Source organism: Bradyrhizobium sp. CCBAU 53351, assembly GCF_015291745.1.
Lineage (GTDB): Bacteria > Pseudomonadota > Alphaproteobacteria > Rhizobiales > Xanthobacteraceae > Bradyrhizobium.
This window is the reverse complement of record NZ_CP030059.1, coordinates 3127192-3239978: the sequence shown is the minus strand read 5'-3', so window position 1 is coordinate 3239978 and position 112787 is coordinate 3127192. Positions and strand designations below refer to the sequence as shown.

Annotated in this window: 107 protein-coding genes and 1 tRNA gene (2 of these 108 only partly in view); 48 read left to right on the top strand and 60 right to left on the bottom strand. The window is 64.9% G+C overall.

Annotated features, from left to right (window positions below; genetic code table 11):
* The 5 genes from XH83_RS15080 to XH83_RS15060 all read right to left on the bottom strand — a co-directional run.
* Positions 1-862, bottom strand: partial view of a Dyp-type peroxidase domain-containing protein gene (locus XH83_RS15080; RefSeq protein WP_194407739.1) — the 5' portion only. 593 nt of this gene lie to the left of the window's left edge; only the first 862 of its 1455 coding nucleotides appear in the window; the start codon lies at positions 860-862; its stop codon lies off the left edge, out of view.
* Positions 859-2670 carry a hypothetical protein gene (locus XH83_RS15075; RefSeq protein WP_194407738.1) on the bottom strand — a complete coding sequence of 604 codons (1812 nt, stop codon included), beginning with the start codon at positions 2668-2670 and terminating at the stop codon, positions 859-861. Before XH83_RS15075 ends, XH83_RS15080 begins: the two co-directional genes overlap by 4 nt.
* A gap of 19 nt (positions 2671-2689) precedes the next feature.
* Complete coding sequence (locus tag XH83_RS15070; RefSeq protein WP_194407737.1) at positions 2690-3976, bottom strand: cytochrome P450; 1287 nt, start codon at positions 3974-3976, stop codon at positions 2690-2692.
* Positions 3973-7086, bottom strand: a complete 3114-nt coding sequence (locus XH83_RS15065) for an adenylate/guanylate cyclase domain-containing protein (protein WP_246776468.1) — start codon at positions 7084-7086, stop codon at positions 3973-3975. Before XH83_RS15065 ends, XH83_RS15070 begins: the two co-directional genes overlap by 4 nt.
* Before the next feature lie 546 nt (positions 7087-7632).
* Complete coding sequence (locus tag XH83_RS15060) at positions 7633-8985, bottom strand: Nramp family divalent metal transporter (RefSeq protein ID WP_194407735.1); 1353 nt, start codon at positions 8983-8985, stop codon at positions 7633-7635.
* 168 nt (positions 8986-9153) lie between these two features.
* On the opposite strand from XH83_RS15060, the gene XH83_RS15055 reads away from it, so the two are divergent.
* Entirely contained in the window at positions 9154-10398 is a 1245-nt protein-coding gene (locus XH83_RS15055) for an MFS transporter (RefSeq protein WP_194407734.1), read from the top strand.
* On the opposite strand, the gene XH83_RS15050 is transcribed toward XH83_RS15055, so the two are convergent.
* Positions 10395-11654 carry an adenylate/guanylate cyclase domain-containing protein gene (locus XH83_RS15050; RefSeq protein ID WP_194407733.1) on the bottom strand — a complete coding sequence of 420 codons (1260 nt, stop codon included), beginning with the start codon at positions 11652-11654 and terminating at the stop codon, positions 10395-10397. The two genes, XH83_RS15055 and XH83_RS15050, sit on opposite strands and share 4 nt — an antisense overlap.
* A 173-nt stretch (positions 11655-11827) precedes the next feature.
* Between XH83_RS15050 and XH83_RS15045 the strand changes: the two genes are divergently transcribed.
* Both XH83_RS15045 and XH83_RS15040 read left to right on the top strand, forming a co-directional pair.
* Positions 11828-12985, top strand: a complete 1158-nt coding sequence (locus tag XH83_RS15045; protein ID WP_194408272.1) for an MFS transporter — start codon at positions 11828-11830, stop codon at positions 12983-12985.
* A gap of 31 nt (positions 12986-13016) precedes the next feature.
* Positions 13017-13208: a hypothetical protein gene (locus XH83_RS15040; RefSeq protein ID WP_194407732.1), complete on the top strand. Its 192-nt coding sequence runs from the start codon at positions 13017-13019 to the stop codon at positions 13206-13208.
* A gap of 7 nt (positions 13209-13215) precedes the next feature.
* Here the strand turns inward: XH83_RS15040 and XH83_RS15035 are convergent, their stop codons facing one another.
* Entirely contained in the window at positions 13216-14037 is an 822-nt protein-coding gene (locus XH83_RS15035; protein ID WP_194407731.1) for an N-acyl homoserine lactonase family protein, read from the bottom strand.
* A 92-nt stretch (positions 14038-14129) separates the two neighbouring features.
* Positions 14130-15092, bottom strand: a complete 963-nt coding sequence (gene dmeF, locus XH83_RS15030) for a CDF family Co(II)/Ni(II) efflux transporter DmeF (RefSeq protein WP_194407730.1) — start codon at positions 15090-15092, stop codon at positions 14130-14132.
* Positions 15093-15289: 197 nt separating this feature from the next.
* On the opposite strand from dmeF, the gene XH83_RS15025 reads away from it, so the two are divergent.
* The gene (locus XH83_RS15025) at positions 15290-16108 is read left to right on the top strand and encodes a chromate resistance protein ChrB domain-containing protein (RefSeq protein ID WP_194407729.1); all 819 of its coding nucleotides are present in this window, start codon (positions 15290-15292) and stop codon (positions 16106-16108) included.
* Complete coding sequence (gene chrA, locus XH83_RS15020) at positions 16108-17493, top strand: chromate efflux transporter (RefSeq protein ID WP_194407728.1); 1386 nt, start codon at positions 16108-16110, stop codon at positions 17491-17493. Before XH83_RS15025 ends, chrA begins: the two co-directional genes overlap by 1 nt.
* A gap of 1066 nt (positions 17494-18559) precedes the next feature.
* On the opposite strand, the gene XH83_RS15015 is transcribed toward chrA, so the two are convergent.
* The 13 genes from XH83_RS15015 to rpoZ form a co-directional block, all read right to left on the bottom strand.
* Complete coding sequence (locus tag XH83_RS15015; RefSeq protein ID WP_194407727.1) at positions 18560-18745, bottom strand: hypothetical protein; 186 nt, start codon at positions 18743-18745, stop codon at positions 18560-18562.
* A 916-nt stretch (positions 18746-19661) separates the two neighbouring features.
* Positions 19662-21206 carry a GMC family oxidoreductase gene (locus tag XH83_RS15010; protein ID WP_194408271.1) on the bottom strand — a complete coding sequence of 515 codons (1545 nt, stop codon included), beginning with the start codon at positions 21204-21206 and terminating at the stop codon, positions 19662-19664.
* Between the two features lie 255 nt (positions 21207-21461).
* On the bottom strand, positions 21462-23720 hold the full coding sequence (gene parC, locus XH83_RS15005; RefSeq protein WP_194407726.1) for a DNA topoisomerase IV subunit A: 2259 nt from the start codon (positions 23718-23720) through the stop codon (positions 21462-21464).
* Between the two features lie 59 nt (positions 23721-23779).
* Complete coding sequence (locus XH83_RS15000; protein WP_194407725.1) at positions 23780-24055, bottom strand: hypothetical protein; 276 nt, start codon at positions 24053-24055, stop codon at positions 23780-23782.
* 101 nt (positions 24056-24156) lie between these two features.
* The gene (gene recO, locus XH83_RS14995; RefSeq protein WP_194407724.1) at positions 24157-24909 is read right to left on the bottom strand and encodes a DNA repair protein RecO; all 753 of its coding nucleotides are present in this window, start codon (positions 24907-24909) and stop codon (positions 24157-24159) included.
* A gap of 132 nt (positions 24910-25041) precedes the next feature.
* Positions 25042-25422 carry a hypothetical protein gene (locus tag XH83_RS14990; protein ID WP_194407723.1) on the bottom strand — a complete coding sequence of 127 codons (381 nt, stop codon included), beginning with the start codon at positions 25420-25422 and terminating at the stop codon, positions 25042-25044.
* A gap of 21 nt (positions 25423-25443) precedes the next feature.
* Positions 25444-26370: a GTPase Era gene (era, locus tag XH83_RS14985; RefSeq protein ID WP_194407722.1), complete on the bottom strand. Its 927-nt coding sequence runs from the start codon at positions 26368-26370 to the stop codon at positions 25444-25446.
* Complete coding sequence (gene rnc, locus XH83_RS14980) at positions 26360-27181, bottom strand: ribonuclease III (RefSeq protein ID WP_194407721.1); 822 nt, start codon at positions 27179-27181, stop codon at positions 26360-26362. Before rnc ends, era begins: the two co-directional genes overlap by 11 nt.
* Positions 27178-27942 (bottom strand): signal peptidase I, encoded by a 765-nt coding sequence (gene lepB, locus XH83_RS14975; protein ID WP_194407720.1) that lies wholly within the window; start codon positions 27940-27942, stop codon positions 27178-27180. The genes rnc and lepB overlap by 4 nt, the downstream gene beginning before the upstream one ends.
* 249 nt (positions 27943-28191) lie before the next feature.
* Positions 28192-28611 carry a holo-ACP synthase gene (gene acpS / locus XH83_RS14970; RefSeq protein WP_194407719.1) on the bottom strand — a complete coding sequence of 140 codons (420 nt, stop codon included), beginning with the start codon at positions 28609-28611 and terminating at the stop codon, positions 28192-28194.
* Positions 28608-29360, bottom strand: coding sequence for a pyridoxine 5'-phosphate synthase (locus XH83_RS14965; protein ID WP_194407718.1), 753 nt, complete (start codon positions 29358-29360; stop codon positions 28608-28610). Before XH83_RS14965 ends, acpS begins: the two co-directional genes overlap by 4 nt.
* Positions 29361-29405: 45 nt before the next feature.
* The gene (locus XH83_RS14960; protein ID WP_194407717.1) at positions 29406-31691 is read right to left on the bottom strand and encodes a bifunctional (p)ppGpp synthetase/guanosine-3',5'-bis(diphosphate) 3'-pyrophosphohydrolase; all 2286 of its coding nucleotides are present in this window, start codon (positions 31689-31691) and stop codon (positions 29406-29408) included.
* Between the two features lie 205 nt (positions 31692-31896).
* Positions 31897-32289, bottom strand: a complete 393-nt coding sequence (gene rpoZ, locus XH83_RS14955; protein ID WP_008133017.1) for a DNA-directed RNA polymerase subunit omega — start codon at positions 32287-32289, stop codon at positions 31897-31899.
* A gap of 329 nt (positions 32290-32618) precedes the next feature.
* Between rpoZ and XH83_RS14950 the strand changes: the two genes are divergently transcribed.
* Both XH83_RS14950 and XH83_RS14945 read left to right on the top strand, forming a co-directional pair.
* Entirely contained in the window at positions 32619-33263 is a 645-nt protein-coding gene (locus XH83_RS14950; protein ID WP_028135957.1) for an NYN domain-containing protein, read from the top strand.
* Positions 33244-33918 carry a uracil-DNA glycosylase gene (locus XH83_RS14945; protein ID WP_194407716.1) on the top strand — a complete coding sequence of 225 codons (675 nt, stop codon included), beginning with the start codon at positions 33244-33246 and terminating at the stop codon, positions 33916-33918. The genes XH83_RS14950 and XH83_RS14945 overlap by 20 nt, the downstream gene beginning before the upstream one ends.
* Positions 33919-33927: 9 nt before the next feature.
* Here XH83_RS14945 and XH83_RS14940 read toward each other — a convergent pair whose 3' ends face one another.
* From XH83_RS14940 to dapA, 4 genes are read right to left on the bottom strand one after another with little or no spacing between them, the layout of a single operon-like run.
* Positions 33928-34509, bottom strand: coding sequence for a peroxiredoxin (locus XH83_RS14940; protein WP_194407715.1), 582 nt, complete (start codon positions 34507-34509; stop codon positions 33928-33930).
* Positions 34510-34513: 4 nt separating this feature from the next.
* A complete protein-coding gene (smpB, locus tag XH83_RS14935; RefSeq protein WP_027530006.1) occupies positions 34514-34987 on the bottom strand; it encodes an SsrA-binding protein SmpB in 474 nt (157 codons plus the stop codon).
* 60 nt (positions 34988-35047) lie between these two features.
* On the bottom strand, positions 35048-35461 hold the full coding sequence (gene mscL, locus XH83_RS14930; RefSeq protein WP_194408270.1) for a large conductance mechanosensitive channel protein MscL: 414 nt from the start codon (positions 35459-35461) through the stop codon (positions 35048-35050).
* Positions 35462-35515: 54 nt separating this feature from the next.
* Entirely contained in the window at positions 35516-36406 is an 891-nt protein-coding gene (gene dapA / locus XH83_RS14925; RefSeq protein WP_194407714.1) for a 4-hydroxy-tetrahydrodipicolinate synthase, read from the bottom strand.
* Positions 36407-36631: 225 nt separating this feature from the next.
* Here dapA and XH83_RS14920 point away from each other — a divergent pair, with 225 nt between their 5' ends.
* Positions 36632-39106, top strand: a complete 2475-nt coding sequence (locus XH83_RS14920; RefSeq protein WP_194407713.1) for a lytic transglycosylase domain-containing protein — start codon at positions 36632-36634, stop codon at positions 39104-39106.
* Positions 39107-39627: 521 nt separating this feature from the next.
* On the opposite strand, the gene XH83_RS14915 is transcribed toward XH83_RS14920, so the two are convergent.
* The gene (locus tag XH83_RS14915; protein ID WP_194407712.1) at positions 39628-41199 is read right to left on the bottom strand and encodes a porin; all 1572 of its coding nucleotides are present in this window, start codon (positions 41197-41199) and stop codon (positions 39628-39630) included.
* An 883-nt stretch (positions 41200-42082) separates the two neighbouring features.
* Between XH83_RS14915 and XH83_RS14910 the strand changes: the two genes are divergently transcribed.
* Positions 42083-42175: transfer RNA gene (locus XH83_RS14910), tRNA-Ser, on the top strand.
* A gap of 167 nt (positions 42176-42342) precedes the next feature.
* Here the strand turns inward: XH83_RS14910 and XH83_RS14905 are convergent.
* The 3 genes from XH83_RS14905 to gatB form a co-directional block, all read right to left on the bottom strand.
* Positions 42343-42552, bottom strand: coding sequence for a hypothetical protein (locus XH83_RS14905; protein WP_194407711.1), 210 nt, complete (start codon positions 42550-42552; stop codon positions 42343-42345).
* 95 nt (positions 42553-42647) lie between these two features.
* Complete coding sequence (locus XH83_RS14900) at positions 42648-42914, bottom strand: hypothetical protein (protein ID WP_194407710.1); 267 nt, start codon at positions 42912-42914, stop codon at positions 42648-42650.
* Between the two features lie 1574 nt (positions 42915-44488).
* A complete protein-coding gene (gatB, locus tag XH83_RS14895) occupies positions 44489-45973 on the bottom strand; it encodes an Asp-tRNA(Asn)/Glu-tRNA(Gln) amidotransferase subunit GatB (protein WP_194407709.1) in 1485 nt (494 codons plus the stop codon).
* 202 nt (positions 45974-46175) lie between these two features.
* Here gatB and XH83_RS14890 point away from each other — a divergent pair, with 202 nt between their 5' ends.
* Positions 46176-46823 carry a hypothetical protein gene (locus XH83_RS14890; protein ID WP_194407708.1) on the top strand — a complete coding sequence of 216 codons (648 nt, stop codon included), beginning with the start codon at positions 46176-46178 and terminating at the stop codon, positions 46821-46823.
* A gap of 25 nt (positions 46824-46848) precedes the next feature.
* Here the strand turns inward: XH83_RS14890 and XH83_RS14885 are convergent, their stop codons facing one another.
* From XH83_RS14885 to XH83_RS14860, 6 genes are all read right to left on the bottom strand, one after another.
* A complete protein-coding gene (locus XH83_RS14885) occupies positions 46849-47142 on the bottom strand; it encodes a hypothetical protein (protein ID WP_194407707.1) in 294 nt (97 codons plus the stop codon).
* Positions 47133-48608, bottom strand: a complete 1476-nt coding sequence (gene gatA, locus XH83_RS14880) for an Asp-tRNA(Asn)/Glu-tRNA(Gln) amidotransferase subunit GatA (RefSeq protein ID WP_194407706.1) — start codon at positions 48606-48608, stop codon at positions 47133-47135. Before gatA ends, XH83_RS14885 begins: the two co-directional genes overlap by 10 nt.
* The gene (locus XH83_RS14875; protein WP_018321091.1) at positions 48605-48817 is read right to left on the bottom strand and encodes a hypothetical protein; all 213 of its coding nucleotides are present in this window, start codon (positions 48815-48817) and stop codon (positions 48605-48607) included. The genes gatA and XH83_RS14875 overlap by 4 nt, the downstream gene beginning before the upstream one ends.
* A gap of 18 nt (positions 48818-48835) precedes the next feature.
* Positions 48836-49123, bottom strand: a complete 288-nt coding sequence (gene gatC / locus XH83_RS14870) for an Asp-tRNA(Asn)/Glu-tRNA(Gln) amidotransferase subunit GatC (RefSeq protein WP_194407705.1) — start codon at positions 49121-49123, stop codon at positions 48836-48838.
* 76 nt (positions 49124-49199) lie between these two features.
* A complete protein-coding gene (locus XH83_RS14865; protein ID WP_194407704.1) occupies positions 49200-50276 on the bottom strand; it encodes a nitronate monooxygenase family protein in 1077 nt (358 codons plus the stop codon).
* A gap of 114 nt (positions 50277-50390) precedes the next feature.
* On the bottom strand, positions 50391-51425 hold the full coding sequence (locus XH83_RS14860; protein ID WP_194407703.1) for a nitronate monooxygenase family protein: 1035 nt from the start codon (positions 51423-51425) through the stop codon (positions 50391-50393).
* A 95-nt stretch (positions 51426-51520) separates the two neighbouring features.
* Between XH83_RS14860 and XH83_RS14855 the strand changes: the two genes are divergently transcribed.
* A complete protein-coding gene (locus tag XH83_RS14855; protein ID WP_194407702.1) occupies positions 51521-52411 on the top strand; it encodes a LysR family transcriptional regulator in 891 nt (296 codons plus the stop codon).
* Here XH83_RS14855 and XH83_RS14850 read toward each other — a convergent pair.
* Positions 52398-52613 carry a hypothetical protein gene (locus XH83_RS14850; protein ID WP_194407701.1) on the bottom strand — a complete coding sequence of 72 codons (216 nt, stop codon included), beginning with the start codon at positions 52611-52613 and terminating at the stop codon, positions 52398-52400. The two genes, XH83_RS14855 and XH83_RS14850, sit on opposite strands and share 14 nt — an antisense overlap.
* A gap of 45 nt (positions 52614-52658) precedes the next feature.
* Between XH83_RS14850 and ruvX the strand changes: the two genes are divergently transcribed.
* Together ruvX and XH83_RS14840 are read left to right on the top strand one after the other, a co-directional pair.
* Positions 52659-53144 (top strand): Holliday junction resolvase RuvX, encoded by a 486-nt coding sequence (ruvX, locus tag XH83_RS14845; protein WP_194407700.1) that lies wholly within the window; start codon positions 52659-52661, stop codon positions 53142-53144.
* Between the two features lie 3 nt (positions 53145-53147).
* The gene (locus XH83_RS14840; RefSeq protein ID WP_194407699.1) at positions 53148-54071 is read left to right on the top strand and encodes an AEC family transporter; all 924 of its coding nucleotides are present in this window, start codon (positions 53148-53150) and stop codon (positions 54069-54071) included.
* Here the strand turns inward: XH83_RS14840 and XH83_RS14835 are convergent.
* From XH83_RS14835 to XH83_RS14825, 3 genes are read right to left on the bottom strand one after another with little or no spacing between them, the layout of a single operon-like run.
* Positions 54068-54832 (bottom strand): CPBP family intramembrane glutamic endopeptidase, encoded by a 765-nt coding sequence (locus XH83_RS14835; protein ID WP_194408269.1) that lies wholly within the window; start codon positions 54830-54832, stop codon positions 54068-54070. The genes XH83_RS14840 and XH83_RS14835 overlap by 4 nt on opposite strands.
* A gap of 23 nt (positions 54833-54855) precedes the next feature.
* Positions 54856-56499, bottom strand: coding sequence for an isovaleryl-CoA dehydrogenase (locus XH83_RS14830; protein WP_194407698.1), 1644 nt, complete (start codon positions 56497-56499; stop codon positions 54856-54858).
* A gap of 19 nt (positions 56500-56518) precedes the next feature.
* Complete coding sequence (locus XH83_RS14825; protein WP_194407697.1) at positions 56519-57277, bottom strand: M15 family metallopeptidase; 759 nt, start codon at positions 57275-57277, stop codon at positions 56519-56521.
* Between the two features lie 186 nt (positions 57278-57463).
* Here XH83_RS14825 and XH83_RS14820 point away from each other — a divergent pair, with 186 nt between their 5' ends.
* The 4 genes from XH83_RS14820 (at position 57464) to XH83_RS14805 (ending at position 61694) form a co-directional block, all read left to right on the top strand.
* Positions 57464-58411 carry an aspartate carbamoyltransferase catalytic subunit gene (locus XH83_RS14820; RefSeq protein ID WP_194407696.1) on the top strand — a complete coding sequence of 316 codons (948 nt, stop codon included), beginning with the start codon at positions 57464-57466 and terminating at the stop codon, positions 58409-58411.
* 5 nt (positions 58412-58416) lie between these two features.
* Positions 58417-59718 carry a dihydroorotase gene (locus tag XH83_RS14815; protein WP_194408268.1) on the top strand — a complete coding sequence of 434 codons (1302 nt, stop codon included), beginning with the start codon at positions 58417-58419 and terminating at the stop codon, positions 59716-59718.
* Between the two features lie 29 nt (positions 59719-59747).
* Positions 59748-60344: a glycerol-3-phosphate 1-O-acyltransferase PlsY gene (gene plsY / locus XH83_RS14810; protein WP_194407695.1), complete on the top strand. Its 597-nt coding sequence runs from the start codon at positions 59748-59750 to the stop codon at positions 60342-60344.
* 162 nt (positions 60345-60506) lie between these two features.
* Positions 60507-61694 (top strand): patatin-like phospholipase family protein, encoded by a 1188-nt coding sequence (locus XH83_RS14805; RefSeq protein ID WP_194407694.1) that lies wholly within the window; start codon positions 60507-60509, stop codon positions 61692-61694.
* Here XH83_RS14805 and XH83_RS14800 read toward each other — a convergent pair.
* Positions 61686-62930: an amidase gene (locus XH83_RS14800; protein WP_194407693.1), complete on the bottom strand. Its 1245-nt coding sequence runs from the start codon at positions 62928-62930 to the stop codon at positions 61686-61688. The two genes, XH83_RS14805 and XH83_RS14800, sit on opposite strands and share 9 nt — an antisense overlap.
* Positions 62931-63021: 91 nt before the next feature.
* Here XH83_RS14800 and dprA point away from each other — a divergent pair, with 91 nt between their 5' ends.
* Positions 63022-64164 (top strand): DNA-processing protein DprA, encoded by a 1143-nt coding sequence (gene dprA / locus XH83_RS14795; protein ID WP_194407692.1) that lies wholly within the window; start codon positions 63022-63024, stop codon positions 64162-64164.
* Here dprA and XH83_RS14790 read toward each other — a convergent pair.
* Entirely contained in the window at positions 64161-64571 is a 411-nt protein-coding gene (locus tag XH83_RS14790; RefSeq protein ID WP_194407691.1) for a helix-turn-helix domain-containing protein, read from the bottom strand. The two genes, dprA and XH83_RS14790, sit on opposite strands and share 4 nt — an antisense overlap.
* An 83-nt stretch (positions 64572-64654) precedes the next feature.
* Here XH83_RS14790 and XH83_RS14785 point away from each other — a divergent pair, with 83 nt between their 5' ends.
* Positions 64655-65263, top strand: coding sequence for an FMN-dependent NADH-azoreductase (locus tag XH83_RS14785; RefSeq protein ID WP_194407690.1), 609 nt, complete (start codon positions 64655-64657; stop codon positions 65261-65263).
* Between the two features lie 58 nt (positions 65264-65321).
* Here XH83_RS14785 and XH83_RS14780 read toward each other — a convergent pair whose 3' ends face one another.
* Together XH83_RS14780 and XH83_RS14775 are read right to left on the bottom strand one after the other, a co-directional pair.
* On the bottom strand, positions 65322-65504 hold the full coding sequence (locus XH83_RS14780; protein ID WP_194407689.1) for a hypothetical protein: 183 nt from the start codon (positions 65502-65504) through the stop codon (positions 65322-65324).
* Between the two features lie 175 nt (positions 65505-65679).
* Positions 65680-66453, bottom strand: a complete 774-nt coding sequence (locus tag XH83_RS14775) for an SDR family oxidoreductase (protein WP_194407688.1) — start codon at positions 66451-66453, stop codon at positions 65680-65682.
* Between the two features lie 122 nt (positions 66454-66575).
* On the opposite strand from XH83_RS14775, the gene XH83_RS14770 reads away from it, so the two are divergent.
* Together XH83_RS14770 and XH83_RS14765 are read left to right on the top strand one after the other, a co-directional pair.
* Positions 66576-67043, top strand: coding sequence for a helix-turn-helix domain-containing protein (locus XH83_RS14770; RefSeq protein WP_194407687.1), 468 nt, complete (start codon positions 66576-66578; stop codon positions 67041-67043).
* An 88-nt stretch (positions 67044-67131) separates the two neighbouring features.
* Positions 67132-67686: a flavodoxin family protein gene (locus tag XH83_RS14765; RefSeq protein WP_194407686.1), complete on the top strand. Its 555-nt coding sequence runs from the start codon at positions 67132-67134 to the stop codon at positions 67684-67686.
* A gap of 43 nt (positions 67687-67729) precedes the next feature.
* On the opposite strand, the gene XH83_RS14760 is transcribed toward XH83_RS14765, so the two are convergent.
* A complete protein-coding gene (locus XH83_RS14760; protein WP_246776467.1) occupies positions 67730-67885 on the bottom strand; it encodes a hypothetical protein in 156 nt (51 codons plus the stop codon).
* Positions 67886-68195: 310 nt separating this feature from the next.
* Here XH83_RS14760 and topA point away from each other — a divergent pair, with 310 nt between their 5' ends.
* The 7 genes from topA (at position 68196) to XH83_RS14725 (ending at position 77980) form a co-directional block, all read left to right on the top strand.
* Positions 68196-70940: a type I DNA topoisomerase gene (topA, locus tag XH83_RS14755; RefSeq protein WP_194407684.1), complete on the top strand. Its 2745-nt coding sequence runs from the start codon at positions 68196-68198 to the stop codon at positions 70938-70940.
* A gap of 7 nt (positions 70941-70947) precedes the next feature.
* Positions 70948-73305, top strand: coding sequence for a ribonuclease R (rnr, locus tag XH83_RS14750; RefSeq protein ID WP_194407683.1), 2358 nt, complete (start codon positions 70948-70950; stop codon positions 73303-73305).
* Entirely contained in the window at positions 73299-73739 is a 441-nt protein-coding gene (locus XH83_RS14745) for a DUF983 domain-containing protein (RefSeq protein ID WP_194407682.1), read from the top strand. The genes rnr and XH83_RS14745 overlap by 7 nt, the downstream gene beginning before the upstream one ends.
* 32 nt (positions 73740-73771) lie before the next feature.
* Entirely contained in the window at positions 73772-74524 is a 753-nt protein-coding gene (locus tag XH83_RS14740) for an NUDIX hydrolase (RefSeq protein WP_194407681.1), read from the top strand.
* Between the two features lie 261 nt (positions 74525-74785).
* On the top strand, positions 74786-76111 hold the full coding sequence (locus XH83_RS14735) for an LLM class flavin-dependent oxidoreductase (protein WP_194407680.1): 1326 nt from the start codon (positions 74786-74788) through the stop codon (positions 76109-76111).
* A 124-nt stretch (positions 76112-76235) separates the two neighbouring features.
* Positions 76236-76403: a 50S ribosomal protein L33 gene (rpmG, locus tag XH83_RS14730; protein ID WP_007603295.1), complete on the top strand. Its 168-nt coding sequence runs from the start codon at positions 76236-76238 to the stop codon at positions 76401-76403.
* Positions 76404-76741: 338 nt separating this feature from the next.
* Positions 76742-77980: an acyltransferase gene (locus XH83_RS14725; RefSeq protein ID WP_194407679.1), complete on the top strand. Its 1239-nt coding sequence runs from the start codon at positions 76742-76744 to the stop codon at positions 77978-77980.
* A gap of 141 nt (positions 77981-78121) precedes the next feature.
* Here the strand turns inward: XH83_RS14725 and XH83_RS14720 are convergent, their stop codons facing one another.
* Together XH83_RS14720 and XH83_RS14715 are read right to left on the bottom strand one after the other, a co-directional pair.
* Positions 78122-79543 carry a serine hydrolase gene (locus XH83_RS14720; protein ID WP_194407678.1) on the bottom strand — a complete coding sequence of 474 codons (1422 nt, stop codon included), beginning with the start codon at positions 79541-79543 and terminating at the stop codon, positions 78122-78124.
* A 188-nt stretch (positions 79544-79731) separates the two neighbouring features.
* Positions 79732-80754 (bottom strand): ABC transporter substrate-binding protein, encoded by a 1023-nt coding sequence (locus XH83_RS14715; RefSeq protein WP_194407677.1) that lies wholly within the window; start codon positions 80752-80754, stop codon positions 79732-79734.
* 849 nt (positions 80755-81603) lie between these two features.
* On the opposite strand from XH83_RS14715, the gene XH83_RS14710 reads away from it, so the two are divergent.
* Positions 81604-82566 carry an ABC transporter substrate-binding protein gene (locus XH83_RS14710; RefSeq protein ID WP_194407676.1) on the top strand — a complete coding sequence of 321 codons (963 nt, stop codon included), beginning with the start codon at positions 81604-81606 and terminating at the stop codon, positions 82564-82566.
* 126 nt (positions 82567-82692) lie between these two features.
* On the opposite strand, the gene XH83_RS14705 is transcribed toward XH83_RS14710, so the two are convergent.
* Entirely contained in the window at positions 82693-83931 is a 1239-nt protein-coding gene (locus XH83_RS14705) for an MFS transporter (RefSeq protein WP_194407675.1), read from the bottom strand.
* A gap of 129 nt (positions 83932-84060) precedes the next feature.
* Here XH83_RS14705 and XH83_RS14700 point away from each other — a divergent pair, with 129 nt between their 5' ends.
* Together XH83_RS14700 and XH83_RS14695 are read left to right on the top strand one after the other, a co-directional pair.
* Positions 84061-84651 carry a TetR/AcrR family transcriptional regulator gene (locus XH83_RS14700; protein ID WP_194407674.1) on the top strand — a complete coding sequence of 197 codons (591 nt, stop codon included), beginning with the start codon at positions 84061-84063 and terminating at the stop codon, positions 84649-84651.
* Positions 84652-84889: 238 nt separating this feature from the next.
* Positions 84890-85861 carry an AraC family transcriptional regulator gene (locus XH83_RS14695; protein ID WP_194407673.1) on the top strand — a complete coding sequence of 324 codons (972 nt, stop codon included), beginning with the start codon at positions 84890-84892 and terminating at the stop codon, positions 85859-85861.
* A 90-nt stretch (positions 85862-85951) separates the two neighbouring features.
* On the opposite strand, the gene XH83_RS14690 is transcribed toward XH83_RS14695, so the two are convergent.
* The gene (locus XH83_RS14690; RefSeq protein ID WP_194407672.1) at positions 85952-87325 is read right to left on the bottom strand and encodes a PleD family two-component system response regulator; all 1374 of its coding nucleotides are present in this window, start codon (positions 87323-87325) and stop codon (positions 85952-85954) included.
* 14 nt (positions 87326-87339) lie between these two features.
* Positions 87340-87705, bottom strand: coding sequence for a response regulator (locus XH83_RS14685; protein WP_194407671.1), 366 nt, complete (start codon positions 87703-87705; stop codon positions 87340-87342).
* Positions 87706-87944: 239 nt separating this feature from the next.
* On the opposite strand from XH83_RS14685, the gene XH83_RS14680 reads away from it, so the two are divergent.
* From XH83_RS14680 to XH83_RS14670, 3 genes are read left to right on the top strand one after another with little or no spacing between them, the layout of a single operon-like run.
* Entirely contained in the window at positions 87945-88256 is a 312-nt protein-coding gene (locus XH83_RS14680; RefSeq protein WP_194407670.1) for a DUF3572 domain-containing protein, read from the top strand.
* Positions 88253-89542, top strand: a complete 1290-nt coding sequence (locus XH83_RS14675; protein ID WP_194407669.1) for a DNA polymerase IV — start codon at positions 88253-88255, stop codon at positions 89540-89542. Before XH83_RS14680 ends, XH83_RS14675 begins: the two co-directional genes overlap by 4 nt.
* The gene (locus tag XH83_RS14670) at positions 89542-89949 is read left to right on the top strand and encodes an ACT domain-containing protein (RefSeq protein WP_194407668.1); all 408 of its coding nucleotides are present in this window, start codon (positions 89542-89544) and stop codon (positions 89947-89949) included. Before XH83_RS14675 ends, XH83_RS14670 begins: the two co-directional genes overlap by 1 nt.
* A 12-nt stretch (positions 89950-89961) precedes the next feature.
* On the opposite strand, the gene XH83_RS14665 is transcribed toward XH83_RS14670, so the two are convergent.
* On the bottom strand, positions 89962-90363 hold the full coding sequence (locus XH83_RS14665) for a RidA family protein (protein ID WP_128920555.1): 402 nt from the start codon (positions 90361-90363) through the stop codon (positions 89962-89964).
* 218 nt (positions 90364-90581) lie between these two features.
* Positions 90582-91427: a cell envelope integrity EipB family protein gene (locus tag XH83_RS14660; protein ID WP_194407667.1), complete on the bottom strand. Its 846-nt coding sequence runs from the start codon at positions 91425-91427 to the stop codon at positions 90582-90584.
* A 245-nt stretch (positions 91428-91672) separates the two neighbouring features.
* Here XH83_RS14660 and XH83_RS14655 point away from each other — a divergent pair, with 245 nt between their 5' ends.
* From XH83_RS14655 to XH83_RS14640, 4 genes are all read left to right on the top strand, one after another.
* Positions 91673-92140 (top strand): RidA family protein, encoded by a 468-nt coding sequence (locus tag XH83_RS14655; RefSeq protein WP_018321130.1) that lies wholly within the window; start codon positions 91673-91675, stop codon positions 92138-92140.
* A gap of 6 nt (positions 92141-92146) precedes the next feature.
* Complete coding sequence (locus tag XH83_RS14650; protein WP_194407666.1) at positions 92147-92893, top strand: glycerophosphodiester phosphodiesterase; 747 nt, start codon at positions 92147-92149, stop codon at positions 92891-92893.
* A gap of 165 nt (positions 92894-93058) precedes the next feature.
* On the top strand, positions 93059-94300 hold the full coding sequence (locus XH83_RS14645; protein WP_194407665.1) for a GNAT family N-acetyltransferase: 1242 nt from the start codon (positions 93059-93061) through the stop codon (positions 94298-94300).
* Between the two features lie 53 nt (positions 94301-94353).
* The gene (locus tag XH83_RS14640; protein ID WP_194407664.1) at positions 94354-94779 is read left to right on the top strand and encodes an HIT family protein; all 426 of its coding nucleotides are present in this window, start codon (positions 94354-94356) and stop codon (positions 94777-94779) included.
* A gap of 45 nt (positions 94780-94824) precedes the next feature.
* On the opposite strand, the gene tsaA is transcribed toward XH83_RS14640, so the two are convergent.
* The 4 genes from tsaA to XH83_RS14620 form a co-directional block, all read right to left on the bottom strand.
* Positions 94825-95316 (bottom strand): tRNA (N6-threonylcarbamoyladenosine(37)-N6)-methyltransferase TrmO, encoded by a 492-nt coding sequence (gene tsaA / locus XH83_RS14635; RefSeq protein WP_194407663.1) that lies wholly within the window; start codon positions 95314-95316, stop codon positions 94825-94827.
* Positions 95317-95348: 32 nt separating this feature from the next.
* Complete coding sequence (locus XH83_RS14630) at positions 95349-95699, bottom strand: AzlD domain-containing protein (protein ID WP_194407662.1); 351 nt, start codon at positions 95697-95699, stop codon at positions 95349-95351.
* Positions 95696-96436 (bottom strand): AzlC family ABC transporter permease, encoded by a 741-nt coding sequence (locus XH83_RS14625; protein WP_194407661.1) that lies wholly within the window; start codon positions 96434-96436, stop codon positions 95696-95698. The genes XH83_RS14630 and XH83_RS14625 overlap by 4 nt, the downstream gene beginning before the upstream one ends.
* 145 nt (positions 96437-96581) lie before the next feature.
* On the bottom strand, positions 96582-97511 hold the full coding sequence (locus XH83_RS14620; RefSeq protein WP_194408267.1) for a lytic transglycosylase domain-containing protein: 930 nt from the start codon (positions 97509-97511) through the stop codon (positions 96582-96584).
* 129 nt (positions 97512-97640) lie between these two features.
* Between XH83_RS14620 and XH83_RS14615 the strand changes: the two genes are divergently transcribed.
* Both XH83_RS14615 and XH83_RS14610 read left to right on the top strand, forming a co-directional pair.
* Positions 97641-98675: a TRAP transporter substrate-binding protein gene (locus XH83_RS14615; protein WP_194407660.1), complete on the top strand. Its 1035-nt coding sequence runs from the start codon at positions 97641-97643 to the stop codon at positions 98673-98675.
* Positions 98676-98745: 70 nt separating this feature from the next.
* A complete protein-coding gene (locus XH83_RS14610; protein ID WP_194407659.1) occupies positions 98746-99384 on the top strand; it encodes an HAD family hydrolase in 639 nt (212 codons plus the stop codon).
* Here XH83_RS14610 and XH83_RS14605 read toward each other — a convergent pair.
* Entirely contained in the window at positions 99381-100421 is a 1041-nt protein-coding gene (locus XH83_RS14605) for a phenylacetaldoxime dehydratase family protein (RefSeq protein WP_194407658.1), read from the bottom strand. The two genes, XH83_RS14610 and XH83_RS14605, sit on opposite strands and share 4 nt — an antisense overlap.
* A 28-nt stretch (positions 100422-100449) precedes the next feature.
* Positions 100450-101466, bottom strand: a complete 1017-nt coding sequence (locus tag XH83_RS14600; protein WP_194407657.1) for a carbon-nitrogen hydrolase family protein — start codon at positions 101464-101466, stop codon at positions 100450-100452.
* Positions 101467-101656: 190 nt separating this feature from the next.
* Here XH83_RS14600 and XH83_RS14595 point away from each other — a divergent pair, with 190 nt between their 5' ends.
* The 6 genes from XH83_RS14595 to XH83_RS14570 all read left to right on the top strand — a co-directional run bounded on the left by XH83_RS14595 (position 101657) and on the right by XH83_RS14570 (position 106453).
* Positions 101657-102613 carry a helix-turn-helix domain-containing protein gene (locus XH83_RS14595; RefSeq protein ID WP_194407656.1) on the top strand — a complete coding sequence of 319 codons (957 nt, stop codon included), beginning with the start codon at positions 101657-101659 and terminating at the stop codon, positions 102611-102613.
* A gap of 91 nt (positions 102614-102704) precedes the next feature.
* Positions 102705-102941, top strand: a complete 237-nt coding sequence (locus XH83_RS14590; RefSeq protein ID WP_194407655.1) for a hypothetical protein — start codon at positions 102705-102707, stop codon at positions 102939-102941.
* 114 nt (positions 102942-103055) lie between these two features.
* On the top strand, positions 103056-104081 hold the full coding sequence (locus XH83_RS14585; RefSeq protein WP_194407654.1) for an aldo/keto reductase: 1026 nt from the start codon (positions 103056-103058) through the stop codon (positions 104079-104081).
* Between the two features lie 67 nt (positions 104082-104148).
* The gene (locus XH83_RS14580; RefSeq protein ID WP_194407653.1) at positions 104149-104310 is read left to right on the top strand and encodes a hypothetical protein; all 162 of its coding nucleotides are present in this window, start codon (positions 104149-104151) and stop codon (positions 104308-104310) included.
* A 132-nt stretch (positions 104311-104442) separates the two neighbouring features.
* Positions 104443-105864 carry an MFS transporter gene (locus XH83_RS14575; RefSeq protein WP_194407652.1) on the top strand — a complete coding sequence of 474 codons (1422 nt, stop codon included), beginning with the start codon at positions 104443-104445 and terminating at the stop codon, positions 105862-105864.
* Positions 105865-105994: 130 nt separating this feature from the next.
* On the top strand, positions 105995-106453 hold the full coding sequence (locus XH83_RS14570) for a translation initiation factor 2 (protein ID WP_194407651.1): 459 nt from the start codon (positions 105995-105997) through the stop codon (positions 106451-106453).
* A 69-nt stretch (positions 106454-106522) separates the two neighbouring features.
* On the opposite strand, the gene clpA is transcribed toward XH83_RS14570, so the two are convergent.
* Together clpA and clpS are read right to left on the bottom strand one after the other, a co-directional pair.
* Positions 106523-108931 carry an ATP-dependent Clp protease ATP-binding subunit ClpA gene (gene clpA, locus XH83_RS14565; RefSeq protein ID WP_194407650.1) on the bottom strand — a complete coding sequence of 803 codons (2409 nt, stop codon included), beginning with the start codon at positions 108929-108931 and terminating at the stop codon, positions 106523-106525.
* Positions 108932-109215: 284 nt separating this feature from the next.
* Positions 109216-109548 (bottom strand): ATP-dependent Clp protease adapter ClpS, encoded by a 333-nt coding sequence (gene clpS, locus XH83_RS14560; RefSeq protein WP_026202494.1) that lies wholly within the window; start codon positions 109546-109548, stop codon positions 109216-109218.
* 475 nt (positions 109549-110023) lie between these two features.
* Here clpS and XH83_RS14555 point away from each other — a divergent pair, with 475 nt between their 5' ends.
* Complete coding sequence (locus XH83_RS14555; RefSeq protein ID WP_194407649.1) at positions 110024-111376, top strand: pilus assembly protein; 1353 nt, start codon at positions 110024-110026, stop codon at positions 111374-111376.
* An 80-nt stretch (positions 111377-111456) separates the two neighbouring features.
* Here XH83_RS14555 and XH83_RS14550 read toward each other — a convergent pair whose 3' ends face one another.
* Complete coding sequence (locus tag XH83_RS14550) at positions 111457-111795, bottom strand: phasin family protein (RefSeq protein WP_194407648.1); 339 nt, start codon at positions 111793-111795, stop codon at positions 111457-111459.
* 387 nt (positions 111796-112182) lie between these two features.
* On the opposite strand from XH83_RS14550, the gene XH83_RS14545 reads away from it, so the two are divergent.
* On the top strand, positions 112183-112787 hold the start of the coding sequence (locus XH83_RS14545; protein ID WP_194407647.1) for a D-alanyl-D-alanine carboxypeptidase. The gene runs 1255 nt beyond the window's last position; 605 of the gene's 1860 nt are visible here — the first part of the coding sequence; the start codon lies at positions 112183-112185; the stop codon falls past the right edge of the window.

Below are 112787 nucleotides of genomic sequence, written 5' to 3'. Positions count from 1 at the left end.
CGAACTGCCTGAACGCATCGACATACTGCTCGATCTGCCGGACCGCCAGATAACTCCCGTTCAGCGTGAAGCGGTCTTCCGTTTGCGGCCATTCATTCACGTTGGGGCAGTAGGTGAGCTCGTCGTACTCGTTGCGATAGCCCAGAATGAATTCGCCGGGCTCGACGACACGATCCTCATAAAGCTTGCCGGCGTCCTTTCGGGCCTGCTGCGGGGTCGCTCCCTCCTCGTCCCGGAGATCGCGGATCACGGGTTGGGCGAGGCCGTCGCGGAAGCCGAACGGCTCACGCAATTGGCCATCCGCAAACGAGCAAGGATTGTTCTCGACGGTCTCGACGATGAACACTGCCGGGTCCGGCTCCTCCATGCGCGCGGTTGCGTCGAGCACCCACCATTGCGCAACGAGAATGTGAACGGTCTGGCGGCCGCTGGCGCCCTCGACATCCGACCAGCGCCAGTCATCGCGCGGAGCGTCTCTCAACAGATCCTGGCGCAACGCGCTGCCCATGCCGGAGCTGAAAGGCGTCGGGAACGGATGCGTCTCGGCCTCGGTACAGCCGAGCTTCTTCAGCCCCGCGAAGCTGAAGGCGACCGACACCGCCTCCCCGATCGACGCTTCCGGCTCCGTCTTGCCCTTGGTCTTGCCCTTGGTCTTGCCCTTAGTCTTGCCCTTGGCGACGCATTTGGCGCTGACGACCAGCTTGCTGTCGACGAGACGCGCGAGCCAGGCCCGCGCCTGATCCTCGCGGCCGTCGCGGATCGTCAGCAGCCAGAAGCGGCTGGATTTGAGCCAGCCGAAGCCGCTCTTCAGCATGCCCTGGATGTCGTGGCTTTGCTCGGAGAGGCGCGGAGCGTGCTTCATGTCTCGATGGCCCTCATGATCAGGTCGTCGTTCTTCTCGTTGCGCTCGCCGAACAAGGCATCGCGCAGCCCCGTGGCGAGGTTGATCTGGTCGACCGTCCGGTTGCAGGCGTCGAAATGGTAGAGATGCGGCAGCATGCTGTCGCGCGCATAGGACTTGAATCTCAGCTCGCACTTCACGCCGCGAAACACCACGAAGCGCGTCGGCGGAAAGCTGCGCGCCTTGGCGATGCCGGGCTGCCCCTCCAGCGCCGGGGCGCGTGGATTCAGCTCGGTCCAACGCCAGGCCAGCGTGGTGCCGACGGCCGCGCCGTTGATGAAATCGTCGAGATAGCCGCCGAAATTGCCGTCATAGTTCGAGCAGAACAGAAAGCGGCGGCCGTTGTCGATGACGTGCCAATGGCCGAAATGGATGCCCGGCGCATTGCCGAGCCAGCCTTGCGTGAAGAATACCCGTCCGGCAAACGTCACGATGCGCAGCGCCAGCCGGATGCACCACGCGCTCCACCATTGCGGACCGCGCAGCTCCGTCAGGCTGAACATGTGCTGGGTGCCACCGACCAGATCGGCCTCGCATCGCTCGACCGACGGATGGATCTGCTGGGCCCGCGGAACGTCCTCTTCGAGCGGATGAAAGAACTTTCTGCTCAGCTCTGTGAAATAGCGATTGAGCCAGTAGAACAGCGCGCCGATGCAAAGCACCGCGGCGATAGCGACGATCGCGATGCCGGTGATCTGCAATCCGGTCAGCTTCGGCAGCTTCGGTTCGATGACGTCATGCATATAGGCCGGAGCTACCTCATAGGCCAGCGGCGCAAACGTGTAGGCGATGGCGCAGGCGGCGACGGCCAGCAGCAGCGGCACGCCGATCAGCCAGCCGCCCACATAGGTTGCGAGCGACGAGAGCGTCTGGGTCGGCCGATCGAGCTCCTGCTGAACGCTGTTCAGCCAGCGCCGCCAGGACACGAATTGCGCGGGCAGCGGCACCAGGAACAGCCAGACGAGGAATGCGATCACCCCGAGCGCCACTAGCCCGTGCCAGCTCATCGCGTGCAGGCATGCGCTCGTCTTGATGACGGTATCTTCGACCGCCCGCAGTCCGGGACCGGGCTCGCCGAAGAACCAGTTAAAGGCGCGCGGAAGTGCCCGCAGCAGCCAGAGCACGGCGAACCACAGCACGATCGCCGCCAAGGGATAAGCGAGCTTGGCACCGATGCTCGCCCCCGTCCCGCGCCAATAGGATCGCGGCGCAGGCTTGGCCGCCCACTCGAAACGTGGGTTGGCGTAGGCCCACCGGGCCAGCGCCAGGGCGAATGCGGTGCGGTCGCTGCCGTACTTTTGCTTCAGATTCCGCGCTTCGATGCGCGTCTGATCGAGCAGGTCGCTCTCCATCTTGATCTGCCGGACCGAGCGATCGCGGGCGCCGACGAAGCCGCCGTCGGCGATGCTGTGCCAGCTCATCAGCTGGTTCAGCAATTGCTCTTTGTCCTTGGCCGTGGGCACGGCGACGTTGGGAGCGACCATGCCGCCGAACAGCGTCCACATCGCGCCGTCTGGATGATAGACGAGGCGGTACAGCAGGTCGTAAGGGCGCAAGCCCTCCTCCACGGCAAGCTCGAGCAAGAGCACCGGCTGCTGGTTCGGGGCCCCGGCCAAGGCCGGCAGCAGCCCGATCGAAACGAAGTGCACCACCGCGACGTCGTCCAGCAGGGCATCCAATGCACCGTGAAGTTGCCTTGGAATTTCAGCGCCGCCGGCCCAGCCTGGCGCAACGATGCAGATCATCTGCTGCCGGACGATCTCGAGCATGGCCGTGTTCTCCGCTCACTCAGGTCGTACACATCCGCATGCACAGCATCAGCGGCCCGTCATAGGCGATGGCCTTGCCTTCACCGCGCGCCAGTTGCAGCCGCGGCAAGGTGAGCAGGCCAATCAGCGCGCTGGTCAGGATCTCCACCGCGTGATCCCGCGCGGGACATTGGCGGTAGCCGTATCCGAACATGAGATAGCGCAAGGCATCGTTCTTGCCCCAATCGCGCTCCGGGCAGAAGCGACCGCTCTGGGGAACGGCGTTGGGATCGAACAGCGCTGCGATCGACAGCAGCGAGACCTTACCACCGCCAGGACATCCGGCGTTGTGCCGCGCCCCGGTTTTCATTTCCGTGTCGCGCGGCACGTCGCGCGCCAGCAGCGGAAAGATCGGCCGGAAGCGCATCAGCTCGAGCACATGGTTGCGCACGATCTTGCGGAACTCGGGATCGGTCCAGACGGCGGGCTCGCCGAGCTTGTCGGCCTTCGATCGCAGCTCCTCGTAGACCTTCGTTCGTCCCAAAAGCTCCTGGACGACGAGAGCGCCCGACTGGACGGTGACAGGGTGCGAGATCCAGGCAAGACCGACCGCGTTTCGTTCAATGTCGGCGGAGGAGCTCTTGACGCCCCAGGCGGCGCCGATGAGGCCGGTCACGCGATCGATCCGCGTCTGCAGCGCATCCCCGCAGGCTTCCGCCCGTCGCCGAAGATCGAGCGTCGCCAAGCTGCCGGCCAGCAGTTGCCCCGCAACATAGCGGATCTCGAGCATGTATTGTCGCTGCAAGCCCTCGTCGACATCGCCCTGCGCAGCGTCGGCCGCCGACCCCGCCACCACAGCGCCCGTTGCCGCGCCGAACAGCGGCCGCATGGCGTGGAACACGACCCACATCAGATACTCATCGATCAGGTCGAAGCCGCCCGCGCCGCGCACGCTCAGAGCCTTGATGCGCCGCTGCGCCTCGGCATCGGAATCGGCGGGGACGTTCAGAGCCGCCAACCGCGCATGGACCAGGTCCCGATCGTCCGAATAGGTCGGCCCGGGATCCATCCCGATGAGGTAGTCGCCAGAGACCATGTTGGCCGCATGCGCCGTATTGGCGAAGCTGCGCGTGCGCGTCAGCACATCCTTGACCGCACTGGCGCGTGCCGCCAGGCCGAACCAGCCGCCAATGGCTGGCCAGTGCCGAAGCACTGCACCGACCGCACGCAAGACCGTAATGTGGCGATTGAGCCAGCAGAACAGACCATAGGAGAGGCTGCGTGCTCCCGGCGGCAACGCGTCGGGTTCATAGGTCGAGAGTTTCATGCTGCATACCCGTCCTTCCGCCAATCCGCGAGGGCCGCTGCGGCCTGTCTTTGATAGTGGGGCATGCCCAGACGCTCCGCGGCATCGGCGGCCCGCTTGAAATGCGCTTCGGCGCCGGCGAGATCGCCGGCCTGCCGCAAGGTCTCAGCAAGCTCGTACAGGGCTTCGGTCTGGTGGCCGTATTCTTCGGCGGCCTCCTCGACCGCCTTGCGGCCGACCGCGATCGCATCGTCCAGCCGGCCGAGCTTGCGATAGGCGACGCCCAGGCTCACGCGCATGAACGTCCTGCCGTAGGGTCCGGCCGCCGCGTAGATGCGATCGGCGAACCCCTTCTCCAGCATCGTCGCCGCCTCGGCGGCCTTGTCGTTGCGCGCAAGCGCGCTGCCGAGAACACCCGTACAAACCGAAAGCATGGTCGGAACGTTGTGCGTCATGCATTGCTGCACGCCCGCGCGCATCAAGGGCTCGGCCCTGTCGAGCTCCCGGCTCTCGATCCAGATCTGCGACTGGACGGTGTCGATCAGCAGCCGGGAATAGGGATGGTCGATGTTCGACAGGATCTCGTAGGCCTTGGCACAGAACGCGTGGGCGGTTGCACTGTCTCCCAGCCGCCAGAGCGTGCTGGCATGAAACGCATAGAGATTGATGATGGGGATCGCGGCCCATCCGGGCTGAACGACATGCGCCGACAGCTCCCGTCCGTAATCGGAGAGCAGAACCTGGCCTTCCGTGGCCGCCTCTGCATATCGACCGAGCGCGTGGAGGTTCATCAGGCGGGTCTGATGCGCCGCCATCATCATGTGGCGGCGCTGCGCGAGGCGGGCCGCCTCGAGCCCCCGTGAAGCATAGCGCAGACCTTGCTCGAAGCGTCCGCGCATCCACAGGAACACCGCCGTCTCGGTCGACACCGCCGCTCGTGCGCGCTGATCGTTCAGCTGCACCGCGATGGCTTCCGCACGCTCCATGTTGCTGAAGATGTCGTCGATCTGCCCGAGGGCCAGCATCGCCCCGATGGCTTCCAGGCGAAGCGCGAGTTCCAGGGTCTGGGCAATCGAGGCGTCGTCGACGCGGCGCGCTGCCTGAAGACCCTTCTCGAACAGTTGAAGGGCTTCCTGATTGGCCGAGCGCGAGATCGCACGAGCCATCGACTTGACGGTGAATCTCGCCGCCTGCTCCCACTCCTCCCCTTTGAAGGCATGGTGCGCCAGCGCCGGCGCGACATCCGCATCAGCCGCCCCCGGCCGCGCATGCAGCGCCAGGAAGGCCTGTCGATGCAGCGCCTTGAGACGAGCGCGCGTGAGGGCGCCGAGCACAACATCGCGCACCAATGCATGGCGAAACGCGAATGCGTGCTGCTCGAGCTGACCGCGCGCCTGATCCGCCCCCGCCAACAATCCGGATGCAACGCACAAGCCCAGCAATTCTTCGGCACGCCCAAGGTCCACGGCCTGCATCGCGGCGATCAGCTCGCGCGTGATGGGGTCGCCGAGGATCGCAGCGGCCTCGAGCGCGGACTTGGCGGCTTCAGGCAGCCTGTCGACGCGCGCGCCGATCACCGCGGCGATCGAGCCCGGCACGCGCAGCTCCCCCGGCGGCCGCTGCAGGCGGTATGCGCCCGGCGTTCCCTCGAGCGATCCGTCGTCGATCAGCGTGATGACCAGTTGCTCCAGGAAGAAGGGATTGCCGTCGGCGCGCGCCACCAATTCGTTCATGGCGCCGAGCACGGACAGGTCATCCCCCAGCAGGGCGCGCGCGAGCCTGAACATCTCGCCATCGCGGAGCGGCTCGATCATGCGCTCTGCAAACCAGGGGGCCTGGCGCCACTGATGGTCGAAATCAGGTCGATAGCTGACGCAGACGAGGATCGGCAGTCCCTGTAGCTTTGGCAGCAGAGCCTCGAACAACCGCCGGCTCTCGCGGTCAGCCAGGAAAACGTCTTCGAGCACGAGCACGAAGGGGCCCGCTTGGGCGCGCCTGCGCACGAGCCACAGCAACGCGTCGCCAATCCGGCGCCGCCGCTGAACCGGGTTGAGCTCCAGCCAAGCCTGGTCCGGCGCAGCCAGACCCAGCAGATCGTTGATCGCCGCGAGATGCGCGGCGCCCTCGGTGGCCCATTCGGCGGCCAGGGTCTGCCTGACGGATTGTGCATCGGTCAGGCTTGTTTGCGGCAACCCGGCCAGGCTTGCGATCAGGTCCGCGGCGGTGCTGTAGGCGCGCGCGCTCGCGTAACCTCGTGCCTGCGAAAGGCAGACCTCCATGCCCTGGCTTGCAAGCGCGGCAATCCAGTCGGAGATCAGGCGGGACTTCCCGATCCCCGCATCGCCGCACAGCCCGATCGTTCGCATCGCGCCGGTTCGAACGATGTCGAGATCCCCGGCCAGGATCCGCAAGGAATCTTCGCGGCCGACCAGGGGCGCCCAGCGCTGCTTGCGCGTCAGCGGCGCGGCCGCCGAACTTTCGGTGGCGACCACGACCTCATGGAGGTCGACCGGATCGTCCAGCCCTCGGACCGACCGCGTCCCCACCGGCTGCGTGTCGATCTGCTGCGCGACGAGGCGCTGCGTCGCGGCACTGATCAGAATGCCGCCGGGAGCCGCCATCTTTTCGAGCCGCGATGCAAGGTGAATCGTCTTGCCGTCCGCCCCGTAATGCGACCAGCCGTATTGTCCGACGACGCCGACCAGCACTTCGCCCGAATTGATGCCGATGCGCAGCATCGGGCTGGCCACGCCCTGAACCGCGTGGCCGGGAATGTTGGCTCTCTGCATCTTGAGAGCGGCAAGGCACGCCCGCAGGGCGTGATCCTCCTGCGCCACGGGCGCGCCGAACAAGGCGACGAGCCCGTCGCCGAGCAACTGGCTCACCGTGCCGCCATAGGTCGCGACCGCTTCAGCCAGATGGTTCAGCGTCTTGCCGAGATAGTTGCGGGATTCCTCGGGGTCGGAGTGCTGGAGCAGTGATGTGGAGTCGCAGACGTCGACAAAGAGGACGCTGACCTGCTTGTTCTCGGTCAGCATCTGTGACCGAACCGTCGCATGATCGTGCAGCGGAACAACCCGCGCCTCGCGGTCGACGATGCTGGCAAGTGATGGACCGGAGGGCTGCTCCACGGCGTGATCGAGGCGCGCGCCGCATTGAGAGCAGAAGCGATGCTCGCGAGTAACACGGGCTGAACATGCGGGACACTTGGTCACGGCAGTACACGCTCATCAATGATATCAACGCAGCAATCAACGCATTCTGGCTTGATCACCGTCCCCTAGGACGTGAACCCGCGCAGTCAAAATCAATCCATCAAGCCAGTGGTCTCGCCACCGGCTCCGCGCGCCGACGTCGCGCACAACTCATAGACGTAACCGGAGAAAATGCGGATCGGCGCACTTACTCCGGCGCGGGACCGCCGATTATCCCGCGGGGAGAAAAATCAATCCTGAAAAACGTAATGTCATAATATGGCCTGTCAGTAATACGCGGCCCCGCAGCAATTGAAGGTAGTATACCCTCTTCGCACCGATTGAAAAGCGGTAGTTCGCCGGCTCGCGACCGGAGCCGTCGGCCCTCGCATGGCGCGGCTTTTCCGAAATTGCCGGACCGAGCTCGCGCAAGGGCGGCTCGTCATGGGCCGCTCCGGACAGACGGAGCGATAGCGCCTGCCCTCACCCGAACAATGTGTCGGACAACAGCTTGAGGTTCAGGATCACGATCACGCCCGCGACGATCCACGCGATCGCGGCGACGTAGGTGGGAATCGCGAACTTGCCCATCTTGCGGCGGTCGGAGACGAAGCGGACCAGCGGGATGACGGCGAAGGGCAATTGCATCGACAGCACGACCTGGCTGAACACCAGCAGATCCGCCGTGCCGCGCTCGCCATAGATCGCGGTGACGACGATCACGGGGACGATGGCGATGCCGCGCGTGAGCAGGCGGCGCGCCCAGCTCGGCAGGCGCAGATCGAGGAAGCCCTCCATCACGATCTGGCCGGCGAGCGTCGCCGTCACCGTCGAGTTCAGGCCCGAGGCGAGCAGCGCTACCGCGAACAGCGTCGAGGCGATGCCGAGACCCAGCAGCGGCGACAACAGCTCGAAGGCTTGTCCGATCTCGGCGACATCCGAATGGCCGCTTTTGTGGAAGGTCGCAGCTGCGACGACCAGGATGGCGGCGTTGATGAACAGCGCCAGCATCAGGGCGATGGTCGAATCCGTCGTCGCCCATTTGATCGCCTCGCGGCGGCCTTCGTCGTTGCGCTCATAGGCGCGCGTCTGCACGATCGAGGAGTGCAGATAGAGATTGTGCGGCATCACGGTCGCGCCGATGATGCCGATCGCGATGTAGAGCATCTCGGGGTTGGTAAAGATCTCGCTTCTCGGCATGAAGCCGTGCAGCACCTCCGCCACCGGCGGCGCGGCGGCGGCGACCTGGACCGCGAAGCAGACCGCGATCACCGCCAGCAGCGCGATGACGAAGGCTTCGAGGAAGCGGAAGCCGCGGTTCATCAGGAGCAGCAGCAGGAAGGCATCGAGCGCCGCGAGCAGTGCGCCGCCGATCAGGGGAATGCCGAACAGAAGCTTGAGCGCGATCGCGGTGCCGATGACCTCGGCGAGATCGCAGGCGATGATCGCCGCCTCGCAGGCCAGCCAGAGCAGGAAGTTCGTCGCCGGCGAATAGGTGGCGCGGCAGGCCTGCGCGAGGTCGCGGTCGGTGACGATGCCGAGCCGTGCCGCCAGCGACTGCAGCAGGATCGCCATCAAATTCGAGAGCAGGATGACGGAGAGCAGCGTGTAGCCGAACTTCGAGCCACCGGCGAGGTCGGTCGCCCAATTGCCGGGGTCCATGTAGCCGACGGAGACGAGATAGCCCGGGCCGACGAAAGCGAGCAGCCGGCGCCACCAGCGGCCCGCGGCCGGAATGGCAACCGTGGCGTTGACCTCGGCGAGGCTCTTGGTGGCGGGCGCGTCAGTGCGCCAGCCGGCGGTGTCGCGCGTCAAATCAGGCGATCGGGCATCCATGGGGCGAGAATACCGAAGTCGAGGCTTATTGCAACTCATTTGCAACTGCATCTAGTGGCAGGGGTTCCCGTTCCGGGCCGTTATTCGCCGCCCTGTCGGGAAGCGGGTGGGTTTGGCGGCCGCCGGGGCCGGATACTGGCGCCAACCCGACTTTGCAGGAAATGAGCCATGTCAAACCCGCCCCGCCTCCCCGACACCTTTGCCCGGCTCGCCTGGTCCAACCTCGCCGCGCAGTCGGCCGAGCAGATCGCCTTGGCCGCCGCCCCCATCGTCGCGGTGCTCACGCTCGGGGTCGCGGAAGGCCAGACCGGCCTGTTGCAGACCGCTTTGACCCTGCCCTTCGTGCTGTTCGCGATTCCCGCCGGCCTGCTCGCCGACCGGATCTCACGCCGCTCGCTGATGGCGGGAGCCGAGGCGCTGCGGGCCGTGGCGCTCGCGACCATCGTGCTGCTGCTCGCGCTCGGCGCGCTCAATCTGCCGCTGCTGGCGCTGCTCGGCTTCGCCGCGGTGTGCGGCACCGTGGTCTACAGCGTGGCCGCACCGGCGCTGGTGCCCTCGCTGGTGAGTGCCGAGCTGCTGCCGGCGGCGAATGCGCGGATCGAGCTGGCGCGCACCATCGCCTTTGCCAGCGGCCCTGCGCTTGGCGGCGCGCTGGTGGGCTGGTGGGGCGCGAGCCCGGCCTTCGGCTTCGCCGCGGCGCTCTCGGCCATCGCCGTGGTGCTGCTCTCAGGCATCTTCGAGCCCGCCCGCGCGCCGGCGCCGCGCCGCCATCCGTTCCAGGACATCCGCGAAGGCGCGGCCTTCGTGTTTCACCATCCGCTGCTGCGTCCGGTGTTCATCACCCAGTTCATCTTCAACACCGGCTGGTTCCTGCAGATCGCCGTGTTCGTGCCCTACGCCGTGCGCCATCTCGGCCTCACCGCCGCGGGCGTCGGCACAGTGCTGACAATGTACGGCGTCGGCATGGTGATCGGCGCGCTGCTCGCCACCCGCGTGATGCAGCGTATCAGCTTCGGCACCGTGGTCGGCCTCGGCCCCGTCACCGGCTTCATTGCCGCGATGGTCATGGCGTTGACCGTGCTGGTCCCCTCGCCTTGGCTGGCGGGTTTGAGCTTCTTCCTGCTTGGCGTCGGGCCGATCCTGTGGGTGATCTCGACCACGACGCTGCGCCAATCGGTGACGCCGCCGCGCCTTCTGGGCCGCGTCTCCGCCATCAACATCATGAGCTACGGCGCGCGCCCGCTCGGTTCGGGACTGGGCGCGATCGTCGGCGGGCTATGGAGCGCGGAAGCTTGCCTCTACTTGGCGGCGGCCGTGTTCGGCGTGCAGGCGCTGGTGATCTGGCTGTCGCCGGCCGTGGCGCTGGACCGGCAGCCCGAGATGGTGGGGGATGAGGTGGCGGCGCGGTGCTAGTTCGCCAGATACCGCTCGTAGCTCCCCGTCACCGGCTCGCTCGCGTCGACATCGGGGTCGAGCGTGTAGAGATCCTGCGCGCGGCCGATGCCGCGCAGTGCGTAGCGGCCGGTGGAGACGAGATAGCGCCGCCCGGCGGCGTCGAGGCCCTTGTAGAACTCCGATGACGCCAGCAGCTCGCGGTCGACCGAGCGGCTCATCGAGGCGATGCGGCTGACCTCGTTCACCGTCGGACCGACCACGGTGAAATCGAGCCGGTCCTCGCTGCCGATATTGCCGTAGAAGACCTGCCCGACATGCAGGCCGATATAGGCCGACGTGGTCGGACGCCCCTCCGCCGCCCGGCGCGCATTGAGCGCCGCGATATTCTTGCGGAACAAGTGCTCGGCGCGCAGCGCGGCACGGCGCGCATCCGCCATGTCCTCGCCCCAGAACATCGCGAGGACGCCGTCGCCGATCAGCTTGAGCACATCGCCGCCGGCCTCGTGGATCGGGTCAATCACGGCCTGCGCATAGTCGTTGAGGAACGGGATGATCTCGTCGGGGCCGATGCTTTCGCTGATCCCGGTCGAGCCGCGCAGGTCCGAGTACCAGAGCACGGCATTGATGCGCTCGGTGACGCCGCGCGAGATGCGCCCGCGCAGCACCTGCTCGGAGGCGTCGCGGCCGAGATAGACGCGCCCCAAAGTGCGCACGATGTCGACCTGCTGTGCCGACTTGATCGCGAGCCCGAGCACCGGCACGAGATCGCGCAGCGCGGCCAGTTCGGCTTCGGTGAAGCCGTCGTCCCGCCGCGTCGTCCAATAGGAATAGAGGCAGTCCATCTGTCCGAGCGCTCCGCTCTCGCCGAAGCGGTGCACGAAAGCCAGGAAGTGCCGGTGGCCGTTTTCGGCGAGGTCGCCGATCTGCGAGAAATCGAGCGACGGCGCCTCGGCGAGATCGATCACCATCTCGTCGTTGCCGTGCTCGAGCAAATGATAGAACACCGAGCGGCGCCAGTTCGTGGCGGCGTCGCCCTCCGCCGTCGAGCCGTACTCGATGACGTCGCTCTCGTTGCTCGGCGTATCGCTCCAGCGGAACGCGCGGCCCTCGTAGATCGGATGCAGCGTGTCGATGATCACGAGCCCGCGCGACAGGTCCAGCCCTTCGTCGCAGCAGCGCTCGCAAAAGCCGCGGAGCAGTTCCTGCTCGGGCAGACCCGTGAGCCCCTGGCTGGCGATCCAGTTCATCAATGAAAGGCGCGAAGCTGTTTGCATGCGCCATTATGGCGTGCATTCGTGACGAGCGAAAGGCGCAAGCCGGGCACGCGCGCAAGGCTCCCCGTCCCGTGCAGATCGAATATGCCGAGGTTGCGGTTGACGCCCTCGCCGCACGGACGGCAAATGCCGGCAATGATGATTTCGTCGGCCAGAATCGAAAGTACGCGCGAATGAGCCAGCGCCAGCTTCCGATCATCCTGGCGCTCGGCACCACGCAGACGCTGGCCTGGGCCTCGAGCTATTATCTGCCGGCCCTGCTCGCCGATCCCATGGCGCGCGACCTCGGCGTCTCCTCCAACTGGATCTTCGGCGCGTTCTCGGCTTCGCTGGTGATCTCGGCGATGCTCGGCCCGCGCATCGGGCGGCAGATCGATCTCGTCGGCGGCCGGCAGGTGCTGTCGGTCTCGAACCTCACCATCGCGGCCGGCCTCGTGTTGCTCGGCGTCTCGCAGTCCGTCGCGGTCATGGCGATCGCCTGGCTTGTGCTCGGCGTCGGCATGGCGATGGGCCTCTACGACGCCGCCTTCGCCGCGCTGGGGCGGATCTACGGCACCGAGGCGCGCCGGCCCATCACCGGCATCACGCTGATGGCGGGGTTTGCCTCCACCGTCGGCTGGCCGCTCACCGCCTGGGGCCTCGCCCATATCGGCTGGCGCGAGACCTGCTTTGCCTGGGCGGCCGCCAATATCCTGATCGGCCTGCCGCTCAACTTCTTCGTGCTGCCGGCGATCAAGGGCGCCAGGCAGGCGGCGGCGACCGCCGAGAAGCCGCATCTGCCGCTCGACCGCACCATGCTGCTGCTCGCCTTCATCTTCGCGGCGGTCTGGACCGTCACCGGCGCCATGGCCGCGCATTTCCCGCGAATCCTGGAGACGACAGGCGCGACGCCCGCCGAGGCCATCGCCGCCGGCGCGCTGATCGGCCCGGCGCAAGTCGGTGCACGCATGCTGGAGGCCGGCTTCCTCAGCCGCTTCCATCCGCTGTGGTCGACGCGGCTTGCCTGCCTCACCCACCCGATTGGCGCGGTGATCGTGGCGATCTTCGGCGGCGCCGCGGCGAGCGCGTTCGCGCTGTTCCACGGCTCGGGCAACGGCATCCTGACGATCGCGCGCGGCACGCTGCCGCTGTCGATCTTCGGTCCGAAGGACTTCGGCTACCGTCTCGGCATCATCGGCGCTCCCGCACGCATGGCGCAGGCGGTGGCGCCGCTGGCCTTCGGCCTCTTGATCGACCTCATGGGCGCCAAGGTGCTGATCGTCTCCTCCGCGCTCAGCCTTTCGGCGCTGGCCGCGCTGTTCCTGATCCGCACCAGGCCGCGGCCGGATTGACCGGCCCCGAGCTTTCGCGCACAAGCGGGCCATGAGCGACGACAACGATCCGCCCCGCACCTTCAAAGGCCTGTTGCGCTGGGCAACCACGCCGCCGCAGGCCTGGGGCGTCTACCTCCTCGCCGTCCTCCTGGTCTGGCTGCTCTCGTTCTACGCCGGCACGCTGAAGCCGAAGAAGACGCCGGAAGCGAGCCCGCCGGGCGTGACCGCGCCGAAAGGCTGATCCACCGCTAATCGTAAAACTCCGGCGCCATCTTCTGGCTGTCGCGCTGGGCCTTGTCGTGGTTGATCCAGAGCTGCGCCTTCTCCTTGGCCAGAGTGTCGGCGATCTTCTGCATCGAAGCCGTGGTCTGGCCCTTGTCGACGTTCATGCCGGGGACGCGGCGATTGTCCCAATTATCCCTGAAGTGCACGGCGTCACCGGACAGCACCACCGCGCCGGTCTTGGGCAGTTTCACCAGCAGCGACTGGTGCCCGGGCGTGTGGCCGGGCGTCGACAGGATGGTCATGCTGCCGTCGCCGAAAACGTCCTTGTCGCCGGTGAGCAACTCGACGGGGTGCGAGGGCTTGAAGCGCGGCGAATTGTTGGCGCCGGGCCAGTCATATTCGGCCTTCTGCACGTAGAGCATCGATTGCGGAAACAGCTCCACATTGCCGGTATGGTCCGGATGGGTGTGCGAGACCGCCATGGCCTTGACGTCGTCGGGCTTCACGCCGAGCTGCTCGAGCTGGGCGGCAAGCGTCTTCGGCCGGCGCCAGGTCACGGCCTTGGGATCGGCGGGCGCAAGACCATTCGGCATCGCGGCGACGGCATCGGCGATGCCGGTGTCCCACAGGAACCAGCCCTTGGCGTGCTTGATCAGATAGCAACTGTCGACGAAGTCCATCGTCTTGCCTTCGTTCAGCCCGGGCGTCCAGCGCGAGATGTCGCCCGCGGTGCCCTCCCCGCAATTGAGCACGTAGAGCTTTTCGACGCCGGCCGATTGCGCGAGCGCCGCCGGGCCTGACAGCGCCAGTGCGGCAATGGCGAGAGCGAGCTTGGTCCTGCGCATCCTTGGTCCTCCCTGGCGGCCACGAGGCCGCGACTTGGCATCAACGTCGGATCAACCCCGGTCCGACGGCAGAATTCCCGCGAAGACCAGCGTCAATGCAGGCAGGTCTCGACCTCCACCGTGACATGGCTGAGGCCCTTCAGCCCGGCGAGCCGCCGCTTGTAGATAGCAGGCGTCTTCGGCTTGTCCGACACCACCGAGAGCAGCACGGCACAATGGCCGGGGCCGACCTGCCACAGATGCAGATCGGTGACGCGGTCGTCGCCGACCTCCATGCGCGCGCGGATCACCCGCTCCAGCTTCTCGTCGGCGCGCACGTCGAGCAGCACCGCGCCCGACGACTTGACGAGGCCGAACGCCCAAGCCCCGATCACCACGCTGCCGATCAGGCCAACGGCCGGATCGGCCCAGACCCATCCCGAATACATCGCGACCGCAAGCGCGGCGATCGCCAGCACGGAGGTCGCAGCATCGGTCATGACATGGACATAGGCCGCGCGCAGATTGTTGTCGTGATGATGGTGGCGATGGCCGTGATGATCGTGGTCATGATCGTCATGCTCATGGCCGTGCGCGTGCCCGTGATGGTGATGATCATGGCTGTCGCGCAGCAGCCACGCGCTGGCGAGGTTGACGCCGAGGCCGAGGGCGGCCACCGCCATGGCCTCGCCATAGACGATCGGCACCGGATTGATCAGCCGCAGCACACTCTCATAGGCGATCTCGACCGCGATCAGGCCGAGGATGATCGCGCTGGCGAAGGCCGCGAGATCGCCGAACTTGCCGGTGCCGAAGGTGAAATGCGCATTCCCCAGGTGACGGCGCGCGAAGCGATAGGCGAAGGCGGCGATGCCCAGCGCGGCCGCATGCGTGCCCATGTGCCAGCCGTCGGCGAGCAGCGCCATCGAGCCGAACACCGAGCCAGCGACGATCTCGCCGACCATCATGACCAGCGTCAGCACCACCACAAGCCAGGTGCGCCGCTCGTTCTCGTCGTGCTTCTCGCCGAGAAACGCGTGGTCGTGGGTCCATTGTTCGATGGAATGCGAATGCATCGAATTCTCCAGGAGATTCAGCTCTGTTGAGCCTAGTATAGACCGCGGGGCCGCACTTTTCGAAGGTCCAATCGCTCCCTTGGATTGACAGTGCTTCTTAGTTTCGCTGTAATCTGCGCCATGGGGATTTGAGCGATCTCCCCACGAGGCGACATGCCCAAGTATCGCGTCCCGTCTGATTTATGCGAGGACGCATCATGGCTACGTTCACGACCATATCATCCGATAAATTGGCGCGCCTGATCGGCACGGCCAACGCGCCTGTGCTGATCGATGTCCGCACCGAGGAGGATTTTGCCGCCGACCGGCGGCTGATTCCCGGCTCGATCAAGCTGAGCCACGAGACCGTCGCGGAATGGGGCGGCGAGTTTGCCGGCCGCTCCGCGATCGTCTCCTGCCTGCGCGGCGCCAAGCTGGCGCAGGGCACGGCCGCCTGGCTGAGGCAACTCGGCGCCGAAGCCGAAACCCTGGAAGACGGTTTCGAGGGCTGGAAGGCGGCCAAGCTGCCGCTGGTCGACGCCCGCAAGCTGCCGCCGCGCGATGCCAAGGGACGCACAATCTGGGTCACGCGGGCGCGGCCGAAGGTCGACCGCATCGCCTGCCCCTGGCTGATCCGGCGCTTCGTCGACCCCAACGCGGTGTTCCTCTATGTGGCGCCGTCCGAGGTGGTCGCGGTCGGGGAACGCTTCAACGCGGCGCCCTTCGACATCGAGAACGTGTTCTGGAGCCACCGCGGCGAGCTCTGCACCTTCGACGTCATGATCGAGGAGTTCGGCATCGCCACGCCGGCTCTGCTCCGGCTCGCGACGCTGGTGCGCGGCGCCGACACTGCTCGGCCGGACCTCGCGCCGGAAGCGCCGGGCCTGCTCGCGGCCTCGCTCGGGCTGTCGCGCATGTATGATGACGACCTCGAACAGCTCGAGGCCGGCATGACGCTGTACGATGCCTTCTACCGCTGGTGCCGCGACGCCACGGCCGAGACCCACAACTGGCCGACCAACAAGGTGAAGGCGTAATGGACATTCGTAACGTTCAAGCAGGAGCTGATGCCGGTCACGGCATCAGCTTCGGCGATGCGTTCCGCGTCTGGCTTCGCGTCGCCTGTCTGAGCTTCGGCGGGCCCGCGGGCCAGATCGCGGTGATGCATCGCATCCTGGTCGAGGAGAAGAAGTGGATCTCCGAAGGCCGCTTTTTGCATGCGCTGAACTATTGCATGCTATTGCCGGGCCCGGAGGCGCAGCAGCTCGCCACCTATGTCGGCTGGCTGATGCACCGCACCGCCGGCGGGCTGATGGCGGGCGGGCTGTTCATCCTGCCCGGCATCATCGCCATCATGGGCCTCAGCTACATCTATGCGGCTTTCGGCAATGTCAGCTTCGTCGAGGCATTGTTCTTCGGCCTCAAGGCCGCCGTGCTCGCCATCGTCGTCGAGGCGGTGGTACGCGTCGGCAAGCGCGCGCTGAAGAATCGCATCATGATCGCGCTGGCGGCGATCGCCTTCGTCGCGATCTTCTTCTTTGCGGTGCCCTTCCCGATCATCATCATCGCCGCCGGCCTGATCGGCTATGCCGGCGCGCGCAGCGGCCGGCCGGAGTTCGCCCCGGCCGGTCACGGCCATGGCAGCGGCGGCGCCGCGATCGACAGCATGCTCGGCGAAGCCGTGCCCGAACACGTCAAGCCCAACACGGCGCGCGAGATCCGAACCGGCGCGTTGTGGTTGGCGCTCTGGCTGGTGCCTGTCATCGTGTTGTTGCTTGCCCTCGGACAAGGCAACGTCTTCAGCCAGATCGCGCTGTTCTTTTCCAAGATGGCGCTAGTCACCTTCGGCGGCGCCTATGCCGTGCTGGCCTATGTCGCCCAACAGGCGGTCGAGCATTATCATTGGCTGAAGCCGCACGAGATGCTGGATGGCCTCGGCATGGCCGAGACCACGCCGGGCCCGCTGATCATGGTGCTGCAATTCGTGGGCTTCATGGCGGCCTATCGCGACCCCAGCGGCCTGTCGCCGATGTTCGCGGCCACGCTCGGCGGATTGCTCGCGACCTGGGTCACCTTCACGCCCTGCTTCCTGTGGATATTCGTCGGCGCGCCCTATATCGAGCGCCTGCGCGGCAACACCGGCCTTGCCGGCGCGCTCAGCGCGATCACCGCCGCCGTGGTCGGCGTGATCCTGAACCTCTCGATCTGGTTCGCCCTGCACACGCTGTTCCGCGAAACAGTGCCGGTGCATGCGTTTCCGCTGAACTTCGACATGCCGGTGCTCGGGAGCGCCGACGTGCCGGCACTGGTGCTCTCGATCGCGGCGGCGACCGCGATCTTCAGGTTCAAGCTGGGGATGCTGACGGTGCTGGCGGGGAGCTGCGCGGCGGGCGTGGCGCTGAGGTTGTTAGGGGTGATTTAGGGCCTTGGCGCGAAGGATGGGTCGAGCCCTCGCGAAACCCACCCTGCCTCGTCGTCGGCGGAGGGGTTGATGGGTTCGCTTACGCTCCACCCATCCTACGAGCTGGACCGCCGACCCGGAGGCGCGGCCAAGGGACCGCTCGCCCTCCAACGGACAGCGCGGCGGTCCCACAGGTTCAACGTCAATTTGCGAAGCGCTCTCAGCGGCTCTTCTTTTTCGCTAACCGATCAACGCATACCCGCATATCGTAGTTTCTAGCCTCCTGCGCTGCTCCCGTCAGCGAACCAAATGGGCCATGCTTTGCGTACGACTGTTTGCAGCATGCCAGCGGAAAGCTTGCGGTGCATTGGGATAAATCTTGCGCCGAAGCTTCCGACAGCAATAGTTGAGAGCAGATCGAAGCGAGGGCAAGCGAAATAGACCCGCGTAACATTCAGCGGCCTCCTTACTCAAAAAGTTTAGTGATCAACTCGCTCAGTTAAGTCGTGGGCAGGCCCTTCCTAGCGAGACAGGCGCGCACCTTTTTGGCGGGCCCCTCTGGCACCCTGTAGGCACTCCAGTCCGCGCGAGTATAACCGGCGGCGGTCACGCAGTCGGTTACGCCTTGTTCTCTCTTTCTGGCCTGATCCACGCTGGTGCCGTCACGCTGAGCTTGGCACACAGGATCGTGGTGACATACGACGCGGGCGTGAGCAGACGTCAGCCCGGCCGACACGACGAAAAACGCGGAAGCGACAATCATTGATTTCATAATACACCCCCAAGTTGACAACGGCGACCGTAGCCTTCGAGAATGGAACCTTCAACCCCAGAGCGCAGGGGTCAGCCAGATTCTAAGCGTTCGCTCCCTTCGGAGGGATTGATGGGGTTCGCTTACACTCTACCCATCCTACGAGCTACCCATCCTTGGAGCTAACGTAGCCTCGCTTTTGCTGCGACGATCGAGCGCGTCGTTAGGGTGGATCAGTGTCGTATTTTCAGTGAATTCCCGCATCCTTCCCGCACGCGTCTGTCGGACTCCCACCGCGTGGGAGAGGCAGCAAGGAGCGCATATGCGGCCAAGTGTTCATTTGGACGGCTTGCGCGCCTCGTCTCGCGCCAACCGCTCCGCTCTCAGACGCTTGTGGTTTTCATGAAACTGGGGATCGGCTTGACTATCCGCGATCGACTGCCGCGCTGCGTTCGGGTTTTGCGCCCTGCGGTCGGCTTCATCGGCGATCTGCTGCTCGGCTGAGCGTTTCGATTTGGTCATGACTGGATCCTTGCACCCGTAGATTTGACGCGGCGAGAGTTTAGGTGTGGGCCACAAGTGTTGATCACCCCGTTTGCCGTGAGAGCTTCGGCCGCCAACGAGAGCCGCGGCTTCGGTCGAGGCAACTCGGATCGCAAAAGGACGGGCAGACGTTTACCGCAGCCATAGGTCAGACGGACGCGATGGCCGGACGGATTTCATCTCACTTGGCGTAGCCCTGTGACCGGAGCCAAGAAATCCGACGCTCTCCGTTCATCCAATCGTCGATTTCGGCTTTGCTCGCGAAGCCGGTTATTTCTCGGGGTTCTGAGCCTGGATACTCGGCGACGATGACCCAGTCGCCCTCAGATTTACGAAGCGGTTTGAAGCTCACTCTTATTTTTGCCATGCCGAACTATGGAGGAAAGTGGGCAAAAAGGAAACCTCGTCGAGCCCTTTTGAGCAACTTGCCGCCGGCGGCCGGAACGCGACTCCAGCGTAAAATGCTTAAAGCGGGGCCTTTTCGCCGGGGTTAGCTTCCATTGCCAGGAACAACTTACCTTGGATGAGAGCATGACCGACCTTTCCATCGATGCGCGGCTCTCCTCGGCGGCGGGCTCGGCCTGACACTTTATCAGGTTATGCTCGGAGGGGCGCAGGGCTCCGCGCGCAAATGGTCATGCTGTCGCTCGCAACGGCGTTGTTCTTCCCCGTGCTGGCGCAAGCTGCCGTCGGGCAAAACAGCTCAGCCATTCCGACGAGGCCGCCTGCCAACCCCTTCCTGCAAAAATATTCCACTTTACCGAAATTCGGATTTGTCGCACAAGCAAACCACCCTGGCCCGAGACAAGGGGCGGATCGCGATCGTCACGAACGGCGGACAGGTCGCTACGCTCGCAACGACGCGGAGAGAACCGCGAACACCGTCGTTGCCGCGCTACCGCATCATCATCCGCGCGATCGCCTCCCCGATCACCACCGTCGTGAAATGCGTGTTGGCGCGGCAGTCGGACGGCATGATCGAGGCGTCGGCGACGCGCAGACCCGAGATGCCCTTCACCGAGCCATCAGGGTTGACCACGCCGTCGGCATCATTGATGCCGCTCATCCGGCAGCTGCCGGCAGCGTGCTGGATGTCACCGGTCTCACGGCGCAGCACCGCGTCGAGCTCGTGATCCGGCAGGGCGGCTGCCTGCGGCAGCGTCAGGTCGGTATCGGCGAGCCGGATCCAGTCGGCGATGCCCGAAAGCGCCGGCTGCGAGGTGATCACCGCGAGCCGCCTCACCGCGTCGATCATGCGCAGCATGTCGCGGGGATCGGCGAGCATGTTCTCCTCGACGACAGGATCGATCGCGGGATCGGTCGAGGCCAGCTTGAGCGTGCCGCGGGAGTAGGCGTTGAACAGCCCGGCGCCGATCGCGCCGGGCACGCCGATGCCGCGGTGATTGAAGGCGATCAGGATCATGTCGCGCTTGCCGCCGTCCGCAAGGCCCGAGGAATAGGTCACGCAGCAATTGGTGTGGCGCGTATCAGGATCGGTGGGCCGCAGGTTCTCGTGGAGCTGGATGGTTGCGCGAAACAGCGGGTGATCGAAATAATGCTTGCCGACCGGCAGATCGCGCTCGACCGCAATTCCCATTTCCTTCAATTCGTCGGCCGGCCCAATGCCCGAGCGCAGCAGGATCGCCGGGCTATGGATCGCGCCGGCACACAGCACGATCTGCCGCGCGCTGATCTCTTGGGTGCCCTGCCCCTCCACGTGAACGCGGACGCCGGTGGCGCGGCCGTCGCTGATCAGGACGCGATCGACCAGCGCATGGCCGCGGATCTCGAGGTTAGGCCGGCCGCGCGCGGGCTCGAGATAAGCCTCGTTGGTGCTGATGCGGCGCAAGTCGCGGCTGTTGATGGGATAGCAGGCGACGCCCTCACCGTCGGGACCGTTGAGGTCCGTGCACCAGGGATAGCCGCTCGCCAGCGCCGCGTCCCGCAAGCCGCGGTCGATCGGTCCCCATTTTTCCGGCGGCGCGCGATAGACCGGCAGCGGACCGCCGCGACCGTGGCCCTCGGCATCGCCGAATTCAAAATCGTCCTCGATCACGGAGAACAGCGGCATCACGTCCTTCGCCGACCAGCCGGTGCAACCATGGGCGGCCCATTCGTCGAAGGCATCGGCAACACCGCGGATCGCGATCTGGCCGTTCATCATCGAGGAGCCGCCGAGCCCCTTGCCGCGCCAGTAGAAGCGCGGCTGCTGCCCCGCCACCCGGCGCGACAGCAGATCAGGCCACTGCCATTTCTCCTGGTACTTGCGCTTGTGGATGATCGGGATCGGATTCGGCGTCCGCACCTCCCACGGCGCCTCATCGGCACGCCAGTCGAGCCCGGCTTCGAGCAGCAACACGCGCCGCGCGCGATCCTCGGAAAGCCTTGCGGCCACAGCAGCGCCGGCGGAGCCGCCGCCGACAACAATGACATCGTACATCGCGCTCATTCTCGACATTCCAGACCACCGGCGTCGTGGACGGTATCAGACGGTGCTAAGCGGTGGAATGCGAATTGGAGAGCGGCGCTGTCGCAGCCCGTGAGCGCAGGTGCGCGTGCCCTGGACGCAGCGCAGCGCCACTTCAGCGGTGCGCTGCAGAGCCGCAGCCCATGTCTCCCAGCCACCTGTACAGCGTGGGTCCCGACTCTGCGCAGCAGCGTTGCACGCTGCAGCGCGTCCGGGACACTAAACACCCTACCCGATCGCCTTGCCGAACTTGTTCGACTTCGGGAAACCCTTCGGCGGCAGGCGGCCGGCGTCGGCGCGGGTGCCCTTCCACTCGGCAAGCTCCTTCATGGTCGCGGAGAATTCGCGGCCCGCGGAGTCCTTCCAGGTCAGGCCGGCCTTGGCCTCGAACACGGCGACGTCCGAGAGGCCGCCGTCCTTGTACTTCTGCAAGCGCACGCCGCGGCCGCGCGCCATTTCCGGCACCTGGTCGAGCGGGAAGACCAGCATCTTGCGGTTCTCGCCGATCACGGCGACGGTGTCGCCGATCACTTCCGTGATCGCGCGCGCCTCGTTCGGCATGTCGACGTTGAGGACCTGCTTGCCCTTCTTGGTGGTACCGACGCAATCGTCCTCGCTCACCACAAAACCCTGGCCCTCGTGGCTTGCGACCAGGAATTTGCGTCCGCCCTTGTTGACGAACAGCGCGACGGGCGCCGCCTCCTGCTCGAGGTCGATGAAGAGGCGGATCGGTTCGCCATGGCCGCGACCGCCCGGAAGCTTGGCGACATCGAGCGTGTAGAACTTGCCGTTGGTGGCGAACAGCAGCAGTTTCGAGGTGGTCTCCGCGAAGAAGGCAAAGCCGAGCTTGTCGTCCTGCTTGAAGGCGAGGCCCGAGAGATCCTCGACATGGCCCTTCATGGTGCGGATCCAGCCCTTGTCGGAGACGACGACCGTCACCGGCTCGCGCTCGACCAGGGCTTCCTCCATCGCGGCGAGATCGTGCTCGGGAGCGTCGGCGAAGGTGGTGCGGCGCTTGCCGAGCGGCGTCTTCGGCCCGAACATGTCGCGGACCTTGCCGACCTGCTCGCCGACCTTCTTCCACTGCTCGGCCTCGGAGGCGAGCACCGCGTTGATGCCCTTGAGCTCGGCACGGAGGTTCTTGTCCTCGGTGCGGATCTCCATCTCCTCGAGCTTGCGCAAGGAGCGCAGGCGCATGTTGAGGATGGCTTCGGCCTGCACCTCGGTGAGCTTGAACTCCTTCATCAAGGCCGGCTTCGGCTCATCCTCGGTGCGGATGATCTTGATCACCTTGTCGATGTTCAGATAGGCGATCAGGAAGCCGCCGAGCACTTCGAGCCGGTGCTCGATCTGCGCCTTGCGATAATTGCTGCGGCGGATCAGGACATCGCGCAGATGGTCGAGCCATTCGCGCAGGCACTCCGCAAGTCCCACCACCTTGGGGACTCGGCCCTTGATCAGCACGTTGAGGTTCAGCGGAATCTTGTTTTCGAGCTCGGTGAGCCGGAACAGCGATTCCATCATCAGCGCGGGATCGACGTTCTTCGACTTCGGCTCGATCACGATGCGGACGTCTTCGGCCGACTCGTCCCTGATGTCGCCGACCAGCGGCAGCTTCTTCTGGTCGAGCAGCTCCGCGACCTTCTCGATCAGCCGCGACTTCTGCACCAGGAACGGGATCTCGGTGACGACGACGACCCAGGTGCCGCGCGCGCCCTCCTCTTGCGACCAGCGCGCGCGAACGCGGAACGAGCCACGGCCGGTGGTGTAGGCCTCGGCGATGGCCTGCTTGGAGTCGACGCAGATGCCGCCGGTCGGGAAGTCTGGGCCCTTCACCCACTTCATCAGGGCCCTGGATTTCGCGTCGGGCTTCTCGATCAGATGCAGCGCGGCCTCGCAGAGCTCGGCGGCGTTGTGCGGCGGGATCGAGGTCGCCATGCCGACCGCGATGCCCTGCGCGCCGTTGGCGAGCAGGTTCGGGAAGCCGCCGGGGAGCACGACCGGCTCCTTCGACTGGCCGTCGTAATTGGCGCGGAATTCGACGCCGTCCTCGTCGATGCCCTCGAGCAGAAGCCGCGCGACGTCGGTCATGCGCGCTTCGGTGTAGCGATAGGCGGCCGGATTATCGCCGTCGATATTGCCGAAATTGCCCTGGCCGTCGACCAGCGGGTAGCGCGAGGAGAAATCCTGCGCGAGGCGCACCATGGCGTCGTAGATCGCCTGGTCGCCGTGCGGATGGAACGAGCCCATCACGTCGCCGACGATCTTCGCGGATTTCTTGAAAGCGGTGCCGGGGTCGAGCCTGAGCAGGCGCATGCCGTAGAGGATGCGGCGGTGGACCGGCTTCAGGCCGTCGCGCGCGTCGGGCAGCGCGCGGTGCATGATGGTGGAGAGCGCATAGGCGAGATAGCGCTCTTCCAGCGCTTCCTGCAGCCGGACCTCGTGAATTTCGGCCGGTTCTTCCGGCGGAACGATTCGTTTTCCCATGCCGCCCGGTTAAACCGTGGAAGGGAATCGGGCAAGGATGGATTGTTCCCCTGGCCCGCCTAGTGGCCGGCCCAGCCGGCTGTCACGGTCTGCGTCTTGTCCGGGACAGGGGCCGGCATATTGGTCAGGCAACGCCGGGCGGCCTCGATTTCGGCCTCCGTGGCCCCCTTCGACCGCGCCCATGTCTCTGCAGCGGCAGCGGAATATTTGGCCACATAGTACCGGACGACGGTGCAGGATGCCCGGCGAAACACGCCGGGTTGCGGCTCGCCGGCCATTGCATCAGGCGCGAACGCGAGCAGCGCCGCGGACAAGGCGAATCCCTTGATCAACATTTAGGCTGTCCCCGTTGTGGAACCCGAAGGCCAATTCCGCTCGCCTGGATTTCGTTCCCTGGAACTGCATGTTTGAGGGAGATTGCAGAGTCCCGTTTCACTCATGGCGCGGGAATCGTTGCCCTCGCCTGTTGCCGGGTCAGCGCATTGATGAAGCCGGCGCGCGCATCGGAATGGCCCTGCCCGCGCGGCTCAAGCACATGGCGGAGCAGGAACAGGCCGGTGAGCCGAAAGCCGTCCTGGAGATCCTGGTCGGTCAGGTCGCTGGCAGTTTCGCCATGGCGCAGGAACGGGGGCAGCCGCAACAGCCGATCCCGCCACGGCTCGCCCGCCCCGCGCGACACCGCCCCGCCGGACTTCGGCGAGACATAGATGAGGTCCGTGGTCTCGCCGGTCACCGCGCAATTCTCCAGCGCCAGTCCGAAGCCGAGCTCGGCGAGCATCGCCAGCTCGAAATGGATCAGGTGCACGGCGGCACCGCCGATGTCGTCGAAATCATCCAGCGAATGCTCGAGCAGCGCAAAGATCTCCTCGTGCGGGTCGCGCTCCGGCAGCAGCCGCGCAATCGAGGCGAGATGCGTGACGCCGTAGACCCCATGGGAGGATCCCAGCAACGTGGCCGCGCGCAGCTTCAGTCCCTCGATCGCGTAAGTGCCGAGATGCTCGTCGAGCCGCGCCCGCCACACCGCGCTGACGCTGTTCCCCGGCTGCAACAGCGGCCGCATCCGCGAGCCGGCACCGCCCCGCACCAGACCGAGATGCCGGCCATGCGCGCGCGTGAGCAGCTCCACGATGGCGCTGGATTCGCCATGCCGCCGCACGCCCAAGACGATGCCTTCGTCGGTCCATTCCATGGGATCGAGTGTAGCGGATTTCGCCCGTTAATCGTAGGGCGGATTGGCCGAAGGCGTAATCCGCCAATAGCTCGTGCACATCAAACGGCGGATTACGCTCCGCCAATCCGCCCTACGGCACCGCGCAAGACCTCACGCGTTGAACCAGCCCTGCGCGTCGCCGCTGAAGGAGAAATACAGGCCCATCGTCGTCAGCACGCAGGACACGATCTCGATGGCGCTGTCGAGCTCCAGGCCCTTCTCGCCGATGATCTGGCCGAGCGAGATCACCGACAGCACCAGCGCCGCCGCCAGCACAAAGCGCGGCCAGTTCTTGCGATGATGCGCCGCCAGCCTGACGAAATAGACGAGGAGCAGGATCATGCCACCGGCGAGCAAGGTCTGCGTGGTAATCATCCGCTCGGTCATCTCGGCGCTCGGCGTGCGGTCCTGCACCGCCACCGACAGGGCGTCCAGCATCAACGATGCATAGAGCAGCGCTTCGAAGCGCCTGATGTTGCTGGGCACGCTCATCGGATACCGATCGTTTCTTGGTTATTCTCTCGGGAAGTCCAGGCCCATCTCGCGGTAGCGATCGGGATCGTCGCCCCAGTTCTCGCGCACCTTGACGAACAGGAACAGATGCACCGGTACGTCCAGGATCTGCATCAGCTCTTTCCGCGAGTCCGCGCCGATCGACTTGATGGTGGCGCCGCCCTTGCCGAGCACGATCTTGCGTTGGCTTTCGCGCTCCACGAAGATCGTTTGCTCGATCCGCACCGACTTGTCCTTGCGCTCCTCCCACTTGTCGGTCTCGACCGTGGACTGGTAGGGCAGCTCCTGGTGCAGCTTCTGATAGATCTTTTCGCGCGTGATCTCGGCCGCCAGCTGCCGCATCGGCGCGTCCGACATCTGGTCCTCGGGATAGAGATACGGCCCCGGCGGCACCATTTCCGCGAGCGTCTTGCGGATGTCGTCGACGCCGTCGCCCGAGATCGCCGCGATCATGAAGGTCCGCGCGAACTTCATGCGCTCGTTGGCGGCCTGCGCCAGCGCCAGCAGCTTCTCGCGCTGGACCAGGTCGACCTTGTTGATGACCAGAATCTTCTCGTGATTGACGCTCGCCGCCTTGGTGAGGATCGCCTCGGCCTCCTCGTCGATCCCGGTCTTGGCGTCGAGCAGCACGCAGACGAGATCGGCATCATGCGCCCCGCTCCAGGCGGTCGAGACCATGGCGCGGTCGAGCCGGCGCTTGGGCAGGAAGATGCCGGGCGTGTCGACCAGGATGATCTGCGCATTGTTCTCGATCACGATGCCGCGGATCAGCGCGCGCGTGGTCTGCACCTTGCGCGAGACGATCGTGACCTTGGCGCCGACCAGCGCATTGACCAGCGTGGACTTGCCGACATTGGGCGCGCCGATCAGCGCAACGAAGCCGCAGCGCGTTGCCGTCGGCGTCTCGCCGCTTGCTTCAACCGTCATTGCCGCCGCCAACACCTTCACGCGCGATCATCACTGAAGCTGCCACCTTCTCCGCTGCGCGCTTGCTGCCGCCGATGCCCTCCGCCGGCGCGAGCCCCGGCAGATCCACCGCGACGCGGAATTGCGGATCGTGATGCGGGCCGGTGCGCTCGACCTCGCGGTAAACCGGCGTCGGCAGCCCCTTGCCTTGCGCCCATTCCTGCAGCACGGTCTTGGGATCGCGCAACGGACGGCGCGGCTTGTGCATGCGCTCGGTCCAGTTGCGTTTGACGAACTCGGACGCCGCCGCGTAGCCGCCGTCGAGGAAGACGGCGCCGATCACGGCCTCGCAGATGTCGCCGAGGATGGATTTGCGCAGGCGCGCATCGGCGCTGGAGCCGACCGAGCCGAGCTTGATGTCGTCGAGCAGGCCGAGCGACTTGGCGACGTCGGCGCAGCTTTCCTTGCGCACCAGCTCGGCAAGGCGCTTGGAGAGCTCGCCCTCGTCGGCGTTCGGGAAGGCATGATAGAGCATGTCGGAGACGACGAGCCCGAGCACGTGGTCGCCGAGGAATTCCAGCCGCTGGTAGCTGTCACCGCGCTTGCGCCCGGACTTCAGCGCCGAGACGTGCGTGATCGCCTGCATCAGCATGTTCGGGTCGCTGAAGCTGTGGCCGATGCGGGCCTCGAGCGCCGCGTTCGCATCGGTGCCCTTGGCCTTGCTGCTTCGCGCGCGCTTCTTCTTGGCAGGCGTCTTCGGTGCAGCTTCGCTCTCAGGAGCGGCTTGCGCCTCGGTCGGTTGGATCGGGATGTCCTTGGCTTCGTCTTTCATCGGACGATTTTGAAGAAGCGATTCCAGCGTACTGCCCACGGCCAGCGCCAGAACATCCAGGCATGCTCGCCTTCGGCGATGGAGAAGAAGATCATCTGGGCGCGACCGATCAGATTCTCCTGCGGCACATAGCCGACCTGGCCGAGAAAGCGGCTATCGGTGGAGTTGTCGCGGTTGTCGCCCATCATGAAGAAATGGCCCGACGGCACGGTGTAGACATTGGTGTTGTCGACGTAGCCGTTGTCGGCGCAGTCGAGCGTCTCATAGGACACGCCGTTCGGCAGCGTTTCCTTCCAGCGTTTCACCCGGGAGATGCCGCCGCCTTCCGAGCCGCAGGGCTCCTCGCCGACATATTCGCTCATCCGCTGCCGCTCGACCGGCGTGTCGTTGATGTAGAGCAGCCCGTCCCGCATCTGGATGCGGTCGCCGGGAAGACCGATCACGCGCTTGATGTAATCGGTGGAATCGTCCTTCGGCAGGCGAAACACGACGATGTCGCCGCGCTGCGGGTCCGAGCCCCAGATCCGCCCGGAGAACAGGTTCGGTGAAAGCGGGATCGAATAGTGGCTATAGCCGTAGGAATATTTCGAGACGAACAGATAGTCGCCGACCAGCAGCGTCGCCTTCATCGAGCCGGACGGGATGTTGAAGGGCTGGAACAGGAAGGTGCGGATCACCAGCGCGATCAGGAGAGCGTGGATCACGACCCGGACCGTTTCGCCGACGCCGCTTTCAGTTTTCGTTCCCGAAGTCACGCTCATTGCTCTCTCAATTCCGGCCGGCGATCACAGAGCGCCCTCCTCCCGCGAACGGCCCACCGGTTCGCGGCGCAAGGAGATTGTCCTGATTCTGATAGTGAGGGCCAATTCCGGCGTAAAGCCGAATTCGCCCAGGCTGATTTGCGTCCGCGGACTTTTAGACGGTTGTCGGAGGCCACGCAATCAAGGATCGCATCAAAATTGGGTAAGGCGTTGATTCGTAACGAAAATCGCAGAAATCCCGGCGCCCCGTCAAGGTTTCGGCAGCGGCACGGCGGAAATGATGACGAAGGCCTGCGCCAGCGGCCAGTCATCGGTGATCGACACGTCGATCCGCGCCTCGAAGCCATCAGGCGTCAGGGCCTGGAGCCGGGCCAGGGCGCCGCCGGTCAGCTGCATGGTCGGCCGTCCGCCCGGCAGGTTGACCACCCCCATATCGCGCCACCACACCCCGCGCCGGATCCCGGTGCCGAGCGCCTTGGAGCAGGCCTCCTTGGCGGCGAAGCGCTTGGCGTAGGTCGCCACTACCATCTTCTCGTTCTTGGCGCGGCGCTCCGCCTTGGCCCGCTCCGCCGCGGTGAAGATGCGGTCGAGGAAGCGCTCGCCGTGCCGCTCAATCACCTTCGCGACGCGGGTGATGTCGATGAGGTCGGAGCCGATGCCGATGATCACGCCCGGCTCCGTCCGCGGTCCATCGCCGCGCGCATGCTGCGGACGGTCTCGGCAAGACCGACGAACAGCGCCTCGCCGATCATGTAATAGCCGATGTTGAGCTCCATGATCTCAGGCAAGCCTGCGATCGTCTCCGCCGTCGCATAGTCGAGCCCGTGCCCGGCATGGACCTCGAGGCCGGCGGCCTTCGCGAGCTTCACGCCCGCCACGATCCGCTGCCATTCGGCCTCGGCCTTGGCGGTGTGGCCGTCGGTCACGGCGTCGCACCAGGCGCCGGTGTGGATCTCGATCACGGGCGCACGCAGCTTCGCCGCCATCGCGATCTGGGCGGGATCGGCGGCGATGAACAGCGAGACGCGAATGCCGGCATCGTTCAGCCGCGCGATATAGGGCGCGAGCGCGTTGTGCTGGCCGACCACGTCCAGCCCGCCTTCGGTGGTCACCTCCTGCCGGCGCTCCGGCACCAGGCAGACCGCGTGCGGCCTGGTGGCGAGCGAGATCCGCATCATGTCGTCGGTCGCCGCCATCTCGAAATTGAGCGGCTTGGAGATCTCGGCCTTCAACCGCGCCATGTCCTCGTCGCGGATGTGCCGGCGATCCTCGCGCAAATGGGCGGTGATGCCGTCGGCGCCGGCCTCGATCGCCAGCAGCGCCGCCCGCACCGGATCGGGATGGCGGCCGCCGCGCGCGTTACGCACGGTTGCGACGTGATCGATATTGACGCCGAGGCGAAGCTTCGATGCGGGCATTTCAGAACTCACGAAATCAGAGAGACCGGCGCATGCGATATGCGCCTATCCATTAACACGTTCGACTTTGGCGACGACCGCCTTCGCGCGCAGCTGGGCCAGGATCGCGCTCAAATGCTTGAGATCGTAGACTTCGAGATCGATCGTCGTCTCCGTGAAATCAGGCGAGCGGCGCTGCATGCTGATATTGTCGATGTTGCCGTCGTGCTCGGCGATCACGGTCGCGATCTGCGCCAGCGCGCCGGGCTCGTTGACGTTCTCGACCCTGATGCGGGCCGGGAAGCGCTGCGGCGCGGAGTCCTCGATGTCCCAGCGGACGTCGAGCCAGCGCTCCGGCTCCTCCTCGAAATCCTTCAGGGCCGGCGCCTGAATCGGGTAGATCGTGATGCCCTCGCCCGGCGTGACGATGCCGACGATGCGATCGCCCGGCACGGCGCCGCCGTTCGGCGCGAACTTGATCGGCAGGTCGGAGTTGATGCCGCGGATCGGAATCGCGACCGGGCTGCGCGGGGACTCCGACGACTTCTCCTTGAGCTTGGCGGCAAGCCCCTTCTTGACGCCGTAGCGCGCAATGCGCTCCTCCTTGTAGTCGGGATACATCGCACGTGCGACGTGGGAGGCCTTGATCTCGCCGCGCCCCACGGCCGCCATCACGTCCTCGATCGAGGTCCGCGCCAGCCGCGGCAGCGCGCCCTTGAGCTTGTCGTCGGCATATTCGATCTTGGCGCGCTCGAACAGGCGCTCCACGATGCGGCGGCCGAGACCGGCATATTGATCGCGCACCGCGGTTCGCGTGGCGCGGCGGATCGCGGCACGCGCCTTGCCGGTGACCGCAAGAGTCTCCCAGGCCGAGGGCGGCGCCGATTGCGCTTCCGAAGTCAGCACCTCGACCTCGTCGCCGTTCTGCAGCTCCGAGGACAGCGGCGCGAACTGGCCGTTGATCTTGCAGCCGACCGCGCTGTTGCCGACGTCGGTGTGCACGGCATAGGCGAAGTCGATCACGTTGGCATGGCGCGGCAGCGCGATCAGCTTGCCCTTCGGCGTGAAGCAGAACACCTGGTCGTGGAACAGCTCGAGCTTGGTGTGCTCGAGGAATTCCTCGGGATTGGCGCTCTCCGAGAGGATGCCGATGGTGTGGCGCAGCCAGGCGAACGCATTGGACTCGCGCTTGAGGAATTCGGTCGGCGATCCCACGCCCTCCTTGTAGAAGACGTGCGCGGCGATGCCGCGCTCGGCGATCTGGTCCATCGCCTCGGTCCGGATCTGCAGCTCGACGCGCTGGTTGCCGGGGCCGATCACCGTGGTGTGGATCGAGCGGTAGTCGTTCTGCTTCGGCGTCGAGATGTAGTCCTTGAAACGACCCGGCACGACCGGCCAGGTGGTGTGGACGATGCCCAGCGCGCGATAGCAGGCCTCGATGTCGTTGACGACGAGGCGAAAGCCGAAGATGTCGGACAATTGCTCGAAGCCGACCGACTTGCGCTCCATCTTGGTCCAGATCGAGAATGGCTTCTTGCGGCGGCCGTAGACCCGCGCCCCCAGGCCCCTGTGGCGCAGATTGTTGGAGAGCTGGTCCTCGATCTCGCCGATCAGATTGCGGTTGCGTTCGGCGAGCGCGTCGAGGCGCTGCATCACCACCGAATAGGCTTCGGGATCGAGGGTGCGGAAGGACAGATCCTCCAGCTCCTCGCGCATTTCCTGCATGCCCATGCGCCCGGCCAGCGGCGCGTAGATGTCGAGCGTCTCCTCGGCGATGCGCCGGCGCGATTCCGTCGGCACGAAGTCCAGCGTGCGCATGTTGTGCAGACGATCGGCGAGCTTGACCAGGAGCACGCGGACATCGTCGGCGATGGCCAGCAGCAATTTGCGTAGATTCTCGGCCTGCTTGGCCTCCCGCGAGACCAGCTCCAGCCGCTTCAGCTTGGTCAGGCCCTCGACCAGCGCACCGATCTCCGGCCCGAAGATCTGGTCGATCTCGGCCCGCGTCGCCTCGGTGTCCTCGATCGTGTCGTGCAGCAGCGCGGCCACGATGGTGGCGTCGTCGAGCTTCAGATCGGTGAGAATCGCCGCCACTTCGAGCGGGTGCGAGAAATACGGATCGCCCGAGGCGCGGGTTTGCGAACCATGCGCCTTCATCGCGTAGACATAGGCGCGGTTGAGCAGGTCTTCGTTGGTGTTGGGATTGTAGGACCTGACGCGCTCGACGAGGTCATATTGACGCATCATGCGCGCGCGGGACTTGGCCGGGCGGGCGACCGGCGCAGTCGGGGCCACGGCAACCGATTCGGTTGCGGCCTGCATCTGCGTGGATCTGCGGCGCCGATATACCATGCCGTCCTGCCTTCAAACGAGCCTGGGCCGGCCCGTTGCATACATCTTAGCTCCGATCGCGCGTGTGTCCGATCAATTCGGTGACAGGACGCATCGCCAACCACAACGCTATGGTAACCACGAAAACGTCAACAAAAGCAAAGGCCCGAACAATGGTTCGGGCCTTCGATAAAATCACAGGACATCGAGGATCGCGACGGACGATTTACTCGTCTTCCTCGGGCTGCTCCTCGGGTGGCGCAAGGCCTTCGAGACCCTTCAGGAGCTCCTCTTCGGTCATGCGCTCGACGGCGACTTCGGTATCGTCGGCATCGACGCTCGCACCCGCGGAACCGATCAGCGGCACCGTATCCGGCTCGGGCTCGTCGACCTCGACGAACTTCTGGAGCGAGTGCACCAGCTCCTCGCGGAGGTCTTCCGGCGAAATGGTCGTGTCGGCAATTTCGCGCAAAGACACAACAGGGTTCTTGTCGTTATCGCGGTCAACCGTTAGTTGTGAACCGGACGAAATCATGCGGGCACGGTGGGCGGCCAGCAGGACCAGGTCAAACCGGTTGTCGACCTTGTCGATACAATCTTCTACGGTGACGCGAGCCATGGACTGTCGCTCCGTTGTGGGTGGGACGAAATATGTGGATGATTGGGGCTAGTTATAGGGGCCGGGCCGGTTTCGCAAGGCCAATTTGTGATTTGGCCTCGCCAAACGGCTCTGCTACCCCCACATTGGGGCTGGGATGGGTGGTTTCCCGGGCTGCCATCGAGGGCGGCGCCGGGTGTATGCAAGTCCGCCATAACTATACCTTGATTGCCCCGACTTCTCCGGATTTGCGGTTTCGACGGGTCTGAGCGGCACTCTAGAAATGCGCGGCCTGCTGTCGCCGCGCCAACAATAAAACGATCAATCACGAACACTACGCGAGCAACTGAATGTCACCTTCTCCTACCAACAAGATCGCGCTCTTCATCGATGGGGCCAATCTCTACGCGACAGCCAAGACTCTCGGCTTCGACATCGATTACAAGCGCCTTCTGAAGGAGTTTCAGGGCCGCGGGACGCTGCTCCGGGCGTTCTACTACACCGCCATCATCGAGGATCAGGAATACTCCTCGATCCGCCCGTTGATCGACTGGCTGGACTACAACGGCTACACCGTCGTCACCAAGGCGACGAAGGAATTCATCGACGCCTCCGGCCGCCGCAAGGTCAAGGGCAACATGGATATCGAGCTCGCCGTGGACGCCATGGAGCTCGCCGAGCACATCGACCAGATGGTGCTGTTCTCCGGCGACGGCGACTTCCGCTCCCTGGTCGAGGCCGTGCAGCGCCGCGGCGTACGGGTCACGGTGATCTCCACCATCGCCAGCCAGCCGCCGATGATCGCCGACGAGCTGCGCCGCCAGGCCGACGTCTTCACCGACCTCGTCGAGCTGCAGTCCAAGCTCGGCCGTGATCCGTCCGAACGCCCCGCCCCGCGCGACCGCGGTGAGCGCGAGGCCCGCCACCACGCCCCGCAATTCCTCCAGCGCGCAACCACGATGGCGCCGAGGGGCGATGACGACTTCGAGGAGTGAGGCGGCCCGGCCAGGCCGCCAGCCTCCCACCGTCGTTCCCGACCGTGATTGTCCGCTCTGTCCGCGCCTGGTGGCCTTTCGCGAGGCCAACCGCGCTCGCGAGCCCTTGTGGCACAATGCGCCGGTTGCGCTCTTCGGCGACATCAAGGCGCGCCTTTTGATCGTCGGCCTCGCGCCAGGGATGCAGGGCGCCAACCGCACGGGACGGCCGTTCACCGGCGATTATGCCGGCGACCTGCTCTACGCCACACTGCTCGAATACGGGTTCGCCGAGGGGACCTATCAGGCGCGTCCCGATGACGGCCTGAAGCTGGTCGACTGCCGGATCGCCAACGCCGTGCATTGCGTGCCGCCGCAGAACAAGCCGCTGCCGGTCGAGATCAACACCTGCCGGCAATTTCTGGTCGCCAACCTCGAGGCGATGCCGAAGCTGCGCGCGATCATCGCGCTCGGGCGAATTGCGCACGACAGCGTGCTCAAGCCGCTGAAGCTGAAGGCCTCCCAAGCCCCCTTCGGCCATGGGGCCGTGCATCAGGCCGGCGCCTTCAAGCTCTACGACAGCTATCACTGCTCGCGCTACAACACGAACACCGGCGTGCTGACGCCGGACATGTTCCGGTCGGTGTTCGCGAAGGTGAAGGCAGACCTCGACTAGCGCCTTGGTTCAGGCTTCGGCCGAATGGGCCTTCAGCCAGTCCAGCACGTCGCCGGCGTTCCGGTCGGGCGGAAACACGGGATAGAACACGTGCGTGATTCTGGCGTCGTCGATAACGAGCGCGAGGCGCTTGATCAGCGTCAGCCCCGCGACCTCCATCGTCGGCAGCTTCAGCGCGTGCGTGAGCGCCAGCTTGTCGTCGGACAGCACAGGAAACGGCAGATGCAGCCGTGAGGCCATCTCGGTCTGGTATTCGTTGCTCTGGGTGGAGAGGCCGAACACGTGGGCGGCACCGGCGGCCTTCAGCTCGGCGTACAGATCGCGAAACGCACAGGTCTGCGGCGTGCAACCGCGCGCACCGGGGATCATGTCCCAATCGTCCACCAGCGCGATCTTGCCGGGCTCGCCGGTACGCGGATAGGCGAACACCACAGTCCGGCCGCGCAGTGCCGACAGGGTGACCGAGGTGTCGTTGGTCGCGAGCAGGCTGATTGGAGGCAACACCAAGCCTGTGAGATGCGCGGTCGCGCCGTCATCGACGGGTGGGGGAATCTGGCTCCAATCGACCTCGAGCAGGTTCCGCTGAGTCATCTCGTCAACCCCTCGCCCGCATCAGGCGCCCCTTCTCCCGGCTCCAGTCGCGCTTCTTCTCAGTCTCGCGCTTGTCGTGCAGCTTCTTGCCCTTTGCAACTGCCAGCTGCAATTTGGCGCGGCCTCGCTCGTTGAAATAGAGCTTGAGCGGGATCAGCGTCATGCCCTCGCGGTCGACGGCGCCCATCAGCTTGTTGATCTGCCGGCGGTGCAGCAGCAGTTTTCGCGGCCGCTTCGGCTCGTGATTGAAGCGGTTTCCTTGCAGATATTCCGGAATGGTGGCGTTGATCAGCCAGATCTCACCGTCCTTGGAATCGGCGTAGGATTCCGCGATCGTGCTCTTGCCGTTGCGGATGGACTTGACCTCGGTTCCGGTCAGCGCAATCCCCGCCTCGATCGTATCCTCGATCGCGTAGTTGAAGCGGGCCTTGCGATTCTCCGCCATGACCTTGATTGGACGTTCGTTTTTATCGGCCATGAGAGAACAAACCCGGTGGAGATGCGCAGCAAAGCTAACAGTTCGGATGAAGCGCGCGCGTCACTTCTTGAGGAGGTCGCGAATCTCGGTCAGCAGCTCGACCTCGGCCGACGGCTTCGCCGGCGCGGCGGGTGCCGCCTCCTCCTTGCGCTTTAGCGTGTTCATGGCACGGATCACCAGGAACAACACGAAAGCGACGATGATGAAGTTGATCGTGAGCGTCAGGAAGCTGCCGTAAGCAAGGACAGCGCCTTGCTTTTTCGCATCCGCCAAGTTGGTGGCGGTGACCGTCTTCGACAAGGGGACGAAGTAGTTCGAGAAGTCGAGGCCGCCGGTCGCGGCGCCGATGATCGGCATTATGATGTCGCCGACCAGCGATGTGACGATGGCGCCGAAGGCCGCACCGATGATGACGCCGACCGCGAGATCGACGACGTTGCCCTTCATGGCGAATTCGCGGAACTCCGTGAGCATCCGCCTGCCCTTTTCGTCAACGCTCATGGACGGGCTCCCCGATATGCTGGCGCGTCAGTTGATCAGGCCAGCGTGCACCATGGCGCTGCGCACCGCAACGCGTGTCGGCTCGGTGACCGGCACCATCGGCAACCGCAGCGTCTCGTCCAGCTTGCCGAGCAGCGACATCGCGTACTTGATCGGCGCCGGGTTGCTCTCGATGAAGAGGTTGTTGTGCAGCGGCATCAGCTTGTCGTGCAGCTTCAGCGCGGTGGCGTGGTCGCCCCTCGCCCAGGCGGCCTGGAACTCCGAGCACAAGCGCGGCGCGACGTTCGAGGTCACCGAGATGCAGCCGTGGCCGCCATGGGCCATGTAACCGAGGATGGTCGCATCCTCGCCCGAGAGCTGGTTGAAGTCCTCGCCCATCGCCGCGCGCTGCTGCGACACCCGGACCATGCTGGCGGTGGCGTCCTTGACGCCGGCGATGTTCTTCAGCTCCCACAGCCGCTTCATGGTGTCGACCGACATGTCGATCACCGAGCGCGGCGGGATGTTGTAGATGATGATCGGAATTCCGATCGCGTCGTTGATCGCCTTGAAGTGCTGGTACATGCCTTCCTGGGTCGGCTTGTTGTAGTAGGGCGTCACCACCAGCACGGCGTCCGCGCCCGCCTTCTCGGCGTGCTGGGAGAGCTCGATCGCCTCCTTGGTCGAGTTGGAGCCCGCCCCCGCGATCACGGGCACGCGGCCCTTGGCTTCAGCGATGCACCATTCGACGACCTTCTTGTGCTCGTCATGGCTGAGCGTCGGGCTCTCGCCGGTGGTGCCGACCGGGACCAGGCCGTTGGTGCCTTCGGAAATCTGCCAGTTGACCAGCGAGCGGAACGCCGCCTCGTCCAGCGACCCGTTCTTGAACGGCGTGACCAAGGCGGTGAACGACCCCCGGAATTTCGTCTTGGCTGCCATGGACTTCCTCCGTACGCGGCTATCTCTCGAGCAAGCGCCATTCATATCGGGTCTATCCCGCCGGTAAAAGACCCGCTTCCGTGTGACGCACCGTTTAGGCCGCGATTTTGCCGCGGTGGTGGTGCAAATCGGCCCGAGGTAAGCGGCTGTTGGTATTTTGTCCGCATATTCAATCAAATACAGCTAGATCTTGAGCCACTTGACTGATTCGGGGCGATAATACCCGTGACCTCATTCCCTCGTGCCGCTTGGCGGTCCACCGGCCTGGTCGTGTCCCTGATAGCAGGGCTGTCTGTCGGCTGCACTGCCCTCGCCAAGTCCAATGACAAGTCCAATGAGACGCCTGCGGAGGCCGCCAAGCCTGCGGCCACGGATGCCGCGAAGGGTTCGTCCAAGGGAACCAGCAAAGGCCCCGGCAAGGACATCGCGAAGGATACCGCCAAGGGTGCGAGCAAGGGTGCGGCCGCCCCCCCGGCCAAGGACGTTGCGAAGAAACCGGCCAAGGATGCCGGCAAGGACGCTGGCAAGGGCGCTGGCAAGGATACTGGCAAGAGCGCCGGAAAAGACGCCGCGAAAGACAAGCCCAAACCTGCCGCCGCGGCACCTGCGCCGAAATCACACCCGGCCGCCACCGCTGCGCATCCGAAAGCGGCCCCCGCGCCGGCCGTGACGGCCACGGTCAGACCGTCCGCCCCTGCGCCGAAACCCGCCGCAGCTCCCGTGCTGGCTCCTGCGACGCGCCAGCATGCCGCGCCGCGCAAGCCGGTCGTCCCGGCCGCGGTCGCAGCGACATCGTCGACGTCGCAGGGCGACAAGGAGACGCTGGAGAGCGTCATCGAGCTGGTGCGCAAGCGCAAGGCGGGTGATGCCACCAATGCCGCGGCGTCGATCTCGGATCCCGTCGCGCGAAAACTCGCGGAATGGATCATCCTGCGCAGCGAGGACAATGGCGCGACCGTGGAGCGCTACCGCGCCTTCCTCTCCGCCAATCCGAGCTGGCCGTCACAGACCTTCCTGCGCCGGCGCCTCGAAGCGGCGATGTGGGACGACAGGCGCGACGATTCCGTGGCGTGGTCGTGGTTCGAGACCGAGTCTCCGATCTCCGCCAAGGGCCGCTTCACGCTCGCCAAGGCGATGCTGGCGCGCGGCGACCGCGCCAACGCCGAGCGGCTGGTGCGTGAGGCCTGGCGCAGCGATCCGATGTCGGAGGACACCGAGAACAACGCGCTCGACCAGTTCGGTGCCCTGCTGACGCCGGGCGACCAGAAGTCGCGGATGGACACCCTGCTCTACGGCAGCGAGAACGAGGCCGCGATGCGCGCTGCAAAGCGCCTCGGCGCCGGCTACGTCGCGCTCGCCAAGGCCCGCATCGCCGCCGTCAAGAAAGCGCCCAACGCGCGCGCGCTGCTCGACGCGGTGCCGCGCGAGCTGCACAGCGATCCCGGCTTCATCTTCAGCAAGATCCAGCTCCTGCGCCGCGAGGAGAAGTTTGCGGAAGCGGCCCAGCTCATGCTGTCCGCGCCGAAGGATCCGGGCCGGCTCCACAATCTCGACGAATGGTGGATCGAGCGGCGCCTCCTGGCGCGCAAGATGATCGACACCGAGGAATTCCGCAGCGCCTATCTGATCGCGCGCGATGCCGCGCTGCCCTCGCGCGACATCTACAAGACCGAGCAGGAGTTCACCGCCGGGTGGATCGCGCTGCGCTTCCTCAATGATCCCGCGGCGGCCACCCAGCATTTCGCCCGCATCGGCGTCGGCAGCGTCAATCCGACCGCGCTGGCGCGTGCCGGCTACTGGCAGGGCCGCGCCGCGGAAGCGGCCGGACGCCAGCAGGAGGCGCGCAACGCCTATGCTCGGGCCGCCGAACAGTCGACCAGCTATTACGGCCAGCTCGCCCGGGCCAAGCTCGGCCTGCCGCAGATCGAGCTCAACAGCCAGCCGCGCGGGCGCGGCGCCGAACGTCTGGAGATCGTGCGCGCTGCGCACCTGCTCTACGAGCTCGACGAGCGCGAACTCGCGGTGCCCCTGCTCGCCGACATGGGCGAGAACGGCGATCCCGAGGTGCTTGCCGGCCTCGGCGAGCTCGCCCAGCGCTACAATGACGCGCGCGGCATGCTGCTGGTCGGCAAGGCCGCGCTCAATCGCGGCCTGCCGTTCGACTTCTACGCGTATCCCGTCAACGGCATTCCGCAATTCACGCCGATCGGCCCCGAGGTCGAGCGCAGCATCGTCTATGCGATCGCGCGGCAGGAAAGCGCGTTCAACCCTCGCGTGGTGTCGCCGGCGCAGGCCTACGGGCTGATGCAGGTGACGCCGGACGCCGCGCGCTATGTCTGCAAGCGGCATGGCGCGACCTACGATCTCGGCCGGCTGAAGAACGATTCGGTCTATAACGCCACGCTCGGCTCGGCCGAGCTCGGCGGACTGCTCGAGGATTACCGCGGCTCCTACATCATGACCTTTGCCGCCTACAATGCCGGCCGCGGCAGCGTGAAGAAATGGATCGACCGCTACGGCGATCCTCGCGACCCCAAGGTGGACGCGGTGGATTGGGTCGAGCTGATTCCGTTCTCCGAGACGCGCAACTACGTGCAGCGGATCATGGAGAACCTTCAGGTCTACCGCGCCCGCTTCGGCGGCGGCACGCGCTTGCAGATCGAAGCCGATTTGCGCCGCGGCGCCGGCAGCGTCGAGTAGCGAGCCGCACTCTTCGATTTGCTGCCGCGAGCCTGGGTGGCGCTCGCTGCCCTGGCAGAACCTCAGTCGCCGAACCATACCCAGCGATCGAAGGCGCTCCTTATTGCGGCCTTGCTCGACGCGCTCCTTGAGCGCTGCGCCAGCCGCCGTCAGAGCGGCAAGCTCGCATAGCCCCGCCTGCGCCAAGATGAAGACGCGGCCGCTGCAAAGGCCAGATCAGGCCGGTGCGGTTTGCAATGCCCCCCGTTCCCTCATCGGCTCAGCGCTCCCTCTTTCGGCGGCGAGGCGTTGGCACGGGTACGGCTGGCCAACGGCCGTTCTCCCTTGCGCGCCTCGGTCGGGAGCACGCGTGGAGATCCCCTCTCCCGCAACGACTTCCGTCAGACCGCAACGACACCCGATCAACGGAGAACGACACACCAACCTGGCCCATTGCGCGAAATGCGAGATCAAAGGCCGCGGCAAAAGAAAAACCCCGGCGGTTTCCCGCCGGGGTTCTCTGTCAGGTCGTTAGACCGAACTTACCAGTTGCGCTGAGCGCGGAGGAGCAGGGTGATGGTGTCCTGATCCTTCAGCTCGTACACAGCGGCCGGCTTGGCCGTCGTGCCGGCACCAGCGTAACCAACCGTACCGGAGTACTTCTGGTCGAGGTGGGTCCAGTTCAGGTCAGCCGAGAACGTGAGGTTCTTGACCGGGGTCCAGCGGGTGATCACACCGACCTGCGCCACAGCGAAGTCAGGGTTACAACCGGTGACACCGGCGAGGCCACCGAACACGCCGCCTGCACCGCCAGCGCCGCAAAGCGTGGTCTTGGCGAGCGAGCCGAACTGCGCCTGAGCGTAGGCACCGTACAGCGCGGTGTTCCAGTAGGGATCCCAGTTGTGGGTGTAGGCACCACGGAAGCCCCAGGTCTTCACAGTCTCCTGCGAAGAGCCGGTGACGAACACGGTGTCCGGAGCGATGGCGAAGCCGACGCTCTGGTAGGCAACGCCCGAGTTGCCGAACATCGAGTAGCTGCCGCCCGACAGGTTCTGGAAGTTGTAGCGGGACGCGCCGTCGGTGTAGACGCCCGAAATGTTGATCACGTCACCCGCACCAGTCGGGATGTTCTTGATCGACAGAGCGAGCTGAACTGCCCAGCCCCACTTGTCATCGGGGTGACCGGTGACTTCGTTGGCGCCGTAGTAGGCAACGTGGTTGTCATGCGCAGCGACCGACGCCTGGAAGAGACCCCAAGCCTGGTCGACACGGACCATACCGACGAGGTTCGGCGAACGCGAGCCGCCGATGGCGTTGGCGCCATAGGAGCCGCCGATCATGCCAGCAGCAGTCGCGCCGACCATGTTCAGGTTGCCGGCCTGATAGTAGGCCGTCGCGTCTTCAGCCGAGAACGAGGCCGTCACGCCCTGACCGAAGTCAGCGGTGTAGGTGAACTGGTTGACACCAGTGACCGTGCCGGAACCGCCGACGAGGCTGTCGAAGTTGTTGCCGGGATAGTTGGTCCAGGGCGCGTCGAACTGCGACACGGCCTTACCCATGGTGAAGCCGGCGAACTGGATGAAGGCGTAGTACACGCCGAGCGAACCGCCCGAGGTGTTGCCGTCGGTGCCGTTGATCGACGAACCAACGAGCGCCGGGGTGGCGCCGGAGGTGTTGAGCGCCAGCGTGCCGCTGTAAGCAGTGGTGCCGACCGCGCTGCCCGTGCCGGAGTAGTTGCCGGTGGTCCAGGAGAACACGCCGTCGAAGAAGGTACGGACGACGCCGTACTCGGTCGCGGTGCGCGTGTCGATGTTGAGATCTTCACGAGCGCGCATGGTGTAGTAGTTCGTCAGACGGTTGCGCGCGCCGTTGTTCGACGTCAGCTGACCGCTGAAGCTCGAGTTGGTGTTCAGCGCGACTTCAGCGCGCAGATAACCACCCAGCTTGATGCAGGTGTCGGTGCCCGGGATGTAGTAGAAACCCGCGCCGTACAGCGAGCAGATCTTCACGTATTCGACCGCCTTGGCCTTCACGGGGAGATCGGCTGCCTGCGCTCCGCCCACGGCGATCAGACCCGCCGCTGAGCCGAGCAAAAGGCTCTTAACCAACTTCATGTTAAACCTCCAAGTTGCTCTTCAGGGAAGGTCACTGACCGGACGGCCAATTCCCCAACCCCCTCTAAATCACCGCCTTGGCCCCCTTCGCGCCTTCGGACACACCCGCATGAACGCGAGGGACTTAAGCGAATGACCTAAACGGGACGACCTCGGGATGCCCCCCTCCGTCGCTCAGTCACAATTACCGAACGTCCTTGCACACACAACAAGAGAACGCTTCGAAACGGGCCCACGAAGCTTGTTTTCCGACGGGTGTTGCACAAATAACACGCAGATGTGATCGCAGCGCCCTCGCAACATATTGTTTTTTCTCATGTTTTTGAGGCGGTTCCATTCGCCGCCAAAACTCCTCACCTGAGGCAGCGGAGGCCGGGCACCGCGCTGTCGCGGCTCTGGCCGAACTCGAATCGCAGAATCGGACCGAGACTCACGGCTGCGACTCAAAGGCGAACCACAAACGGGGACGACTGGTCATCTGCTCGCGACGCTCACAGCAATCCGAGGGCACCCGAGCCGCGGCGCCTCTATATGCGGCGGCTCTATATATGTGTGGCTCGCTGGGGATGGCGCAGCGATATCGGGAGCAGGGCCAGCTCGGTCAGCGACGACCGAGGGATTCGGCACTCGACAGGCCCTCCCTGCCCCGCCTCTCCAATTGCGTTAATTAATTCAATATCTTACGCGCGCACGCCATTCTGATCGGCGGAATCGTCTTTCGGAATGCGGCCAAGACGCCAGCTCTGCACCTATTCTCGCAACGTGACGCTGCCGCCCCGGGGCGCAAACCCGTCTTGTTTCGAAATTCGCTGGGAATATTCGAGCGAAAACACACGCTTCCAAATTGACCGGCCCAAGCAATTAGATGCATAAGGCTCGCACCGGAGAGGTGGCCGAGTGGCTGAAGGCAACGCTTTGCTAAAGCGTCATACGGTCTCAAGCTGTATCGAGGGTTCGAATCCCTCCCTCTCCGCCACCCAGCGGCAGAATCGATCAAGATCTGGGCATTCGTTCACCTGAAAGCGATTGCTAGACCGGAGCGAAAGCCTGGCGCAGGAATCACCCCGCAGGAATCACCCGCAAGAATCGGCGCGGCTGCGCGCAGAGTCGATTCGCACTGACCTTATATGTGTGCGTCCGAATCTAGCGGTGGAACCGCCAGATCCGCCAATGCGAGGGCGAGATCAGCACGGCCTCGTCGGCCCAGACGTTGAACCAGACGCCGGACCTGCGCCGGCACGGAAACGACCAGGGCAGAATCCCGGTCTTGTGCAGGCGGCCGAGTTCCAGCTCGCACTCATCGGGAGCGATCTGAATCGGCAGCCATCGTCCATTGGTGTCGGGGTCGTTCATGCCGCCCGGGTCTTATGTGGCGGCACGACGGAAAAACTTGATTCAACGCAACCAGGCCCACCCGTGCGAACACGGGTGTGGATGCGATTTTGGATTCAGTGGGTGGAAACCCACGCCCTCGCCTCGCGCTGTGCGACCGAGATCTCGGCTTCCGACATCTGCCCGGCAACCTCCTGGCGCAGCGCTACGGCGTCCTTGCGGCCCTTCAGCGCGGCGAGGTTGAACCATTTATGCGCGGCGACGAGATCGACCAGGCCGGAGCGGCCGCTCGCCCAATAGATGCCGCGCTCGAACAGCAGGTCCGACAGCGTGCTCGTGTCGATCGGCGTTGCCGTCTCCAGATCGAAAGTACCCTGAAACATAACGCATCCCCTTTGTTCTTATGCCGCCTCGTTCCCCCGAGCGCGGCTCCCGTCCAACTCTGATGTGCATGACCCTTCCCGGGATCTTGCACTGTTCAACTCATCCCCAAGTCTGGTTGTCCAAATCTTGTTGCCGTTTGCCGGCTTGTTGGAGGCGATGATGGCGGGCAAATTTGAATGGCAGTTTAAGTATCGCGATGAAGCAGACGTAAACGCGCCCGCGCGGCACCGACGCGGGGATTTCAAGAAATCCTTGATTTGCAGGCACTTCTGCGATTCGTCAGATTCTGTTTACCGCAGGATTTTGGGACATCGATAACCATCGCGCGCTGTCGTGCGCGTGATGTGGGCGTCCATCCTCGCTGTCGTCACCGGCGACGGAGGCCCACCAAGGCTTCGCCGCGGTCTTGGGACGCCGACGCTTCAGCGAAGGCGGCGGCTGGGTATTCCAGAGACAGCAATGTCCCAGGACAGAGTGCGGCGGACCGGATCCGGTCGGAGCCGGGCGACGATACAGGCATTGCAGGAGAAGCGGCACGCATGCAGCGCGCGATCGATCGGCGGCCCGCGCCTGCCTCAAGGCGGCGCAGCCATGCACAGCGCGATCGCGCCGTGGTCAGATCAGCAATGTCTGGGAAAGGATTGCCGGCAATACCCCGGCCTCAAGAGAACGAGGGCGTCGGCGAACACGTCAGGACCAGATTCCACGATGGCCCGAAGGCCGCTTGTGAAATTGCGGAGCTCCTTGCGGAGAGCCGCACCGAACGAAGAAAACTCGTTTCTTCTGCCGGACCGCAAAGAGAACGGTCCGACCGTTGACCTGATGTCTCGCCGACACCCTCTATCGTCGATCAGATCCTCCAGGAGGCGCTGATGACGTGCCGGCTGCTAGAGCCGGCAAATTCAGAAGTCGAAGTTACTTCTTCTTCTTGGCGACCTTGCGGGTCTTCTTCGCAGTCTTCTTCACTGCGCTCTTCGCCTTCTTCGCCTTCTTCGCTTTCTTGGCCATGTTGCCCTCCGATGTGTGAGATGGCTTTAATCGCTGCGTGCAGTCGGGGATCGAATGCACTCATCCCGAATACACCAACACGACGAAAAAAACAGCGTCTCGCTTAAAGAAGTGTTGACGACGCAACGCGCGTGCGCTTGGCGAGCGCGATGCAAGCGCACTGCACGACGCGTGCGATCGACTGCAGAGAGTGCTCGCAACATCGATGTTCGCGGCATATGCGATTGCAGAAAAACACTATGCAGCAAGTATTTTTCTGTAGGCACGCATCGCACACGATCATCGCGACGACATGCATCGCCAATCGCGCGAGTGTCTCGCGAGGGCGCTTCGCGGACTCTGAGTCGCGACTTTTGGCAACGAAAATATTTTCATGATTAACGGCGCGAGCGCCCGTCGAGGCGCGCGCAAGGCGCCGTTTTGCGCGAATCGCGTGACGGCGATTCGGTCGTCACATCGCAGCTGATCGGGATGAAGTTTGCCGCCGAGGATGCGCGCGAGCATCGCATCGAGAGCGGAAGCGAGGTGACGAAGCGCGTCCGTCACCTCGCTCGCGCGCGTGAGATCAGACGCCGAGCTTGGACTTGAGCAGGTCGTTGACGCTTTGCGGGTTGGCTTTGCCGCCCGAAGCTTTCATCACCTGGCCGACGAACCAGCCGAGCGACTGCGGCTTGTCCTTGACCTGCGCGGCCTTGTCGGGATTGGCCGCGATGATGTCGTCGACAACCTTTTCGATCGCCGAAAGGTCCGTGACCTGCTTCATGCCGCGACTTTCGACCAGCGCGCGGGGATCGCCGCCTTCCTGCCAGACGATCTCGAACAGATCCTTGGCGATCTTTCCGGAGATCGTGCCCTCGCCGATCAGGTCGACGATCGCAGCCAGTTGCTCGGCGCTCACCGGAGAGCCCGTAATATCCCGGCCTTCCTTGTTGAGACGGCCGAACAGCTCGTTGATCACCCAGTTCGCCGCCATCTTGCCGTCGCGCGCGCGGTTGCCGAGCCTGTCCAGCACGGTCTCGTAGAACACCGCGCTCTCACGCTCGGCGACCAGCACGCTCGCATCATAGGCCGACAGCCCGAGATCGGCGACGAAGCGCGTCTTCTTCTGGTCCGGCAGCTCGGGCAGCTCGGCCTTCAGCTCATCGACGTAGCTTTGCGAGAACTCCAGCGGCAACAGATCGGGATCGGGGAAGTAGCGGTAGTCATGCGCCTCTTCCTTCGACCGCATCGAGCGCGTCTCGCCCTTGTTGGGGTCGAACCGGCGCGTCTCCTGCTCGATCTGCCCACCATCCTCCAGGATCTCGATCTGGCGGCGCGCTTCATACTCGATCGCCTGGCCGATGAAGGTGATCGAGTTCATGTTCTTGATCTCGCAGCGGGTGCCGAGCGGCGCGCCGGGCTTGCGCACGGACACATTGACGTCGGCACGCAAGGATCCCTTCTCCATGTCGCCGTCGCAGGTGCCAAGGTAGCGCATGATCGAGCGCAGCTTGGTCACATAGGCCTTGGCCTGCTCGGCGTCGCGGATGTCCGGTTTCGAGACAATCTCCATCAGCGCCACGCCGCAGCGGTTGAAATCGATGTAGGAGAGCGACGGCGACCGGTCGTGCAGCATCTTGCCGGGATCCTGCTCCAGATGCAGCCGCTCGATACCGATGGTGGTGGTCTTGCCGCCGTCGAGATCGACGATCACCTCGCCCTCACCCACGATCGGCGAGGCATACTGGCTGATCTGGTAGCCCTGCGGCAGGTCGGGATAGAAATAGTTCTTCCGGTCGAACACCGAACGCAGATTGATCTTCGCGTTGAGGCCGAGCCCGCTCCGGACAGCCTGTCTGACACATTCCTCGTTGATGACGGGCAGCATGCCCGGCATCGCGACATCCACCAGCGACACCTGGCTATTCGGCTCGCCGCCGAACGCGGTCGACGCGCCCGAGAACAATTTTGCGTTCGAGGTCACCTGGGCGTGGATCTCGATGCCGATGACCATCTCCCAGTCGCCGGTTGCGCCTTTGAGAAGTTTGTGGGGTGCGGCAGGTGCGTTCATGAGCTTCGATGTCCGGATAAGGTCATATCTGGGATAGCTGGGCTTCGCGCAACGGATGGTGCCAGTCAAGCTGGAGAACGTGGCGCGTCGATGATGGAATGGCCAGCGCGGCACCTGCTCCCCGTCCGGGCTTGCGACCGCCCACGCAGACATTGACGCGAGGTCCCGGCACGCCGTACAAGTTGTGCGCAGGGGGCAATGCATGTTTTTTCGCGTTTCGATGCTGGCGGCTGCGGCCGCCGTTCTCGTGTCGTGTTCGACACCTTACCAGCAACAGAGCATCACCGGTGGATCGGACGTCAAGGAATTGAGGGCTGACGTCTACCGCGTGAGCTTCCAGGGCAATGGCTATACCACCCGGGAGAGCGTTCAAGTCTATTGGCTCTACCGAGCTGCCCAATTGGCGCTCGAAAAGGGCTTCGCCGGTTTTGAGGTCCTCTCCGACATTCATTTTGTGATGCGCCGGCCGCCGGCGGAGGATCGGACAGGCCCGCGTCTTGCCAGCGCCGTGCCATCGTTGCGCACCTACATTCCGGTATCGCCGCAGGAGACGGCTGATTTCAGGGTCTGGGATCGCGGCGATCTCGCGAGCCGGTCGGATGAGCCGATCCGGCTCGCGCGCGGTGCCGTCTTCATCTACACGGGCGGTGGGGCGGTAGCGCCCAAGCCCGGCATCGAGGCGGACGTGCATTTCCTGCCGGCGCCTGTCGAGGCGGCGCCGCCGAAAGTGTTCAATGCCAAGGCGCTGATTGCCCAGTTGGAGCCGCTCATCAAGGCCGAGCGGTGCAACCTCGGCAATGTCTGTCCGCATGTTCACGAATATCTGTTGCCGAAGGGGACGCTGAGATAGCGCGGCCGCGCGACAAAGGCGCGGATCAAGCGAGCAGCGTGGTGGCGATCCGCTCCCACTCCGCCTCCAATGAATCCTTTGCCGTCGGCCGTCCGGCCTGGCGGTACCAATAGCCGGCATTGCCGAGATCGCCTTCGACGCGGTGCAAGTAAGCGTGCACCCAGGCGGCGTCGCGCCCCTGGTCGTCCTGAACGATCTTGTGGGCCTGGTCCCAGTCGCCCTTGGCGGCCCACCAGAGACCTCTGAGCGGCGCGTTCAGATCCGGCGCAGGCGCCGCGCCGTCGAGGCTCGCGATGAAGCCAGCGACATTCACCACCACCTCGTCGGTGTGAAGCGGCCGGCGGCCTGCTCGATCACCTCGCCGAGCGAGAACAGCGTCTCCTCGTCGAAGGGACGGCCGATCAGCTGCAGGCCGAGCGGCAGGCCTTGCGCGTCCTTGCCGGCGGGAACGGCGATGCCGGGCAGGCCCGCCATGTTCACAGTCACCGTGAAGATGTCGTTGAGATACATCTCGACCGGATCGGCGCCGCCCTTCTCGCCGATGCCGAAGGCGGCCGACGGCGTTGCGGGGGTGAGGATCGCGTCGACGCCCTTGGCGAAGCAATCCTCGAAGTCCTTCTTGATCAGCGTGCGTACCTTCTGGGCGCGCAAATAATAGGCGTCGTAATAGCCGGCCGAGAGCACATAGGTGCCGATCATGACGCGGCGGCGCACTTCCGCGCCAAACCCTTCCGCGCGGGTGTTCTCGTAGAGCTCGATGATATTCTTGCCCTGCTCGCGCAGGCCGTAGCGAACACCGTCATAGCGCGCGAGGTTGGAGGACGCCTCCGCCGGCGCCACGATGTAATAGGCCGGCAGGGCGTATTTGGTGTGCGGCAGCGACACCTCGACGAGTTCCGCGCCGGCGGCCTTCAGCCACGCCGCGCCCTCGGTCCAGAGCTTCTCGATCTCGGCCGGCATGCCGTCGAGGCGATATTCCTTGGGAATGCCGATCTTCATGCCCTTCACGGACCTGCCGATCGCGGCCTCGTAATCCGGCACGGCAATGTCGACCGAGGTCGTGTCCTTCGGATCGTGGCCGGCCATCGAGCGGAGCAGCATCGCAGCATCGCGCACGCTGCGCGCGATGGGACCTGCCTGGTCGAGCGAGGAGGCAAAGGCGACGATGCCCCAGCGCGAGCAGCGGCCATAGGTCGGCTTGATGCCGACGGTCGCGGTGAATGCCGCCGGCTGACGGATCGAGCCACCGGTGTCGGTCGCGGTCGCGCCCATGCACAAGAGCGCCGCCACGGCCGAGGCCGAGCCGCCGGACGAGCCGCCGGGCACCAGCGTGGTGTTGCTGCCCTCGCGCCGCCAGGGATTGCCGACGGGACCGAAGCACGAGGTCTCGTTGGCCGAGCCCATCGCGAACTCGTCATTGTTGAGCTTGCCGAGCATCACGGCGCCGTCGCGCCAGAGCTGCGAGGTCACCGTGGACTCATAGGTTGGCACGAAATTGCCGAGAATCTTCGAGCACGCCGTGGTGCGCACGCCCTTGGTCGCGAACAGATCCTTGATGCCGAGCGGGATGCCGGCGAGCGGGCCGACGTCGCCCTTGGCGATCTTCTGGTCTGCGGCCTTCGCCATGCTGCGCGCCTGGTCCGGCGTCTCCATCACGAAGGCGTTGAGCACGCGCGCGGCTTCGATCGCGTTCAGATGCGCGTCGGTCAGCTCGAGGGACGTGAAAGTCTTGTCGGCGAGACCCTTGCGGGCCTCGGCGAGCGTCAGTGATGTCAAATCGGTCATTTATTGATCGGGCTGCAGAAGAACGGAGACAGGGTCTTGTCGTTGGCCGGGTCGTCTTTCTTGGCGGCGGCGTTCGCGGCCGCCTCGATCTCGTCGAGCACGGCATTGACGGCGACATTGGGGTCGGCAGCCTTGCCCTGCCGCTCCATCTTGTCGAGGTAATTCATGTAGGCCTGATAGGCCTTCTCATCGTCGCAAAGCAGACACATCGGACTTGGTCCTGAGAATTATTCAACCACCTTCGGCACCAAGAAGAAGTGCCCCTCGGTCGCGGGCGCGTTGGCAACGATTTCGTCGGCAATCCCGCCGTCATCGACCACGTCCTGCCGCTTCTTCATCTGCATCGGGGTGACCGAGGTCATGGGCTCCACACCCTCGACATTGACTTCCGAGAGCTGCTCGACGAAGGCGAGCATGGCGTTGAGCTCGCCCTGCAGATGCGGAACCTCGTCCTCGGAAACCGCAATGCGCGCCAGATGCGCGATGCGGCGGACGGTAGCGGCGTCGACGGACATTATATAAGGCCTCTCACGGCAAAACCTATGTGCCGTATAGCAGAGGCCGCTTTTGCGCCGCAACCGGCCGGCGGGCTTAGCCGGCCAGCGCTTTCATGCGGGCCAGCGCCGATTTGGCGATATCCCGGGTCAATTCGGCCGCGGGAAGCTCCCGGCCCATGGCGATCGCCTGTCCAGCCCAGAGATTGGTGAAATCCGGGCGGCCCTGCTTCTCGGCTGCCGCCTTGAGCGGTGCCAGAGCCGTCGCGGCGTGGGGGAACGGCGGCGCATCCGCCGAGATCGGGCCCGCTTCGCGCATCAGCCGATTCTGGACGCCGCGCGCCGGCCGCCCCGTCATGACATTGGTGATGACGGTGGAATCGTCGCGTCCTTCGGCCAATGCGGCGCGCCCCGCCGCGGTCACCTTGGATTCCGGACAGCGCAGGTACGCGCTGCCGATCTGCACGCCGGAGGCACCGAGCGCGAAGGCCGCGGCGATGCCGCGTCCGTCCGCGATGCCGCCGGCGGCAATGACGGGCACCTTCACGGCGTCGACGATCTGCGGCACCAACGCAAGATTGCCGGGTTGCTCCGCGATCTTGTCGGTCAGGAACATGCCGCGATGGCCGCCGGCCTCCGCGCCTTGCGCGATCACGGCATCGACACCGCGTTGATCGAGCCAGACGGCCTCCTTCACCGTCGTGGCCGACGCAATCACGAGACATCCGGCCGCTCTGACCCGGTCGAGCAGCGCCTTCTCCGGCAGACCAAAATGGAAGCTGACGACTTCCGGCTTCAGCTCTTCCACAACCGCGCACATCGCCTCATCGAACGGTGCCCGGTTGGCCGCATTGACCGGCGCTGCCGGGTCGAGGCCGTGTTGCCGGTAGTAGTCTGCAAGGCGCTGCTTCCAGCGCGCCTCCGCCTCTTGCGTGAGTTCGACCGGCGTGTGGCAGAAGAAGTTCAGATTGACAGGCGCCGTCACGCCCTTGCGGATGGTGGCGACCTGCTCCCGGATCTTCTCCGGCGACAGCATCGCGCAAGGCAAAGAGCCCAGCGCGCCGCCCTGCGCCGCCGCAATCACCAGCTCCGCATCCATCACACCGGCCATCGGCGCCAGCACGATGGGAAATTCAGTCTTGAAGAGGTCGATCAATCGACGGTCAGGCCACATGGGTTTGCTCTCTCGTTCTGACCCTCTCCCCTTGTGGGAGAGGGTGGCTCGCCGCATAGCGGCGAGACGGGTGAGGGGTTTGCATCCGCGGAAGCAAACTTCTCGGATTGGACTTTATTCTCCGCGGATAGAACCCCTCATCCGGCGCTGCGCGCCACCTTCTCCCACAAGGGGAGAAGGAAAGGCACTCGAATTGCGTCTTCCTTCCAGCAGTTGCTCCGCTTCGGTCGCAATCCGTTCGACGATCTCGGCGGCAGGCGGGATATCATGGATCAGCCCGACTGCCTCGCCGGCAAAGACTGCGGCAACCTCGAAATTACCCGCGGCTTTTGCCGCCGCATATTCCACAGCGACCTCATCTACGCGCTGCATCAGCTCGACCTCGCGGCCGGTCCAGCGCCTGATGTGATCGTTGACCAGCGTTCGTGCCGTGAACGGGGCTGGCCAGAACAGGCCTCGCGACCAGTCAACGACGACGCCGCGCACCGTGTCGTTGCCGGTCGCCATGCGAATGCGTTCCTTGGCCTCCTGCGCGCCATTGGCCTCCACGCTCGCATAGAAACGCGTGCCGATCAGCACGGCGGATGCGCCCAGCATCATCATGGCGGCGAGGCCCCTTCCGTCGGCGATCCCGCCGGCCGCGACGACGGGCACCCGTCCGGCCGCGAGATCGACGATCGCAGGCACGATGTCGACCGTGGTGCGCGATGCGCCATGGCCGCCCGCCTCCGTCCCCTGTGCGATCAGGATATCCGCGCCGGCATCGAGCGCCTGCCTGGCCATGTCCTCGCTCTGCACCTGGCAGATCAACCGGGCACCGCTCGCCGCAATGCGCGGCGCGAACGGCGCGGGATCGCCGAATGACAGCATGATGGCCTGAGGACCAGCGTCGAGCGCGATGTCGAGCAGCTCGGGCTGCTTGGCCAGGCTCCAGGTGATTAAGCCGATCCCGAACGGCGCAAAGCCCTTCAGCTCTGCGGCTTCCGTCCGAAGCCGGACGGGGTCGCCGTATCCACCACCCAGGATGCCGAAGCCGCCAGCCTCGCTGACGGCGCGGGTCAGCCGACTGCCCGCGATCGTATCCATGGGAGCCGACAGGATCGGATGCCTGATCCCGAGAAGCTCCGTCAGCGGCGTGGCAATCGGCATGCGTCCTCCCACTCTGGACAGGAAGACTAGGCGCAAATATCATTCTTCAAAATTGAATTCTACAGAACGCTGCCATCTCAAAAGAGAAACGGGCCATGGAACTAAGCGATCTCCAGACCTTCGCGATTGTGGCCCGCACCGGCGGTATCACCCGCGCCGCGCAGGAGCTGAATACCGTGCAATCCAACGTCACCCAGCGCGTCAAGGCACTGGAGGCGGAGATCGGCACCCCGCTGTTCGAACGCCATAGCCGGGGCATGACACTCACCGGCGCCGGCAAGCGCCTCCTGCCCTATGCAGAGCGGATGGCTGCGCTGTCGCACGAGGCCGTGCTTGCCGCGCGCGACGATGGCGAACCCAAGGGACCACTTGCAATCGGCTCGATGGAAACGACTGCAGCGGTGCGGCTGCCGCCCCTGCTCGCCGATTTTCATCGCCGCTTTCCCGCCGTGCGGCTCTCCTTGCGCACCGCCCCCACGGCCGATTTGGTCGCAGCCGTGCTCGAAGGCGCGCTCGACGGCGCTTTTGTCGCGGGCCCCATCGCGCATGCCGACCTCACCGCAACGAGCGCTTTTCGCGAGGAGCTGGTGCTGGTCAGCGCGCGGCGCTGGGCTTCGCTCGCCGAGCTGCGCGCCGGCACGCCGGAATCCGGCCCGACCGCATTGGTGTTCCGCACCGGCTGCACCTATCGCCAACGGCTCGAGCAGATCTTCGTCGATTACGGCTGGCCTTCGGCCGCGCGCTTCGAGCTCGGCACGCTCGACGGCATGATCGGATGCGTCGCCGCCGACATGGGCGTGACATTGCTGCCGCGTGCGGTGGTCGAACGCAGCGCCATGAACGGCAACGTCTCGATCCACACGCTCAGCGCCGCGCATGCGCGCGTCGAGACGCTCTTCGTCCAACGAAGCGCCGGACATCAAGCCAGCGCGCTGAGCGGCTTTGCCGCTTGCCTGAAGACCGACGAGGAGGTCATCGCGGCCTGAGGTGCCATCGCCGCAACGCCACGACGGACCAGATCGCTTCGACGAGACCGAACGGCCAGGCTCCCTGAAGAAAGCCGTAGGCCGAGCCGAGCGCGCAGGACGCGGCGAACAGCAGCACGAACCAATGGCTGCGGTCTTCCATGGCGTAAGTGACCAGCATCGCCGTGACGGCGAACAGGCCGAATAATGTCAGCGCATCCATTGTTCCGGGTTCACTCCGCGGCGCAACGCGTGATATGCGCTACACATGCCGGCTCTTATCCTGCCACTCGTCGACGCTGCAACCCACTGGCCCGCGCGCGGCGCGCTGGTCGGGCTCGATTTGGGCACCAAGACCATCGGCGTTGCCGTGTCCGACCCGGATCGGCGGCTTGCGACCGGCGTCGAGACGATCCAGCGCAAACAATTCAAGCAGGACGCCGCCCGGCTGCTGTCGATTGCGGCGGAGCGCAGGGTGGTTGGTTTCGTGCTCGGCCTTCCCATCAACATGGACGGCAGCGAGGGCCCGCGCGCGCAATCCACCCGCGCCTTCGCCCGCAATCTTGCCGGTCTGACCGCCCTCCCCATCGGCCTGTGGGACGAGCGCCTCTCGACCGCGGCGGTCGAGCGCGAGCTGATCGGCATGGACGTCAGCCGCGCCAAGCGTGCCGAGGTGATCGACGAGCACGCCGCAATCTTCATCCTGCAAGGTGCGCTTGACCGTCTCGTCAATCTCGGTCCAAGGACCGCCTGACCGATGGCCGTCGTCATCGCGGCGCTGCTGCCGGTCTTCATCCTCATCGTACTCGGCGTCGTGCTGAAGCGCAGCCTGATGCGGCTCGACACGCAATGGCACGGGCTGGAGCGGCTGACCTATTTCGTGCTGTTTCCGATGCTGCTGATCCAGACGCTGGTGAAAGCCGATCTCTCCAAAGTGCCGGTCGCCGGCGTTGGCGGCGCGCTGCTGCTGTCGGCGCTGGCAATGTCGCTGCTCTGCCTCGCGCTCCGCCCTGCCCTGGCGCGGCTCGGGATCGACGGCCCCGCCTTCACCTCGATCTTCCAGGGCGCGACCCGCTGGCAGACCTTCGTGGGACTGTCCGTCTGCGCCAACATGTTCGGCGATGTCGGACTGGCGCTCGCTTCGGTCGCCATGGTCGCCATCATCCCGCTCGTCAACGTGTTCAGCGTCGCCGTGCTCGCCCATTACGCAGCGCCCGAAAAGCAATCCGGCCGCACCATCGTCATGACGGTGGTTCGCAATCCCCTGATCTGGGCCTGCGCGATCGGGCTCTTCATCAATGTTACCCATTTGCCGCTGCCAAAGCTCTGGCATGAGGTGGCCGACCCGCTCAGCCGCTCCTCGCTCGCGATCGGCCTGCTCGTCACCGGCGCCGGCCTGCATCTCGAAGGCCTGCTGCGGCCGAGCGTCGGCGCTGCGCTGGGCGTCGTCTTCAAGCTGGTGCTGATGCCGGCAATCGCCCTCGCTCTCGCCGTCTGGTTCGGACTGTCGGGCGAAAGCCTGGCGATCGTCGCGATCTGCTCGGCGGTGCCGACCTCGTCGAGCGCCTATGTCCTGGCACGCCAGATGGGCGGCGACGCGCCGCTGCTGGCGCAGATCATCACGCTGCAGACGATCTTGGCCGCGATCACGATGCCGATCGCGATCGCGCTGGCGGCCTAACTCCCCAGCCACATCGTCAGCACCACCGCGGTCAGATTGTTCAGCGCGTGCAGCACGATGGTGAGCCAGAGCGAATTCGCGCGATAGCGCATGTAGCCGAACCACAGACCGATGGTGAAGACTTCGGCGAGGAAGTACATGTCGTATTGCAGATGAACGATGGTCCACGCCAGGGACGACAGCAGGATCGCGCCCGGCACCCGCAGGAAGCTCGCCGACCAGCCGCGATAGAGGAAGCCGCGCGCCAGGATCTCTTCGGACATCGGGGCGGCCACGCTGAAGGCGAACAGAAGCAACAGCGCCGCGCCCTTGTCGCGGCCGGATTTCAGCAGATCGGTCATGAAGCCCGGCGTCGCCTCGCGGCCGAGCGCGCGCGACATCGTCTCCCAGACCACCACGATCAGGATGAGGCCGACAGCGCCGAACAGGAGCTGCTTCCAGGACGGCCAGTGCAGGGCGAGATAATCGATGAAGGAAGCCTTCTTGATGGCGATGGCGAGCCACACTGCCAGAAGCGTCGCCGGCAGGCCCATGACGACCGAGAGCGCAAGCGTCTGGGGCTCGTGGCCGACGAGCTGGAGCGAGGCGAAGTCCATGGGCAGACCACGCTGCGCCACCAGCAGGACGACGGCGCCGATCTGTCCGACGAACATCGCGACGAAGATGAAGAGGCCCCACAGGGCCGTGCCCCAGAACTTCCAGACGCGTGGCGTCGCTGGCGCCACGGTCAGCGGGGGACGGTCGGGATCGAGGGAGTCCATCAAGACGCTTTCGTTTGGAAGACTCACGGCAGCGCCCGATCCAGCAGCGCGCGGACCTCGGCGCTCTCCAGCTCGACCGCGCCGTACATGCTGGCGTGGTTAGTGGCGAGCCGCGTCGCCGCGAACAATTCGGCATGGCGCGGCGACACGCCGTTCAGCGCCGCAGCCGCGGCCAGCAGAGCGAGCTTCTCGACGGCAAGCCGCGCCATGCGTTCGCCATCGGCGCGGCGGAAGGTCTTGCCGATGAAGCCGACCGCATCCCCCGCCCCCGGCAAACCCTTCGTCTCGGCCGCCAACGATTGCAGCACGGCCGTCGCCGCCTCCGGCTCGCGCGAGAGTGCGCGGAGCACGTCGAGGCACATCACGTTGCCCGAGCCTTCCCAGATCGCGTTGACCGGCGACTCCCTGTAGTGCCGCGCCAGAATGCCGTCCTCGACATAGCCATTGCCGCCGAGGCACTCCATGGCCTCATAGAGGAACGGCGGCGCGCTCTTGCAAGTCCAGTATTTGATCGCCGGCGTGAGCAGCCGCATATAGGCCGCCTCCGCCGCATCGTGCGGCGTGCGGTCGAAGGCGCGGCAGAGTCGCATGATCAGCGCCGTGCTCGCCTCGACATGCAGCGCCATGTCCGACAGCACGGCCTGCATCAGGGGCTGATCGGCCAGATGCTTCTGGAACACGCTGCGGTGACGGGCGTGATGTAGCGCGTGCGCCAGCCCCGAGCGCATCAGGCCGACGGAGGCGATCGCGCAATCCTGCCGCGTCAGCTGCACCATCTGGATGATGGTCCGGATGCCCTTGCCCTCCTCGCCAACCGCTTGCGCATAGGCGCCGACGAATTCGACTTCGGACGACGCATTGGAGCGGTTGCCGAGCTTCTCCTTCAGCCGCTGGAACTGGATCGCATTCACGGAACCGTCGGGTGCAAAGCGCGGCATGAAGAAGCAGGTCAGCCCCTGCTCGGCCTGCGCCAGCACCAGGAAGGCATCGCACATCGGCGCCGACATGAACCATTTATGGCCGGTGATGCGATAGGCATCGCCCTCGCGCACCGCGCGCGTCATGTTGGAGCGCACGTCGGTGCCGCCCTGCTTCTCGGTCATGCCCATGCCGAGCGTCATGCCGCGCTTCTGCCACCACGGTGCAAAGCTCGGGTCGTAACTCCTGCTCGACAGCACCGGCATCACGCGCGCCAGCAGATCCGGCTGCATCGCCAGCGCACCGACCGAGGCGCGCGTCATCGTGATCGGGCAGAGATGGCCGGTCTCGACCTGCGCGGCCATGTAGAATTTGGCCGCACGAATGACTTCAGCGGCATCGCCCGCGGGCTTTCCGTCCGCCGTCCATGTCGAATTGTGCACGCCGGCATGCGCGCTGTGCGCCATGAGCTCGTGATAGGCCGGGTGAAACTCGACCTGGTCGCGGCGATTGCCTTTTGCGTCGAAAGTGCGCAGCTTCGGCGTGTTCTCGTTTGCGAGGCGACCGCGATCGGCCATCGCCGCCGAGCCCCATTGCTTGCCGAATGCAGAGAGCTCGCGCTCCGCCGCCGCACCGCCATTGGCCTTCACCGCATCGACCAGCGGCCGGTCCACCGTGAACAGGTCGATTTCCTCGAACGGCGGTGACTGATTGAAGACCTCGTGGGTCGCAAAGCTCGGCTGCGTCATCAGGTTCCTCGGCGCGGAATCAGTTCCGCCGCGGCTGGATCGGGAAATCATAGGCCGCTCCACCGGCCCCCGGCAGGGAAAAATGCCACCACTCTTTCGAATAGTTCACAAAGCCTTGCCTGGCCATCGCAGCCACCAGCCGCTTGCGCCAGCTGCGCTGCTCCGGCGTGATCGATGGTGCCGCAGTATGGCCCTTCGTGTCGGTACAGTCGTAGCCGGTCCCCATGTCGACACTGCCTTCGGGGGCGCGCGCTTCGACCGGCGCGGTGCAATCGGCATAGGTCCTTGATGGGTCGTATTTGGCGGAGTTGTCAGCTTTCAGATCGACCAAGGTCAAATCGAGCGCCGCACCGGTGGAATGCTGCGAGCGGCTGGCGATGTAGCCGAGGCGGAACAGCTCGGTCTTCGGGATCTTCGGATTGTAGCGCCGCCCGGCGGCGGTCTCGTGACCGTTCTGAGACCACTTGACCATGTCGAGCGAGGCCCGCGCCGGCCGGTAGCAGTCGAACATCTTGAGCGAGAGATTTTGCGCGGTGAGCTCCTGCTGCACCGCCTTCAGCCGCAGCCCGACTTCGCGCTTCACCACGCATTCACCCGCATTGTAGCCGGCGAGCGGACGGCCGACGAAATTGTTGGATGTGGCGTAGCGGATGTCCTGGATGATGCTGGGGTCGATGTCGCGCAAATAAACGAAATCGCCGGGGAGCGATTGGGCGTGGGCGGATGAGGCAGCAAAGACAACGACGATCGCAATTCGAACTGATTTCACAATATCCATCCACACGTCATGGCCGGGCTTGTCCCGGCCATCCACGACCTTTCTGCGGCCACAGTGCAAGAACGTGGATGCCCGGGACAAGCCCGGGCATGACGGAGAGGACAAACCGACAGATCAGGGGATAACTCCCCGCCCCGGCATTGGCCCTTGCCCACCCCGCCGTCCACGCCTATAGCTCTCGTTTTAATGACATCGAAATCGACCTTCGTCCTCGGCCACCGGCATTTGCTGGGCATCGAGGGCCTCTCCGCGGCCGACATCACCGGCCTGCTCGACCTGTCCGAAGAATATGTCGAGCTCAACCGCCAGGTTGACAAGAAGCGCACCGTCCTGCGGGGACGGACGCAGGTGAACCTCTTCTTCGAGGCCTCCACCCGGACCCAGTCCTCGTTCGAGCTCGCGGGCAAGCGGCTCGGCGCGGACGTCATGAACATGTCGGTCGCCTCCTCGTCCATCAAGAAGGGCGAGACGCTGATCGACACCGCGATGACGCTGAACGCCATGCACCCGGACATCCTGGTGATGCGCCATCACGCCTCCGGCGCGGTGGAACTGCTGGCACGCAAGGTTGACGGTTCCGTGATCAATGCCGGCGACGGCGCGCATGAGCATCCGACCCAGGCGCTGCTCGACGCGCTCACCATCCGCCGCAACAAGGGCCGCATCGAGGGGCTCGTGGTCGCGATCTGCGGCGACGTGCTGCATTCGCGCGTTGCCCGCTCCAACATCATCTTGCTCAACACCATGGGCGCCCGCGTCCGCGTGGTCGGTCCCTCCACGCTGCTGCCGCCCGGCATCGAGCGGATGGGCGTCGAGGTCGCGCGCGACATGCGCGAGGGTCTCAACGGCGCCGACATCGTCATGATGCTGCGGCTGCAGCGCGAGCGCATGAACGGCTCCTTCGTGCCGTCGTCGTCCGAATATTTCCATTATTTCGGGCTCGACCAGAAGAAGCTCGCCTACGCCAAGCCGGACGCCCTCGTGATGCATCCCGGCCCCATGAACCGCGGCGTCGAGATCGACTCGATCGTGGCCGACGGCGCGCAGTCCCTGATCCGCGAACAGGTGGAGATGGGCGTCGCCGTGCGCATGGCGGTGCTGGAAGCGCTCGCCCGTAACCTGCCGAACGCGTGATGCCGATGTTGACCGATCGCCGCCCCATCCTGCTCGCCAACGCCCGCGTCGTCGATCCCTCCAGGGATTTCGACGGTGTCGGCGACGTCCTGATTGCCGACGGCACCATCCGCGAGACCCGCCGCGGCATTGGCGCGGCCGGCGTCCCCGAGGGCACCGACATCGTCAACTGCTCCGGCAAGATCGTCGCGCCCGGCCTCGTCGACATGCGCGCCTTCGTCGGCGAACCCGGCTTCAGCCATCGCGAGACCTTTGCCACCGCCAGCCAGGCCGCCGCGACCGGCGGCATCACCACCATCATCTGCCAGCCCGATACGTCGCCGGTGATCGACAATTCGGCGACGGTCGATTTCGTGATGCGCCGCGCCCGCGACACCGCGATCGTCAACATCCAGCCGATGGCCGCCCTCACCAAGGGCATGCACGGCCAGGAGATGACCGAGTTCGGCCTGCTCAAGGCCGCAGGCGCGATCGCCTTCAGCGATACCACCAGAAGCGTGACCAATGCGCAGGTGATGCGTCGCGCGCTGACCTATGCGCGCGATTTCGACGCGCTGATCGTGCACTTCACCGAGGACCCCGATCTCGTCGGCGAAGGCGTGATGAACGAAGGCGAGTTCGCATCGCGCCTCGGCCTGATGGGCATCCCGAGTGCCGCCGAAGCCGTCATCCTCGAACGCGACATGCGCCTCGTCGCCCTGACCGGCGGCCGCTATCACGCTGCCTCGCTGAGCTGCATCGACTCCCTCGACATCCTGCAGCGCGCCCGCGATGCCGGGCTCGCCGTCAGCGCCTCGGTCTCGATCAACCATCTGGCGCTGAACGAGAACGACATCGGCCCCTACCGTTCCTTCCTGAAGCTGTCGCCCCCGCTGCGCAGCGAGGACCACCGCAGCGCGCTGGTGGCCGCGGTGGCCTCCGGCCTGCTCGACGTCATCATGTCCGACCACAATCCGCAGGACGTCGAGGTCAAGCGCCTGCCGTTCGCCGAAGCGGCCCCGGGCGCCGTCGGCCTCGAGACCATGCTGCCGGCGGGCCTGCGCCTCGTGCACAATGGCGAGATGGACCTGAAGACGCTGATCCGCGCGATGTCGACCCGCCCGGCCGAGCTGCTCGGCCTGCCTGGCGGAACCCTGCGCGCCGGCAGCCCGGCCGACGTCATCGTGATCGACCCCGACGTACCCTGGGTGGTCGATCCCGCCGACCTCAAATCGCCCTGCAAGAACACCCCGTTCGACGAGGCCCGCTTTACAGGCCGCGTGGTGCGCACCATTGTCGGCGGCCGCACGGTGTACGAGCATGTCTGACCTGAAATCCAGCCTTTGGAGCTTCCGTCATGGGGCTTGAAGCCTTCCTGCCGGTGGCCTTCGTCATCGGCTATCTGCTCGGCTCGATTCCGTTCGGCCTCGTCCTGACCCGGCTCGCGGGCACGCAGGATATCCGCTCGATCGGCTCCGGCAGCATCGGCGCCACCAATGTGCTGCGCACCGGGAGCAAGGGCCTTGCCGCCGGCACCCTGTTGCTCGATGCGCTCAAGGGCACCGCCGCCGTGGTGATCGCCGGCTACCTCGCAGGGCCCAATGCCGCCATGGTGGCCGGGCTCGGTGCCTTCCTCGGCCATCTCTTCCCGGTCTGGCTCAAGTTCAAGGGCGGCAAGGGCGTCGCGACCTATATCGGCGTCCTGCTCGGCCTGTTCTGGCCCGGCATGGTGGTGTTCTGCCTGCTCTGGCTCGCGACCGCCTTCACTACCCGCTACTCGTCGCTGTCGGCACTGGTGGCGGCGTTCATCACGCCGGTCTTCCTGTGGTGGTTCGGGCACCTCGCACTCGCAGCATTGTTCGCGGTGCTGACGCTGCTGATGTTCTACGCGCATCGCGAGAACATCAAGCGGCTGCAAGCGGGCAAGGAAAGCCGGATCGGCGAGAAGGCGTAGTCGCGCCGACGACAGCCAGGGCATCTACGGATACCGAAGCCCCTCTCTGCATTATATGTCAAATCCTGTTCGCAACTCGCCGCTGACTCGCGGCAGGGAGTGGCGTACAGGTTCCACGCCTGTCATCCTGACAGGGCAAATGGCGTTACGCGGTTGCTCAGAATGAGCGAGAAGATTGACGGCACGCGGGATGACGGTGGTTCGCAGGGCACTGCGGCAAGCCGGCTGCTGTCGGCGACCTCCATCTGGTCCGATGCGCCCGCGCCGCCGCCTCCACCGCCAAAGCCCGCGTCCGTTTCGGCGCCCGCCCCCGTTGTGCCGGCGCCTGCGCCGATGGAGGTCGTAACGACCGCTGCGCGAGTTGAGCAGACGCGCCCCGGTCAATGGCCGCCGCGAAGACTCTCGCTGGCCCTGCAGGGCGGCGGCACCTTTGCCGCCTTCACCTGGGGCGTGCTGGAGCGGCTGCTGGAAGAGCCGATCGAGATCGACACGATCAGCGGCGCCAGCGCCGGGGCCATCAATGCACTCCTCCTCGCCTCCGGTCTTGCCGAAAGCGGCCGTGAAGCCGCGCGCAGCCGGCTGAGCCGGTTCTGGCTCCGCTTGATGCACGAGGCCTCGTTCCGCTCGCTGATGCTGGTCGGCGGTTTCTCGCCGGCGGGAAGCTCGGTCGCGTTTGGTCCGACGCTGCGCTCCGGCCAGTTCGATCCGGTCGATCTCGATCCGCTCAGGCAGGCACTGTCGCGCGACATCAATTTCGCGGCGCTGAGCGATCCGAACGCACCAAGACTCCTGATCGCAGCGACGCGGATCCGCGACGGACAGCAGCAGATCTTCCGCAACGACGCTGTGACCGCCGACGTCGCGCTGGCCTCGACCTGTCCGCCGCTGGTTCACTGCGCCGTCGAGATCGACGGCGAGGCCTATTGGGACGGCGGCTTCGGCGGCAATCCGCCCCTGCTGCGCCTCGCGCAGGAGACGACGACGTCCGACGTCCTGCTCGTCCAGGTCACGCCGGCGCGCGACAGCTATGTGCCGATCACCCTCGCCGCGATCGACCGCCGGCTCGACCAGATCGCGGCCAACGCTGCGCTCAATGCCGAGATTGCGGCGATCACATGGGCCCAATCGCACGCGGCATCGTCGCTGCGGCTCACCCGCATCGCGGCCGAAGACTCCATTGACGGCCTGGCGCAGCGCTCATCGACCGATCTCGGCCGCGGCTTCATCCGGCTGCTGTACCGGAGCGGCCGCGCAGCCGCCGAGCGCTGGCTCGGGCAAGATGCCAAGACCGCCGCGCCGCCTTCCGCGTCTGCACAGACCCTCGCCGCTCCCGAGCCCGCGCTAACCTGACTTCGCCAGCGCTTCCTCCAGGAACCACGCCGTCGCGAGCGCGCGCGCGTCGTTGCCAAAGCGTGCGATCACCTGCACACCGATCGGCAGGCCACCCGCCTTCAGCACCGGCACGTTGACGCAAGGATTGCCCATCAAGGTCCAGAGCCGGTTGTAGCGGGGATCGCCTGTGGTCGCGAGCGCTTTGGCCGGCGCGGTGCCCGGCGCCGAATAGGTCAGGAGCACATCGATGCCCTCGAACAATTCGCCGAGTTCGCGGCGGCCCCGACGGCTGATCCGGCGGGCCTCGTCATATTCTTTCGGCGTCAGATGGGCCGTCGCATCGAGGCTCGCCCGCAGCATCGGCGCGATCTCGTCGTGACGCTCGGAAAACTCCCAAGCCAGCGCGCGATGCGCCTCGAAATCCTGGACGATGGGGTGGATGCGCCAGGCCTCCTGCACCGCCCCGGGCAGGTCGATGGCCTGCACGCTGGCACCGGCGCGCTCCGCCGCCTTGACCGCGGCCAGCAAGCCCTCTTCGGCCGCCGGCTCGACGCTGCCTGCAAACTCCTGCCTGACCACGCCGATGCGCGGTGCCTTCGCCGGAACGATGCCGGAGAATTCGGTACGGCCTGTCATCGCCAGGAGTCCGCGCGCAAGATCCTCCGCACGCGCGCCGAACAGGCCGACCGTGTCGAGTGCCCACGAATAACACTTCACGCCCACCGTCGGCAGCATACGGAACGAGGGCTTGATCGCGGCGGTCCCGCAATAGGCCGCGGGCCGGATCACCGAGCCGCCGGTCTGGGTGCCCAGCGCCAGCGGGATCATGCCGGCGCCGACGGCGGCCGCCGAGCCCGAGGACGAGCCGCCCGGCGAATGGCCGGGATTGTGCGGATTGAGCGTTGGGGTCGGATCGCGCGAGGCAAATGCCGTGGTCGTGGTCTTGCCGATGATGGTGGCGCCCGCCCGCTTCAGCATCATCACGACGGCCGCATCGGCGCGCGGCTGCCAGCCGCGATAGATCTCCGAGCCCATCTCGGTCGGCATGTCGGCGGTGTCGATGATGTCCTTGATGCCAACCGCGATGCCGCGCAGCGGGCCCGAGCCTTGCGCCTTCGCAGCCTTGTCGTGACGGACGAAGGCGCGGACGTCCTTCTCCTTGGCCTCGATCGCCGCATGCGATTGGGCGATCGCGGCATCGGGCGACAACTCGCCGGCTTCAATGCGGCGCTGCAGGTCGGCGAGTGAGATCATGGCAAAACCCTTCTTATTGGCATCGCTTTTAGCATCGCGATGAGGCCGCGCAAGCGCACGTCGCTGTTGCGTAACGCCCTCAGGTTGTTCCATGCTGCCCCCACAAGGAGACGCCGTGGACGCCATCAATCCGAGCGTAGAGCTGACCGAGGCCGAGCGGATCGACCGCCTGCGGCTGATCCGCTCCGACAATGTGGGCCCGCGTACCTTCGGTTCGCTGGTCGATCATTTCGGCACGGCGCGCGCGGCATTGGAGCGGCTGCCTGATCTGGCGCGACGCGGCGGCGCGCAGCGGTCTGGGCGCATCTGCAGCGCAGATGAAGCCAGGGCCGAGCTTGCCGCAAGCCGCAAATTCGGCATCGCCTGGCTTGCGCCTGGCGAGGACGGTTATCCCTCACGGCTGGCGATGATCGACGATGCGCCGCCGCTGCTCGCGGTGCGCGGCGACAGCAAGAGCCTGATGCGTCCGATGATCGCGATCGTCGGTTCGCGCAACGCCTCCGGCGCCGGGTTGAAATTCGCAGGTCTCCTGGCGCATGAGCTCGGCGAGGCCGGCTTCGTCGTCATCTCCGGGCTGGCGCGCGGCGTCGACCAGGCCGCACACCGCGCCAGCGTCGCGAGCGGCACCATCGCCGTGCTCGCAGGTGGACATGACTGCATCTATCCGCCCGAGCATGGCGATCTGCTCACGGCAATTCTCGATCACGCGGGCGCTGCGATCTCCGAGATGCCGCTCGGCCATGAGCCGCGCGCCCGTGATTTCCCTCGCCGCAACCGGCTGATCTCGGGCGCTTCGCTCGGCGTGGTCGTGGTGGAGGCGGCGCACCGCTCGGGCTCGCTGATCACCGCGCGCATGGCCGCCGAACAGGGCCGCGAGGTGTTCGCGGTGCCAGGCTCGCCGCTCGATCCGCGCGCTGCCGGCGCCAACGATCTGATCAAGCAGGGCGCGACGCTGGTCACCGAAGCTGCCGACATCATCAATGCAGTGCAGCCGATCATGGAGCGGCCGCTGATGATCCCTGCGGGCGAGCCGGACAGCGAGCCGTTCGAGAGCGATCCGCAAGGCCACGACCGCGACCAGATCACAGGCCTGCTCGGCCCGGCGCCAATCTCGATCGACGATCTCGTGCGGATGTCCGGCGCCTCGCCCGCGATCGTGCGCACGGTGCTGCTGGAGCTCGAGCTCGCCGGAAAGCTCGAACGCCACGGCGGCGGATTGGTGTCCCTGCTCTAGCTGTCGTTGCGCTTATCGAACCGCGTCCGTGCAGCCTCGATCTGCATCAGATGGTCCATGGCCCACTGTCCGAGCGCCTTCACCGGCTGCTGCAGGCCGCGGCCGAGATCGGTCAGCTCGTAGTCCACGCGCGGCGGAATGGTCGGGAAGATCGTGCGCGTGACGAGGCCGTCACGCTCCAGCCCGCGGAGCGTCAGGGTCAGCATCCGCTGCGAGATGCCGCTGATCATGCGCTTGAGCTCGTTGAAGCGCTTCGGCCCGTCGCTCAGGTTCATGATGACGAACACACTCCATTTGTCCCCGACGCGCGCGAGCACCGAGGCCACGCCGCGGCAGTCGGCATGATCCGGATGAGGTGCCTGCGGGGCAGGCAATTCCGTGTGTGTCGGTTCCAAAGATGTGCCCATGGCTCAAAAAGGTGCGTTCTTGCGGGGATTTTGATAGTCACTCATGTAGCTCTGGTTACAAACTTATACCAGGGTGATCCCAAATGAAACTCCTCCATCTCGACTCCAGCGTCCTCGGCCCCCACTCGGTCTCCCGGCAGGTCTCCGCCGCCATCGTCGACCGGCTACGCCAGGCGACGCCCTCGCTGGAAGTGGTCTATCGCGACCTGACCCAGACCCCGCTCGCTCACCTCTCCGGCTCGCATTTGGCGGCTGCGCAGGGCGCGCCCGCACCGGCGGAACTCGGCCCCGACCTTGCCGCGAGCGCGGCGGCGCTGGACGAGTTCCTGGCGGCCGACATCGTCGTGATCGGCGCGCCCATGTACAATTTTACGATCCCCAGCCAGCTCAAGGCCTGGATCGACCGCGTTCTCGTTGCGGGGAAGACGTTCAAAAATGACGCGAACGGGCCGCAGGGCCTCGCCGGCGCCAAGCGCGTGATCGTCGCGATCTCGAGGGGCGGCTATTATGGCGCGGGCTCGCCCGCTGCGGCGCTGGAGCACCTTGAAACCTACTTGCGCGGCGTCTTCGGCTTCATGGGCATCCAAACTCCCGAATTCATTATCGCCGACGGCATCCAGGTCGGACCGGAGCATCGCGAGAAGTCGATCGCCAGCGCGCTTCAGGCGGCCACCAGCCTGCGCGCCGCGTAAGATTCACATCGACACCAGCCGCTGCCGGACTCCGGCGGCGGCTGACTTGTCGGCGAAGCTAAAACCAGGCGCCCTGAATTCCCAGGATGACGGCGACGAGCGATATGAACAGGCCGATGCCGGCGAAAAGAGCCACTCCGATCAACTCGGAAGCGCCGGAACGACCGGCGGAAACTGTGGAATCTTCGGTGTAAATACGCGGTGTTGAAATCGACGGAAAAATGCGAGCTGCCTTTGGCATCACGGGCTCCCTGAAAATGAGTCTTGTGACCCCTGCCCGTAAAAATGTCTTGGTAGACCACGCGAAGGTTCAACGCCTCACGCAAGGTTCACGAAAATACAGCTATGGAGATGCAGGCACCGGTCGGCGCAACCGCGGCGGTCGCGCCGACCGATTCAATTTTCACTTCATTTGATCAGCCGCGATAGATCGGCGCGCCGCTCGGCGATGCCACCGCGCCGCCGTCGACGAAGATCTCCTGGCCCTGCACATGTGCAGAATCGTCCGAGGCGAGGAACAGCACCGTCTTCGCGACGTGATCCGTTTCGCCAATGCGCCCGAGCGGCGTCGTCAGCGCAATCCGCTTCTCGAACGCCTTCTCGGCTTCCGGCGTCGCGGTCGCAGGTCCCCAGATCGGGGTGCGAATCGCACCAGGCGCGACCACGTTGACGCGAATGCCGCGCGGCGACAGCTCCGACGCCATGATCCGCGCCATCGCCCGCACGCCAGCCTTGGCGGCTCCATAGGCCGAATAGCCGGGAATGCCGAGCACCGAGATCACCGAGCCGTTGAGGATGATCGAGGCGTTGTCGTTGAGATAGGGCAGCGCCGACTGCACCGTGAAGAACACGCCGGTCAGGTTGGTGCTGATGACCTTCTCGAAGACGTCGAGCGTGGCCGACCCCAGCGGCGTGCCGCCGGCGATGCCGGCATTGGCGAACACGATGTCGAACTTGCCGAACTTTTCGGAGCCCTGCTTGATCGCAGCTTCGGTCGCGGCGATGTCGGTGGCATCGGCGGCGAGCGCGAGCGCGTTCGGCCCGAGCTCCTTCGCAGCGACCTCCAGCGTCTCCGTGTTGCGCCCGGTGATCACCACCTTGGCGCCCTCGGCCACGAACAGTTTTGCGGTCGCAAGGCCGATGCCGCTATTGCCGCCGGTGATCAGGGCCGTCTTGTTCGTCAGTCTCACATTCGCCTCCAGTGGTTGCATCATAAAACCAGATTGCCATCTAGGGCCTATGGTTTTATGATGCAACCACACAAGCGCGTGATCGGCGTTCGGATCGTGCGAACGCGACAGGACCGGGAACGATGGTGAAACGAACGAGCTTCGAGGGCGATGCCTGCCCGATCGCGCGCTCGCTGGAGGCGATCGGCGATTGGTGGTCGCTGCTGATCATCCGCGAGGCGCTGTTCGGCCTGCGCCGCTTCGGCGAGTTTCAGAACAAGCTCGGCATGGCCAAGAACATCTTGTCGGTGCGGCTGCGTTCGCTGGTCGACCACGGCATTCTGGCCACCGCCCCCGCCTCCGACGGCAGCGCGTATCAGGAATATGTGCTGACGCCGAAGGGCCGCGGCACCTTCCCGATCCTGGTGGCGCTGCGGCAATGGAGCGAAGAGTTCGACGACCACCCCGAGGAGATTGCGACCCTTTTGGTGGATCGCGAGAAAGGGCACCCGGTGAAGAAGCTGGAGCTGCGGTCGGAGGACGGGCGGCTGCTGAGTCCGGCGGAGACCACCCTGAAGCCGCGATCCGCGCCGCGGCGGCGGTCAGCGTGATAGCACACGACTACCGCCACGCCGTGGTGGGACTTGTGCAAAATCTCGACGGCGTCAAAGATGGCCAGACATCCCAAGCGGCGCCACCATGCCCCTGCTCGCCATCGTCTATTTTTCCATCTCCGGCACCACCGAGAAACTCGCACATGCGGTGGCGCGCGGTGCGGCCGGGATGGCGGAGATCGCACTTTGTCGGATCGCCGGCGACGACATCGTGTCAGGCCGCTTCCGGAATGATGGTTTGTTGCAGACGATCGACCGGGCCGACGCGGTTGCCTTTGGCAGCCCGACCTACATGGGCGGAGCAGCGGCGCAATTCAAAGCCTTCGCAGACGCTTCAAGCGACCGCTGGACCCAGCAGCGATGGGCCAACAAATTCGCAGCCGGCTTCACCACGGGCGCTCTCGCCGGGGGCGATCAACTCCACACGTTGACTTACTTCTCCATTCTGGCTGCTCAGCACGGCATGCTCTGGTGCGGGTTGGATATTCCGGGCGGAGAGGATCCAGCCGGTCGCAATCGCCTGGGCAGCCAGCTTGGACTAGCGGCCCACATGATCGACGGCGCCTTGCCGCAAAGCGACCTCAGCACCGGCGAATATCTCGGCGGGCGACTGGCCAAGATGGCGAGCCGCAACGGCTGACCACGCCGGTCATTGCGAGCGCAGTGACGCAATCAATGAGTTCTCACGACAGCTTGCGCTTGCTCCGCAGCCTCAAATGCTCGTCGGCTTCGAGCTTGGTCATGCCCAACAGATAATGGAGCACGTCCAGCTTGTGACGCTCGGCGAGCTTGCGCAACGCGCCGACCTGCTCGGCGATGAAGGCGACGGCCTCGTCCACGCCGCCTTCCCCCGGTTCCTCGTGACGCGAGCCTCCCGGCGCACCGATAGCGGTGCGCGCCCGTTTCTTTCCCGGCCTAGTCACCAGCCCACCCCGAATCCATGCCCCGCAGAAACATTACGCCGATAGCGACCGCAACTCCAAGGTGGTATTTTACAACTTTCTCGATATGAAACTTTTCCCATTCCGCGGGCTTTCAACAGCCCTCGATTTGACAGCGGAGGCCTCACCACCCATGTTCGGGGCGAAACGGCCGACCCGAGTCCTTTCGTTTTCGGCCCCAAATTTTCCCGTAAGTTACTGGAACTACATGAATATCGTCATTGTGGAGTCGCCGGCGAAAGCCAAGACGATCAACAAGTATTTGGGCTCGTCCTATGAGGTTCTGGCCTCGTTCGGCCATGTCCGCGACCTGCCGGCGAAGAACGGTTCCGTCGATCCCGACGCCAATTTCAAGATGATCTGGGAGGTCGACCCCAAGGCGGCTAGCCGGCTCAACGATATCGCAAAGTCCCTGAAGGGCGCCGACCGTCTGATTCTGGCGACCGACCCTGATCGCGAGGGCGAGGCCATCTCCTGGCACGTGCTGGAGGTGATGAAGGAGAAGCGCGCGCTGAAAGATCAGAAGATCGAGCGCGTGGTGTTCAACGCCATCACCAAGCAGGCCGTCACGGACGCGATGAAGCATCCGCGCGAGATCGACGGCGCGCTGGTCGACGCCTACATGGCGCGCCGAGCGCTGGACTATCTGGTCGGCTTCACCCTCTCCCCCGTGCTGTGGCGCAAGCTGCCGGGCGCCCGCTCCGCCGGTCGCGTGCAGTCGGTGGCGCTGCGCCTCGTCTGCGACCGCGAGCTCGAGATCGAGAAGTTCGTCGCACGTGAATATTGGTCGCTGATCGCGACCCTGCTCACCCCGCGCGGCGATGCCTTCGAGGCCCGCCTCGTCGGCGCCGACGGCAAGAAGATCCAGCGCCTCGACATCGGCACCGGCGCGGAAGCCGAAGACTTCAAGAAGGCGCTGGAAGCGGCCAGCTACGCAGTCACCGCGGTCGATGCGAAGCCCGCCCGGCGCAATCCGCAGGCGCCCTTCACCACCTCGACGCTGCAGCAGGAGGCCAGCCGAAAATACGGCTTTGCGCCGGCGCACACCATGCGCATCGCCCAGCGCCTCTATGAGGGCATCGACATCGGCGGCGAGACCACCGGACTCATTACTTATATGCGTACCGACGGCGTGCAGATCGCCCCCGAGGCGATCACCCAGGCCCGCAAGGTGATCGGCGAGGATTACGGCAACGCCTACGTGCCGGACGCCCCCCGGCAGTATCAGGCCAAGGCCAAGAACGCCCAGGAAGCGCACGAAGCGATCCGCCCGACCGACATGTCGCGCCGCCCCGACAGCATGAGCCGCAAGCTCGATGCCGACCAGGCGAGGCTCTATGAGCTGATCTGGAAGCGCACCATCGCGAGCCAGATGGAATCGGCCGAGCTCGAGCGCACCACCGTCGACATCACCGCGAAGGCCGGCTCCCGCACGCTGGAGCTGCGCGCCACCGGCCAGGTCGTCAAGTTCGACGGCTTCCTCGCGCTCTACCAGGAAGGCCGCGACGACGAGGAGGACGAAGACTCCCGCCGCCTGCCCGCAATGAGCCCGAACGACGCCTTGAAGCGGCAGTCGCTCTCCGTCACCCAGCATTTCACCGAGCCGCCACCGCGCTTCTCGGAAGCATCGCTGGTCAAGCGCATGGAAGAGCTCGGCATCGGCCGTCCCTCGACCTATGCCTCGATCCTCCAGGTCCTGAAGGACCGCGGCTACGTCAAGCTCGAGAAGAAGCGTCTGCACGGCGAGGACAAGGGCCGCGTCGTGGTCGCCTTCCTCGAAAGCTTCTTTGCCCGCTACGTCGAGTACGATTTCACGGCCTCGCTCGAAGAGCAGCTCGACCGCATCTCCAACAACGAGATCTCCTGGCAGCAGGTGCTGAAGGATTTCTGGACCGGATTCATCGGCGCCGTCGATGACATCAAGGAGCTGCGCGTCGCGCAGGTGCTGGACGTGCTCGACGACATGTTGGGCCAGCACATCTATCCGCCCCGCGCGGATGGCGGCGACATCAGGCAGTGCCCGAGCTGCGGCACCGGCCGGCTCAACCTGAAGGCCGGCAAGTTCGGCGCCTTCGTCGGCTGCTCGAACTATCCGGAATGCCGCTACACCCGTCAGCTCGCCGCCGACAGCGAGCAGACCGCCGACCGTTCGCTCGGCCAGGATCCCGATACGGGGCGCGATGTCTGGGTGAAGGCCGGCCGCTTCGGCCCCTACATCCAGCTCGGTGAGCAGAAGGACTACGAGGAAGGCGAGAAACCCAAGCGCGCCGGCATCCCGAAGGGCACCTCGCCCGGCGATGTCGAGCTCGAGCTTGCGCTGAAGCTCTTGTCGCTGCCGCGCGAAATCGGAAAACATCCGGAGACAGGCCAGCCGATCACGGCGGGCCTCGGCCGCTTCGGGCCGTTCGTGAAGCACGAGAAGACCTATGCCAGCCTCGAGAGCGGCGACGAGGTGTTCGACATCGGCCTCAACCGCGCGGTCACACTCATCGCAGAGAAGGTCGCCAAGGGCCCGAGCCGGCGCTTCGGCGCCGACCCCGGCAAGGCGATCGGCGATCATCCGAGCCTCGGCACCGTCACCGTGAAGAGCGGCCGTTACGGCGCCTATGTCACCGCAGGCGGCGTCAACGCGACGATCCCGGCCGAGTTCGAAAAGGACACCGTCACGCTCGCCCAGGCGATCGCACTGATCGACGAGCGCGCGGCCAAGGGCGGCGGAAAAGCGAAGGCCAAGAAGGCCGCCAAGCCGACCAAGACCAAGAAGACCGCAGCGAAGGCTGCGGATGGCGAGGACATCCCGCCCAAGCCAAAGAAACCGGCCGCGAAGAAGGCGGCCAAATCGAAAACCGAATCCACCAGCAAGGCGCGCGCCGCCGTGTCGTCGACCGCAAAGACGTCGCCGACCAAGGCCGCTGCCAAGGCTCCGGCCAAGAAGAGTGCCGGCACCAATTAGAGGTTAAGTGAAACGCAAGAATGACCATGGCTTTCCCGACAGGGCAGCCATCGTCGCCTTCATCAAGGCAAATCAAGGAAACGTCGGCACCCGCGACATTGCACGCGAGTTCGGCCTGAAGAACGCCGATCGCATCGCGCTCAAGCGCATGCTGCGCGAGCTCGCCGACGACGGCACCATCAAGAAGAAGCGCCACAAGGTGTCCGAGCCGGACACGCTGCCGCCGACGCTGGTCGCCGACATCACCGGCCGTGACAGTGATGGCGAGCTGATCGCCTCCCCCACCGAATGGGACGAGGTCGAGAGCGGCGAGCCGCCAAAGATCCTCATCGAGATGCCACGCCGGCCCAAGCCCGGCACCGCAGCCGGCGTCCGCGACCGCGTGCTGCTGCGCGTCGAGCGCTCGGACGAGACCGAAGGCCCGGCCTATCGCGGCCACATCATCAAGGTCTTCGACAAGACCAAGTCCCGCATCCTCGGCGTCTTCCGCAGCCTGCCCGAAGGCGGCGGGCGGCTCGTCCCCGTCGACAAGAAGGCCGCCGACCGCGAGCTGAACATCGCCGCAGCCGATACCCACGGCGCGCAGGATGGCGACCTCGTCAGCGTCGACATCGTGCGCACCCGCAGTTTCGGCCTCGGCTCCGGCCGGGTCAAAGAAAAGCTCGGCTCGGTCAAATCCGAGAAGGCAATCAGCCTGATCGCGATCTACGCCCACGACATTCCCTTGCAATTCTCCTCCGCCGCGGAGCGCGAAGCGGAAGCCGCCGAGCCTGCGAACCTGAAAGGACGCGAGGACTGGCGCGACGTGCCGCTCGTCACCATCGATCCCCCGGATGCGAAGGATCATGACGACGCGGTGCACGCGCAAGCAGACGACGATCCCAACAACAAAGGCGGCTTCATCGTCAACGTCGCCATTGCCGATGTCAGCTTCTACGTGCGACCGGGCTCGGCGCTCGACCGCGACGCGCTCGACCGCGGCAACTCGGTCTATTTCCCCGACCGCGTCGTACCGATGCTGCCCGAGCGGATCTCGAACAATCTCTGCTCGCTGGTGCCGGGCGAACCACGCGGCGCGCTCGCGGTGCGCATGGTGCTCGGGCCCGACGGCCGCAAGCGCTCGCATAGCTTCCACCGCATCCTGATGCGCTCGGCGGCGAAGCTGAGCTACGCACAGGCGCAGGCCGCGATCGACGGACGGCCCGACGACACCACCGGCCCCCTGCTCGATCCGATATTGAGGCCGCTCTACGCCGCCTATGCCTGCGCCAAGCGCGCGCGCGACGAGCGCGATCCGCTCAATCTCGATCTGCCCGAGCGCAAGATCCTGCTGAAGAGCGACGGCACGGTCGACCGCGTCGTGGTGCCGGAGCGCCTCGATGCGCACAAGCTGATCGAGGAGTTCATGATCCTCGCCAACGTCGCGGCAGCCGAGATGCTGGAGAAGAAGTCGCTCCCGCTGATCTACCGCGTGCATGACGAGCCGACGCTGGAGAAGGTCCACGCCCTCGCGGAATTCCTGGAGACCCTGGACGTTCCCTTCGCCAAAGCGGGCGCGCTGCGGCCCACCACGTTCAACCGCGTGCTGGCCCAGCTCGAAGGCCATGACTATTACCCGCTGGTCAGCGAGGTGGTGCTGCGCGCCCAGGCACAGGCTGAATATTCTTCCGAGAACTACGGGCACTTCGGCCTGAATTTGCGCCGCTACGCGCATTTCACCTCGCCGATCCGCCGCTATGCCGACCTCGTGGTGCACCGCGCGCTGGTCCGCGCGCTCGGCCTCGGCGAAGGCGCCCTGCCCGACAGCGAGACGCCGGAAACCCTGAGCGAGGTCGCGGCCCACATCTCGGTGACCGAGCGGCGCGCGATGAAGGCGGAGCGCGAGACCGTCGACCGCCTGATCGCCCATCACCTCGCCGACCGCATCGGCGCCAGCTTCCAGGGCCGCGTCTCCGGCGTCACCCGCGCCGGCCTGTTCGTCAAGCTCGCCGAGACCGGCGCCGACGGATTGATCCCGATCCGATCCCTCGGCACGGAATATTTCAACTATGACGAGAGCCGCCATGCGCTGATCGGCACGCGCAGCGGCACCATGTATCAGCTGGGCGACGTCGTCGATGTCCGCCTGATCGAAGCCGCCCCCATTGCGGGCGCGCTGCGCTTCGAGCTGCTGTCATCCTCCAGTGAGACGAACCCGCGCGACCGCAGGCGACCTGGTCCACAACGCCGCCCCTCGTTCAAGGCCCATCCCGGACGCAGCCCGGATAAAAAACGCAAGCCGTCGAAGCCAAAATCCGCCAAGGGGAAGAAGAACAAGGGGAAACCCAAGGGAAAACCCAAGGGCAAGAAGGGCAAAGCATGGTGACGATGAGCACGGTCCCAAAAATCTGGACGCGCGAGAGCGGCCTCGTCGAGAAGCGCGATGTCTTTGCGGCGATGAAGCGCGGCTTTCGCGGCCGCTGCCCGCGCTGCGGCGAAGGCAAGCTGTTCCGCGCCTTCCTGAAGACGGCAGACAATTGCGCCAAATGCGGCCTCGATTTCACGCCGCACCGCGCCGATGACCTGCCCGCCTATCTCGTCATCGTCATCGTCGGCCACATCGTGGTGCCGGCCGTTTTGTGGATCGAGACCAATTACACCACGCCGGTCTGGATCAGCTTCGCGGCCTATCTGCCCTTCACTTTCGTCGCCTCGCTCGCGCTGCTGCAGCCGGTGAAGGGAGCTGTGGTCGGCTTGCAATGGGCTCTGCGTATGCACGGGTTTGACGAGAGCCCTCCCGATGGTATTCCGCCGGTATAGGCCAAATAAGCAAGAAGAGTTCGGGTGAGGACATGACGGATATTGCGCAAGTCGCGGACAAGGCAAAGGTCCACGAGGAAAAGGAAGCAGACCATCATCCCTATTTCCGCCCCCGGGATGCGGCGACCCTGATCCTGGTCGATCGCAGCGGCGCCATTCCGAAGGTGCTGGTCGGCAAACGCCACGACAAGGTAGTGTTCATGCCCGGGAAATTCGTCTTCCCGGGTGGACGCGTCGACAAGGCCGATTATCGCGTGCCCTGCGCCGCGCCGATCACCGCCGAGCTGGAAGCCAATCTCGCCAAGGGCAGCCCGAAGACGCCGGCCTCGCGCGCGAAGTCGCTGGCGATTGCCGCGATCCGCGAAGCTTGCGAGGAGACCGGTCTCTGCCTCGGCCGCAAGACCGAGGCCAAGCTGACGAAGCTCGACGGTCCCTGGAAGCCATTCGCCGATGCCGGCCTGCTGCCCGATCCCTCCAGCCTGTTCCTGATCGCCCGTGCGATCACCCCGCCCGGCCGCGTCAAGCGCTTCGACACGCGCTTCTTCACCGCGGACGCCTCCGCGATCACCCATCGCGTCGACGGCGTCATCCACGCCGATGCCGAGCTGGTCGAATTGGTCTGGGTCGAGCTCGGCTCGAAGCCGCTGGCGGATCTGCATCCGATGACGCGCAACGTGCTCAACGAGCTCGACACCCGTCTTGCCACCGGCCCGCTCCGCCACGACGCGCCGGTGCCGTTCTTCCATTTCTACGGCGGCAAGATGCAAAAGGATATTTTGGGCTGAGGCTGTATTACGGGACGCGCCCCTCTCTCCTCTCGTCATTCCGGAGCGCGCGTAGCGCGAGCCCGGAATCCATTCATCCATCGTCTCCGCGACCCGATGGGTGCGCAATCGCGCACCCCAGTTCGCGCCATGCCGGCGCGCCCCGGAATGACGTGCTGAGAGAGCTGCAAAAAACAAAATAATCTTCCCGCTCCCGCCAATGGCGGAGTTCCCGCGCGTGCCTATGTCTTTCCGAACGACAATGAAGAAGGACACCGGGCGATGGCACAACGGCAACTCAAGCTTGGCGCGTTCATGCGCCCGATCAGCATTCACACGGGCGCCTGGCGCTATCCCGGGGCCTGGCCCGACGCCAATTTCAATTTCGGCCACATCAAGACCCTGATCCAGAAGCTCGAGGCCGGCAAGTTCGACGCCTTCTTCATGGCCGATCACCTCGCCGTGTTGAACATGCCGGTCAATGCGCTGAAGCGCAGCCACACCGTGACCTCGTTCGAGCCGTTCACGCTGCTGTCGGCGCTCTCCGCGGTCACCGAGCGGATCGGCCTGATCGCGACGGGTTCGACCACCTTTGACGAGCCCTATCACGTCGCGCGCCGCTTTGCCTCGCTCGACCATCTCAGCGGCGGGCGCGCCGGCTGGAATATCGTCACGACGTCGAACCCGGACGCGGCGTTGAATTTCGGCCTCGACGATCACATGGAGCACGCCGAGCGCTACAAGCGCGCCCGCGAGTTCTACGATGTCGTCACGGGCCTGTGGGATTCCTTCGCCGACGATGCCTTCGTGCGCGACGTCGAGAGCGGCCTGTTCTTCGATCCCGCCAAGATGCACACGCTCGACCACCACGGCAAATATCTGAAGGTGCGCGGTCCCCTCAACATCGCCCGCCCCGTGCAGGGCTGGCCCGTGATCGTTCAGGCCGGCGCCTCCGAAGACGGCAAGCAGCTCGCGGCCGAAACGGCGGAAGCTGTCTTCACCGGCGGCGGCAGTCTCGCCGACGGGCAAAAGCTCTACGCCGACATCAAGGGCCGCATGGAGAAGATCGGCCGCGACCCCGAGCATCTCAAGATCCTGCCCGGCGCTTTCGTCGTGGTCGGCGACAGCGTCGATGAGGCCAAGGAAAAGCGCGCCTTGCTCGACAGCCGCGTGCATTACGACAGCGCCATCGCCTCGCTCTCCGTCATCCTCGGCACCGACGCCTCCGGCTTCGATCCGGACGGACAGCTGCCGGAGATTCCGGAGACCAATGCCAGCAAGAGCGGCCGCCAGCGCATGGTCGACCTCGCCAGGCGCGACAAGCTCACCGTGCGCCAGCTCGCCCAGCGCGTCGGCGGCTATGGCGGGCTGTCCTTTGTCGGCACCGCCAAAACCATCGCCGACCAGATGGAGGAATGGCTGGTCGGGCGCGGCTCCGACGGCTTCAACATCATGTTCCCGTTCCTGCCCGCCGGCCTCGACGATTTCGTCGACAAGGTGGTCCCGGAGCTGCAGCGGCGCGGGATTTTCCGGAAAGAGTATGAAGGGCCCACTTTGAGGGAGAATTTCGGCCTGCCCAGGCCGAAAAACCGGTTCTTCGAGGGGTAAAGGGCCCGTTTCGGGCAGTTTTCGACCCCTAAAACCTTGACATCAGGCGGTTTCTGGCTAGGTTGCCGGCCAACGCGGGCCGTTTGGCCGGCTCCAGATTCCCTTCATTCCTGAGGTTCTGAACATGGCCAAAGCGGTCACCATCAAGGTCAAGCTCGTGTCCTCGGCCGACACCGGCTTCTACTACGTCGCCAAGAAGAATTCGCGCACCATGACCGACAAGCTGGTCAAGAAGAAGTACGATCCGGTCGCGCGCAAGCACGTCGAATTCCGCGAAGCCAAGATCAAGTAAGATCGGCTTAAGCGTCGAGGAGTTTTGCGGGGCCCTTTCGGGCCCCGTTTTATTTTGTGCCATCTCGTGTCCCGGACGCGCTGCAGCGTGCAACGCTGCTGCGCAGAGCCGAGACCCAGAAGCCAACACGGCACCATGGAGACATGGGCCCCGGCTCTGCAGCGCTTCGTTGGAAGCGACGCTGCGCTGCCTCCGGGACTCGAGAGCTGAGGACACCTACTCCCACACTGAGATCTGCACAGTCGGCGCGCTGGAGCATGTGTGACCCACCTCGCAGAGCACCCTGACCGGATTCACTATCTCCTGCGTCATCGTTCGCATGAATCCGGTCCATTGCCGTGAAGAGCCATTTGCCCCTGCTGGATCCACTGCGCTTCGCCGCCGCGCTCGGCGTTGCCATTTTCCACCAGATGTTCTGGTCCTGGGCCTGGACGTCGATCGGTGTCCCCGGCTTCGAGCGCACCGTCGCCGCCGACGTGATCTACCCCTCCGCCGCGGCCTTCACGTGGTTCGGCTGGGTCGGCGTCGAGATCTTTTTCGTGATCTCCGGTTTCGTCATTGCGAATTCCGCGAGCACATCTTCACCGGGCGCGTTTCTGCTCGGCCGCGCGCTCAGGCTCTATCCGGCGGTGTGGGTGTGCGCCACCGCGACCTTCCTCGTCCTGCTGCTGTTCGGCACTGGTCCGGCCTCCGAGCTCATCCTGCCCTACATCCACGCCATGCTGATGGTGCCCAAGGGCGTCACGGGCCAGTGGCTCGACGAGGTCTATTGGACGCTGGCCGCCGAGACGGCGTTCTATGGGCTCGTGTTCTGCGCGATGCTCACGAGGAAGATCACGCTGCGGCACCTGGCCTTCGGCCTCACCATCTACAGCGCGATCTTCAATGCCGTCGCGCTGCTGGTCGCGTCCTGCACGACGCCGTCCGACCTGCCCTATCTGGTCATCCTGATGTTTCGGGTGCCGTGCGCGGCCTTCCTGTTGAGCCATGGCTGCTTCTTTGCGCTGGGGATTTGGCTGTTCATCTCCGCGAACAGGGAATTGACGGCGCTGGAGCAGTTCGCCGTTGTCGTCACCTGTCTCTCGGGCGCCGCGGAGATCTACGTCTTCGCTTCCTTCTTCCTGACCTCGATCCCCGCCATCGCCGATCAATCGGCTCTCGTGCCGATCATGGTCTGGGCGCTTGCCGTGCTCCTCATTGCCCTTGCCGCGAGGAGAAACAGGCGCTCTGCGGGCGCCGCAGCACCCGAAGCACCGGCCTATTTGCGAACGCTGGGACTGATCACCTACCCGCTCTATCTCACCCACAACGTCATCGGCGCGGCGATCATTCGTGCCCTGATCGACGCAGGCTTCGATGCCACCTCGGCACTCTGGATCGCGCTCGGCCTGCTTGGGCTGGTCTGCTGGTTCATCTGCGCGAAGATCGAGCCGGCCATCCGGGCTGCGCTGATGCAAGCCCTCGCGCGTTTCGGCAAGCTGCCGCAGAAGCAGCCCGCATCGCGTCGCCCGGCTTGGGCACGGGGGCTCCGCTTTCCGCTGCCCGTCTCCATGAAGGTGAAGGCCGCAACATCCTAAGGGGTACCTCGCTACGCCCAGAGCACGAGAGCGACTATCTCCTGGAACTGTCGCGTCCGCTTTACGCGCGGAAGACGACGTCAACGGAGTCCCACTTGATGTCAGCGATGGGCCCAGGACCGGACATACGACGATTGGGAGCTAACTTCGTACAAATCTCGCGCTGCCAAACCAATCGTCCCACGTCAGGCCTTGGATCGTGTGGCCGTCGCTCTGAAACCGAAGCCGCGCGCGGTCACCCTGTGGTGGGCTTGCAAATGCCATGCGAGCCAAAGCCATGGCATCTCGCTCACCCTGATATTCAAACCCCAAACTCGAAAAGCGCATCAACGGACCGTCAAAGCCGGACAATCCATCAATGCGAAACCACAGATGGTTGTCTTTTGGTTCGATGTGGAGCAAGCCAAACCCTTCGTGTCTATAAGTACCGACAAACTCTTCCTGAGACCAACGAGATGTAGAGACCGGTTCCTTGCGCTTTTCCTCATTGAAGCTTGTAACCCGGTCAATGAATTCCTTCCGCAAGACCTCATCGAAATGGGTAATCCAGTCCGTTACGGTCTCACCACGCATTAGCTGTATTATTCGATTGGTAACCGCGAAGTGAGCGAAACCTGAACCGAGATTGGTCGCTACAAATATTGCCAGGCCGCCTGCCAAATCGCACCAAATGTTGGCTCGAAATCCGCGAATGCTGCCGTCGTGCTGAATGCGCCGATTGCGAACGTGCCAGCCAAGACCATAACCATCATTGAGCGTTTGATCCCTGCGCGCAGTTTGCAGCAGATGCGTCTCTTTTATTTGCCGAGACGAGCCGACGGCGGATGATTTTCCTTCCGCGAGATGAAAGCGCAGCCACGTTGCTGCCTCACGAGCACTCATTGTCTGACCGATTGCTCCAAGCAGATTGTCCACGAACATGGCAGGGACAGCCCGAACCTTGCCTTCGATTTGATAGTGGGGAGCGGCAACATTGTCGTCCGCACGTGACATATTACCGGGCCGCAGTCCGAGTGGGGTCAAGAGATAGTCGTTTAAGATGCGGTCAAATGGATGCCCCACAGAAAGGGCCATTGCCTCAGCCGCAGCAGCGTAGCCGATATTGGAATAGGTAAATTGATCGCGAAATCCGGCTACCGGTTGAATGTGGCGGGCATTAAACAATATCTCCGCTCGGCTGAGGTCGGAGCCGTACTCCCCGGCACTAGCACGCGACAGTCCGGTCCGATTGGCAAGCAAATCACGCAACGTCACGTGATCACTTATCCAAGGATCATAGAGCTCAAATGAAGGCAGATATTTCCGGATGGGATCGTCCCAGTCAATCGCACCGGCGTCCACCAGCACAGCAGCCAATGCGGATGTGAAGGCTTTTGAACAGGACCCAATTCCAAAAGCGGTGTCGGCATCGGCAGAAATGGACGTCTCGACACAGCGCACGCCGTAGGCTCTAACGAGAACAGGACCATCTCGGCGGACGACCGCAACGGACATTCCCGGTACAGCCCAATGCTGCAAGACCTTCGCAATGAAGGGATCCAATTCTGTCGCCAAATCGCTCAATCTGACATCTCCCAGGCGAATGCGGCGTTAGGGTGCCCAATATTAGTGAAGCAGCGTTAGTCCGCTACGGGTCATTCACGTCGGTTTTGCGCCCGGATGCAAACGTCCGGTCTCCCCCTGTGAGGCGACACATAACTGCACCACGCCAACGAAGCTAAGGGCCAACACCAGACTCGGCAACGCAGCATTTACTCAATCACCTCGTCGGCGCGGGCGAGAAGGCCGGTCGGTACGGTCACGCCGAGCGTCTTCGCTGTCTTGAGATTGGCTGCCAACCAAAATTTGGTGGGAAATTCGATGGGAAGGTCACCGGGTCGAACACCCCTGAGAATCTTGTCTACAAAATAACCGATGCGACGATAACACCAGCGCAAGTCAACTCCATAGCTGACGAGGCCGCCGTGGATAACGTGCTCGCGATATCCGAAGACGGTCGGCAGCCGCTTTTCAAGGGCAATGGCGCCGATCTGCTCGCATCGGACAAGCAACAGATTAGTCTGAATGACAACGACGACATCGACCTTTTCGTTCGCCAGCGCAGCGAGCGCACCCGGAATGTCGTTCGCCGTACTGGCATCGGTTTCGACCACGCTGAAGCCCAAACTTTGGCAAGCTGCCCTCAAGTCCCCAACTTGGGGCGGGCCCTTGGGGTCGTTCATGTTGGTAAGCAGTCCAACACGCCGCGCCATCGGCGCGATTTCTCGCACGAGTTCAATTTGCTTCGTCGGCAATCCCGCAATGTAGGGCTCAATGCCCGTTACGTTTCCTCCAGGGCGAGCTTCGCTGGCAATCAAGCCCAGATGAACCGCGTCCGCGAGAGCGCCACAGACAATCGGTATCGTCGATGTCGCCTTTCGGGCCTCGACGGCTTGCAACGTCGCGGGCGCGACGATGATATCTGGTTTGACCAGAGCCACCATCTCTTCCATGGTTGCTACTCGGTCAGCAAACATGTCAAATCGCTTTATGACGTCAACGTTTCGACCTTGCTCGTAACCGAACTCCAAAAGACCTTTGACAAAATTGCCAAATACTAGGTCCAGTATGAATTGAGGCACGTTTGCGCCTGCGGGCGCACCTGCGGGCGGAGCTCCCGCCCACGCGATGATCGGACGTTTCGGCGCAGACTGCGCGCTTGAGCCTTGACCAAACAGTATTGATGCGGCTGAGCCAATAAGGCCGAAACGTCCGATGAACTCCCGCCGTCGCATAAGTCCCTCCTCAAGGACCGCGCTCATGGGAGGCATAGACTACCACGTTGGCGCCGTTCTGTGACAGACCATTGAAGAGCATACTCGACGGTGTGTCGGGTCGCATGGGGTCAAAAAGCGGCGGTCGGCCGACCGCACCGAATGGTCGTCGATGGGCCAGAAGCTGACCTTTAGGCCAACTGTTGTGCACCCTGTTTCAGCCCGCAGCGTGAGGATTGACAACCGTATAGCCGCGCAATGATGGCGGGTGCATCCTCGTGACGTGGCCGCCTGAGTTGCGTCAAAGGCCGTCCAAATGTCGCCTCCGAGATGCTGTTCTAAAATGAACACGTGCCCGCGTCGCGCCGCGACCATGCCGAGCGCGGGCGAGGTACGCGGAAAGCGTAGCCAGTTGGCTGCGAGGTTTAGTTCAGGCACCACACGACCAAACACTCGCAGCGCCGCGCCACAACCACAAAACGAAGAAGGGCAGCCGGTCGGCCGACCGGCGACAATCCGGTTGTGAGCACCAGCAGGCAACGCCCTTGTGCTCTCGGCCGTGGCTAAAGTTGTTTTGGGCGATACGCCTGCAGTGGGTGGGGTGAAATTCGTTCACCGCGCGTCTGCGTGGACGACAAGTCACATGGCATGATGACATTGCATTCGGGCGCTTGGCTGATGCGGTAAGGTCCCGCTTCCGAGCAGATTGGGCTGATGACAACAAGGAGATACGCAAAAAATACTTGCTTTAACATTGCAGGACTCCAAACTGAGATCCTGCCCCGGGCACAAAGAAACGAACAACAATTTGGCTGAAAAGCGACGGAAACAACTGCAATCGCGCTCCACTCTCGACATCAGGAGAAGCTCGTGAGTCGAATAGTAACGCGTCGCGCGGTGCTTACGACGGCCTGTTCGATCACTATCGCTGCTGTTGCAGATGCCGATTCATTGCGACCGCGGCGCATCGGGTTGGTTACCTCTGGCTCCGGCGAGCGAATTATCGGATGGTTCAGAGAAGCCTTCAAGTTGATGGGGTACCGGGAAGGAAGCGACCTAATCATTGATCTGCGCGAGGCGAAAGGTCACTACTCTCTGCTGCCCGGTCTAGTCTCGGAGCTCATCGCACTGAAGCCAGACGTTATCATCGCTGAAGCGACACCTGCGATTGCGGCGGCACAAAGGGCGACTTCGACGATTCCGATTGTTATGTCGCCAGCCACCGATCCTGTCGGTTCAGGCTTCGTCAAGAGTTTCACGAGGCCCGGAGGCAACATAACCGGCACAGCGAATATGTTCGCAGATCCCACGACCAAGACGCTGGACATTATTCGCCTGCTCTTTCCCAAGGTACAGAAAATCGGCGTACTCACCTCAAATAACCCGGTGCACCCGGCGATGGCACAAAGTGCAACGAAGGCAGCAGTGGTCATCGGCATTTCGGTGCAGCGCTTCGTTGTGCCGAACCCGGAAGACCTTGAAAAGGCGTTCGCAGACATGAAAGCGGCGGATTGCGATGTGGTTTATGTACTTGCAGACCCACCGCGCGATGCCTTGCCATCAATTGCTCTGAAGTATCGGCTGCCCACGGTATTTCAGGTCAACACTTACCCGGATCGGGGCGGATTGATGGCTTATGGGCCGGACCTCAAGGCTCTCTTCCTACTTGCAGCCGGCTACGTGGACCGCATTCTAAAGGGCGCGAATCCAGCGGACTTGCCGGTTGAGCAGCCGACCAAATTTGAGTTCGTGATCAATCTCCGGACGGCAAAAGCATTGGGATTGACTGTCCCTGAGCAAGTGCTTCTGATGGCGGACCGAGTGATTGAATAGGGGTCCCGCTTCCGAGATATGGACATGACCTAAGTCCGATCCGGGTCACAAGCGGCCCATCACGGCCAAGCAACGCGGCGTCCGCTCAAAGCTCGCAAGCTGACAATGGCGTTTTCACGCCGCTATCTACGCCGTCCGCAACACCGGCGCCGGCGGCTGTGACGGCCTGACCAGCGCGAATGCCACCTGGACGATGCCGCCGGCAAGGCCGAGCGCGACGCCGATGCGCCAGGCCATGGTGTAGGAGCCGAGCGCGTCGTAGAGCACGCCGCCTCCGTAGGCGCCGAGGAAGCTGCCGATCTGGTGGCTCATGAAGGCAAGACCCTGGATCATCGCCTGCCAGCGCAGGCCGAACATCTCGGCGACCGCGCCCGCGACCAGCGGGCCGACGCCCATCCAGAGGAAGCCCATGATGGCGCCGAACAGCAGCGTCGAGAACGGGGTCGCCGGCAGCATGAAGTACCAGGCGAGCGCCAGCGAGCGCAGGATGTAGATGCCGCCCAAGAGCGCCAGCTTGTTCCAGCGCTGGCCGGCCCACCCGAAGAACAGCGAGCCCAGCACGTTGAAGCCGCCGATCATGCCGAGCGTCTGCGCGCTCAGCATCGGATCGAGGCCGCAGATGGCGAGATATGACGGCAGATGCGTGGTGAGGAATACCAGCTGCATGCCGCAGACGAGATAGGCGCAGGTCATCACCACGAAGGAGGCGTTGCCGAACGCCGCCCTTGTCACCGCCGCCGCGCTGGCATCGCCGATGTCGTCGGCGGCGGGCTTGGGCAGCGGGACCTGATCGACGCGGCCGGCATACCAGGCCGCGGGGATCATCAGCACCGACATGACGACGAAACCGGCGAGCCCGGCGCGCCAGCCAAAACCCTCGTTGAGCATCTGCCCGATCGGCGCCGACAGGAGCGCGCCGAGCGAGCCCGCGCCGGAGACGATGCCGAGCACGGTGGAGCGCACCGTTGCGGGCACCGCGCGTGCCGCCACCGACATCGCGATCGCAGCCGCGGTGCAGGCCAGCGACGTCCCGATCAAGACTCCGGCGCCAATCATGATGCTGACGAGGCCGTTCGCGGTCGCCATCAGAATGAGTCCGACGATGTACATCAGCGAGCCCGCGATCATGATCGGGCGGAAGCCGTAGCGCACCGTCATCGCGCCGGCGAGCGGCTGAAGAAAGCCCCAGGCGAGGTTCTGCACCGCCAGCGCCAGCGTGAAGTCCGAGATCGAGATGTGGATGTCATGCGTCAGCGGCTGCATGAAGATGCCGAGCGACTGCCGCAGCCCCATGCTCAGCGTCAGCATGATCGAGGCGCCGATCAGGATGGGCAATGTCGGACGCAGGACCTGCAGCAGGGGCATTTTCGTCTCCCTTTTGGGCACGGCGCAATCGCCGCCGTCTGCTTTTGCCGTTGATTTTGGTTACACAGACCTGTGTACTTAGGCTATGATTGGCAGGTGCTGTCAAGCGAACAGGACCTTTTCTGCTGCATGGCTCCCCCGCCCGCCCCACAGACGATGAAAGAGCGGATCCTTCAGACCGCCGACAAACTGTTCTATCTGCAAGGCATTCGCGCGGTCGGCGTCGACACCATCGCGGCGGAGATCGGCATCTCCAAGCGCACGCTCTACAACCACTTCCCCTCCAAGGACGCGCTGATCACGGCCTATCTGGAGCGCCGCTTCGTGCACGCTTCGCCTTCCGACAAGCCGCCGGCCGAGCAGATCCTCGCCACCTTCGATTCGCTGGAGCGGCGTTTTGCGGCCAGGGATTTTCGCGGCTGCCCGTTCGTGAATGCGGTCGCCGAGCTCGGGCCCGCGGACCGCGCCGTGAAGAAGATCGCAGTGGCCTTCAAGGAAAGCCGCCGCCTCTGGTTTCGCGACCGCCTGACCGAGCTCGGCGTGACGGAAGCGGACGCGCTCGCAACGCAGCTCGTGCTCCTGGTCGACGGCTCCATTGCCCAGGACCTCGTGCGCGACGATCCGGCGATGGCGCGCGCGGCAAAGGAAGCGGCGAAGGTGCTATTGCGGAATGCCGGGGTGGAAGTGGGTGGCGATGCGAAGCCGGCGAAGGGTCGCTGACGCGCAGGCGCTCTTTCGCGTCTTCGACTTGTTCGCCGCCGCTGTCGGGTTGCGCTCCAGCGCAGCTTTGTGGCCGGGAGTTTCGCCCTGGCGCATCGAACTTTAGCTACGGCGTATTCATCGCCGCGCGCCCGGAATTTCTTGTCCTCAAATCGAAATCGCCGCGCTAAACAGGCGATGTCACTTTGGTTGGGCATGCGGCCCTGCCATCTGGGCGACCGAACCGCGCGAGGTCAGGATGAACCGGATCAGTTTCACCTCGGACCAGCTTCCTGCGCGCCTCGGCGACGCGGCGCGATTCGCGCAATGGCATGAGCAATTCGAGGCGCTGACTTGCTGCGTCGACTATTCGCGTTTCGAGGACTGCGCCTTCCGGGCTCAATTTCAGTTTGCGCAATTTTCCGATGTGCGGGTCGCGTTGTTCGATGGAACGCTGAAACGGTTTGCCCGGTCGGCAAGCGCCATCGCGCGTGGCCCTGACGATGATTTTTGCCTGCTGCTCAATCGCGGGACGGCACGAGTACAATTGTCACAGTTCGGCCGGGATGCTGCGGCCGGCCCCGGCGGCGCGTTCCTCGGGACCAACGGCGCGGCCGCCGAGATGATGGTCGAGGCGCCGGGCGAATGGGCGACCGTGACGATCGCCCGAGACCGTCTGCTGCAGCTCGTTCCTCGTGCTGACGATCTGATGGCCATGCCGCTCGATCCCGGCCAGCCGGCACTGCGTCATCTCAAGCGCTATCTGGAGAGCGTCCTTGATCCCGACGAGGTCGGGTGCGATCCGGATCTGGACCGCCACATCGGCACGACCGTGCTCGATATCCTCGCGCTCACCTTGGGCGCCAGCCGCGATGCTGCCGAGGTCGCCACCCTGCGGGGCTTGCGCGCGGCGCGGCTGCGCGAAATCCTTGCCGAGATCAGGGCGAGCTTCACCAATCCGGCGTTCTCGCCGCGCAGCCTGGCGCAGAAGATCGGATTGTCGCCCCGGTACATCCAGGTTCTCCTGCAGGAGACCGGTGCGAGCTTCACTGAGCGCGTGCTGGAATTGCGCCTCCAAAGCGCAAGGGCGGCGCTCGCCTCGCGCCAGCACGGCCGGCTCAAGGTGAGCGAGATCGCCTACGCCTGCGGCTTCAACGACATCTCGTATTTCAACCAGGCCTTCCGTCGCCGCTTTGGCGCCTCACCGACCCAGTTGCGCGGGTCGCCGTAGTCGACGTCGGCTGTCCGCGCAAGCCATTGATTTAGCTGGCGCCGTCTACTGTGCATGGGGTTGTTTTCGCAAATTTCGTGCGGACGGCCCTCACGCCGCCTGCGACACCACGCGATTGCGGCCGTCGTGCTTGGCCCGGTAGAGCGCGGTGTCGGCGCGCTTGAGCACGTCGGCGACCGCCTCGCCCTTCTGCTCCAGCGTGGTCAGGCCGATCGAGATCGTGACCTCGATGCGCTTCGCACCTTTGTGGATCGCGAACGGCTCGCCCGCGATCGAGCGGCGCAGGCGCTCGGCGACCATGCCGGCGACGTGGAGATCGGTCTCCGGCATCACGATGACGAATTCCTCGCCGCCGTAGCGGCAGGCGAGATCGATGCCCCTGATCGACTTGCGCACCCGCACCGCGAATTCGCGCAGCACGTCGTCACCGGCGTCGTGGCCGTAATTGTCGTTGATCGACTTGAAGAAGTCGATGTCCAGGATCATCAGCGCCAGCGGCTTGCCGCGCGTTGCGGCCTGCTCGGCGAGCGTTGCCAGATGGCTCTCCATGTAGCGGCGATTGTGCAGGCCGGTGAGCGCGTCGGTGATCGCCATCTCGATCGAGTTCTGCACGTTGTCGCGCAGATGATCGGTGTAGCGGCGGCGGCGGATCTGGGTGCGGGCGCGCGCCAGCAGCTCGGTCTTGTCGATGGGACGCAGCAGATAGTCGTTGACGCCGATCTCGAGGCCGCGGAGCAGCCGCGTCGAGTTCTCGGGGTCCGCGATGGCCAGGATCGGCACATGCCGCGTGCGCTCCAGCGAGCGCGCCTGGCTGCACAGCCTGAGGCCGTCGAAATTGTTGAGGTCGAGCGAGACGATCAGGAGATCGTAATTGCCCTCGGCCGCGTGGAACAGCGCCTCCGTCGGGTTCGGCTCGACATCGATGGTGTGCTCGGCCGCGAGGATCGTCGCCAGCCGCTCGTAGGAGGACTCGCGATCGTCGACCAGCAGGATGCGGCCGCCCTTGCCGGTGTCGGCCACGGCACTGCGCTCGGGCGCCTGCATGCCGATCTCGAGCGAGGTGATGGCGCGCATGCGCAGCTCATCGGTCATCATCTTCAGCCGCGTCAGCGAACGCACGCGCGCGATCAGGACGACGTCGGAGACGGGTTTTGTGAGGAAATCATCGGCGCCGGCCTCGAGCCCGCGGTTGCGGTCGGACGGACTGTCGAGCGCCGTCACCATGACGACGGGAATGTGATGCGTGGCCGGATCGGTCTTGAGGCGGCGACAGACCTCGAAGCCGTCCATGTCAGGCATCATCACGTCGAGCAGGATGATGTCGCATTCGGCACGGGCGCAGATCGCCAGCGCCTCGGTGCCGTTCGCGGCGGTCATCACGTCGAAATATTCGGCGGAAAGGCGGGCCTCGAGCAGCTTGACGTTGGCAGGGACGTCATCGACGACCAGGATACGCGCAGACACTGTGAACTCACTTCCTATCCGATGAAACGCCGGACCGTCTCGATGAATTTGCCGACCGAGATCGGCTTGGACAAATAGGCCTCGCAGCCGCCCTCGCGGATGCGTTCTTCGTCGCCCTTCATCGCGAAAGCCGTGACCGCGACGACGGGAATGGAACGCAGATCCGGATCGTCCTTGATCCAGCGCGTCACCTCGAGGCCGGAGACCTGCGGCAACTGGATATCCATCAGCACGAGGTCGGGCCGCATCTTGCGAACGAGGTCGAGCGCCTCGTAGCCGTTGCTGGTGCCGGAGGTCTGATAGCCGTGCGCCTCCAACAGGTCGCGGAAGAGCTTCATGTTGAGCTCGTTGTCTTCCACGATCAGGACGGTCTTAGCCATCCCGCCCTCCTGATTGGTCCGAAGGACCGATGCATGTGACGCCTCAGACGCCGCTCGCCGGCGTTTCGAAAACTGGATTCAAACTAGCCTCAGATTCGCTTGAGTTTCGTTAAACCCGAGGATCGACTTTCTGCGATGTGGTTTCCAGTTGCTTGTCTGGGGGTCGGAAGACTCAGAGGCGAGACTCGGGCATGATGCAAAGTAGACACCGAAAGTTAACGGAAAGGCAAACCGTCCCCTTGAAAAAGCCTGTTCACAACCCCCGCGAAGTCGCTGAAATCGTTGCGATTCAGGCGCTGTCCTTCGTTGCCAGCGAGCCCGAGCGGCTGGGCCTGTTCCTGGCCGAGACAGGAGTCGGACCGGAGACCCTTCGCAATGCCGCCGCCGACCCCCATTTCCTGCTCAGCGTGCTCGATTTCGTGATGCGGGACGATGCCACAGTGAAGGCTTTTGCCAGCTCCGCGGAACTGCACCCGACCAACGTCGCCGCAGCGCGGCAGGTCCTGGGCGATGCGCTCGGCGACCCCTCCTGGGAGCGCGATGTGCCGTGAGCACCCCCGTCCCGGCCGGGCCCCGCTGCTTCTGCCGGGATTGTCTGGCCGACCTGGATACGGCCGTTCGGCGCTGCGCGGCCTGCGGTTCCCCTCGCCTCGTCCGCCACCGGACGCTGTCCACGCTGACCATCGCGCATATCGACTGCGACGCCTTCTACGCCACGGTCGAGAAACGGGATAACCCCGATATTGCCGACAAGCCCGTCATCATCGGCGGTGGCAAGCGCGGCGTGGTCTCGGCCGCCTGCTACATCGCGCGCACCTATGGCGTGCGCTCGGCGATGCCGATGTTCAAGGCCTTGGAAGCCTGCCCGCATGCGATCGTCATCCCGCCCGACATGACGAAATACGTCCGCGTTGGCCGCGAGGTGCGCCAGGCCATGCAGGCCCTGACGCCGCTGGTCGAGCCGCTCTCGATCGACGAGGCCTTCCTCGACCTCTCCGGTACCGAGCGCGTGCACGGCATGATCCCGGCAAAGGTGCTGGCGCGCTTTGCCCGCGACGTCGAGCGCGACATCGGCATCTCCGTCTCGGTCGGCCTGTCCTGCAACAAATTCCTGGCCAAGATCGCCTCCGACCTCGACAAGCCGCGCGGCTTTGCCGCGCTCGATCAGGAGGAAGCGCGGCTGATGCTGGCGGACAAGCCGGTCGGCTTCATCTTCGGCGTCGGGCCCGCCACGCAGGAGCGCCTGGTCCAGCGCGGATTTCGCATTATCGCCGATTTGCAGAAGGCCGACGAGATCGAGATGATGCGGCAGTTTCCGAGCGACGGCCGCAGGCTGTGGCGGCTCGCACGCGGCATCGACGACCGCCGTGTCGAGCCTGACCGCGGCGCCAAGACCATCTCGAGCGAAACCACCTTCGAGACCGACATCCGCGATTTCGCGACGCTGGAAAAGATCCTGTGGCGGCTGTGCGAGAAGACCTCGTCGCGGCTCAAGAGCAGCGAGCTCGCCGGCTCGACCGTTACGCTGAAGCTGAAGACCGCCGATTTCCGCCAGCGCACGCGCTCGCAGTCGATCGCAGCCCCGACCCAGCTCGCCGCGAAGATCTTTGCGATCTGCCGCGAGATGCTAGCGAAAGAGATCGACGGCACCGCCTTCCGCCTGATGGGGGCCGGCGTCAGCGCGCTGCGCGACGGCTCGCCCGCCGACGACACCGACATGCTCGACCGCCGCGCCGCCCACGCCGAGCGCGCGGTGGACAGCCTACGCAAGAAATTCGGCAGCGCCGCGGTGATCCGAGGCATCGCCTATGAGGGCCCGGAGAAGGCGCAGGAGTGATGGCCGGTGAACGCGATATCCAGGTGCTGCTGCGGGACATGAGGCCGCAGTTGCGGCCGGGCACCTTCGTGTTCTGCACGATTCCGCTCGACGAGCGCATCCCCGCCGAGGTCAACCCGCTACTCACCTTTCGCGAGCAGGAAGGCACCACGTTGGTCATCTCTCGCGAGGACGCCGAGCGCGCAGCACTGCGCTACGCCTTCGTCTCGCGCCTGATCACTCTGGCGGTTCACTCCGCGCTCGATGCGGTGGGATTCCTCGCGGCCATCACGGCGCGCCTCGCCGAAGCCGGCATCAGCGTCAATGCCGTGTCGGCGTTTCATCATGACCATCTCTTTGTGCCCATTGACAGAGCAGACGAAGCGATGGCTGTCCTACGGGACTTGTCCAAAGTGCAGCGTTCGTAGCCCGGATGGAAATCAATCCGCGACCGCAATCGCCTCGATCTCGATCAGCCATTCCGGCGCGGCGAGCGCGGTGACGCCGAGAAGCGTGGACGCCGGCGGCTCCATGCCTTCGAAGAAGGCCGAGCGGGCCTTGCCGATGATCGGGCGCAGCTCCGGCTTGTAGTTCACGACGAAGGTCGTGATCTTGACGATGTTGGAATAGCTCGCGCCGGCTGCCTTCAGCGCATGGCCGAGATTCTGCATCACCTGCGTCGTCTGCGCGGCGATATCCCCCTCGCCGACGATCCGCCCCTCCTCGTCCACCGAGACCTGCCCCGAGATGTAGATGGTGCGCGCGCCCGAGGCGGTGACGACGTGGGAGTAAGCGGGATTGTGATGCAGGCCGCTGGGGCGGAGATGGTCGAGCTTGGGCATGAGGTTGCCTCCCTGAGGTTTGTGCTTGGGAGGGAGCGTAGCGGGAGAGTATGACGAGAGCTAGTCTGCCACTGCGAAGATTGATCTCGCACGGGCAGAGCGAAGCGTGCCCACGATTTTGCCCACTGCTGAAAAGCGGTGGGCACGGCCCGCGAAGCGCGCGCCTCTGCCCCCTACGCCTTGCCCGCCCTTCGGCCACCGCTCGCGCGGAGAGCCCGTCAATTGCAGGGCTTGCTGTCCTTGACGTCGAACTTGCCCATCGCGCCGGAAATGACGAAGTCGTTGTAGTCGAGCATGAGCTGGCGCGAGACGCCGTTCTCGTAGAGCTCGAACGACATCGCATAGACCGGCGTCTGCTCGCCCTCTTTCTGCTGGGCGTCGCGGTCGAAATAGCTGACGGTGACGGGCCAGCGCTGCAGCGACTTCATGTGCTCGTCCGACGTCGAGGGATCGGCGGAGGTGGCGCGGTCGGCAGGGATCGGCTGGCCGATCACGGTCAGCGTGTTGTAGACCTTCTGGCCATCGTCGGAGCCGTCATAGACGGACAGCTCGAGCAGCGATTTGCCGTCCTTGGCGGCGGCGATGATGCGCTGGATCTGCTCGGTCGGAAACACGATCTTGCCGTCGAGGGTAAAGCTCTTCGGCGCCGGCAGCTTCAGCTTCACGTTGATATGGTCGCCGTCTCGCTCGGCCGAGCCGTCGACGCGGCCGGCGTCCGCCTCGTTCATCCGCGTCTCGATCTTGAAGCGATAGCTCTTGCCCGCGGCGTCCTCCCAGGAATTGGAGCGGAGGTCGCTGAGCGTGACCTTGCCCTCGCCGCTGTCGAGCTCGGAGACCTGGCGGAATTCGGAGGTGTAGCCCTCGCACGAGCTTCCGGTGAAATTGTAGAGGATGCGGCCACGGGCGCTGTTGACCGAATTGGAGCGCGATTTCACCAGGCTCAGATCATAGAGGGCCTGATGCGCCAGAAACGGACCGTTGGCGGCCTGCGCGCGGTCGCCAAGGCCGAAACTGGCCGCCGCGAGCGCCATCACACCGAGCGAACTCCGGAAAAGGTGCACCATGTCTATTCCTTGGGGACGCGTCCTGGGAAGCGCAGATTCGACATTTTAATGACCGTTCCATTGCGTCGCAACTGAGGCCGTTTCACGTAAAGTTGCGGCCCTGGCGTTGAACCTGCCGCCTCGCCGCGGGCCAAAGCATCTTCTTGCGGGTTGCTTGCATGTAGCGGCCCGATGGGCGAAACAGGGCGCGCCCGGCCACCTTGCGGACGCGCCGGGGCGAATGATTTTGGACAACGAGGTCGGACATGGCGGGCACGGTCGAGCAGAAGCTGGCGGAACAGGGCATCAAGCTGCACGAAGCCCCCACCCCCGTCGCCAATTACGTCCCGTTCGTGCGCACCGGCAATCTGCTGTTCGTCTCCGGCCAGGTCTGTTTCGATCCCGCCGGCAAGCTGATCGCAAAGGGCAAGCTGGGTGCCGGCGTCTCCATCGAGGACGGCGCGGCGGCCGCACGCGGCTGTGCGGTGAACCTGCTGGCCCAGGTCAAGGCGGCGCTCGGCGATCTCGACAAGGTGGTGCGCGTGGTGCGTCTCGGCGGCTTCATCAACTCGGCGCCGGACTTCCTGGACGGGCCGAAGGTGCTCAACGGCGCCTCCGACCTGATGGTCGCGGCCTTCGGTGACAAGGGCCGCCATGCCCGCACCACCGTCGGCGTCGCCTCGCTGCCCGCCGATGCGGCGGTCGAGGTCGATGGCGTGTTCGAGGTCGCCTGACGGAACATGCGCGCTCCTGATTGGCTGACGGCCCGGCCGGTCGCCCATCGCGGCCTGCACGACATCTCCCGCGGCATCGTCGAGAATATGCCGGGCGCGGTGCAAGCTGCGATCGCGGGCAATTTCTCGATCGAGGTCGACATCCAGCTCTCCGCCGACGGCGAGGCCATGGTGCATCACGACCATGCGCTCGGCCGCCTCACCGAGGCCACCGGCGAGGTCGTGTCGAAGACCGCCGCGGAGCTGAAGGCCGTCAAGTTCAGGGGTACGGACGAGCGCATGATGTCGCTGCCCGACCTCTGCGCCCTCGTCGCCGGCCGCGTGCCGCTGGTGATCGAGGTGAAGAGCCATTTTGGCGGCGACCGCAAGCTGGTGAAACGGATGGCCGAGGTGCTGGAATCCTATGACGGGCCAGCCGTCGGCATGTCCTTCGATCCCGATCAGGTGCAGGCGCTGCGCGAGCTGCTGCCCTCCCGCCCGCGCGGCATCATCGCGCAGCGGACCTATGAGGACGACTACTGGGCCAAGCTGACCCGGGAGCAGCGCGACAGCATGCTCTATCTACGCCACGGATTTCGGACCCAGCCCCATTTCGTGGCCTTCCGGGTCGATGACCTCCCGGCCCCCGCCCCTTGGATCGCCCGCAACGTCTTCGGCTGCGCCCTGTTGGGATGGACGGTGCGGACCGGCGAGCAACGGACCCGGGTCGGACAGTATGCGGACCAGATGATTTTCGAGGGGTTCGTGCCGTAGGCCTTGCGCGTGTCCCGGACAAGCGGCGACACGTAGCGTTGCTGCGCAGAGCCGGGATCCATGGGGCGGCATGCGAGCGCGGAGAGATGGGCCCCGGCTCTGCAGCGAGAGCGTGCCTCCCCACCCCCTTGAAGTCGCTGCTGCAATGCACGATCTTGGGGGTCGATGGCATCATCCGAAATCACGCTCGAGGCAGTACCGTCGATTGACCACGTGTCACCGGAGGATTGGGACGCCTGCGCCAATCCCGCCGGACGGTGCCATGGGGCTGGCAACGGAACCTCATCCGCTCTCCCAGGCGATTCCCTCGATCTCTTAAAACCCGCCTATAACCCCTTCGTCTCCCACGCATTTCTCTCCGCCGTCGAGAAATCGGGTTCGGCGACGATCCGAACCGGCTGGGGCCCGCGGCATCTCGTGGCCAAGATCGATGGCCGCGTCGCCGGTGTTGTGCCCTGCTATCTGAAATCGCATTCCCAAGGCGAGTACGTCTTCGACCGCGGCTGGGCCGACGCCTATGAGCGCGCCGGCGGACGCTATTATCCGAAGCTCCAGGTCTCGGTTCCCTTCACCCCGGCGACGGGCCCGCGGCTGCTGGTCCGCGACGGCGTCGACCGCGAGCGCATCATGGACGCGCTGGCGAGTGGCCTCATAGCGCTGTGCGGCGTCAGCAAGGCCTCCTCCGTCCATGTCACCTTCGCGCGCGAGGCCGAGTGGAAGCTGCTCGCCGAGCACGGCTTCCTGCAGCGGACCGACCAGCAGTTCCACTGGCACAATGAGGGCTTTGCGAACTTCGACGCCTTCCTGGCGACGCTGAACTCTCGCCACCGCAAGTCGATCAAGCGCGAGCGGCGCGATGCGCTCGCCTCGGGCGTCACGATCCACTGGCTCACGGGCAAAGACATCACCGAGGATGCCTGGGACGCGTTTTTCATGTTCTACATGGAGACCGGCTCGCGCAAATGGGGCCGGCCTTATCTCACGCGGGAATTCTTCTCGTTGATCGGCGAGACCATGGCAGAGGACGTGCTGCTGGTGATGGCCCGCCGCAACGAACGCTGGATCGCCGGCGCGATCAACTTCATCGGCTCGGACACGCTGTTCGGCCGCAACTGGGGCGCGGTCGAGCATCATCCGTTCCTGCATTTCGAGGTATGCTATTATCAGGCGATCGACTTCGCCATCCAGCGCGGCCTCACGCATGTCGAGGCCGGCGCGCAAGGCGAGCACAAGATCGCGCGCGGCTACCTGCCGCGCACCACCCACTCCGCCCACTTCATCGCCGATCCCGGCCTGCGCCGCGCGATCGACGATTACCTCAAGCGCGAGCGCGCCTATGTCGCCGAGGCCGGCCGCGAGCTTGCCGAGCTCGGCCCGTTCCGCAAGGGCATCGACGAGGCGCCTTGACGGTTCACCTTGGCTGGTGACAGTAAGCGCAAATTGTTCGAGGAGCCGCCGCCATGACCACCTACGACACCAACAATATCTTCGCAAAGATCCTGCGCGGCGAGCTGCCCTGCTACAAGGTGTACGAGGACGAGCACGTCTTCGCCTTCCTCGACATCATGCCGCGCGTCCCCGGCCACACGCTGGTGATCCCGAAGGCCCCTGCCCGCAACATCCTCGACATCAAGCCGGACGATTACGCCCATGTCGCCCGCGGCGCGCATAGGATCGCGGCGGCGGCGATGAAGGCCTTCAACGCCGACGGCATCACCGTGCAGCAATTCAACGAACCCGCCGGCGGCCAGGTGGTGTTTCACCTCCACATGCACGTGATGCCGCGCCATGACGGCGTCGCGATGCTGCCGCCCGCCAGCCGCAAGGAAGAGAACAAGGTGCTGGAAGAGCACGCCGCCAAGCTGATCGCGGCGTTGAAGGGCTGATCGTCATTGCTGGGCGCGACGAAGTCGCGAGCCCGGAATGACAGCCTACTCCGTCTCGAAATCACCCTTCTGCGGCGCCGCCAGCGGCGTGAATTCGCACCGATCCGGCTTGATGTCGATCAGCGGCGTGTTGTCGATGCAATCGAGACCGCGCACCAGGATCGTGTTGCCCTCGATGCCGACCAGCTTCACGATCGACGTGCCGATCGGATTCGGCCGCACCGGTGAGCGCAGCGAAAAGGTGCCGCGGGTCTTCTCGTTGTTCTTCGGGCTCTGCAGGATGATGTCGCGGCGCGACTGGTCGAGCCAGTAGAGCACTTCGAGGTTGCTGTAGAAATCGACGCCCTTGATGGCCGGCACGAACGGCTCGAAGATCTCGAGGCGGCAGATCGGCCCGTCCTGACGCCCCTGCCGCGGCGTCTCCAGCCGCGATGTCCAGGGCGTGCGGATACGGCCGATGAAGACGAGACCGGCATCCTGCGTCGGTGGCAGCTCGATGGCGACCTCGCCCTCGCGGAGCTCCTGTTCGCGAACCATATTTCCTGTTCCTTGGCTGTTCGCCAGCAGTTTTAGCCCAACCACCACGTGCCGGCCAGCATGAAGACTTCACCGGTCACGACGCCCGCGAAGATCGAGCGGCGCGTCAGCAGGAAGGCGACGAGGCCGGCGGCCACCGCGCCATAGCGCAGGACATCAGGCACGCCGGCGAGCGCGCCCGGCGGTTCGACCACAATCTGCGCGATGACGCCGGCGAGGATCGCGGTGGCGACCGCCCGCACCCAGACCAGCAGCTCGGAGCCCTCGTCGATGCCGCCGCCAAACCACAGGCCCAGCATGCGCCAGATCTGGTTGGGAACGACGCCGGCGACGAACAGCACGACGAGCGCCTGCCAGTCGCCGATGAGCTGCGCGTAGCTCATGCGCGCACCTCCCGCCACCAATGCACGCCGTAGGCGATGGTGCCGGCGACGAGCCCGCTGACGAGAATGTCGAGGCCGGAGTTCATCTTCGCGGCGAGCGGATAGAGCAGAACCCCAAGCGTCAGCGCGACGACGTCGGCGGCCTCGCGACTGTTGCGCGCGGTCGAGAACAGGAACGACAGAGGTGTCAGCAACAGGATCGCCGCGCCAAGCGTCTGCGTCAGGTTTGCAGCAAGAAAATAGCCGACCGTGTTGGCGGTGAGGCACACCGAGACCAGTCCGAAGCCAAGTCCGTTGACGAAGGCGATCCGCCGCTCGCGCGGCACAAGGGGCAGGAAACGATGGCATTCGACCCACAGCGTCACAGCCGTGAGATGTGCGGCAAACACCAGCTCGCGCCGCTTGGTGGTCGGCGTGCGCATCAGCGGCAGCACCGAGACGACCATTGGAAACAAGCGGATCGCGCTGACGGTCACCGCGATCGCCGACTGGATGATGGTGGCGCCCGAGCCGAGCGTGGTGATCAGGATGATCTGCGCCGGCCCCGCCCAGACGAACAGCGTCGAGCACAGCGCCCAGAGCAAGCTGAAATGGGTGTCATGGGCCAGCGCGCCGATGCCCAGATAGGTCGCGAACAGCACGAGGGTGAGGATCGTCTGCGTGATCGAGCGCAGGCCCCAGCCGAAGGCGAGCCAGGGGCTATTCCATTGCGGTGAATCGAGCGGAGGGAGCGCCACGGAAGTCTGGCCGGGTTGCGGAATCGAGCCTGCATAACGGGCAAGACGACGGCTCGCGTCAAGGAAGGGCACGGCGGGGCTGGCATGCGCTGTTCCGACACCCACCGCCGTCGTTCCGGGGCGCGCTCCGGAATGACGAGCGGAGTTACCCCGCGACACCCTTGTTCTTCAGCACGAAGCAGGCCCCGCCCGCCTTGCGGATCCGGCTACACAGATCATCCGCCTCACTGCGCGTATCCGCACCGATCCGCACCTGATAGAACGCGCGCGTGCCGCGGCTGCGCATCACCGACGACAACAGGCTCGGATCGCGCTCGCCGATCACCGAACTGAGACGCGTGACGGCACGGGAATACATCGCCAGCGCCCTGTTGCGGTCGAAGCCGGCGGCGAGCTGGACGCCCCAGGCCTTCGCGGTCGCAAGCTCGACATGCTGCTCGAGCTCGGCGACGAAGGCATTCGGCGCACGCTTGAGCAGCGCCATCAGATCGCGGCAGCTCGTCGGCGGTGAGCTGGGCGGCCCCTTGCCGGTCGCCCCTGCCTTGGCCCAGGCATCGACGCTCGTGCCCGTGATGGCGTAGACGTAGTTGCGCGTCTGCTCGGGCATTGCGCCGGTGCCGGCGAGCCATTCCTGCACCCGGCGCGGGCCGGCATTGTAGGCCGCTGCGGCAAGGCCGAGATTGCCGAACTGACTGCGCAGCTCGCTCAAGAACTCCGCCGACTTCGGCAGCGCCTGCACCGGATTGAAGGGATTGAGCAGCCCGCGCTCGCTCGCCGTGCCCGGCATGAACTGCGCAATGCCCTGCGCCTGCTCACCGCTGCGCGTTGTGGGGCCGACCGCGTCGGCCTGGAAACGGCTCTCCTGCCAGATCACCCGGGCGAAGAATTCCAGCGGCAGATTGGCATCGCGCGCGGCCGCCTCCACGATCAGGCAGATCGACTCCCGCGTATCGCTCTCGCGCGCGTCGGACTTCTCCGGCGGCTTCGCGGGCTCTGCGACGCCCGGAACGGCAGCGTCAGTCTTTTCGGGTGAGCTGTCCGACGCCGCAACCTGTGACGCTGCGACGAGCAGCATGGTGACGATCCCCCCTGCAATCTGCACCCATTGCGGGCAGGCATGGCGGTGGCGCACGCGGGCGCGGCATGCGACAAGATGATCTGCCATGCTGTGGCATGGTGCCATGGTTCGACGAGTCGCCAATTGATGCTGCCTGACCTGCCTCTTCCAATGCGCTCCCCCGCCAAACGGATCCGCTGCATTGTCGCCTTCGCCTGGATCGCGCTGGTCCTGAATGTCGCGCCGGCCCTCGCCGAGGTGGCCGCCAAAGTCACCTGGCAAATGACCACGGAATACCCTGAGAATAACATCTCCGGGATCGGGCTTGCGACCTTTGCCAGCCGCGTTTTCGAACGCACCCACGGTTTCGTGACCGTGGCCAACAACTTCGACAACAAGCTTAAGATCAATTCGGGCGAGATGCCGCGCGCCGCGCTCGATGGCCGGATCGCCGGCGGCGATGCGTTCGCAGGCGCGCTCTCCGGCATCGACCCGGTGCTCGGACTGTCCACCCTGCCCTTCCTCGTGCAGTCGGTCGAGCTTGCCCGCGCCACCAATTTGCGGGCACGTCCGCTCTACGAGAAGGCGCTGGCGTCGCGCGGCCTCAAATTGCTCTATCTAACGATCTGGCCCGCCACAGGCCTGTGGTCGGAGCGCGCGCTCCAGGGCGCCGACGACCTGCCGACGCTCAATTTGCGGGCCTATGACGCCAATTCCAGCGCGGTCATGCGCGCGGCCGGCGCCAATGCACAGTTCCTGCCGATGGACGCCGCTCTCGCGGGGCTGAAGGAGCATCGCCTGAACGCGTTCCTCACCTCCGGCGACGGCGGCGCGGGGCGCAAGCTCTGGGACTTCCTGCCGCACTTCACGGCCATCAATTACGCGATGCCGGTCTCGATCGCGTTCGTCCGCAGCGACGCCTTTGCCGAACTGCCCGAGCCGATGCAGCGCGAGGTGCTGGCCGCAGCCGCCGAGACCGAGCAAAGCCAGTTCGCGCTATTGGCCCACCGCACTTCCGAGAATTATGCGCGCATGCGCGACAACGGCGTCACCATCGCCGAGCCGGCGCCGCAATCCCTCCTCGCCGCGCTCCGGAAGGCGGCAACGGCCACGGTCGCCGACTGGGAGGCGAAGACCGGCGCGGACGCCGCCGCGATCGCCGAATGGGCCCGGCAGCAATGACGCATCCGCTCTTGACTTGAAAGCCGATCCCACTAGCAACGGGGCAGCATCAACCATGGACCCCGGCGGCATGGCGACAATCTTCTTCGATCTCGACGGCACGCTCACGAACCCGAAGCCCGGGATTACCCGCTCGATCCAGTACGCGCTGGAACGGCTGGACGTCGCGGTGCCGAGCGAGGACGAGCTGACCTGGTGCATCGGGCCGCCGCTGCATGCCAGCCTGAAGAAGCTGACCGGAACCGACGAGCTCGCTGACCGCGCCCTGCTGCTCTATCGCGAGCGCTTTTCCGATATCGGCCTGTTCGAGAACGAAGCCTATGCCGGCATCGTGGATACCTTGACGACGATCGCCGCGACCAACCAGCGCATGTTTGTCGCCACCAGCAAGCCCGCAGTCTACGCCAGGCGCATCGTCGATCATTTCGGCCTGAAGCCCTACTTCGAGTACGTGTTCGGCTCCGAGCTCGACGGCACGCGCGTCGACAAGCGCGACCTGCTCCGTTATGCGCTGGACGAGACCAGGATCGATCCCGCCAACGCCACCATGATTGGCGACCGCAGCCACGACGTCATTGGCGCCCGCACCAACGGCATGACCGCGATCGGCGTGCTCTATGGTTATGGTAGCGAGGCCGAGCTCAAGGACGCCGGCGCGCATCACATCTGCGCCGCGCATCCCGAACTGCTCGGCCATTGCGTCGCCTAGGCGACGACGGTTTCGACCGCCGCCAGCATGCCGGTCTTCGCGTGGCAGTTCAGATATTCGAAGAACTGCTCGTCCGCAGCCGCTACCGTGACCTCGTGATAGAGCCGCAATTTTGCTGACGGCCCGAGCGTCGACAGATATTTCATCGCCGCGCCGAAGATCTTCACGTGAGTCGGATGCGACTCCGCCCAGCGTTCGAGCGCCGCCAGACTCTTCCACCAGCTCTGGCCGTAGGACTTTTCGCTCATGCTTCCTTCGGCCGAGAGCACGCGCATGTAGCGGTTGGCATAGCAGCCGATCGCAATTCCATCGTCGCGCAGGAAATCCATGCCCTCGCGCAGCACCGGTTCGACGTCGTCAAGGTAGAGCTTGCGTTCCGACGCTTCGGTATCGCTCCAGTCCTGTCCCGAACGGATCAGGCAGAGATTGTCGTGCGCCTTTACGCGTAGCCGCCCGCCGTCGCGGATCAGCTCGGGAAGGCCGCCCGGCGACATCGGATCGACCTGCGAGAGCGGAATGCGATCACGCATGCCACCCCAATAGGCGTGCTCCTGCACCTCGCCGCTCATGCCCTCGGCAACCACCGCGACACCCTCGGGCCGGTCGGGCGAGGAGAAGAGCGTCTCGTGCCGCTCGACCGAGGGGCGCAACGCCTCGATGAATGTGCCGATGCGCTCGCGCTGCTGTCCGGTCCAGGCCTCGCGCGCCGGTTCGAACCAGGCGTCGAAGCGCGCGAGGTCGTCCCAGTAGCCCACCGAGACGATGGTCTCATACCCGGCCTGATCGACATAGTGCGCGCGGTCCCAATGCGAGGGCCCGTCTTCCGCCGCAAACCGCCCCGCGATGTCGGCAAGCGCCTCCATTGCGGCCACGGGCGCCGTGCCGCGAGACTGCACGCCGAAATATGCCATCACGACGCGGCTCACGGCCGGCTTGTAGCGTGCCACGAAGGACGGATAAGGCGGCTGGTAATCGTCAGGCACGCGCTTGTGGCGCGTGCGCGTGGTTTCGAGATGTGCGGGAATTGCGGATTCCATAATCATGCCCTCCCCTCGATCGCCGTGATCAGCTCGCCGCCGCGGCAATGTCCGCGGGCTCGACGGTATCGGCCGGCAACGCGAACTGCTCGACGCGCTGATATCGCTTCCTGTTCAGCAGCAGCCGCGTCACGTCGGGGCGCGAGTAATGCCCGGCCGGATCCGCCGCGTTCTTGGCGATGCCGATGGCGCCGAGATCGATCTCGGCGATCAGCAGCCCCTCCTGGTCCTGCGCCAGCTTGTCGCCGATCTGGCTGCCGTCAGGGCCGTAGATCGCGGCAAAGCCGCCGCCGGCATGGAGCAGCGCGTGCTTGTCCGGCCGGTCGCAGAGCTCGTCGATCATCGCCTGCGAGACCGTCGCGCAGGGAGCCAGGACGAAGCAGGAGCCCTCCACCGCGTAGACGCGCGAGGCGGCGTTGTTGACCTCGGCCCCCAGCGCCGGCGCAAAGGGATCGTAAAGCGAGAAGCTGGGCCAGGCCGCAACATGCACCTGCTCGTTCTGGGCATACATCGCGTATTTCGACAGCGGCTGCAGATGCTCCCAGCAGCACAGCGCACCGAGACGGCCGATGTCGGGCCGCGCATGGACCGCGAGATCGCTGCCGTCGCCCTCGCCATAGACGGTACGCTCGGCGTGGGTCGGCCGCAGCTTGCGCCGCTTGGCGATGGTCTCGCCATCGGGCCCGATCAGCCATTGCGCCAGATAGAGGCTGCCGCCGTCGCGCTCGGACAGGCCGATCACGGCGGTGAGCTTTGCCTTGCGTACGGCATCGCGCAAGCGTTCGGCCTGCGGGCTGTCATAGGCCAGTGAATTGTCGAAATAGCGCTGCACGAAGCCGCGGCCGATCGCCCAGGCCGGCGAGTCCATCCAGATATGCCAGGGGTAACCGGGGATGAAAGCCTCGGGAAAGGCGATCAGCTTGGCGCCCTTCTCGGCGGCCTCCCTGATCAGGGCGACCGATTTGTCGATCGAGGCGTCGAGATCGAGCCAGGCCGGCGCCGCCTGCACCACCGCGACCTTGTATTTCGGATGTTCGATGCCCATTGCCGCCTCCCTTGCCGGTTGATCGGAAACCGTCTCCGATGCAGTCTATTGGGCCAAGCTTGGCGACCGGGCGCTCGACCACGGCGGAACAAAAACTCGACTGGGAAGGGACCGCCGGCCGGTACGGGATTTGCCTCCGAACAGGCTGGAGCCCCGCGATCTTGCTGGATGCGAAAGGGAGGCTGTCCAGATGGCAATCCAGTTCACGACGGACGGCAGCCCGGGCTATCGACGGCTCGCCCTCTGGCAGGACATCGTCTGCGACGTGTTCGTCGGGCTCGACTGCAAGTCCGATCTCGGCAGCGCCTTTCGCGGCTCGGTCACGCAGGCGTCGCTCGGCAAGGCGGTGTGCTCAGAGGTCTGCTCCGATCGCCAGCATGTGTTCCGCACGCCCTCCCGTATTGCGCGCTCGGATCAGGATTTCGTCCTGATGGCGCTCGGCCATCGCGGCGACGGCGGCGTGGTGCAGGACGGTCGCGAAACCGTGATTCATCCCGGCGAGTTTGCACTCTACGACACCACGCGTCCCTATGAGCTGAAGTTCAACGATCCCTTCACGCAGACCATCTTCAAGGTGCCGCGCGAGATGCTGCAGCGCCGGATCAGTGGCACCGAAACGCTGACCGCGATGACGTTCGGCACCGAGGCACCGCTCGAGCGGCTCGCTTATGATTTCATCTTCCGGCTTTGCCAGAACGCCGACCGCCTCGCGTCCGACAACGCCGCCGCGTTGTCGGAGCAGGCCGTTGATCTGCTCGCGATGGCGCTGAGCGAGCGGCTGGGCAGGACGTCGCTGCCCTCCTCGACCCACCGCTCCGCGCTGATCTACCGGCTCAAGGCGCATATCCGCGCCCATCTCGCAGATCCCGACCTTTCATTGTCGGAGACCGCGGCCGCGCTCGGCATGTCGCCGCGCTACGTGAACGACCTTCTCGCCGACGAAGACACCTCGTTCCAACGCTTCGTCCTCGCCGAACGGCTCGCCCAATGCCGGCGCGACCTCACCTCGCCCATGCTCGTCCATCGCCATATCAGCGAGATCGCCTTCGCCTGGGGCTTCAACGACCTCTCGCATTTCGGCCGCGTCTTCCGCGAGCACTTTGGCATGTCGCCGCGCGACTTCCGGCAAAGCCAGTTGCGGCATTGAGCTGCCATCTTCGCGAGCCTTCGCCTTGAGCGAAGGCTGCGCTCGCCAAATCCAGATTGTCTTGTCAGTCTGTGTGGCTCAGGCTGTCCGTATGAGGATGCACGCCACGATAAGCGGATCGGAGCTGCTGCTGAGCGTGATCGCGATCCGGCTCGCGGTGCTGGTCGTGGTGGCCTTCGGCTTGACACTGCTGCCGCGGCAGGCGCGCAACGACGCCCTCGCCTGCAATGCGACTGTCGCAGCGGCAAGCGAGGCGCGGCCACCGGCCGGGATCACCGGCCCACGCATCGTCGATGCCGCATTCGCCGACATGCTTCAGCACGACTAGGCCGCTCCCGAGCAAGGCCGCCATGTGCGTCCGTGATAGGACAAGCCGCCCGCTTGCGCTAACCTCGATGCAAGGCCGCATCGATCAATCAGCAGCCAGCCGAGGAGCATTTCGATGGAATACCGACGCTTGGGCCGATCAGGCCTCATGGTGCCCGCCTTGAGCCTTGGCACCGGCACCTTCGGCGGCGTCGGCCGCCTCGCTGCGTGGGGAACGACGGACGCGACCGAAGCGCGGCGCCTGCTCGACATCTGCCTCGAGGCCGGCGTGTCGATGTTCGACACAGCGAATGTCTATTCGCTCGGCGAATCCGAGCGCGTGCTCGGCGAAGCCATCAAGGGCCGCCGCGACAAGGTGCTGATCTCGACCAAGGCCACTTTCCGCTTCGGCGATGGTCCCAACGACATCGGCTCGTCACGGCAGCATCTGCTCACCGCCATCGACGCTTCGCTGCGTCGGCTCGGCACCGACTACATCGATCTCTTTCAGCTTCACGGCTTCGACGCCTTCACGCCGCCCGAGGAGGTGCTCTCGACGCTCGACGTGCTCGTGCGCGCCGGCAAGATCCGCTATGTCGGCGTTTCCAATTTCTCGGGCTGGCACCTGATGAAGTCGCTCGCACTTGCCGACAAGCACGGCTTTCCGCGCTACGTCGCCAACCAGACCTATTATTCATTGATCGGGCGCGACTACGAATGGGAGCTGATGCCGCTCGGCCTCGACCAGGGGCTCGGCGCCGTGGTCTGGTCGCCGCTCGGGTGGGGCCGCCTCACCGGCAAGATCCGCCGGGGCCAGCCGAAGCCCGAAGTGAGCCGCCTGCCCAAGACCGCCGAGTTCGGCCCGCCGGTGCCGGACGAGCATGTTTATCGTGTCGTCGACGCCATCGACGAGGTCACGAAGGAAACGGGCAAGAGCGTGTCACAGATCGCGCTGAACTGGCTGCTGCAGCGCCCGACCGTCTCGACGCTGATCATCGGCGCGCGCAACGAGACGCAGCTTCGCGAAAATCTCGGCGCGGTCGGCTGGTCCCTGACCAAGGACCAGATCGCAAAGCTCGATGCGGCGAGCAAGGTGACGCTGCCCTATCCCTACTGGCACCAGCGCACGACCTTCACCGACCGCAATCCGCCGGCCGTGTAGGACGCTTGAGCTGCATCAAGCCCGCTTGCGTCGGCCGTGGCATTCTGCGGCCCTCGCGAGGCCGCCGATGCGCCGATTTGCCATGAAGGCCCTGTTCATGGTCCTCAATTTCAACCGCGCCGAGCGGCAGCGGATCGACTGGGATCGCGCCGTGCTCATTGCCTCGACGGCCGTCACGTTCGGCCTCGTCGCGCTCTATATCTTCGGAAAATCGACCGCTCGCTGGTAAGCCCGCGGAGGCCGTACAGAGCCATGTTTGCCGCGCCGTTACGGGAACTGGCGGTATCCTGACGGGTTGCCGTCGATCCGGCAATTTCCTATTCGGAGATGAATCACGGCTCGAATCAACCGCGCCTCCATCATGTCGTCCGCCCCCATCGAGCACGCCGACGGCCTGCCGCAGCCGCAGCGCAATCAGGCGGTGCTGACGATCGCGCTCGGCATCATCATGGCCGTCGTCGACAGCGCCATCGCCAATGTCGCGCTGCCGACGATCGCGGCCGACCTCGACGCCAGTCCGGCCTTCTCGATCTGGATCGTCAACGGCTACCAGCTCGCGATCACGATCTCGCTGCTGCCGCTGGCCTCGCTCGGCGAGATCGTCGGCTATCGCCGCGTCTATCTGGTCGGGCTGGTGCTGTTCACGCTGGCGTCCGCCTTGTGCGCGCTGGCGCATACGCTGCCGCTGCTGACTGTCGCGCGCATCATCCAGGGCTTCGGCGCCGCCGGCATCATGAGCGTCAATTCGGCGCTGGTGCGCTTTACCTATCCACGCAGCCAGCTTGGCCGCGGCATCGGGCTCAACGCGCTTGTCGTCGCTTTTTCGGCTGCAATCGGCCCGACGCTCGCCGCGGGCATCCTGGCGGTCGGAAGCTGGCCTTGGCTGTTCGCCATCAACGTGCCGCTCGGCGCGGTGACGCTGCTGCTGGGCCTGCGCAGCCTGCCGCACACCAAGCCGGCCAATCGCTCCTTCGACTGGCAGAGCGCGGGGCTGTCCGCGATCACCTTTGGTGTCGGCATCGCCGCGGTCGACAGCGTCGGTCATGGCGAGGCAGCAATCACCTGCCTGATCCAGTTCGCCATCGCTCTTCTCGCCGGCGCGCTGCTGGTCTGGCGGGAAACCCACATGACCTCGCCGCTGCTGCCGATCGATCTGCTGCGCATCCCGGTGTTCGCGCTGTCGATTGCGACCTCGATCGCCTCGTTCTGCGGGCAGATGCTCGCCTTCGTCGCGATCCCCTTCTACCTCCAGAGCCGCTTCGGCTATTCGGCCGTGCATATGGGCCTCCTGATCACGCCATGGCCGATCGCGGTGGCGTTCGCGGCGCCGCTCGCCGGCCGCCTGGTCGAGCGCTATCCGGCCGGCCTGCTCGGCGGCATCGGGCTCACGCTGTTCGCCTGCGGCCTGGCCGCGCTCGCGCTCCTGCCCGCGGCCCCGACGCCGTTCGACGTGATCTGGCGCATGGCGCTGGCGGGCGCCGGCTTCGGCCTGTTCCAGACCCCCAACAACCGCACCATGATCGCCGCCGCCCCGCGCGAGCGCGCCGGTGGGGCCAGCGGCATGCTCGGCACGGCGCGCCTGCTCGGCCAGACCACCGGCGCAGCGCTGGTGGCGCTGCTGCTCGGACGGTATCCGGTCGAGGGCACCAGGCTGGCGCTGCTTGCCGGCGTCGGCTTTGCACTCTGCGGCGCGGTCCTGAGCATGCTGCGGCTGTCGCCGGCCGGCGCGCGCGGCGCCGAACACGTCCGCGTGCAGGACGATCAGCGCTTGCGGGGCGATTGACGGCGTCCACCTTCCGGTACCCGCCATTCCCGTGCACAACCCCTGCGTGGCTTAACTATCCGGACCAATGACCTCTTGCCCTCGCGCTCCGGTTGCGCTTGATAGGCGCCGGGGAAATTAGGGGCATTTCATGCGTGTAGTGGGAATAATGGCGCTCAGCGTCATGCTGGGCGGCTGCGCGTCCGTCACGCGCGGCACGACCGAGAACATCAGCATTTCATCGACACCGTCAGGCGTGGAAGCCGTGGTCACCGGGCTTGAGGTGCCGACAACCTGCACAACACCTTGCGCCATCGTCGCCAAGCGTAGCGCCGACATTACGATCACCTTCGAAAAGGAAGGCTATCAATCCCAGACGGTGCAGCTCACCAAAGAGGTGTCGGGCACGGGCGCCGCCGGCTTCGCCGGCAATCTCCTCGCCGGTGGTTTCATCGGCATGGGCGTCGATGCCGCGACCGGGGCAGCCACCGATCACAAGCCCAATCCGGTCATCGTGACGATGCAGCCGTCGGCCCCTCCCCGTAGCGCGCGACCAGCCGCGCCGAAGAAGCCGCGTCCGCCAGCGGCCGCGCCAGAGGCCGGGACCTGAGCCTACGCTCCGCCTTAGAAACAAAAAGGCCGGCTTCGCAGCCGGCCTTTCGATTCATATTGCTCGTGATCAAGCCTTGACCAGCGGGCCCTTGGAGGTCGGCCCCTTCGAGCCGCCGGGGCCACCCGGCTTGGACTTGCCGGGCGGGCGCTTGCGGGTGCCGGGCAGCTTCTCCTGCTTCGGCGTGACCGGGCCCTCGACGAATTCGAAGCCGATCTTTTCCTTGGTCTCGTCGGCCTCGTCCTTGACCAGAACGACGCGGACGTGACCGCCGCCCTTCAGCTTGCCGAACAGCACCTCGTCGGCCAGCGGCTTCTTGATGTGCTCCTGGATCACGCGGGCCATGGGACGCGCGCCCATCTGCTCGTCGTAACCGTGCTGGACCAGCCAGGCCTTGGCCGGCTCCGACAGCTCGATGGTGACGTCGCGGTCGCCGAGTTGCGCTTCGAGCTGAAGCACGAACTTCTCGACGACGGTGCCGATCACCTCGACGCTGAGATGGCCGAACGAGACGATGGCATCGAGGCGATTGCGGAATTCCGGCGCGAACTGCCGGTTGATCGCCTCGTGGTCGTCGCCTTCCCGCTTCGAGCGCGTGAAGCCGAACGCCTGCTTGGCCAGATCGGACGCACCCGCGTTCGTGGTCATGATCAGGATCACGTTGCGGAAGTTGACCTGCTTGCCGTTGTGGTCGGTGAGCCGGCCGTGATCCATGATCTGGAGCAGCACGTTGTACAGGTCGGGATGCGCCTTCTCGATTTCGTCGAGCAGCACCACGCAATGCGGATGCTGGTCGACGCCGTCGGTGAGCAGGCCGCCCTGGTCGAAGCCGACATAGCCGGGAGGCGCGCCGATCAGGCGCGACACGGTGTGCCGCTCCATGTACTCGGACATGTCGAAGCGCAACAGCTCGACGCCGAGCGACGCCGCGAGCTGCTTGGCGACCTCGGTCTTGCCGACGCCGGTCGGACCTGAGAACAAATAGCAGCCGATCGGCTTCTCCGGCTCGCGCAGGCCGGCGCGCGCCAGCTTGATCGAGGCGGCGAGCGACTCGATCGCCTTGTCCTGGCCGAACACGGTGCGCTTCAGCGTCGTCTCGAGATGCTTGAGCACCTCGGCATCGTCCTTCGACACGCTCTTCGGCGGGATCCGCGCCATCGAGGCGATCGTGGTCTCGATCTCCTTGATGCCGATGGTCTTCTTGCGCTTGTTCTCGGCCAGCAGCATCTGCGCCGCGCCCGACTCGTCGATCACGTCGATCGCCTTGTCCGGCAGCTTGCGGTCGTGGATGTAGCGCGAGGAGAGCTGCACCGCGGCCTCAATCGCCTCGTTGGTGTACTTCAGCCGGTGATAGTCCTCGAAATAGGGCTTGAGACCCTTGAGGATCGCGATGGCGTCCTCGACCGTCGGCTCGTTGATGTCGATCTTCTGGAAGCGCCGCACCAGCGCGCGGTCCTTCTCGAAGTGCTGGCGATATTCCTTGTAGGTGGTCGAGCCCATGCAGCGGATGGTGCCGGAGGCGAGCGCGGGCTTCAGCAGGTTAGAGGCATCCATCGCCCCGCCCGACGTCGCACCCGCACCGATCACGGTGTGGATTTCGTCGATGAACAGGATGGCGTTGGGGTGCGCCTCGAGCTCCTTCAGCACCTGCTTCAGGCGCTCCTCGAAGTCGCCGCGATAGCGCGTGCCCGCGAGCAGCGTGCCCATGTCGAGCGAGAACACCGTGGCGGCAGCCAGCACTTCCGGCACTTCGCTGTCGACGATGCGCTTGGCGAGGCCCTCCGCGATCGCGGTCTTGCCGACGCCGGCTTCACCGACGAACAACGGGTTGTTCTTCTGCCGGCGGCACAGCACCTGGATCGCACGGTTGATTTCGGAATTGCGTCCGATCACCGGATCGATCTTGCCGTCGCGCGCCTTCTTGTTGAGGTTGACGCAATAGGTCTCGAGCGCCTCGCCCTTCTTCTTGGCGTCCTCGTTGCCCTTGGCCTCGGTCTCCTCGTCGACGCCGCGAACGGGGCGCGCCTCGGAGACGCCCGGCCGCTTCGCGATGCCGTGGCTGATGTAGTTGACGGCGTCATAGCGCGTCATGTCCTGCTCCTGCAGGAAATACGCGGCGTGGCTCTCGCGCTCTGCGAAGATCGCGATCAGCACGTTGGCGCCGGTCACCTCTTCACGACCGGAGGATTGCACGTGGATCACCGCGCGCTGGATCACGCGCTGGAAACCGGCGGTCGGCTTGGCGTCGTCGGCGCCATCGGTCACCAGGTTCTCGAATTCGGTCTCAAGGTAATTGACGAGGCTCGTGCGGAGCTTGTCGAGATCGACGCTGCAGGCGCGCATGACGGCGGCAGCATCGGAGTCGTCGATCAGGGAGAGCAAGAGATGCTCGAGCGTCGCGTATTGGTGATGACGCTCGTTTGCGATCGCCAGCGCACGATGCAGGGATTGTTCAAGGCTTTGGGAAAAAGTCGGCATTCGCGTCCTCTATGGCCCCCATCATCATGGTCGTGATCGCCCGGTCAGGCAACAACAACCTTTGTCACATATAGTTATACAAGACCGCGGCGAAAGACCGGTTCCGCGACTCGGCGGCGACACGCCCACGGTATTTTCGATGCAAAACCCGTTCCGATTTGGGCAGAACTACCCATTTGGGCAGGATTGACGCCGGTGCCGATGTTCACCGGATCATGCAGCAAGACGTGCTGCCAGCACACACACCACGCGAACAGAACCACGCTCGAGAACGCGAACGGCGTTTACTTCTTTTCCATCACGCATTGCAGCGGATGCTGGTGCTTGCGGGCGAAATCCATCACCTGCGTCACCTTGGTCTCGGCGATCTCGTAGGTGAACACGCCGCACTCCCCGATGCCGTGATGATGGACGTGCAGCATGATCTTGGTGGCCGCCTCGATGTCCTTGTTGAAGAACTTCTCCAGCACGTGGACGACGAACTCCATCGGCGTGTAGTCGTCGTTCAGGATCAGCACGCGGTAGAGGTTCGGTCGCTTGGTCTTGGGCTTGACCTTGGTGATGACCGATGTGTTCGGACCGGAGGGGTTACCCGAACGGTTCTCGTCATTGCTCATGCGAGGAGCGTAGGCAGCGGCTGGCGCGGACGGGTCGAGTCTGGAAGTCAATTGCGGCATGGCTCAGGCGTTCAAATTCCCCACGGAAGCGAATGGCGGTCGCCGCGCGACCCCGCCCTTCGGAGCCTGGCGCAGGCGCGCCGCCGTGTTGGATCGCCGCTCCCGACAAATCCGGTCCAAGCCGGATCGTTCGCCAGCAATATGGGCCTGCCTCCGGCCCGCCGCAAGCGCGCTGGAAGTCCGGCCACGGCAGTCCCGATTCCCGGTCCGGGCGATCCTGCCAAGGTTAATCAATCCGGACCGATTTGACAAAAATTTATGCCCCTCCTGCTTAGAACATGTTGACCAGGAACCAGGACATTTAACACGATTGCGACGTTTCGCCCGGGATACCCCGGTCTTCTACGGTGCGATTTACCAGGTCTTCAATGGCGTGGCGCCAAATCGGGCAAAACCACCGATTTCGGGGCTCGTCATGTTTCGCTCGCCGCTCGTCAGCCTGATTGGTCGACAGTTCGCCCGCTTCGCAGCGGCCGAGCAAGGCAATATCGCCATGATCTTCGCGATCGCGCTGGTCCCGGTGCTCAGCTTCATCGGTGCCGCAATCGACTATAGCCGCGCCGTCCAGGCCCGCACGTCCATGCAGGCGGCCCTCGACTCCGCCGCTTTGATGCTTTCCAAGGATCTGTCGTCCGGCACCATCACCACCTCGCAGCTCAGCACGAAGGCGCAAGCCTATTTCAACGCGCTGTTTACCGCGACGTCCGCCCTACCCTCGGTCAGCGTGGCCGCCACCTATACGGCGAGCACCAGCATGGGCTCAACGATCCAGCTCAGCGGAACCGGCACCTACACGACCACCTTCATGAAGATCGCCGGCTTTCCGACGCTCGACGTCGGCACCACGTCCACCAGCGCCTGGGGCAACGTCCGCATGCGCGTAGCCCTGGTGCTCGACAACACCGGCTCGATGGCCAACGACGGCAAGATGGAGGCGATGCAGACGGCCGCGAAGAATCTGGTCGATCAACTCAGCGCGCTCGCCAAGAATACCGGCGACGTCTACATCTCGATCGTTCCCTTCGCCAAGGACGTCAACGTCGGCGCCAGCAACTACAACAAGAGCTGGATCGATTTCAGCGATTGGGATGCCGCCAACGGCGGCTGGAGCTGCGCGTCGGGCAACTCCAACAACTGCAACAATTGGAAGTGGACGCCGGCCAACCACAACACCTGGACCGGTTGCGTGGCCGATCGCGATCAGGACTACGACACCAAGAACACCACGCCGACGAACGGCAATGTGGGGACGCTCTTCCCGGCCGAGCAGTACTCCTACTGCAACACGAGCAGCTGGTCCTACCTGCAGCCGATCATGCCGTTGAGCTACGACTGGTCCGCGCTCAAGAGCCGCATCGACGCCATGAAGCCCACGGGCAACACCAACCAGGGCATTGGCCTGGCCTGGGGGTGGATGACGCTGTCGACCGGAGATCCCATGAACGCGCCGGCCAAGGACACCAACTACACCTACAAGGACGCGATCGTGCTGCTGTCCGACGGTCTCAACACGCAGAACCGCTGGTACAACAACGCCGCGCAGATCGACGCACGGCAGAAGAAGCTGTGCGACAATGCCAAGGCCCAGCCCAACAACATCACGATCTACACGGTGCAGGTGAACACCGGCAGCGATCCGACCTCGAGCGTGCTGCAATATTGCGCCAGCAGCACCGACAAATTCTATCTGGTCACCTCGGCCAGCCAGACCGTCTCGGTGTTCAAGGACATCGGCACCTCACTGTCCAAGCTGCGCGTGGCACGCTGACCCGACCGGTTGAGCGCGCGCACAAAAAAGCCCGGCTGGATCAGCCGGGCTTTTCGATTCCAGGATGTCCTGAAAAACGTTTACTGGGCGGCCGGGGTGAACTTCGACACGATGGTCTCGACCGGCTTGAACGCCTGCTTGGCGAGGTCGCTGTAGAGGCCGGCGATCTTCTGCGATTCCGCAACGAAGGTCTCGTAGGCGGAACGGGCGAAATCGGTCTGTGCTTCGACGGCCTTGTCCAGCGACTTCACGCCGGAAAGCTTCTCGACGAAGGACTTGGTGTCTTCGAACGACTTCTTCGTATAGTCGCCATAGGCACTGGCGATCGCCTGAAGGCCGTGCTGCACCGAGGTCGCGGAGGCGACGTACTGCTCGAAGTGCTCTTTCCCGTAGTTCTGAAAGTCTTCAACCTTGAACATTTCGGAATCCTTTTCCCTGGCTTTGGTCGGAAGCCCCGGCTCCCTGACTGTGCCCATTATTAGTGCAATGCACAAATAAGTCAAGAATCTTTGTGCGACGCACAAAAACCAGTGCAAATCGCGGAAATTCCCGGGGTTTCCCGCAAGGGTTTCTTAAGCTTTTGGAAACCGCGGCCCCCTACCTTGATTCCCGGACGTGTTCAGCTTCCGCAAGCGGTCAAAAGCCGTTTGAGAACATCACCTTAGCCAGAATAGCGGCTCAGGCCGAACGTCCCCCGCGGCGAACACCAGCGGAGGGGCAGCCTGAGCAGGTAATGATCCCGGGTCCATTGGGCACAATTTCGCCTCACGAGCCGGTGATCAGTTGAGAAACGGGGACGGGGTTCCATGCTTCGTAAAAACTTGTCTTCCTCGCGCTTGGCGCGGGTTGGCGTTTTTGGGCTTCTTACGGTCACGACCGCGGTCATCTTCACCACCGATGCCGCCGAGGCTCGGCGCCACCGCCGCCACTACGCGCACCATCGGGTGCAGCGCGATGTGTCCGAGAGCTCGAGCCCGAAATTCGCGTCCATCATCGTCGACGGCAATTCCGGCTCGGTGCTGCAGGCAACGAGCCCCGACGGGATCCGCCACCCCGCTTCGCTGACCAAGATCATGACGCTCTATCTGCTGTTCGAGCGCCTCGAGTCCGGCAAAATGAAGCTCGACACCGAGATGCCGGTGTCCCAGCACGCCGCCGACCAGGATCCGACCAAGCTGAACCTGCGGGCCGGCCAGACCATCCGCGTCGAGGACGCGATCAAGGGTCTCGTCACCCGCTCCGCGAACGACGCAGCAGTGGTGATCGCGGAAGCGATCGCCGGCGACGAGGACGACTTTGCCCAGATGATGACGCGCAAGGCGCGCGCGCTCGGCATGTCTAGGACGGTGTACCGCAACGCGAACGGCCTTCCCAACGACGAGCAGGTCACGACAGCGCGCGACCAGGCCAC

Excerpts from the sequence above, each read along its gene's own strand:
- XH83_RS15075 (WP_194407738.1), bottom strand. The coding sequence starts at position 2,670 with ATGCTCGAGATCGTCCGGCAGCAGATGATCTGCATCGTTGCGCCAGGC.
- XH83_RS15070 (WP_194407737.1), bottom strand. The coding sequence starts at position 3,976 with ATGAAACTCTCGACCTATGAACCCGACGCGTTGCCGCCGGGAGCACGC.
- XH83_RS15060 (WP_194407735.1), bottom strand. The coding sequence starts at position 8,985 with ATGGATGCCCGATCGCCTGATTTGACGCGCGACACCGCCGGCTGGCGC.
- XH83_RS15055 (WP_194407734.1), top strand. The coding sequence starts at position 9,154 with ATGTCAAACCCGCCCCGCCTCCCCGACACCTTTGCCCGGCTCGCCTGG.
- XH83_RS15050 (WP_194407733.1), bottom strand. The coding sequence starts at position 11,654 with ATGCAAACAGCTTCGCGCCTTTCATTGATGAACTGGATCGCCAGCCAG.
- XH83_RS15045 (WP_194408272.1), top strand. The coding sequence starts at position 11,828 with ATGAGCCAGCGCCAGCTTCCGATCATCCTGGCGCTCGGCACCACGCAG.
- XH83_RS15040 (WP_194407732.1), top strand. The coding sequence starts at position 13,017 with ATGAGCGACGACAACGATCCGCCCCGCACCTTCAAAGGCCTGTTGCGC.
- XH83_RS15035 (WP_194407731.1), bottom strand. The coding sequence starts at position 14,037 with ATGCGCAGGACCAAGCTCGCTCTCGCCATTGCCGCACTGGCGCTGTCA.
- dmeF (WP_194407730.1), bottom strand. The coding sequence starts at position 15,092 with ATGCATTCGCATTCCATCGAACAATGGACCCACGACCACGCGTTTCTC.
- XH83_RS15025 (WP_194407729.1), top strand. The coding sequence starts at position 15,290 with ATGGCTACGTTCACGACCATATCATCCGATAAATTGGCGCGCCTGATC.
- chrA (WP_194407728.1), top strand. The coding sequence starts at position 16,108 with ATGGACATTCGTAACGTTCAAGCAGGAGCTGATGCCGGTCACGGCATC.
- XH83_RS15015 (WP_194407727.1), bottom strand. The coding sequence starts at position 18,745 with ATGACCAAATCGAAACGCTCAGCCGAGCAGCAGATCGCCGATGAAGCC.
- XH83_RS15010 (WP_194408271.1), bottom strand. The coding sequence starts at position 21,206 with ATGTACGATGTCATTGTTGTCGGCGGCGGCTCCGCCGGCGCTGCTGTG.
- parC (WP_194407726.1), bottom strand. The coding sequence starts at position 23,720 with ATGGGAAAACGAATCGTTCCGCCGGAAGAACCGGCCGAAATTCACGAG.
- XH83_RS15000 (WP_194407725.1), bottom strand. The coding sequence starts at position 24,055 with ATGTTGATCAAGGGATTCGCCTTGTCCGCGGCGCTGCTCGCGTTCGCG.
- recO (WP_194407724.1), bottom strand. The coding sequence starts at position 24,909 with ATGGAATGGACCGACGAAGGCATCGTCTTGGGCGTGCGGCGGCATGGC.
- XH83_RS14990 (WP_194407723.1), bottom strand. The coding sequence starts at position 25,422 with ATGAGCGTGCCCAGCAACATCAGGCGCTTCGAAGCGCTGCTCTATGCA.
- era (WP_194407722.1), bottom strand. The coding sequence starts at position 26,370 with ATGACGGTTGAAGCAAGCGGCGAGACGCCGACGGCAACGCGCTGCGGC.
- rnc (WP_194407721.1), bottom strand. The coding sequence starts at position 27,181 with ATGAAAGACGAAGCCAAGGACATCCCGATCCAACCGACCGAGGCGCAA.
- lepB (WP_194407720.1), bottom strand. The coding sequence starts at position 27,942 with ATGAGCGTGACTTCGGGAACGAAAACTGAAAGCGGCGTCGGCGAAACG.
- XH83_RS14965 (WP_194407718.1), bottom strand. The coding sequence starts at position 29,360 with ATGCCCGCATCGAAGCTTCGCCTCGGCGTCAATATCGATCACGTCGCA.
- XH83_RS14960 (WP_194407717.1), bottom strand. The coding sequence starts at position 31,691 with ATGGTATATCGGCGCCGCAGATCCACGCAGATGCAGGCCGCAACCGAA.
- rpoZ (WP_008133017.1), bottom strand. The coding sequence starts at position 32,289 with ATGGCTCGCGTCACCGTAGAAGATTGTATCGACAAGGTCGACAACCGG.
- XH83_RS14950 (WP_028135957.1), top strand. The coding sequence starts at position 32,619 with ATGTCACCTTCTCCTACCAACAAGATCGCGCTCTTCATCGATGGGGCC.
- XH83_RS14945 (WP_194407716.1), top strand. The coding sequence starts at position 33,244 with ATGACGACTTCGAGGAGTGAGGCGGCCCGGCCAGGCCGCCAGCCTCCC.
- XH83_RS14940 (WP_194407715.1), bottom strand. The coding sequence starts at position 34,509 with ATGACTCAGCGGAACCTGCTCGAGGTCGATTGGAGCCAGATTCCCCCA.
- smpB (WP_027530006.1), bottom strand. The coding sequence starts at position 34,987 with ATGGCCGATAAAAACGAACGTCCAATCAAGGTCATGGCGGAGAATCGC.
- mscL (WP_194408270.1), bottom strand. The coding sequence starts at position 35,461 with ATGCTCACGGAGTTCCGCGAATTCGCCATGAAGGGCAACGTCGTCGAT.
- dapA (WP_194407714.1), bottom strand. The coding sequence starts at position 36,406 with ATGGCAGCCAAGACGAAATTCCGGGGGTCGTTCACCGCCTTGGTCACG.
- XH83_RS14915 (WP_194407712.1), bottom strand. The coding sequence starts at position 41,199 with ATGAAGTTGGTTAAGAGCCTTTTGCTCGGCTCAGCGGCGGGTCTGATC.
- XH83_RS14905 (WP_194407711.1), bottom strand. The coding sequence starts at position 42,552 with ATGAACGACCCCGACACCAATGGACGATGGCTGCCGATTCAGATCGCT.
- XH83_RS14900 (WP_194407710.1), bottom strand. The coding sequence starts at position 42,914 with ATGTTTCAGGGTACTTTCGATCTGGAGACGGCAACGCCGATCGACACG.
- gatB (WP_194407709.1), bottom strand. The coding sequence starts at position 45,973 with ATGAACGCACCTGCCGCACCCCACAAACTTCTCAAAGGCGCAACCGGC.
- XH83_RS14890 (WP_194407708.1), top strand. The coding sequence starts at position 46,176 with ATGTTTTTTCGCGTTTCGATGCTGGCGGCTGCGGCCGCCGTTCTCGTG.
- gatA (WP_194407706.1), bottom strand. The coding sequence starts at position 48,608 with ATGACCGATTTGACATCACTGACGCTCGCCGAGGCCCGCAAGGGTCTC.
- XH83_RS14875 (WP_018321091.1), bottom strand. The coding sequence starts at position 48,817 with ATGTGTCTGCTTTGCGACGATGAGAAGGCCTATCAGGCCTACATGAAT.
- gatC (WP_194407705.1), bottom strand. The coding sequence starts at position 49,123 with ATGTCCGTCGACGCCGCTACCGTCCGCCGCATCGCGCATCTGGCGCGC.
- XH83_RS14865 (WP_194407704.1), bottom strand. The coding sequence starts at position 50,276 with ATGTGGCCTGACCGTCGATTGATCGACCTCTTCAAGACTGAATTTCCC.
- XH83_RS14860 (WP_194407703.1), bottom strand. The coding sequence starts at position 51,425 with ATGCCGATTGCCACGCCGCTGACGGAGCTTCTCGGGATCAGGCATCCG.
- XH83_RS14855 (WP_194407702.1), top strand. The coding sequence starts at position 51,521 with ATGGAACTAAGCGATCTCCAGACCTTCGCGATTGTGGCCCGCACCGGC.
- XH83_RS14850 (WP_194407701.1), bottom strand. The coding sequence starts at position 52,613 with ATGGATGCGCTGACATTATTCGGCCTGTTCGCCGTCACGGCGATGCTG.
- ruvX (WP_194407700.1), top strand. The coding sequence starts at position 52,659 with ATGCCGGCTCTTATCCTGCCACTCGTCGACGCTGCAACCCACTGGCCC.
- XH83_RS14840 (WP_194407699.1), top strand. The coding sequence starts at position 53,148 with ATGGCCGTCGTCATCGCGGCGCTGCTGCCGGTCTTCATCCTCATCGTA.
- XH83_RS14835 (WP_194408269.1), bottom strand. The coding sequence starts at position 54,832 with ATGGACTCCCTCGATCCCGACCGTCCCCCGCTGACCGTGGCGCCAGCG.
- XH83_RS14830 (WP_194407698.1), bottom strand. The coding sequence starts at position 56,499 with ATGACGCAGCCGAGCTTTGCGACCCACGAGGTCTTCAATCAGTCACCG.
- XH83_RS14825 (WP_194407697.1), bottom strand. The coding sequence starts at position 57,277 with ATGGATATTGTGAAATCAGTTCGAATTGCGATCGTCGTTGTCTTTGCT.
- XH83_RS14820 (WP_194407696.1), top strand. The coding sequence starts at position 57,464 with ATGACATCGAAATCGACCTTCGTCCTCGGCCACCGGCATTTGCTGGGC.
- XH83_RS14815 (WP_194408268.1), top strand. The coding sequence starts at position 58,417 with ATGTTGACCGATCGCCGCCCCATCCTGCTCGCCAACGCCCGCGTCGTC.
- plsY (WP_194407695.1), top strand. The coding sequence starts at position 59,748 with ATGGGGCTTGAAGCCTTCCTGCCGGTGGCCTTCGTCATCGGCTATCTG.
- XH83_RS14805 (WP_194407694.1), top strand. The coding sequence starts at position 60,507 with ATGAGCGAGAAGATTGACGGCACGCGGGATGACGGTGGTTCGCAGGGC.
- XH83_RS14800 (WP_194407693.1), bottom strand. The coding sequence starts at position 62,930 with ATGATCTCACTCGCCGACCTGCAGCGCCGCATTGAAGCCGGCGAGTTG.
- dprA (WP_194407692.1), top strand. The coding sequence starts at position 63,022 with ATGCTGCCCCCACAAGGAGACGCCGTGGACGCCATCAATCCGAGCGTA.
- XH83_RS14790 (WP_194407691.1), bottom strand. The coding sequence starts at position 64,571 with ATGGGCACATCTTTGGAACCGACACACACGGAATTGCCTGCCCCGCAG.
- XH83_RS14785 (WP_194407690.1), top strand. The coding sequence starts at position 64,655 with ATGAAACTCCTCCATCTCGACTCCAGCGTCCTCGGCCCCCACTCGGTC.
- XH83_RS14780 (WP_194407689.1), bottom strand. The coding sequence starts at position 65,504 with ATGCCAAAGGCAGCTCGCATTTTTCCGTCGATTTCAACACCGCGTATT.
- XH83_RS14770 (WP_194407687.1), top strand. The coding sequence starts at position 66,576 with ATGGTGAAACGAACGAGCTTCGAGGGCGATGCCTGCCCGATCGCGCGC.
- XH83_RS14765 (WP_194407686.1), top strand. The coding sequence starts at position 67,132 with ATGCCCCTGCTCGCCATCGTCTATTTTTCCATCTCCGGCACCACCGAG.
- topA (WP_194407684.1), top strand. The coding sequence starts at position 68,196 with ATGAATATCGTCATTGTGGAGTCGCCGGCGAAAGCCAAGACGATCAAC.
- XH83_RS14745 (WP_194407682.1), top strand. The coding sequence starts at position 73,299 with ATGGTGACGATGAGCACGGTCCCAAAAATCTGGACGCGCGAGAGCGGC.
- XH83_RS14740 (WP_194407681.1), top strand. The coding sequence starts at position 73,772 with ATGACGGATATTGCGCAAGTCGCGGACAAGGCAAAGGTCCACGAGGAA.
- XH83_RS14735 (WP_194407680.1), top strand. The coding sequence starts at position 74,786 with ATGGCACAACGGCAACTCAAGCTTGGCGCGTTCATGCGCCCGATCAGC.
- rpmG (WP_007603295.1), top strand. The coding sequence starts at position 76,236 with ATGGCCAAAGCGGTCACCATCAAGGTCAAGCTCGTGTCCTCGGCCGAC.
- XH83_RS14715 (WP_194407677.1), bottom strand. The coding sequence starts at position 80,754 with ATGCGACGGCGGGAGTTCATCGGACGTTTCGGCCTTATTGGCTCAGCC.
- XH83_RS14705 (WP_194407675.1), bottom strand. The coding sequence starts at position 83,931 with ATGCCCCTGCTGCAGGTCCTGCGTCCGACATTGCCCATCCTGATCGGC.
- XH83_RS14700 (WP_194407674.1), top strand. The coding sequence starts at position 84,061 with ATGGCTCCCCCGCCCGCCCCACAGACGATGAAAGAGCGGATCCTTCAG.
- XH83_RS14695 (WP_194407673.1), top strand. The coding sequence starts at position 84,890 with ATGAACCGGATCAGTTTCACCTCGGACCAGCTTCCTGCGCGCCTCGGC.
- XH83_RS14685 (WP_194407671.1), bottom strand. The coding sequence starts at position 87,705 with ATGGCTAAGACCGTCCTGATCGTGGAAGACAACGAGCTCAACATGAAG.
- XH83_RS14670 (WP_194407668.1), top strand. The coding sequence starts at position 89,542 with ATGGCCGGTGAACGCGATATCCAGGTGCTGCTGCGGGACATGAGGCCG.
- XH83_RS14665 (WP_128920555.1), bottom strand. The coding sequence starts at position 90,363 with ATGCCCAAGCTCGACCATCTCCGCCCCAGCGGCCTGCATCACAATCCC.
- XH83_RS14660 (WP_194407667.1), bottom strand. The coding sequence starts at position 91,427 with ATGGTGCACCTTTTCCGGAGTTCGCTCGGTGTGATGGCGCTCGCGGCG.
- XH83_RS14655 (WP_018321130.1), top strand. The coding sequence starts at position 91,673 with ATGGCGGGCACGGTCGAGCAGAAGCTGGCGGAACAGGGCATCAAGCTG.
- XH83_RS14650 (WP_194407666.1), top strand. The coding sequence starts at position 92,147 with ATGCGCGCTCCTGATTGGCTGACGGCCCGGCCGGTCGCCCATCGCGGC.
- XH83_RS14645 (WP_194407665.1), top strand. The coding sequence starts at position 93,059 with ATGGCATCATCCGAAATCACGCTCGAGGCAGTACCGTCGATTGACCAC.
- XH83_RS14640 (WP_194407664.1), top strand. The coding sequence starts at position 94,354 with ATGACCACCTACGACACCAACAATATCTTCGCAAAGATCCTGCGCGGC.
- tsaA (WP_194407663.1), bottom strand. The coding sequence starts at position 95,316 with ATGGTTCGCGAACAGGAGCTCCGCGAGGGCGAGGTCGCCATCGAGCTG.
- XH83_RS14630 (WP_194407662.1), bottom strand. The coding sequence starts at position 95,699 with ATGAGCTACGCGCAGCTCATCGGCGACTGGCAGGCGCTCGTCGTGCTG.
- XH83_RS14620 (WP_194408267.1), bottom strand. The coding sequence starts at position 97,511 with ATGCTGCTCGTCGCAGCGTCACAGGTTGCGGCGTCGGACAGCTCACCC.
- XH83_RS14615 (WP_194407660.1), top strand. The coding sequence starts at position 97,641 with ATGCTGCCTGACCTGCCTCTTCCAATGCGCTCCCCCGCCAAACGGATC.
- XH83_RS14610 (WP_194407659.1), top strand. The coding sequence starts at position 98,746 with ATGGCGACAATCTTCTTCGATCTCGACGGCACGCTCACGAACCCGAAG.
- XH83_RS14605 (WP_194407658.1), bottom strand. The coding sequence starts at position 100,421 with ATGGAATCCGCAATTCCCGCACATCTCGAAACCACGCGCACGCGCCAC.
- XH83_RS14600 (WP_194407657.1), bottom strand. The coding sequence starts at position 101,466 with ATGGGCATCGAACATCCGAAATACAAGGTCGCGGTGGTGCAGGCGGCG.
- XH83_RS14595 (WP_194407656.1), top strand. The coding sequence starts at position 101,657 with ATGGCAATCCAGTTCACGACGGACGGCAGCCCGGGCTATCGACGGCTC.
- XH83_RS14590 (WP_194407655.1), top strand. The coding sequence starts at position 102,705 with ATGAGGATGCACGCCACGATAAGCGGATCGGAGCTGCTGCTGAGCGTG.
- XH83_RS14585 (WP_194407654.1), top strand. The coding sequence starts at position 103,056 with ATGGAATACCGACGCTTGGGCCGATCAGGCCTCATGGTGCCCGCCTTG.
- XH83_RS14580 (WP_194407653.1), top strand. The coding sequence starts at position 104,149 with ATGCGCCGATTTGCCATGAAGGCCCTGTTCATGGTCCTCAATTTCAAC.
- XH83_RS14575 (WP_194407652.1), top strand. The coding sequence starts at position 104,443 with ATGTCGTCCGCCCCCATCGAGCACGCCGACGGCCTGCCGCAGCCGCAG.
- XH83_RS14570 (WP_194407651.1), top strand. The coding sequence starts at position 105,995 with ATGCGTGTAGTGGGAATAATGGCGCTCAGCGTCATGCTGGGCGGCTGC.
- clpA (WP_194407650.1), bottom strand. The coding sequence starts at position 108,931 with ATGCCGACTTTTTCCCAAAGCCTTGAACAATCCCTGCATCGTGCGCTG.
- clpS (WP_026202494.1), bottom strand. The coding sequence starts at position 109,548 with ATGAGCAATGACGAGAACCGTTCGGGTAACCCCTCCGGTCCGAACACA.
- XH83_RS14555 (WP_194407649.1), top strand. The coding sequence starts at position 110,024 with ATGTTTCGCTCGCCGCTCGTCAGCCTGATTGGTCGACAGTTCGCCCGC.
- XH83_RS14550 (WP_194407648.1), bottom strand. The coding sequence starts at position 111,795 with ATGTTCAAGGTTGAAGACTTTCAGAACTACGGGAAAGAGCACTTCGAG.